General features: G+C 57.2%; 116 protein-coding genes (2 of these 116 only partly in view). 34 read left to right on the top strand and 82 right to left on the bottom strand.

The window, feature by feature from the left end:
* The 13 genes from G392_RS0103690 to G392_RS0103630 all read right to left on the bottom strand — a co-directional run.
* Positions 1–1,272, bottom strand: partial view of a paraquat-inducible protein A gene (locus G392_RS0103690; protein WP_245571915.1) — the 5' portion only. Its footprint begins 81 nt before the window's first position; the window shows 1,272 of its 1,353 coding nt (coding positions 1–1,272); the start codon lies at positions 1,270–1,272; the stop codon falls past the left edge of the window.
* Between the two features lie 295 nt (positions 1,273–1,567).
* The gene (trpS, locus tag G392_RS0103685) at positions 1,568–2,572 is read right to left on the bottom strand and encodes a tryptophan--tRNA ligase (RefSeq protein ID WP_034334374.1); all 1,005 of its coding nucleotides are present in this window, start codon (positions 2,570–2,572) and stop codon (positions 1,568–1,570) included.
* A 127-nt stretch (positions 2,573–2,699) separates the two neighbouring features.
* Positions 2,700–3,122 carry a hypothetical protein gene (locus G392_RS0103680; RefSeq protein WP_027009135.1) on the bottom strand — a complete coding sequence of 141 codons (423 nt, stop codon included), beginning with the start codon at positions 3,120–3,122 and terminating at the stop codon, positions 2,700–2,702.
* A gap of 32 nt (positions 3,123–3,154) precedes the next feature.
* Complete coding sequence (holA, locus tag G392_RS0103675) at positions 3,155–4,165, bottom strand: DNA polymerase III subunit delta (protein ID WP_034334300.1); 1,011 nt, start codon at positions 4,163–4,165, stop codon at positions 3,155–3,157.
* 53 nt (positions 4,166–4,218) lie between these two features.
* The gene (locus tag G392_RS12040; protein ID WP_084165908.1) at positions 4,219–4,773 is read right to left on the bottom strand and encodes an LPS-assembly lipoprotein LptE; all 555 of its coding nucleotides are present in this window, start codon (positions 4,771–4,773) and stop codon (positions 4,219–4,221) included.
* Between the two features lie 58 nt (positions 4,774–4,831).
* Complete coding sequence (deoC, locus tag G392_RS0103665) at positions 4,832–5,542, bottom strand: deoxyribose-phosphate aldolase (protein WP_245571914.1); 711 nt, start codon at positions 5,540–5,542, stop codon at positions 4,832–4,834.
* 13 nt (positions 5,543–5,555) lie between these two features.
* The gene (locus G392_RS0103660; RefSeq protein ID WP_342663291.1) at positions 5,556–6,821 is read right to left on the bottom strand and encodes a NupC/NupG family nucleoside CNT transporter; all 1,266 of its coding nucleotides are present in this window, start codon (positions 6,819–6,821) and stop codon (positions 5,556–5,558) included.
* A gap of 24 nt (positions 6,822–6,845) precedes the next feature.
* Entirely contained in the window at positions 6,846–8,342 is a 1,497-nt protein-coding gene (gene rng, locus G392_RS0103655; protein ID WP_156900786.1) for a ribonuclease G, read from the bottom strand.
* A gap of 149 nt (positions 8,343–8,491) precedes the next feature.
* On the bottom strand, positions 8,492–10,408 hold the full coding sequence (locus tag G392_RS0103650) for an ATP-binding cassette domain-containing protein (protein ID WP_027009130.1): 1,917 nt from the start codon (positions 10,406–10,408) through the stop codon (positions 8,492–8,494).
* Complete coding sequence (locus G392_RS0103645) at positions 10,401–11,648, bottom strand: multifunctional CCA addition/repair protein (RefSeq protein WP_027009129.1); 1,248 nt, start codon at positions 11,646–11,648, stop codon at positions 10,401–10,403. Before G392_RS0103645 ends, G392_RS0103650 begins: the two co-directional genes overlap by 8 nt.
* A gap of 34 nt (positions 11,649–11,682) precedes the next feature.
* Positions 11,683–11,895 (bottom strand): hypothetical protein, encoded by a 213-nt coding sequence (locus G392_RS0103640; protein WP_156900785.1) that lies wholly within the window; start codon positions 11,893–11,895, stop codon positions 11,683–11,685.
* Between the two features lie 136 nt (positions 11,896–12,031).
* Complete coding sequence (locus G392_RS0103635; RefSeq protein ID WP_027009127.1) at positions 12,032–12,256, bottom strand: hypothetical protein; 225 nt, start codon at positions 12,254–12,256, stop codon at positions 12,032–12,034.
* Positions 12,256–13,242, bottom strand: coding sequence for a structural protein (locus tag G392_RS0103630; protein WP_027009126.1), 987 nt, complete (start codon positions 13,240–13,242; stop codon positions 12,256–12,258). The genes G392_RS0103635 and G392_RS0103630 overlap by 1 nt, the downstream gene beginning before the upstream one ends.
* Positions 13,243–13,338: 96 nt before the next feature.
* Between G392_RS0103630 and folE2 the strand changes: the two genes are divergently transcribed.
* From folE2 to G392_RS0103580, 9 genes are all read left to right on the top strand, one after another.
* Entirely contained in the window at positions 13,339–14,109 is a 771-nt protein-coding gene (gene folE2 / locus G392_RS0103625; RefSeq protein WP_027009125.1) for a GTP cyclohydrolase FolE2, read from the top strand.
* A complete protein-coding gene (locus tag G392_RS0103620; protein WP_051255552.1) occupies positions 14,087–15,646 on the top strand; it encodes a phospholipase D family protein in 1,560 nt (519 codons plus the stop codon). Before folE2 ends, G392_RS0103620 begins: the two co-directional genes overlap by 23 nt.
* Positions 15,647–15,677: 31 nt before the next feature.
* Positions 15,678–16,808 (top strand): succinyl-diaminopimelate desuccinylase, encoded by a 1,131-nt coding sequence (gene dapE / locus G392_RS0103615; RefSeq protein ID WP_027009123.1) that lies wholly within the window; start codon positions 15,678–15,680, stop codon positions 16,806–16,808.
* 386 nt (positions 16,809–17,194) lie between these two features.
* Positions 17,195–17,638: an HIT family protein gene (locus tag G392_RS12035; RefSeq protein ID WP_051255563.1), complete on the top strand. Its 444-nt coding sequence runs from the start codon at positions 17,195–17,197 to the stop codon at positions 17,636–17,638.
* Between the two features lie 109 nt (positions 17,639–17,747).
* Positions 17,748–18,929 (top strand): LD-carboxypeptidase, encoded by a 1,182-nt coding sequence (locus tag G392_RS0103600; RefSeq protein ID WP_027009121.1) that lies wholly within the window; start codon positions 17,748–17,750, stop codon positions 18,927–18,929.
* A gap of 96 nt (positions 18,930–19,025) precedes the next feature.
* Positions 19,026–20,276: a sodium/glutamate symporter gene (gene gltS, locus G392_RS0103595; protein ID WP_211224344.1), complete on the top strand. Its 1,251-nt coding sequence runs from the start codon at positions 19,026–19,028 to the stop codon at positions 20,274–20,276.
* A 121-nt stretch (positions 20,277–20,397) separates the two neighbouring features.
* Positions 20,398–21,459 (top strand): lysozyme inhibitor LprI family protein, encoded by a 1,062-nt coding sequence (locus G392_RS0103590; RefSeq protein ID WP_027009119.1) that lies wholly within the window; start codon positions 20,398–20,400, stop codon positions 21,457–21,459.
* Between the two features lie 7 nt (positions 21,460–21,466).
* Positions 21,467–22,375 (top strand): AAA family ATPase, encoded by a 909-nt coding sequence (locus G392_RS0103585; protein WP_027009118.1) that lies wholly within the window; start codon positions 21,467–21,469, stop codon positions 22,373–22,375.
* Complete coding sequence (locus G392_RS0103580; RefSeq protein WP_034334296.1) at positions 22,362–23,312, top strand: DUF58 domain-containing protein; 951 nt, start codon at positions 22,362–22,364, stop codon at positions 23,310–23,312. Before G392_RS0103585 ends, G392_RS0103580 begins: the two co-directional genes overlap by 14 nt.
* Positions 23,313–23,477: 165 nt before the next feature.
* Here G392_RS0103580 and G392_RS12030 read toward each other — a convergent pair whose 3' ends face one another.
* From G392_RS12030 to ilvA, 14 genes are all read right to left on the bottom strand, one after another.
* The gene (locus tag G392_RS12030) at positions 23,478–24,515 is read right to left on the bottom strand and encodes a WG repeat-containing protein (protein ID WP_051255551.1); all 1,038 of its coding nucleotides are present in this window, start codon (positions 24,513–24,515) and stop codon (positions 23,478–23,480) included.
* Positions 24,512–25,078, bottom strand: coding sequence for a tetratricopeptide repeat protein (locus G392_RS12025; protein ID WP_034334294.1), 567 nt, complete (start codon positions 25,076–25,078; stop codon positions 24,512–24,514). The genes G392_RS12030 and G392_RS12025 overlap by 4 nt, the downstream gene beginning before the upstream one ends.
* A gap of 24 nt (positions 25,079–25,102) precedes the next feature.
* A complete protein-coding gene (locus tag G392_RS0103565) occupies positions 25,103–25,585 on the bottom strand; it encodes an aminoacyl-tRNA deacylase (RefSeq protein ID WP_027009116.1) in 483 nt (160 codons plus the stop codon).
* Positions 25,586–25,588: 3 nt separating this feature from the next.
* The gene (gene pth / locus G392_RS0103560) at positions 25,589–26,167 is read right to left on the bottom strand and encodes an aminoacyl-tRNA hydrolase (protein WP_027009115.1); all 579 of its coding nucleotides are present in this window, start codon (positions 26,165–26,167) and stop codon (positions 25,589–25,591) included.
* 301 nt (positions 26,168–26,468) lie between these two features.
* The gene (locus G392_RS12020) at positions 26,469–26,789 is read right to left on the bottom strand and encodes an RnfH family protein (RefSeq protein WP_034334292.1); all 321 of its coding nucleotides are present in this window, start codon (positions 26,787–26,789) and stop codon (positions 26,469–26,471) included.
* Positions 26,773–27,216, bottom strand: coding sequence for a type II toxin-antitoxin system RatA family toxin (locus G392_RS0103550; protein WP_027009114.1), 444 nt, complete (start codon positions 27,214–27,216; stop codon positions 26,773–26,775). Before G392_RS0103550 ends, G392_RS12020 begins: the two co-directional genes overlap by 17 nt.
* A gap of 85 nt (positions 27,217–27,301) precedes the next feature.
* Positions 27,302–27,688, bottom strand: a complete 387-nt coding sequence (locus tag G392_RS12015) for a hypothetical protein (protein WP_027009113.1) — start codon at positions 27,686–27,688, stop codon at positions 27,302–27,304.
* A gap of 14 nt (positions 27,689–27,702) precedes the next feature.
* Positions 27,703–28,965 carry a flavodoxin-dependent (E)-4-hydroxy-3-methylbut-2-enyl-diphosphate synthase gene (gene ispG, locus G392_RS0103540; protein ID WP_027009112.1) on the bottom strand — a complete coding sequence of 421 codons (1,263 nt, stop codon included), beginning with the start codon at positions 28,963–28,965 and terminating at the stop codon, positions 27,703–27,705.
* A 13-nt stretch (positions 28,966–28,978) separates the two neighbouring features.
* Positions 28,979–29,854, bottom strand: coding sequence for a helix-turn-helix domain-containing protein (locus G392_RS0103535; protein WP_051255550.1), 876 nt, complete (start codon positions 29,852–29,854; stop codon positions 28,979–28,981).
* A complete protein-coding gene (gene pilW, locus G392_RS0103530; RefSeq protein ID WP_051255549.1) occupies positions 29,847–30,656 on the bottom strand; it encodes a type IV pilus biogenesis/stability protein PilW in 810 nt (269 codons plus the stop codon). The genes G392_RS0103535 and pilW overlap by 8 nt, the downstream gene beginning before the upstream one ends.
* A gap of 10 nt (positions 30,657–30,666) precedes the next feature.
* Positions 30,667–31,764, bottom strand: a complete 1,098-nt coding sequence (gene rlmN / locus G392_RS0103525) for a dual-specificity RNA methyltransferase RlmN (protein WP_027009109.1) — start codon at positions 31,762–31,764, stop codon at positions 30,667–30,669.
* Between the two features lie 234 nt (positions 31,765–31,998).
* On the bottom strand, positions 31,999–32,799 hold the full coding sequence (locus tag G392_RS0103520) for a transporter substrate-binding domain-containing protein (RefSeq protein ID WP_156900784.1): 801 nt from the start codon (positions 32,797–32,799) through the stop codon (positions 31,999–32,001).
* 77 nt (positions 32,800–32,876) lie between these two features.
* Complete coding sequence (gene ndk / locus G392_RS0103515) at positions 32,877–33,308, bottom strand: nucleoside-diphosphate kinase (RefSeq protein ID WP_027009107.1); 432 nt, start codon at positions 33,306–33,308, stop codon at positions 32,877–32,879.
* A gap of 198 nt (positions 33,309–33,506) precedes the next feature.
* Positions 33,507–35,042 (bottom strand): threonine ammonia-lyase, biosynthetic, encoded by a 1,536-nt coding sequence (ilvA, locus tag G392_RS0103510; RefSeq protein WP_027009106.1) that lies wholly within the window; start codon positions 35,040–35,042, stop codon positions 33,507–33,509.
* A 334-nt stretch (positions 35,043–35,376) separates the two neighbouring features.
* Between ilvA and G392_RS0103500 the strand changes: the two genes are divergently transcribed.
* From G392_RS0103500 to iscX, 5 genes are all read left to right on the top strand, one after another.
* The gene (locus tag G392_RS0103500) at positions 35,377–36,603 is read left to right on the top strand and encodes a D-alanyl-D-alanine carboxypeptidase family protein (RefSeq protein WP_027009104.1); all 1,227 of its coding nucleotides are present in this window, start codon (positions 35,377–35,379) and stop codon (positions 36,601–36,603) included.
* A 15-nt stretch (positions 36,604–36,618) separates the two neighbouring features.
* Positions 36,619–37,467, top strand: a complete 849-nt coding sequence (gene lgt, locus G392_RS0103495) for a prolipoprotein diacylglyceryl transferase (RefSeq protein WP_027009103.1) — start codon at positions 36,619–36,621, stop codon at positions 37,465–37,467.
* A gap of 258 nt (positions 37,468–37,725) precedes the next feature.
* Positions 37,726–38,331, top strand: a complete 606-nt coding sequence (locus G392_RS0103485; protein WP_027009102.1) for a glutathione S-transferase N-terminal domain-containing protein — start codon at positions 37,726–37,728, stop codon at positions 38,329–38,331.
* Positions 38,332–38,340: 9 nt separating this feature from the next.
* A complete protein-coding gene (locus G392_RS0103480; RefSeq protein ID WP_027009101.1) occupies positions 38,341–38,724 on the top strand; it encodes a ClpXP protease specificity-enhancing factor in 384 nt (127 codons plus the stop codon).
* Positions 38,725–38,803: 79 nt separating this feature from the next.
* Positions 38,804–39,001, top strand: a complete 198-nt coding sequence (gene iscX / locus G392_RS0103475; RefSeq protein WP_027009100.1) for a Fe-S cluster assembly protein IscX — start codon at positions 38,804–38,806, stop codon at positions 38,999–39,001.
* Positions 39,002–39,057: 56 nt separating this feature from the next.
* Here the strand turns inward: iscX and G392_RS14300 are convergent, their stop codons facing one another.
* From G392_RS14300 to G392_RS0103450, 4 genes are all read right to left on the bottom strand, one after another.
* Positions 39,058–39,180: a hypothetical protein gene (locus G392_RS14300; RefSeq protein ID WP_281168318.1), complete on the bottom strand. Its 123-nt coding sequence runs from the start codon at positions 39,178–39,180 to the stop codon at positions 39,058–39,060.
* Between the two features lie 244 nt (positions 39,181–39,424).
* Positions 39,425–40,741 carry a DEAD/DEAH box helicase gene (locus G392_RS0103465; protein ID WP_027009099.1) on the bottom strand — a complete coding sequence of 439 codons (1,317 nt, stop codon included), beginning with the start codon at positions 40,739–40,741 and terminating at the stop codon, positions 39,425–39,427.
* A 414-nt stretch (positions 40,742–41,155) separates the two neighbouring features.
* Positions 41,156–42,016 carry a hypothetical protein gene (locus G392_RS0103455; protein WP_027009098.1) on the bottom strand — a complete coding sequence of 287 codons (861 nt, stop codon included), beginning with the start codon at positions 42,014–42,016 and terminating at the stop codon, positions 41,156–41,158.
* Positions 42,017–42,108: 92 nt separating this feature from the next.
* Entirely contained in the window at positions 42,109–43,113 is a 1,005-nt protein-coding gene (locus tag G392_RS0103450) for a peptidoglycan DD-metalloendopeptidase family protein (RefSeq protein WP_245571913.1), read from the bottom strand.
* A gap of 392 nt (positions 43,114–43,505) precedes the next feature.
* On the opposite strand from G392_RS0103450, the gene mltG reads away from it, so the two are divergent.
* The 3 genes from mltG (at position 43,506) to G392_RS0103425 (ending at position 45,517) form a co-directional block, all read left to right on the top strand.
* A complete protein-coding gene (gene mltG / locus G392_RS0103435; protein ID WP_027009095.1) occupies positions 43,506–44,495 on the top strand; it encodes an endolytic transglycosylase MltG in 990 nt (329 codons plus the stop codon).
* A 94-nt stretch (positions 44,496–44,589) separates the two neighbouring features.
* Positions 44,590–44,838 (top strand): BolA family protein, encoded by a 249-nt coding sequence (locus G392_RS0103430; RefSeq protein ID WP_027009094.1) that lies wholly within the window; start codon positions 44,590–44,592, stop codon positions 44,836–44,838.
* Positions 44,839–44,851: 13 nt separating this feature from the next.
* Positions 44,852–45,517, top strand: coding sequence for a TIGR02117 family protein (locus G392_RS0103425; RefSeq protein ID WP_034334289.1), 666 nt, complete (start codon positions 44,852–44,854; stop codon positions 45,515–45,517).
* 288 nt (positions 45,518–45,805) lie between these two features.
* Here G392_RS0103425 and G392_RS12990 read toward each other — a convergent pair whose 3' ends face one another.
* The 8 genes from G392_RS12990 to G392_RS0103370 form a co-directional block, all read right to left on the bottom strand.
* Positions 45,806–48,232: a Tle-like phospholipase domain-containing protein gene (locus G392_RS12990; RefSeq protein WP_051255548.1), complete on the bottom strand. Its 2,427-nt coding sequence runs from the start codon at positions 48,230–48,232 to the stop codon at positions 45,806–45,808.
* 239 nt (positions 48,233–48,471) lie between these two features.
* Entirely contained in the window at positions 48,472–49,290 is an 819-nt protein-coding gene (locus G392_RS0103410) for a transporter substrate-binding domain-containing protein (protein WP_027009092.1), read from the bottom strand.
* Positions 49,291–49,582: 292 nt separating this feature from the next.
* Positions 49,583–50,098: a single-stranded DNA-binding protein gene (locus tag G392_RS0103400; protein WP_027009091.1), complete on the bottom strand. Its 516-nt coding sequence runs from the start codon at positions 50,096–50,098 to the stop codon at positions 49,583–49,585.
* Positions 50,089–51,498: an MFS transporter gene (locus tag G392_RS12005; protein WP_034334288.1), complete on the bottom strand. Its 1,410-nt coding sequence runs from the start codon at positions 51,496–51,498 to the stop codon at positions 50,089–50,091. Before G392_RS12005 ends, G392_RS0103400 begins: the two co-directional genes overlap by 10 nt.
* Before the next feature lie 84 nt (positions 51,499–51,582).
* On the bottom strand, positions 51,583–52,911 hold the full coding sequence (gene argG / locus G392_RS0103390) for an argininosuccinate synthase (protein WP_027009090.1): 1,329 nt from the start codon (positions 52,909–52,911) through the stop codon (positions 51,583–51,585).
* A 68-nt stretch (positions 52,912–52,979) separates the two neighbouring features.
* Positions 52,980–54,434: a TrkH family potassium uptake protein gene (locus G392_RS0103385; RefSeq protein WP_027009089.1), complete on the bottom strand. Its 1,455-nt coding sequence runs from the start codon at positions 54,432–54,434 to the stop codon at positions 52,980–52,982.
* A gap of 511 nt (positions 54,435–54,945) precedes the next feature.
* Entirely contained in the window at positions 54,946–55,398 is a 453-nt protein-coding gene (gene recX, locus G392_RS0103375) for a recombination regulator RecX (protein ID WP_034334357.1), read from the bottom strand.
* Complete coding sequence (locus G392_RS0103370) at positions 55,395–56,108, bottom strand: phosphoglycolate phosphatase (protein ID WP_027009087.1); 714 nt, start codon at positions 56,106–56,108, stop codon at positions 55,395–55,397. The genes recX and G392_RS0103370 overlap by 4 nt, the downstream gene beginning before the upstream one ends.
* Here G392_RS0103370 and G392_RS14035 point away from each other — a divergent pair.
* Genes G392_RS14035 through glpQ form a run of 5 tightly spaced genes read left to right on the top strand, consistent with a single transcriptional unit; the run spans position 56,095 to position 58,234 of the window.
* Positions 56,095–56,277, top strand: a complete 183-nt coding sequence (locus G392_RS14035) for a hypothetical protein (RefSeq protein ID WP_211224343.1) — start codon at positions 56,095–56,097, stop codon at positions 56,275–56,277. The genes G392_RS0103370 and G392_RS14035 overlap by 14 nt on opposite strands.
* Positions 56,259–56,396, top strand: coding sequence for a hypothetical protein (locus G392_RS14030; protein WP_211224342.1), 138 nt, complete (start codon positions 56,259–56,261; stop codon positions 56,394–56,396). Before G392_RS14035 ends, G392_RS14030 begins: the two co-directional genes overlap by 19 nt.
* Positions 56,397–56,426: 30 nt before the next feature.
* Positions 56,427–56,765 (top strand): type II toxin-antitoxin system RelE/ParE family toxin, encoded by a 339-nt coding sequence (locus tag G392_RS0103360; RefSeq protein ID WP_281168317.1) that lies wholly within the window; start codon positions 56,427–56,429, stop codon positions 56,763–56,765.
* Between the two features lie 16 nt (positions 56,766–56,781).
* A complete protein-coding gene (locus G392_RS0103355) occupies positions 56,782–57,090 on the top strand; it encodes a HigA family addiction module antitoxin (RefSeq protein WP_245571912.1) in 309 nt (102 codons plus the stop codon).
* A gap of 34 nt (positions 57,091–57,124) precedes the next feature.
* The gene (glpQ, locus tag G392_RS0103350) at positions 57,125–58,234 is read left to right on the top strand and encodes a glycerophosphodiester phosphodiesterase (RefSeq protein WP_027009084.1); all 1,110 of its coding nucleotides are present in this window, start codon (positions 57,125–57,127) and stop codon (positions 58,232–58,234) included.
* Between the two features lie 246 nt (positions 58,235–58,480).
* On the opposite strand, the gene G392_RS0103345 is transcribed toward glpQ, so the two are convergent.
* From G392_RS0103345 to cysK, 4 genes are all read right to left on the bottom strand, one after another.
* Entirely contained in the window at positions 58,481–59,455 is a 975-nt protein-coding gene (locus G392_RS0103345) for a KpsF/GutQ family sugar-phosphate isomerase (protein ID WP_027009083.1), read from the bottom strand.
* 6 nt (positions 59,456–59,461) lie between these two features.
* Positions 59,462–60,940 carry an anthranilate synthase component I gene (gene trpE, locus G392_RS0103340; RefSeq protein ID WP_027009082.1) on the bottom strand — a complete coding sequence of 493 codons (1,479 nt, stop codon included), beginning with the start codon at positions 60,938–60,940 and terminating at the stop codon, positions 59,462–59,464.
* Positions 60,941–60,987: 47 nt separating this feature from the next.
* Entirely contained in the window at positions 60,988–61,371 is a 384-nt protein-coding gene (gene panD / locus G392_RS0103335; RefSeq protein ID WP_027009081.1) for an aspartate 1-decarboxylase, read from the bottom strand.
* A gap of 81 nt (positions 61,372–61,452) precedes the next feature.
* Positions 61,453–62,385, bottom strand: a complete 933-nt coding sequence (gene cysK, locus G392_RS0103330) for a cysteine synthase A (RefSeq protein ID WP_027009080.1) — start codon at positions 62,383–62,385, stop codon at positions 61,453–61,455.
* Between the two features lie 482 nt (positions 62,386–62,867).
* On the opposite strand from cysK, the gene G392_RS0103325 reads away from it, so the two are divergent.
* The 4 genes from G392_RS0103325 to G392_RS0103305 all read left to right on the top strand — a co-directional run bounded on the left by G392_RS0103325 (position 62,868) and on the right by G392_RS0103305 (position 66,587).
* Positions 62,868–63,293, top strand: a complete 426-nt coding sequence (locus tag G392_RS0103325) for a hypothetical protein (RefSeq protein WP_027009079.1) — start codon at positions 62,868–62,870, stop codon at positions 63,291–63,293.
* A gap of 79 nt (positions 63,294–63,372) precedes the next feature.
* Positions 63,373–63,993 carry a guanylate kinase gene (gmk, locus tag G392_RS0103320; RefSeq protein ID WP_027009078.1) on the top strand — a complete coding sequence of 207 codons (621 nt, stop codon included), beginning with the start codon at positions 63,373–63,375 and terminating at the stop codon, positions 63,991–63,993.
* Positions 63,994–64,070: 77 nt separating this feature from the next.
* The gene (gene rpoZ / locus G392_RS0103315; RefSeq protein ID WP_027009077.1) at positions 64,071–64,277 is read left to right on the top strand and encodes a DNA-directed RNA polymerase subunit omega; all 207 of its coding nucleotides are present in this window, start codon (positions 64,071–64,073) and stop codon (positions 64,275–64,277) included.
* 204 nt (positions 64,278–64,481) lie between these two features.
* On the top strand, positions 64,482–66,587 hold the full coding sequence (locus G392_RS0103305) for a RelA/SpoT family protein (RefSeq protein ID WP_027009076.1): 2,106 nt from the start codon (positions 64,482–64,484) through the stop codon (positions 66,585–66,587).
* Between the two features lie 529 nt (positions 66,588–67,116).
* Here G392_RS0103305 and G392_RS12000 read toward each other — a convergent pair.
* From G392_RS12000 to ilvB, 14 genes are all read right to left on the bottom strand, one after another.
* The gene (locus tag G392_RS12000) at positions 67,117–67,608 is read right to left on the bottom strand and encodes an FxsA family protein (RefSeq protein ID WP_034334285.1); all 492 of its coding nucleotides are present in this window, start codon (positions 67,606–67,608) and stop codon (positions 67,117–67,119) included.
* Positions 67,609–67,703: 95 nt separating this feature from the next.
* Positions 67,704–68,753, bottom strand: a complete 1,050-nt coding sequence (locus G392_RS0103295; RefSeq protein ID WP_051255547.1) for a histone deacetylase family protein — start codon at positions 68,751–68,753, stop codon at positions 67,704–67,706.
* Positions 68,750–69,226, bottom strand: coding sequence for a nicotinamide-nucleotide amidase (gene pncC / locus G392_RS0103290; RefSeq protein ID WP_027009074.1), 477 nt, complete (start codon positions 69,224–69,226; stop codon positions 68,750–68,752). Before pncC ends, G392_RS0103295 begins: the two co-directional genes overlap by 4 nt.
* 4 nt (positions 69,227–69,230) lie before the next feature.
* Entirely contained in the window at positions 69,231–70,388 is a 1,158-nt protein-coding gene (locus G392_RS0103285; protein ID WP_027009073.1) for a THUMP domain-containing class I SAM-dependent RNA methyltransferase, read from the bottom strand.
* Between the two features lie 67 nt (positions 70,389–70,455).
* Positions 70,456–70,680, bottom strand: coding sequence for a hypothetical protein (locus G392_RS14025; RefSeq protein WP_156900781.1), 225 nt, complete (start codon positions 70,678–70,680; stop codon positions 70,456–70,458).
* Positions 70,681–70,839: 159 nt separating this feature from the next.
* Positions 70,840–71,715: a DegV family protein gene (locus G392_RS11995; RefSeq protein WP_051255546.1), complete on the bottom strand. Its 876-nt coding sequence runs from the start codon at positions 71,713–71,715 to the stop codon at positions 70,840–70,842.
* 81 nt (positions 71,716–71,796) lie between these two features.
* A complete protein-coding gene (locus G392_RS0103270) occupies positions 71,797–72,378 on the bottom strand; it encodes a uracil-DNA glycosylase family protein (RefSeq protein ID WP_027009071.1) in 582 nt (193 codons plus the stop codon).
* 120 nt (positions 72,379–72,498) lie between these two features.
* Positions 72,499–73,554, bottom strand: coding sequence for a transaldolase (tal, locus tag G392_RS0103265; RefSeq protein ID WP_027009070.1), 1,056 nt, complete (start codon positions 73,552–73,554; stop codon positions 72,499–72,501).
* A gap of 78 nt (positions 73,555–73,632) precedes the next feature.
* On the bottom strand, positions 73,633–75,450 hold the full coding sequence (locus G392_RS11990; RefSeq protein ID WP_034334284.1) for a PglL family O-oligosaccharyltransferase: 1,818 nt from the start codon (positions 75,448–75,450) through the stop codon (positions 73,633–73,635).
* Positions 75,443–75,790, bottom strand: coding sequence for a DUF2069 domain-containing protein (locus tag G392_RS0103255; RefSeq protein WP_027009069.1), 348 nt, complete (start codon positions 75,788–75,790; stop codon positions 75,443–75,445). Before G392_RS0103255 ends, G392_RS11990 begins: the two co-directional genes overlap by 8 nt.
* 96 nt (positions 75,791–75,886) lie before the next feature.
* A complete protein-coding gene (locus G392_RS0103250) occupies positions 75,887–77,296 on the bottom strand; it encodes a phospholipase D-like domain-containing protein (protein WP_027009068.1) in 1,410 nt (469 codons plus the stop codon).
* A 20-nt stretch (positions 77,297–77,316) separates the two neighbouring features.
* Entirely contained in the window at positions 77,317–77,628 is a 312-nt protein-coding gene (locus G392_RS0103245) for a hypothetical protein (protein WP_027009067.1), read from the bottom strand.
* A 68-nt stretch (positions 77,629–77,696) separates the two neighbouring features.
* Positions 77,697–78,188 carry an acetolactate synthase small subunit gene (gene ilvN, locus G392_RS0103240; RefSeq protein ID WP_084165906.1) on the bottom strand — a complete coding sequence of 164 codons (492 nt, stop codon included), beginning with the start codon at positions 78,186–78,188 and terminating at the stop codon, positions 77,697–77,699.
* Positions 78,188–79,966, bottom strand: a complete 1,779-nt coding sequence (ilvB, locus tag G392_RS0103235; protein WP_027009065.1) for a biosynthetic-type acetolactate synthase large subunit — start codon at positions 79,964–79,966, stop codon at positions 78,188–78,190. The genes ilvN and ilvB overlap by 1 nt, the downstream gene beginning before the upstream one ends.
* Positions 79,967–80,253: 287 nt before the next feature.
* Between ilvB and G392_RS13520 the strand changes: the two genes are divergently transcribed.
* The 4 genes from G392_RS13520 (at position 80,254) to G392_RS0103220 (ending at position 82,803) form a co-directional block, all read left to right on the top strand.
* On the top strand, positions 80,254–80,445 hold the full coding sequence (locus G392_RS13520) for a hypothetical protein (protein ID WP_156900780.1): 192 nt from the start codon (positions 80,254–80,256) through the stop codon (positions 80,443–80,445).
* A 159-nt stretch (positions 80,446–80,604) separates the two neighbouring features.
* Entirely contained in the window at positions 80,605–81,996 is a 1,392-nt protein-coding gene (locus tag G392_RS0103230) for a hypothetical protein (RefSeq protein ID WP_156900779.1), read from the top strand.
* 263 nt (positions 81,997–82,259) lie between these two features.
* On the top strand, positions 82,260–82,544 hold the full coding sequence (locus G392_RS0103225) for a type II toxin-antitoxin system RelB/DinJ family antitoxin (RefSeq protein ID WP_051255545.1): 285 nt from the start codon (positions 82,260–82,262) through the stop codon (positions 82,542–82,544).
* Positions 82,537–82,803, top strand: a complete 267-nt coding sequence (locus G392_RS0103220; protein WP_027009062.1) for a type II toxin-antitoxin system YafQ family toxin — start codon at positions 82,537–82,539, stop codon at positions 82,801–82,803. Before G392_RS0103225 ends, G392_RS0103220 begins: the two co-directional genes overlap by 8 nt.
* A 65-nt stretch (positions 82,804–82,868) precedes the next feature.
* Here the strand turns inward: G392_RS0103220 and G392_RS0103215 are convergent, their stop codons facing one another.
* Both G392_RS0103215 and brnQ read right to left on the bottom strand, forming a co-directional pair.
* Positions 82,869–84,065 (bottom strand): acetate kinase, encoded by a 1,197-nt coding sequence (locus tag G392_RS0103215; protein ID WP_027009061.1) that lies wholly within the window; start codon positions 84,063–84,065, stop codon positions 82,869–82,871.
* 147 nt (positions 84,066–84,212) lie between these two features.
* Positions 84,213–85,562 (bottom strand): branched-chain amino acid transport system II carrier protein, encoded by a 1,350-nt coding sequence (gene brnQ, locus G392_RS0103205; RefSeq protein WP_027009060.1) that lies wholly within the window; start codon positions 85,560–85,562, stop codon positions 84,213–84,215.
* Positions 85,563–85,856: 294 nt separating this feature from the next.
* On the opposite strand from brnQ, the gene der reads away from it, so the two are divergent.
* Positions 85,857–87,323, top strand: a complete 1,467-nt coding sequence (der, locus tag G392_RS0103200; protein WP_027009059.1) for a ribosome biogenesis GTPase Der — start codon at positions 85,857–85,859, stop codon at positions 87,321–87,323.
* Between the two features lie 148 nt (positions 87,324–87,471).
* Here the strand turns inward: der and G392_RS0103195 are convergent, their stop codons facing one another.
* From G392_RS0103195 to G392_RS12985, 3 genes are all read right to left on the bottom strand, one after another.
* On the bottom strand, positions 87,472–89,919 hold the full coding sequence (locus G392_RS0103195; RefSeq protein WP_027009058.1) for a heavy metal translocating P-type ATPase: 2,448 nt from the start codon (positions 89,917–89,919) through the stop codon (positions 87,472–87,474).
* 121 nt (positions 89,920–90,040) lie between these two features.
* Complete coding sequence (pheA, locus tag G392_RS0103190) at positions 90,041–91,114, bottom strand: prephenate dehydratase (protein WP_027009057.1); 1,074 nt, start codon at positions 91,112–91,114, stop codon at positions 90,041–90,043.
* A 39-nt stretch (positions 91,115–91,153) separates the two neighbouring features.
* Positions 91,154–91,690: a hypothetical protein gene (locus G392_RS12985; RefSeq protein WP_156900778.1), complete on the bottom strand. Its 537-nt coding sequence runs from the start codon at positions 91,688–91,690 to the stop codon at positions 91,154–91,156.
* A gap of 75 nt (positions 91,691–91,765) precedes the next feature.
* Between G392_RS12985 and hscB the strand changes: the two genes are divergently transcribed.
* Positions 91,766–92,263 (top strand): Fe-S protein assembly co-chaperone HscB, encoded by a 498-nt coding sequence (hscB, locus tag G392_RS0103180; RefSeq protein ID WP_027009055.1) that lies wholly within the window; start codon positions 91,766–91,768, stop codon positions 92,261–92,263.
* 63 nt (positions 92,264–92,326) lie between these two features.
* On the opposite strand, the gene hscA is transcribed toward hscB, so the two are convergent.
* From hscA to G392_RS0103090, 19 genes are all read right to left on the bottom strand, one after another.
* A complete protein-coding gene (gene hscA, locus G392_RS0103175) occupies positions 92,327–94,183 on the bottom strand; it encodes a Fe-S protein assembly chaperone HscA (RefSeq protein ID WP_027009054.1) in 1,857 nt (618 codons plus the stop codon).
* 134 nt (positions 94,184–94,317) lie between these two features.
* Complete coding sequence (locus G392_RS0103170; RefSeq protein ID WP_027009053.1) at positions 94,318–94,743, bottom strand: F0F1 ATP synthase subunit epsilon; 426 nt, start codon at positions 94,741–94,743, stop codon at positions 94,318–94,320.
* A gap of 10 nt (positions 94,744–94,753) precedes the next feature.
* Positions 94,754–96,151 (bottom strand): F0F1 ATP synthase subunit beta, encoded by a 1,398-nt coding sequence (atpD, locus tag G392_RS0103165; protein WP_027009052.1) that lies wholly within the window; start codon positions 96,149–96,151, stop codon positions 94,754–94,756.
* 35 nt (positions 96,152–96,186) lie between these two features.
* Positions 96,187–97,086, bottom strand: a complete 900-nt coding sequence (gene atpG, locus G392_RS0103160; RefSeq protein WP_027009051.1) for a F0F1 ATP synthase subunit gamma — start codon at positions 97,084–97,086, stop codon at positions 96,187–96,189.
* Between the two features lie 21 nt (positions 97,087–97,107).
* The gene (gene atpA / locus G392_RS0103155; RefSeq protein WP_027009050.1) at positions 97,108–98,655 is read right to left on the bottom strand and encodes a F0F1 ATP synthase subunit alpha; all 1,548 of its coding nucleotides are present in this window, start codon (positions 98,653–98,655) and stop codon (positions 97,108–97,110) included.
* A gap of 10 nt (positions 98,656–98,665) precedes the next feature.
* Entirely contained in the window at positions 98,666–99,214 is a 549-nt protein-coding gene (locus tag G392_RS0103150) for a F0F1 ATP synthase subunit delta (protein ID WP_027009049.1), read from the bottom strand.
* Between the two features lie 4 nt (positions 99,215–99,218).
* Positions 99,219–99,689, bottom strand: coding sequence for a F0F1 ATP synthase subunit B (locus G392_RS0103145; RefSeq protein WP_027009048.1), 471 nt, complete (start codon positions 99,687–99,689; stop codon positions 99,219–99,221).
* A 59-nt stretch (positions 99,690–99,748) separates the two neighbouring features.
* Positions 99,749–99,976, bottom strand: a complete 228-nt coding sequence (gene atpE / locus G392_RS0103140) for a F0F1 ATP synthase subunit C (protein WP_027009047.1) — start codon at positions 99,974–99,976, stop codon at positions 99,749–99,751.
* A gap of 51 nt (positions 99,977–100,027) precedes the next feature.
* Positions 100,028–100,897, bottom strand: coding sequence for a F0F1 ATP synthase subunit A (atpB, locus tag G392_RS0103135; protein ID WP_027009046.1), 870 nt, complete (start codon positions 100,895–100,897; stop codon positions 100,028–100,030).
* A complete protein-coding gene (locus G392_RS0103130; protein WP_169718733.1) occupies positions 100,887–101,273 on the bottom strand; it encodes an ATP synthase subunit I in 387 nt (128 codons plus the stop codon). The genes atpB and G392_RS0103130 overlap by 11 nt, the downstream gene beginning before the upstream one ends.
* A 99-nt stretch (positions 101,274–101,372) precedes the next feature.
* On the bottom strand, positions 101,373–101,861 hold the full coding sequence (locus G392_RS0103125; protein WP_245571911.1) for a DUF4442 domain-containing protein: 489 nt from the start codon (positions 101,859–101,861) through the stop codon (positions 101,373–101,375).
* A 13-nt stretch (positions 101,862–101,874) separates the two neighbouring features.
* Positions 101,875–102,711, bottom strand: coding sequence for a CAF17-like 4Fe-4S cluster assembly/insertion protein YgfZ (gene ygfZ / locus G392_RS0103120; RefSeq protein ID WP_027009043.1), 837 nt, complete (start codon positions 102,709–102,711; stop codon positions 101,875–101,877).
* Between the two features lie 223 nt (positions 102,712–102,934).
* Entirely contained in the window at positions 102,935–103,783 is an 849-nt protein-coding gene (locus G392_RS0103115) for a transporter substrate-binding domain-containing protein (RefSeq protein WP_051255544.1), read from the bottom strand.
* Positions 103,784–103,958: 175 nt separating this feature from the next.
* Complete coding sequence (locus G392_RS0103110) at positions 103,959–105,629, bottom strand: formate--tetrahydrofolate ligase (RefSeq protein ID WP_027009041.1); 1,671 nt, start codon at positions 105,627–105,629, stop codon at positions 103,959–103,961.
* Between the two features lie 38 nt (positions 105,630–105,667).
* On the bottom strand, positions 105,668–105,952 hold the full coding sequence (locus G392_RS13515; protein WP_156900777.1) for a hypothetical protein: 285 nt from the start codon (positions 105,950–105,952) through the stop codon (positions 105,668–105,670).
* Positions 105,927–107,558 carry a bifunctional UDP-sugar hydrolase/5'-nucleotidase UshA gene (gene ushA, locus G392_RS0103105; RefSeq protein ID WP_169718732.1) on the bottom strand — a complete coding sequence of 544 codons (1,632 nt, stop codon included), beginning with the start codon at positions 107,556–107,558 and terminating at the stop codon, positions 105,927–105,929. Before ushA ends, G392_RS13515 begins: the two co-directional genes overlap by 26 nt.
* Positions 107,559–107,679: 121 nt before the next feature.
* The gene (ettA, locus tag G392_RS0103100) at positions 107,680–109,353 is read right to left on the bottom strand and encodes an energy-dependent translational throttle protein EttA (RefSeq protein ID WP_027009039.1); all 1,674 of its coding nucleotides are present in this window, start codon (positions 109,351–109,353) and stop codon (positions 107,680–107,682) included.
* Between the two features lie 51 nt (positions 109,354–109,404).
* On the bottom strand, positions 109,405–110,247 hold the full coding sequence (locus tag G392_RS0103095) for a hypothetical protein (protein ID WP_156900776.1): 843 nt from the start codon (positions 110,245–110,247) through the stop codon (positions 109,405–109,407).
* Between the two features lie 16 nt (positions 110,248–110,263).
* Positions 110,264–110,530: a hypothetical protein gene (locus tag G392_RS0103090; RefSeq protein ID WP_027009037.1), complete on the bottom strand. Its 267-nt coding sequence runs from the start codon at positions 110,528–110,530 to the stop codon at positions 110,264–110,266.
* 115 nt (positions 110,531–110,645) lie between these two features.
* Here G392_RS0103090 and G392_RS0103085 point away from each other — a divergent pair, with 115 nt between their 5' ends.
* Entirely contained in the window at positions 110,646–111,449 is an 804-nt protein-coding gene (locus G392_RS0103085; RefSeq protein ID WP_027009036.1) for an RNA methyltransferase, read from the top strand.
* Between the two features lie 29 nt (positions 111,450–111,478).
* Here the strand turns inward: G392_RS0103085 and G392_RS0103080 are convergent, their stop codons facing one another.
* Positions 111,479–112,705, bottom strand: coding sequence for an aromatic amino acid transporter (locus G392_RS0103080; RefSeq protein WP_027009035.1), 1,227 nt, complete (start codon positions 112,703–112,705; stop codon positions 111,479–111,481).
* A 349-nt stretch (positions 112,706–113,054) separates the two neighbouring features.
* Between G392_RS0103080 and G392_RS0103070 the strand changes: the two genes are divergently transcribed.
* On the top strand, positions 113,055–113,416 hold the start of the coding sequence (locus G392_RS0103070) for an AmpG family muropeptide MFS transporter (RefSeq protein ID WP_051255543.1). The gene runs 1,180 nt beyond the window's last position; the window shows 362 of its 1,542 coding nt (coding positions 1–362); it begins with the start codon at positions 113,055–113,057; its stop codon lies beyond the right edge, outside the window.

Here is a 113,416-nt window from a genome sequence, read left to right as displayed (position 1 = left end):
CCAGTCCCAAATCAGCCGCACGTCAAAGAAATACGCCGACCACATCGTCAGCAGCACCACCAAGCAGAAATAAATCGCAGCAGGGCCCGGCGTTACCCGCGCAATCGGCGAATGGTAGGCACTCATCAAAATAATAATCACAAAAATATCAATCATCGACCAACGCCCAACGGCTTCGGTCAAACGGTATTGCCACGACAAGCGTTCCACCCGCATCAGGGGGCGCACTTTCGCGCTGTACAGCAGCAATGCCATGGAGATGATTTTCAAAGTCGGCACGGCGATGCTCGCGCTGAAAATAATCACCGCAATCATTTTGTCGCCGTCACGCCACATAAACATAATGCCGCTTATAATGGTGCTGACTTCGCGGGAAAGCGGGTTTTCCGAAATCATAATCGGCAAGGTGTTGGCGGGAATATACAAAATCGCCGCCGCCAGCAAGAAACAAAACGACAGTTTCAGGCTGTGCGGGCGGCGGTCAAACACGTCCGAACCGCAAATGGCGCATTCGCGTTCGCTTGCGGGACGGAAATACAGGCAGCGCGTGCAGCAGGTGTGCGCCCTGCCTTCGGGGTGGAGCAAATCGGGGTGTTCGCGGCGGCGGATTTGGTGGTAGACCCAATGCTCCGGCACGGCAACCACCGTCCGCAGCAACACCAGCGCCAACACGGGCAGCAGCCAAAACGCGGCGTGGAAATGCACTTCGCCCACCGAACTCATTTTGATGTACGCCACCAAAATGGAAATAAAAAACACGTCCACCATCATCCAATGGCGCAACCGCGTCAGGGCGCGGGTCATGTACAACACATAGGGAAACGGCTGTTGCGCCAGCATCGAGCCGTACACATACAAACACATCAGCAAAAACAGCACCGGCACGCCGAAGGTAAACACAAACAGCACCGTGCCGAGAAAACCGTCGTTCTGCCCCATCAGCGACAACACCATTTCAGGCAGCGTGAGCGGCGAATACACGCTGCCCAGCGTGACGGTAACAAATAATTGTCCGTACACCAGCGCCATCAGTATCAAGCCCGTCAGCGCCAACGCCAAAGGCAGCAGATAGGGATTGTGCTCCACCCGCACCAGATGATGCCCGCAACGCGGACAATCCGCCTGCTGCCCCTGCCGCAGCTTCGGCAGCGACACGCGCAGCCCGCATTCGGGACAATCCACGGCGTGGGCGGGCAAGGTGGCGGCGGGCAGGTAGCGGCGCAACCATTTTTGTTGTGCGCGGCGTGCTGCCGTGCGGACGAGAAACTTCAAAACAAACCCATGTTGCAATGTTTCAAATCACAGGGCGGCACACAAAGCACAGCCCCATGCCTTGCCCTGATTCGGACGGGCTTATAGTTAAAATGCTTTATTTTCCATACGGTGTTGGCTCGCCTTGTCTGAAAAATAAATCATTTCAACCATACGCCCTGCCCGAAAAAGCCATTTTACCGCCGTGAACGGCGGGGTTTCAAACCAAACGGCATTATTAGCACAGATTTGAGTCGGATTTCAAGTATTTTGTGCCGTTGTTACCACCGTTGCCACACCGTGCGGGATTGACCAATCACGCCAAAGCGCGAATCCCCACCGCTTCGCGCACTTGTTGCAACAATTTCCGCGCTTCCGTCCGTGCCTTGTCCGCGCCCTGCCGCAACACCGCTTCAATTTCCTGCGGGTGTGCCATCAAATGTTCGTAACGCTCGGTAAACGGGTCCAGTTCCGCGCCGATTTTGGCGGCGAGCTGTTTTTTCGCTTCGCCCCACGCCATGCCCCGCGCCAATTCTGCGGCAAAGGCTTGGGTTTCGGCGGGCGTGGCAAAGGCTTGGTAAACGGCGAAAAGCGGGCTTTCGTCAGGGCTTTTCGGCTCGCCCGGTTCTTTCAGGTTGGTAATGATTTTATTGACGGATTTTTGCCGTTGCTTGGGCGTTTGGAACAGGGGAATGGTGTTGCCGTAGCTTTTGGACATTTTGCGCCCGTCCAAGCCTTGCAGCAGTTCCACGTGTTCTTCAATCCGCGCTTCGGGAATGACGAACACTTCGCCGAAACGGTGGTTGAAACGTTGGGCGATGTCTTGCGCCATTTCAATGTGTTGGATTTGGTCGCGCCCCACGGGGACGTGGCGGGCGTTGAACGCGAGAATGTCGGCGCTCATCAAAATCGGGTAGGCGTACAAGCCCATTTCAATTTGGTGGTCGGCGTCTTCGCCTTTGTCGAGATTGTCCTGCACGGCGGCTTTGTAGGCGTGGGCGCGGTTCATCAGTCCTTTGGCGGTGATGCAGGTAAGTATCCAGTTCAGTTCCAAAATTTCGGGTACATCCGATTGGCGGTAGAACACGGTGTGGTCGGGATTCAGTCCGCAGGCGAGCCATGTGGCGGCAACGGCGCGGGTGGATTGGTGGATTTGTTCGGGGTCGTGGCATTTGATGATGCCGTGATAGTCGGCGAGAAAGAAGTAGCTTTCGTGCGCGGCGGTGGCGGCGGCGGCGCGGATGGCGGGACGGATTGCGCCGACATAGTTGCCCAAGTGGGGAATGCCGGTGGTGGTGATGCCGGTGAGGACGCGTTGCATGGTTTTTTCCTTGAAAATAATGTGTTTGCGGCTGCCTGAACGGGTTTCAGGCAGCCTGAAACAGGCGCGTGTCAATGAAAATCGCGGTTTTGCAATCTTTATTGAAAGCAGGAATGACGGGGCGGGTTTAACGGTGGCGGTAACGCCCTTTGCGTTTGCCGCCGCTTTGCTGACGCGCCATTTCCTGATTGGCGGCCTGTTTGTTGGGGCGTTCGCTCAAGCGGCGTTCCGCTTCCTGCACCGAGCATTGCATGGCTTGGCTGGCAATCAGCAGCGCGTCTTTGCGGGCTTGTCCGCCGCTAAAATACATTCGGCGCAGGTCGGCGGGGTGGAGTTTGCCGTTTTTCAGGTCAATATTGAAACGGGCGGCGCTGGCAATCAGTTTTTTCTGTTTCCAGTACATCGCGCCGGTGGCACCGCCGACAATGGCGGCCACCACCGCCACGCCAATCAGAATGGCAAGCCACCACGGGGCGTTGAGCAGGTAGGCAATCAGGGCGATGGTGGCGGCCATCGCCACCCAGATGATGATGGCGCGTTTTCTGTCCATAATCGTGTTCCTTCAAAAGTATGTTGCAAGAATCAAACAGTTAATTCGGTAATCAGTTTTTTGAACGCCGCCCACGCATCGCCCGTTTCCGCGCCTTTGATTTGGCGGTCGATGCGGGCGCATTCCTGCAAGGCGGCAATCAGGCGCGTGGCGGGCAGGCGGCGCAAGGCGGTTTCGGCGGCGCGGTCTTTGCCGTTCCACAGTTTCAGTTCGTTGCGTACCGCCGCCGTGCTTTTGCCCTGCCGCTTTGCCGCGCTCAGGCGAATCAGCATTCTGATGTCTTCCGCCAACGCCCACAGGGGCAGCACGGGTTCGCTTTCGGCGGCGGACAATCCGTCCAACAACCGCAACAGCCGCGCCGTGTCGCCGCCCAGCCACGCGGACGAGAGTTGGAACACGTCAAACCGCGCCACATCGGCAACGGCGCGGGCGGCTTCGGCGGCGGTGAGTGTGTGTCCCGCAGGGTGGAGCAGGGCGAGTTTGTCAATTTCCTGTTTGGCGGCAAGCAGATTGCCTTCCACGCGCTCGGCAATCAGGGCGGCGGCTTCGTGTTCCGCCGTCAGCCCGTGCGCCTGCAAACGCGCTTTTATCCACGCGGGCAGTTGCGCGGGGGTAACGGCTTTCGCTTCGTAAACAACGGCTTGTTTGAGCAGCGCGGCAAACCATTTGGCTTGGCTTTGGGCGCGTTCCAGCTTGGGCAGGACGATGACGGCGGCGGTGTCTTCAGGCAGCCCTGCGGCGAATTGCTGCAAGGCGTCCGCGCCGTTTTTGCCCGGTTTGCCGTTGGGAATGTGGATTTCCAACCATTTTTTTTCGGCAAACAGAGCGTTGCTGTGCTGTTCGGCGCTCACCGTCTGCCAGTCAAACGCCGTGCCTTCGGCAACGATGCGGCGGCGTTCGCTGAAGCCTTGTGCGGCGGCGGCGGCGCGGAGCGCGTCCAGAGCCTCAATCTGCAACAGTTCTTCTTCGCCGTGAATCAGATAAAGCGGTGCGAGCGGGGCGTTCAGGCTGCCTGCAAAACGGGCGGCGGCGGTGTGGGGCATGGTTTGTTCAAGTTCCTTTTCAGTTTGAAACCCTGCTGTTTAAGTTGGTAAAATCAGTTTTTATTCGGGCAGGGCGCAGCCCCGTCCGAATCAGGGCAAGGCATGGGGCTGTGCTTTATGTGTGTAGCCCTGTGAGTTGAAACCGACAAAAACGCGAGTCGGCGCACGATTTGGTCGGCGGCATCTTGATACATTTCCCGCCAAATCTGCGCTTCTTCTTCCTGTTTGCCCAAAACCAGCGCATCGGCATAAGGCAAGGTACGCGTTACCGCCACCCGTATGGCATCGCCGTGCGGCTTGCCGCCGCGCAGGGCTTGCACGGTCATGGTCAAATCCAAACGGTATTCGCTGACTTTGGCGGCGCGGGTGATGGTGTAAATTTCCTTGCGGCGCTCAATTTCGGTAACGCGCAAACGGCGCTCGGCAGACGGATGCCCCAACGCACCGATGCGGCGCAGCGCATCGCGCAAGGCCTCGTCCATTTCACCCGTTTCGCCCGTGTGTTCGAGCTGCCACGCGTGCATCGGCAGCGCGGCCAAGCTGCCTTTGGGCTGGAAGCCGCACGCGCCCAGCAGCAGGCACAAACCTAAAGTACGGAAAGCAATCATCACAAACACCAAAAGAAAAAATCACCATTATAGACGGAATGCGCCGCTTCGGGGCGCGTCAGCCACCGTCCGACAAATCGTCCAGCAGGGCAGATGCGCCGATGCGGAAATGCGCGGGCGTCGTCCAATCCGCACCGAACACCGCCCGGGCTTGGCGGACGTACGCCGCCGCCGTTGCCGCATCGCGCACCCCGCCCGAGAGCTTGATGCCCGCCGTGCCGCCGTGGCGGGCAATCGCCTCCAGCAAAATGGCGGCGGCTTCGGGCGTTGCGCCCTGCGGGATTTTGCCGGTGGACGTTTTCAAAAAGTCCGCGCCCAAGCGCAAAGCCGCATCGGCGGCGGCGCGGATGTCCGCCGCTTCCAACGCGCCCGTTTCCAAAATCACCTTCAGCTTCGCCCCCGCCGCACGGCACAATGCCGCCATTTCTGCGGTACGCGCCTGTGCCTGTGCGTGCCGTCCGAGCGCGAAATCGCGGTAGGGAAACACCCAATCGATTTCATTTGCCCCGTCTTGCAGGGCTTGGCGGGTCTGTGCCGCCACCGCTTCGGGCGCATCTGCCCCGCTTGGAAAATTCACCACGGTGGCAAGGGCAATGTGCGGACAGTCCGCCAATTCGCGTTTCGCCGCCGCCACAAACTGCGGATACACGCACACGGCAGCCACACCGTGTGCGGCGGCGCGGCGGCACAAAGCGCGTACCGTTTGCGCCGTGTCGCTGTCATTTAAGGAAGTCAAATCCAATAACGCAATGATTTCCTGATTTTCCATCACCCCTCCCGCATCAGGCAGACAAACCGATAAACAAACCGGCAACCGCCGCGCTCATCAAATTCGACAAACTGCCCGCCAACAAAGCCAACATGCCCATACGCGCAATGTCGCCGCGCCGTTCGGGCGCCATCACCGACAAACCGCCCACCAAAATCGCAATCGAGCTGAAATTGGCAAAACCGCACAAAGCAAAGGTAACCACCGCTTGGGTTTTCGGCGACAGGGTTTGCGCCCCCGCCTTCACGTATTCGGCAAAATTGGCATAGGCGACAAACTCATTAACCACCAGCTTTTGCCCGATAAACGACACCGCCGTTTGCGCTTCCGCCCAAGGTGCGCCCACCAGCCACGCCACAGGCGCGAGCAGCCAGCCCAAAATCTTCTCCAGCGACAAATCCGCCGCGCCGAACCAGCCCCCTACCCCGCCGATGATGCCGTTGAACAGCGCAATCAGTGCCACAAAGGCAATCAGCATCGCCGCCACGCTCAAGGCGATTTTCAAACCCGTTTCCGCGCCCGATGCCACCGCGTCAATCGCATTGGCGGGGCGGTTGTCATCGGCAAACCCGAGCGTGCGGGCGGGGTCGTAGGCGGGCGTTTCCGTTTCCGGATACAGCAGCTTGGCAAACAGCAAACCGCCCGGTGCCGCCATAAACGATGCCGCAATCAGATAATCCGCCGGCACGCCCAAGCCCACCAAACTGCCCAAAACCGAGCCGGCAATCGATGCCAAACCGCCCGTCATCACCGCAAACAGCTCCGAGCGCGTCATCTGCGGCAGATAAGGCTTGATGACCAAAGGCGCTTCCGTCAGCCCGACAAAAATATTCGCCGCCGCCGACATCGACTCGGGGCGGGACGTGCCGAGCAAACGCTGCAACGCCCCGCCAATCACCCGAATCAGCCGCGTCATCACCCCCACATGATACAACAGCGCAATCAGTGCCGAAAAAAACACAATCATCGGCAACACGCGAAAAGCAAACACAAAACCGCCACTGCCGAACAACTCAAACATCTTGTCGCCCGCCAAACCGCCAAACAAAAACGCAATGCCCTCATTGCCGTAGCCCAGCACCGCCACAATGCCCGCCGACAATTTTTCCAGCACCAGCCGTCCCTGCGGCACATACAGCACGAACGCGCCGATGCCCAATTGCAAGGCAAACGCCGTTCCCACCGTGCGCCAATTCACCGCACGGCGGTGGCGCGACAGCGCGAAGGCAAGGGCGGGCAGCAGCAGCATGCCCAGCAAGCTGTTGAAAACGCTCATCATCTTATCTCATTCCCAAAATAAAAATCATACCAAAACAATATCATACTGCTCTTGCGGATAATGCCCGTCCGTTTCCAGCAGCACAGGTTTGCCGATAAAGTCAATCAAACCCGCCAGCGACTGCGATTCCTCGTCCAAAAACAGCTCGATGACCTGCGGCGAGGCAATCACGCGGAACTGTTTGGCATCAAAACGGCGGTTTTCGCGCACGATTTCGCGCTGGATTTCGTAGCACACCGTTTGCGCGGTTTTCAAATGTCCGCGCCCTTGGCAGGCGGGGCAGGGTTCGCACAAAATCTGCGCCAGATTTTCGCGGGTGCGTTTGCGCGTCAGCTCCACCAAGCCCAAGCTGGTAAAGCCGTTTAAGGTAACGCGGGTGCGGTCGAGGCTCAAGGCTTTGGCAAATTCGCGCAACACCGCTTCGCGGTGCGCGGGCTGCACCATATCAATAAAATCCACGATAATCATGCCGCCCAAATTACGCAAACGCAATTCGCGGGCAATGGCGTGGCAGGCTTCCAGATTGGTTTTGAAAATGGTTTCGTCAAAATTGCGCGCGCCGACAAAACCGCCCGTGTTCACGTCTATGGTGGTCATCGCTTCGGTGGCTTCAATCATCAGATAGCTGCCGAAATTCAGATTCACGCGCGGTTTGAGCGCGTTTTGGATTTCGTGTTCCACGCCGTAGCTTTCAAACAGGGGGCGTTCGCCCTGATACAGATGCAGCTTGTCGGCGGCGCGGCTGACGTAGCGTCCGGCAAATTCGCGCATTTGCGTGTGGTTGAGGGTGGAGTCCACGAAAATATCACGGGTCGTCCCCGCGTGGAACATATCGCGCAACACGCGCAAACTCAAGGGCAAATCGCGGTAAAGCAGGGTTTCGGGCGGGCTGGTGCGGGCGCGGCTGTTGATGTCGTGCCAAAGTTTGCCCAGATAATCGATGTCGGCGGCCAGTTCGGCATCGCCCGCGTTTTCGGCATTGGTGCGGATGATGTAACCGCCGCCGTGCGCGGGCGGCAGCAGCGCGAGCAGGCGTTCGCGCAGGTTGTTGCGTTCTTCTTCGTTATCAATGCGTTGGGAAATGCCGATGTGTTCGTCTTGCGGCAGGTGGACGAGAAAACGTCCCGCCAGCGAAATTTGCGTGGACAGGCGCGCGCCCTTGCTGTTAATCGGGTCTTTGATGACCTGCACCAGCAGCGTTTGCCCTTCAAACAAAACGTGCTCAATGCGCGGCGCGGCTTCGGGGTTTTGCCGTTGCTCCACAATATCCACGATGTGCAAAAAGGCGGCGCGTTCCAAGCCGATGTCTACAAACGCGCTTTGCATGCCCGGCAGCACGCGCCGCACCACGCCCAGATAGATATTGCCGACCAAGCCGTGTCCGCCGTTGCGCTCGATGTGCAGTTCGCAAATTTTGTTTTCCTGCAACACCGCCACGCGGGTTTCCTGCGGGGTGATGTTCACCAATACGGTTTCGGGCGGGCGCGGGGTGTCTTTGGGCAGGGGAATGATGTCGTTCAACACAAAATGGCTTTCCAAAATACGATGCTTCGTGGTTGTTGTTTTTGCGGCAGGGGCGCATTATATAATGATTCCGTGCCGAAAGCGGTTTGGCAGGCATGCCCGCGCAGGCAGGCGGATTCGCGCCTGCGCGGGAATGACGGTATTTTTTACCCCGCCAACACCGCTTCCAAACGCGTCTGCACGTCCAGCCAAGCCGTTTCCAAGGCTTCCAAACGCGCTTTTGCCTGTGCCGCTTCGTTCAAAGCCTGTTGCAGCTTGGTTTTGTTTTCAGGCAAATACGCCGTTTCGTCCGCCAAAAACGCTTCCGCAGCCGTTTTGCGGGCTTCGCATTGCGCCATTTCCGCTTCGATGGCGGCGGTTTCGCGCTCAAGCGGTTTGCGCAAACGGGCGCGTTCCGCCCGCACTTCGGCTTCGCGGCGTTTTTCCGCCTTGCGGCTGCCCGCCGGCGAAGACGGCGCACCCCCCGCAGACCAATCCGCCGCGTGCTCTGCCTGTTGCCGCGCCAAACGCCATTTGCGGTAATCGTTCAAATCGCCGTCAAACACCGACACCCGCCCTTCATGCACCAACAAAAAACGGTCGGTTGCCGCTTCAATAAGGCTGCGGTCGTGCGACACCAGCACCAACGCGCCCTGAAAGCTCTGCAATGCCAACGTCAAAGCATGGCGCATGTCCAAATCCAGATGGTTGGTCGGTTCGTCCAGCAGCAGCAGATTCGGTTTCTGCCACACCAGCAGTGCCAACGCCAAACGCGCTTTCTCCCCGCCCGAAAACGGCGCAACGGGCTGCACCGCCATGTCGCCGCAAAAATCAAACCCGCCGAGAAAATTGCGGACGTCCTGCTCTTTGGCATCGGGGCTGATGCGGCGCACATGCCACACGGGGCTGTGTTCGTCCCGCAGCACGTCCAATTGGTGCTGGGCAAAATAGCCCACCGACAATTTGTCGGCACGGACGATTTCGCCGTTTTGCGGGAGCAACCCGCCCGCCAGCGCCTTGATAAATGTGGACTTGCCCGAGCCGTTCACCCCCAACAGCCCGTAACGCGCTCCGTTTTCCAGTGAAAGGGAAACTTGGTGCAGCACGGTGTCGCCGTTGTAGCCCAAATCGGCACGGTCGAGCTTGAGCAAGGGGTTGGGCAGGTGTTCGGGCGCGGCAAAGGCGAAGGCAAAACGGCTGTCGGCATGGGCGGGCGCGAGCTTTTCCAATTTTTCCAAAGCCTTGACGCGGCTTTGCGCCTGCGCCGCTTTGGTGGCTTTGGCTTTGAAACGGTCGATAAACGATTGCAGATGCTTGATGTGCGCCTGTTGTTTTTGGTAGGCACTTTGCTGCGCCGCCAAACGTTGGGCGCGTTCTTTCAGGTAGAAATCGTAGTTGCCGCCGTAGCCGTGCAGTTTCCGCCCCGACAATTCCACCGTGTAATCGCTGACGGCGTTGAGAAAATCGCGGTCGTGCGAAATGATGATTTGGGTGCAGGGCATGTCCGCCAAATGCTGTTCCAGCCACAACACGGCTTCCAAATCCAGATGGTTGGTCGGTTCGTCCAGCAGCAGCAGGTCGGCACGGCACATCAGGGCTTGGGCAAGGTTCAGGCGCATGCGCCAGCCGCCGGAAAAACGCTTCACCGCCCACGCGTGCTGCGCCTGTGCAAAGCCCAAACCGCCCAATAATTTGGCGGCGCGGGCTTCGGCGGTGTAGGCATCGGCTTCCTGCAGCTTGGCATGCAGTTCGGCGATTTTCACCCCGTCATCGGCACGTTCCGCCGCCGCCAGTTCGCGGCGCAAGGTTTGCAGGGGCGCATCGCCCTGCAACACATAATCCAAAGCCGACACGTCCAAAGCGGGCGTTTCTTGGGCAACGGCGGCAATCTGCCAATCTTTGGGCAGCAGCACGTCGCCGTTGTCGGGGGCAATTTCGCCGCGTATCAGCGCAAACAGGCTGGATTTGCCCGTGCCGTTGCGCCCAATCAGCCCGACCCTGCGGCGCGGGGCAATGTGCATGTCTGCGTGTTCCAGCAGTGGTTTGTCGCCACGCTGCAAGCTCAAGTTTTTAATTTCAATCATGGTGTTCAATATTGTTTTGTCGGAATGTTTGATGTACGGGGCGCATCGCCGCGCATCTTGCCGTTTCCAAAGCCGTTTGAATATGTTGCGGATTGTCGGCGTGCGCCCGCGCCACCGCGCCCGCGTCCACGCTTTGCGCCGCCGCCAGCAGCGCCGTCCAATGCGCGTGCTGCGGATAAGGCGCGTGTTCAAAGCCCAAACGCCCCTGTTGGTCTGCCAAACACACGTTCAACAGCATGGCAAAACGCTCGGGACGGCGCAGCGCGTCCGCCTCGCGCAACACGTTCCACAAGGCTTTGACGCGCCGCACTTCGCCCACGCGGTGAATGCGGATATGCAGCGCACACGCCAAACGCGCCAGTTCCGCGCAGTTTTTCGGCGGGCGCAAACGGTGGTTGATGGCGTCCACCACGTCCGTGCCGCGCCAATCGTGTCCGATGTGTTTGGGCAGAATATCTTTCGGTGTTAATGCCTTGCCGACATCGTGCAGCAGCGCGGCGTAACGCTCCGGCAGGCTCAAACCCAAATCCGCAGCGCGTTGCAACACCAGCAAAGTGTGTTCGCCCGCATCGATTTCGGGGTGGAAATCGGCGCGTTGCGGCACGCCGAACAACGCATCTACTTCAGGCAGCAGCGTTTTCAGTGCGCCGCATTCGCGCAGCACTTCCACCATGCGGCGCGGTTTTGTTTCCATCAAACCTTTCGCCAACTCCTGCCACACCCGTTCCGACACCAGCGCATCGGCTTCACCCGCGTCCACCATCTGCCGCATCAAAGCCATCGTTTCCGGCGCAACGGCAAAACCGAACCGCGCCGCAAACCGCGCCGTGCGCAAAATCCGCACTGGGTCTTCGGCAAACGCGGGGCTGACGTGGCGCAACACGCCGCGCCGCAAATCATCCGCACCGCCGAAAGGGTCAATCAGGCAGCCGTGTCCGTCCCGCGCCATCGCGTTCACGGTCAAATCGCGGCGCAACAAATCCTGCTCCAGCGTTACCGTCTTATCCGCGTGGAACACGAAACCCGTATAACCCCTGCCCGTTTTGCGCTCGGTACGCGCCAAAGCGTATTCTTCCTGCGTATCAGGGTGCAGAAACACGGGAAAATCCCGCCCCACCGCCCGAAAACCGCGTGCGTGCATCTCGTCCGCGTCCGCCCCGACCACCACCCAATCACGGTCTTTCACTTCCCGTCCCAGCAACGCGTCGCGTACCGCGCCGCCGACCAGATAAACCTGCATGTTCCACGCTCCCGTTATTTCGGCAAAGACGGTATTATAACGCCCGCGAGCAACAATTCCTGCACATTGCCCGAAGCGTGTCATCACTTGACCGGGAAAACACAGCACCGTCATTCCCGCGAATGCGGGAATCCAAGTCGAAGCACGACAAATCGTGATAAACATCGCTTGCCACACGGCGGCTGTCGGTTTGCACGCTTTCACCGTTGCGGAACACCCATTCCGCTTCGCCCGCAATCAAATTCATGATGATTTCCTTCAACCTTCCGACAAAAAAGAAGCCCGCACGCATAAACGGGTTCGGAAGGAGTTCCCCGTTTTCGCCTTGTACACGGCGGCGTGCGGACAAAACAAAAGCTGCCCGTTCGGGCAGCCTTGAAAAACTATTCCACAATATCGGCTTCGGTAACACCGTATTCGGCGTAATCACCGCGCCGAACGGCTTCGATGTGTTCGCGGCGATATTGGGCGTAGAGTTCGGCATGACGTGATAGCCGTTGATGGTGTTTTGGCACATCTTTGTGCAATTCAGCATTATTCCATAATGCGTTTTCTGCACCAAAACCTTCTTTACCAATAATCTTTAAAATCGTTTCGCGCATACTCATTAACTTGCCCTTTTGCTACTTAAATAATGCCTGAACATTCTAATGGACAAGCTGTTATTCTGCAAATCAAATGCCAAATTAATGGTTTTGCCGTTTCGCTTCCACCATTCGCGCCCGCGTTCGGTCTGCATCAAATCACTTACCCTTTTGGCATGGTGCAAATCATCAGGTAAACGGTTCAAAATATCCGCCGTCAAATCACCATCAAAACCCAACCGCGCCCAAGTGTAATAACCGTTTTCGGTCTCACCGCGCACCGCGTAGGTTTCGATTCTTTCAATCCCCAACTTCCGCGCCGCAATAATTTGCTGTTTCAATGCTTCGGTGGCAATGCCTTTGCCCTGCTGCTCCGCCAGCAGGTATTGCGATTCGTTCCTTAAAATCAAACTGCCGTCTGCTTGCAACAGTATTGCACGGTGCATCGGCACATCATACACATCAGCATTGGCGACAATGATTTTCAGCGCGGGCGTGCGGTACATCGCAGTTGCTTCAGGGTACTCAACAAAGCTGATTTCACTACCATCTGCCGCCCCGCTCAATTCCGCCAAATCCCACCGCGACAACACCCTGCCGCCCAAGTGATATTCTTGCTTGCGCCCCACAAACGAAAAGCGCGTTTGCTGCTGCAACTGCGCCAAAGTCAAAGGCTTCAAACCGTCTGCCGACACCGCATCAGCCAACGTAATCACCCCGTCATACAACATCTGCCCGATGCCTTCGCCGAACTGCCCGCGCAACTGCGCCGCAGAGCGCGAACGCACCCAATCCGCCCCCGTCATACCGTCAAAAGGCGCGTCCGAATCAAACACAAACACCAAACTGCTGCGGCAATTCGGGTGCAAAGGCGGACGCGCAAACGGCACATCATGCCCGATGGCTTCTTTTTTCTTATTCCACAACAAACCATGCCGGCGCAGACACACCCCGCTTGTTCTGCCGTCCAACACCGACAAATGCCGCCAGCCGCGCACGAGCGGATTCACCCGCGCAAGGCAGCCGGTTATAGCGAGAATCTAATACCCAAAGCCCCGTGCAATGCTATACTTCGCCGCTTTGCACACACCCTTTAAGGATTTCCCATGACCATTCCCGACGTGCAAAGCAGTCGCGACAAACGCAATATGCCGATTAACCGTGTCGGCGTGAAAGACCTGCATTTTCCCGTCCGCATCCAATCCGCAGACGGCATTCAACACACCACCGCCAAACTCAATATGGCGGTTTTCCTGCCCGCCGAACTGAAAGGCACGCACATGTCGCGCTTTGTCGCGCTGATGGAGGAACACGATGCGCCGCTCTGCGCTGCCGGATTGCGCCGTCTGACCGAAACCATGCTTGCCCGCTTGGACGCGCCCGCCGGTACGATTGAAGCCGCGTTTGCCTTTTTCCGCAAAAAAACCGCGCCGGTGTCGGGCATCACTTCGCTGATGGACTACCACGTTACGCTCGCTTGCGACATGGACGGCGACACCGCCCGCCACAGTCTGCGCGTATTGGTGCCCGTTACCAGCCTGTGCCCCTGTTCCAAACAAATTTCCCAATACGGCGCACACAACCAACGCTCGCACGTTACCGTGCAACTGGATTGCGTGGAAGCGGTGGAAATTGAGGAAGTGATTGATTTGGTGGAGCAACAGGCTTCCTGCCAGCTCTATGGTCTGCTCAAACGCCCCGATGAAAAATTCGTTACCGAACGCGCCTACGAAAACCCCAAATTTGTGGAAGACATGGTGCGCGACATCGCCCTGTCGCTGCAAAGCGACCCGCGCATCGGGCGTTTTGCGGTGGAAAGCGAAAATTTCGAGTCGATTCACAACCATTCTGCCTATGCGCGGATTGTGTCGGACTGATGCGCCACAGGGCGCGGCGGTGCTGTTGGCGGTGCTGCTGCTGGGCGGCTGCCGCGCCTTGCCCGATTTGTCCCTGCGCGAGCCTTCTTGGCACATTCCCGTTGCCGCCGCGCCGCAATTGGATTCGATGCTGCATTTGTCCGCGCCCGAACGCGGCGTGCCGCCGCCCAATGCCCATGTGTACGTTCTCGACCACCCGCACGATGCCTTCACCGCCCGCGCCGCGCTGATTGCCAATGCCCGCGTGGCACTCGATGTGCAATATTATATTTGGCGCAACGACGTTTCCGGCGGGCTGTTGTTCCAATACCTGCACCAAGCCGCCGAACGCGGTGTGCGCGTGCGCGTGCTGCTGGACGACAACAACACCGCAGGACACGATGCCGTGCTGGCGGCACTGGACGCGCACCCCAATATCCAAATCCGCCTGTTCAACCCGTTTTTGTACCGCAAATGGCGGTTTCTCGGCTACCTCACCGACTTTCCCCGCCTGAACCGGCGCATGCACAACAAATCGCTCACTGCCGACAACCGCGTCGCCATCGTGGGCGGGCGCAACATCGGCGACGAATATTTTCAAGGCACGGACGAACACGCCTTTGCCGATTTGGACGTGTTGGCGGCGGGCGGGATTGTCGGACAGATTTCCGCCGACTTCGACCGCTACTGGCAAAGCGATTCCGCCTACCCTTTGGCACACATCGTCCGCACCGCGCCCGACCCCGATTTCCCGCCCCAAGCCCCCTCCCCCGCCCAGCAGCGTTATCTGGCACAAAACGCCCGCACGCCGTTGGCACGCGCCCTTGCCCGAGGCAAAATCCGTCTCACCGCCGCCCACACCCGTTTGGTCAGCGACGACCCCGCCAAAGCGCTCGACCGCCGCACCCGCAGCAACATCGTCGCCGCGCTCAACGATGCGCTCGACACCCCCGCCCGCGACCTGTATCTGGTTAGCCCCTATTTCGTCCCCACCGCCAAAGGCGCACAGATTCTGCGCGATTTTGCCGCCAAAGGCGTGGGCGTAACCGTGTTTACCAACTCCCTGCGGGCAACGGACGTTGCCGCCGTGCATTCGGGCTATGCCCGTTACCGCAAACCGCTTTTGCAGGCAGGCGTGCAGTTGTACGAATTCAAACCCGCCGCGCCCAAGCCCGCGCCAAGCACGGGCAAAAAACACAAACCCGTGCGCGACAGGGGTCTGACCGGCAGCTCCGCCACCAGCCTGCACGCCAAAACCTTCATCATCGACAAGCAACGCGTGTTTGTCGGCTCGCTCAACCTCGACCCGCGCTCGGCACGGCTGAACACCGAAATGGGCTTGGTGATACGCCACCCCCGTTTGGCGGGACAAATGCGGCAGCATTTGCAGGAAGACACCCGACACCATGCCTATCGGGTCGGGCTGAACCGCCACGGCAGACTGATTTGGCACGACCCGCAAAGCGGACAAACCCTGCAACAAGAACCCGAAGCGGGCTTTTGGCGGCGCTGGCTGGTACGCGTGTTGTCGGTGCTGCCGATTGAACGGCTGCTGTAACACGCGGTACAATGCACCTTTTGCCCGCATCATGACCACTCTCGACCTTGCCAAACAACTGCTCGCCCGCCCCTCGCTCACCCCCGATGACGCGGGCTGCCAAGACCTGCTCGCCGAGTGTTTGCGCCGTCTCGGTTTCACCGTGGAACAACTGGATTTCGGCGACACCAAAAATTTTTGGGCGCGGCGCGGCACGTCCGCACCCGTGCTGTGTTTTGCGGGGCATACCGACGTCGTCCCCACCGGCGATGAGGCGCAATGGCATTCGCCGCCGTTTGTGCCGACCGAGCGGGACGGGCGTTTGTATGCGCGCGGCGCGGCGGACATGAAAACCGCGATTGCCTGTTTCGTAACCGCGTGCGAGCGTTTTCTCGCGGCGCAGCCCGATTTTTCAGGCAGCCTTGCGCTGCTGATTACTTCGGACGAAGAAGGCGATGCGCGGGACGGCACCACCAAAGTCGTTGATATTTTAAAACAACGCGGCGAAAAAATAGATTTTTGCATCGTTGGCGAACCCACCGCCGAGCGCGAACTGGGCGACACCGTTAAAAACGGGCGGCGCGGTTCGCTCTCCGGCACGCTCACCGTCAAAGGCAGGCAGGGGCACATCGCCTATCCGCATTTGGCACGCAATCCGATTCACGCCGCCGCGCCCGCTCTGGCAGAATTGATTGCCGAACAATGGGATAGCGGCAACGCTTATTTTCCACCCACCGGTTTTCAAATTTCCAATATCCACGGCGGCACGGGCGCGACCAATGTGATTCCGGGCAGCGCGGAAGTCAAATTCAATTTCCGCTTCAGCACCGAAAACAGCGCGGACAACTTAAAACGGCGTGTCCACACCATTTTGGACAAACACGGTTTGGACTATGATTTGACGTGGAATTTGTCGGGCAATCCGTTCCTGACCGAAGCGGGCGTGCTTACCGAAGCCGTGCAAGCCGCCGTGCGCGAAGTGTGCGGCGTGGAAGCAAAACTGTCCACTTCGGGCGGCACTTCGGACGGGCGTTTTATCAAAGCGGTGGCAACGGAATTGGTGGAACTGGGCTTTGTAAACGAAAGCATTCATCAAATCAATGAAAACGTGTTGTTGGCGGACATCGAACGCTTGTCGCAGGTGTACGAACGGGTGATACGGCGTTTGCTGTCTGCTGCTTAGGGCGTGTCATCAATTAAATTTTTATACTGAAAATTCAGTGCAATATAAAAAAATCCGTCATTCCCGTGCAGGTGGGAATGACGGCGCGTTTATCATTACGCTCATTTTCAAATGTTTCAAACAACGGTGTTTGTGTCCAAAATCCTTGCGCCGTGTCGCACAAACGCCACATCTTCCGCCGTCTGCCGTGCCGCCGCGCCGCTGCCTTTGTTACAATCTGCCGCTTCCCCGTTTTTCAGGAACGCCGATGTTTCAACGCACAGGGCTGCACATAAAGCACAACAGCCCCATGCTTTGCCCTGATTCGGACGGGCTTACACCCCGCCCGCATAAAAAGCTGTTTTACCGCCGCAAACGGCGGGGTTTCAAACCGAAAAGGAATGTTGATGAACTGCCCGCTTTGCGCCCCCACTGCCGAACACGTTTTGCTGGAACGCCCGCTTTGGCGCGTGATTGCCGTGCATGACGAAGCCAACGCGCCCGCCTTTTGCCGTGTGATTTGGCGCGAACACACCGCCGAGATGACCGACCTGCCGCCCGCCCGCCGCGCCGAGCTGATGGACGCGGTGTACCGCGTGGAAGCGGCGATGCGGCAGGTGTTGCGCCCCGCCAAAATCAATTTGGCGAGCTTGGGAAATATGGTGCCGCATTTGCATTGGCATGTGATTGCCCGTTTTGAAGACGATGCCTGTTTTCCCGCACCGGTGTGGGCGCAAGCGGTGCGGCCGCACGCTTTCAAGCTGCCCGAAAACTGGGCGGAACAAGTCAAAACCCTGTTAAACCAATCAGAAAAGGAATATTCATGTTTCAACGCACAGGGCGGCACATAAAGCACAGCCCCATGCTTTGCCCTGATTCGGACGGGCTTACGCCCCACCCGAATCATAAAGCCATTTTACCGCCGTAAACGGCGGGGTTTCAAACTGAAAAGGAATTTTGATGAACCCGATTTTCTCTCGCCGCCGTCTGCTGCAAGGCGCGGCGGCGGCAGTGGGAAGCGGCTTGCTGGGCGCGTGCGGCGGCGGCAAAACCGTTACCGTTGCCCCAACCCGCCCCGACACGCCCCACGCCGTCCACACACCCGCGCCGCAGCCCGCGCAACGCCCCGCCGGTGCGGAAAACACCCTGCGCCTGTTTGCCAGCTCGGGCTATGCCGAAGACCCTTCGCGCTTGGAAACGGGGTTGAACCGCTTGTTTCAAGCAGGCTTTGCGGTAAGCAACCACCAAGCCGCCTACCGCCGTTTCCAGCGTTTTGCCGGCAGCGATGCCGAACGCATCGCCGATTTGCAAAACGTCGCCAACGGGCGCGCGCCCACCCCGAAAGTGCTGATGGGCGTGCGCGGCGGCTACGGTGCGGCGCGTTTGCTGCCGCACATCGATTGGGCGAGCTTGGCGGCGCGTATGCGCGAAAAACAAACCCTGTTGTTCGGCTTCAGCGACGTTACCGCCATTCAAACCGCCCTGCTCGCGCACGGCATGCCGTCTTTTGCCGGCCCGATGCTCTACAGCGAATTTGCCAAAGCCGTGCCGTCCGTTTACACGATGGACAGCTTTATCCAAACCACCACCTCCGCGCACATCACCGTATCCGTACCCGCGTTTCAAAGCAGCCCCGTGCGCAATGTGGAGGGCACGCTGTGGGGCGGCAATTTGAGCGTGTTGGCATCGCTGGCGGGCAGCCCCTACCTGCCGGACGTAAAAGGCGGAATTTTGTTTTTGGAAGACGTGTCCGAACAGCCCTACCGCATCGAGCGAATGCTCTACACCCTGCTGCTGGCAGGCGTGTTGAAAAAGCAGCAAGCGGTGGTGCTGGGCGATTTCCGCATGGGCAACATCCGCGACACCTACGATGCGGGCTACAACCTGACGGCAGTGGCGCAAACCGTGTCGCGGGCGGCGGGCATTCCCGTTTACACGGGTTTTCCCTTTGGGCATATTGCCAACAAAACCACCTTCCCGCTCGGCGCACACGCACGCTTGCAAGGCACGGGCGGCGGTTACCAAATCAGCTTCAGCCGTTATCCCACCCTGAACGCCCAAGCACTGAACCTGTCCGCGCTGCTGCCGCCGCCGCCCGATGCCAACTTCATCGTCAGCGACCCCGCCGATGCCGAATTTTAACCGGCAGCGCGGCGGATTTTGACATTTGTCTGCAGAACGGATTATTATCGCGTTCCCGCTTTTGTTTGCTTGGTTTCACACCAAAAAGGAACTTTGATGAACCCCTCAACTTTGGAACCGATTGTATTAAACGGTTACTACACCTTGATTGCCGCCACAGTGGTGCTGCTGCTGGGCAAAATTTTGGTGTCGCGCATCAAATTTCTGCGCGACTTCAACATTCCCGAGCCCGTTGCCGGCGGCTTGCTCGCCGCCCTGCTGGTAACGGTGCTGCACGCGGCATTCGGCATGGAATTTAAAATCGAAAAAGCCCTGCAAGATGCCTTTATGCTGATTTTCTTCGCCTCCATCGGCTTGTCGGCGGATTTTTCGCGGCTCAAACAGGGCGGATTGCCCTTGGTGGTGTTTTTGCTGCTGGTGAGCGGCTTCATTCTGGTGCAAAACGCAGTGGGCGTGGGCATGGCGGCGGCACTGGGACAACACCCCCTCATCGGTCTGATTACCGGCTCGATTACACTGGTGGGCGGACACGGCACGGGCGCAACCTACGGCGACATCCTCACCAAACAATACGGCATTGCCGGCGCAACGGAAATGGCGATTGTATCGGCAACCTTCGGCTTGGTGGCGGGCGGACTGATTGGCGGGCCGGTGGCGCGGCGTCTGGTCAACAAAATGGGACGGCAACCGCTCGGCAGCAACGCCCCCAACCGCACCGATGCGCCCGGACAATACGACGACCACACCTTCGAAAGCGCCAAACAACAACGCCTGATTACCGCCTCGTCCGCCGTAGAAACCATGGCACTGTTTGCTGCCTGTTTGGCGTTTTCCGCCGTCATGAAAGAAGTGTTTGCCGACCACGAAACCATGAAAAAACTGCCCCAATTCGTGTGGGCGTTGGGCTTTGGCGTGGTGCTGCGCAACCTGCTGACCACCGTGTTCAAATTCGACATGTTCGACCGTGCCATCGACGTGTTCGGCAACGCTTCTTTGAGCCTGTTTTTGGCGATGGCGCTGATGAGCATGAAGCTGTGGCAGCTCTCCGGCATGGTGGGCGCGATGTCGGCGATTTTGGCGGTGCAAACGCTGCTGATGATTGCGTTTGCCTACTTCGTCACCTTCCGCGTGATGGGGCGCGACTACGATGCGGCGGTGCTGGCGGCAGGCCATTGCGGCTTCGGCATGGGCGCAACCCCCACCGCCGTTGCCAACATGCAGTCCATCACCAACACCTTCGGCGCATCGCACAAAGCCTTTTTGATTGTGCCTTTGGTCGGCGCATTCTTCATCGACTTCGTCAATTTCGCCATCATCGGCATGTTTATGGAGTTTTTGGGCAAATAGTCTGTTGTGCAGACGCCCAAAAAGCCCTGTATTCGGGACGTGCGCGGGAAAATCCGCACGTCCCGCATGTTTTTTTGTTATGATTCGGACACGTTTTGTTCACCATTTCAGGAAACCCGTGATGTTTCAATTTGCCAAATCCGGCAGGAAAATTGTCAAAGGCGTATCGCTGTTGGGCGCGGTGGCGGTATTGGGCGCATGCCCTGCCGATACCGACCGCGAACCGCCCGTTTCCAAAGAAGTGCGCGAGCTGGCCGATTGCCGCCACCCCGCCGTATTGCCCGACATCCGCGAAAATCTGCGCCAAACCATCCGCCGCGAAGCCCAACGCGCCGCCGAGCAGGACAAACGCCGTTTTATCGATGCCGATAAAATCGCCGCCGCCGCCGACCGCCTGCAGGTACGCATGCAGTCGGTACGCGCCGATGCCAAGCTCTGTACCGCGCAAATCAACGTGATTATCCCGCAGGCCCTGCTCGACACCGCCGAGCGTTATGCGCCGATTTTGGAAAACATGTCGCCCGCCGAAATCATCTTGAACCGCACCGCCAACAACAACCTGCGTTTTGACGGACAAGCGGTGATGGCGCAACTGGACTACCGCGTCAATCCCGACCCACAGCATTTTGCCGTCAATTACAGCGACGGCAATTTGAGCCTGCTGGGCAATGTGATTACCGCCGCGCTGCTCTCCTACGGCGTAAAAGACATGATTGTGGTCAACGGCAAACCGCTCAGCCGCGATGCCGCCCTGCGCAATGCCGAAGTGCCGCGCGCGCAAACGGTGATTCGTCCCGATGAAGTCGAAACCCTGACCCCGCCGCCGCCGCGCCCCGAAGAAAGCCAACGCCAACTCGCCCCCCCCGAAACGCAAGCCCCCGCCGCCGAAACGGCGGAAGCCGCCCCGCCAAGCCGCGTCAGCGAAAGCCGTTTGGAAGCGGCACGAGATGCCCACAAAAGTGCCGACCGCGACATCAAAAACGCTTGGCACAACATCGAGCCGCAAATCCAACAAGGTCTGATTGAAGAACAGCAGCATTGGGAAAACCGCAAAAACCGCGACTGCCGCAGTGCCGCCGAAAAAGGCGCGGACGATGCGGAAAGCCAATACCTGCACATCCAGTGCGACATCCGCAAAACCCGCGAGCGCATCAAATATTTGGATTCATTCAGCATTCAATAAGGCAGCCATGGCAAATCCCGTTTTCGAACCCGCGCTCAAACAGCTCAACGGCGTGATTTTGGGCAAACCCGCGCTGATGCAACAACTGCTCGCCTGCGTGTTGGCGGGCGGACACGTTTTGCTTGAAGATGTGCCGGGCGTGGGCAAAACCACGCTGGCGGGCGCATTGGCGGCGGTATTGGGCATTCCCCTGCGGCGGGTGCAGTTTACCAACGACATGCTCCCCGCCGACCTGCTCGGGGTAAACGTGTTCCAGCCCGCCCAAGCCACCTTCAAATTCCATCCGGGCCCCGTGTTCACCCCCTTCGTGCTGGCAGACGAAATCAACCGCGCCCCGCCCAAAGTGCAATCCGCCCTGCTCGAAGCCATGGAAGAAGGACAGGTGTCGGTGGACGGCAAAACCTACCGTCTGCCCAAGCCCTTTTTGGTGGTCGCCACGCAAAACCCCAGCGAACAGCTCGGCACTTTCCCCCTGCCCGAATCGCAACTCGACCGCTTCATGATGCGCTTGAGCATGGATTATCCGGTCGAACAGGCGGAAATACAGCTTTACCATCAGGGCGACCGCCGCCGTCTGCTGCCGAAAATCCAAGCCTGCGCGTCGCCCGAAACCTTGCGGCAGTGGCAGCAGCAAGCTGCCGCCATCACCGTTTCCGAAACGGTGGCGGCATATGTGTACCGCTTGGTGGCGGCAACGCGCCGTCCCGGTGTGTTTGCTTTGGGCTTGAGTCCGCGTGCGGGCTTGGCGGTGATTAAAGCGGCAAAAGCATGGGCGTTTTTGGCGGGGCGCAATTTCGTGCTGCCCGAAGACGTGCAGGCGGTATGGGTACCGGTGGGCAACCACCGTTTGCAGCCACTGCACCAACGCAGCACCGCCGACACCTTGGCGGAAATACGCGACCATGTCGCGGTTTGAACGGCAGCCGCACACGCTGCACCTGCGCGAAAGCGGCACGCTCGCCGCCCGCCATGTGCGTCTACGCCCGACCAAATTGTGCTTGGGCTTGGCGGTTTTGTGCGGCGCGGTGTGGGTGGGCGCGGTCAATTATCAGGTCAATGTCGCCTATGCCGTGTGCTTTTGGCTGGCGGGCTTTATCGGCGTGGCGGCACTGATGACCAAACGGCAACTGCTCGGACTGCGCTGGCAAATGGATTTTCGCGGCGAAGCCTTTGCGGGCGAAACCGCCGCCATTACCCTGCGCGGCGACAGCACGGCACGGCGCGGGCGCGTGTTTTGGTGGAGCGATGACGGCAACCGCGCCCCCGCATCGTGGCGGCGGGCGGAAACCACCGGCCGCGCCCCCTATCAAGGCATCTGGCATTTGCCCCTGACACGGCGCGGCGCATTCCGCCGCTCATCGCCCCTGCGCCTGTACCTTGCCGCCACCGCCCCGTTCGGACTGTTTTATGCCGAAGCACAAATCGAATGGGAAACCGATGCCCTTGCCTTTCCCGCCCCGATTGCCCACACCCCCGAAAGCGGACACCACCCTGCCCCGCCCGAACCCGACGCCCCCCGCCACAACAGCAGCCATGGCGAAGACATCGCCTTTTTAAAACCGCACCTTGACGGCACCTCCCTGCAACACATTGCGTGGAAAACCTACGCCAAGCGCGGCGAACTGATGGACAAAGCCTTTGAAGCCCCCGCCCCCGCCAACGACAAACAAACCATTTCCTACCGCGACTACCCCGCCGGCACGGGCAAAGACCGCTTGGCGGGCTTGCTCGCCCACCGCGTCCTGCAAGCGGAACACACGGGTCAGCCCTATGTTTTGGAACTGCCCGACACCCGCATCACCCCGCAAAACAATCAGCGCGAACAGTGTCTGAACGCGCTGGCATTGTTGTAAACCTAGGGCGTGTCATCATTTACTTATGCGGCGGTATTTTCAGCCAAAATCTGCATCTGCCGCGTTGTAAATCCTTGCAAGGCGTCCAACCTTACGCGGATTTACGCCTTGCATCTGCAAATTGTTGCTTGAAAAACCGCTTCGCAAAGTAATTGATGACACGCCCTAATCCGTCCGCCTGCCTTGACGGTCAATGCCGAACCAGCGACCGTTTTGCTGTACAAATGCCTTGCCCTCATCAAACGATTCCGCATATTCGTAAACAAAGGGAATCACCACTTGATTGTTGGCATCGATGAAACCCGCCTTCTCACCGCGAAACGCCACCGCCAGCCCTTCCTGAAAATTAAACAAAGAATCATATTCAAAGGGAATGATGATGTTGTTTTCACGGTCAATCATACCGTATTTGCCTTGATATTTGACCATAATCCGATTTTCATCATCGGAATAATACTGCACATCGTCATAGATAAAGGGGATTAAAACATCACCATGCCCGTTGATAAATCCCCAGTAGCCGTTCTTGCGGGCAGCCGCCATGCCCCGATAAAAATAGGGGATTTCATCGTATTTTCCGGGTGGCACGATTGTTTGCCCTTTGGTGTTGATGACGGACGGTTTGCCCTTGATTTCAACGCGGGTCAAGGCAATGTCGCGCTCAAATGAATCGGCGTCGTCATAAATAAAGGGCAGGACGGTTTTGCCCTGTCGGTTGATAAAGCCGTATTTGCCCTTGCGTTTGACATTAGCCAATCCCAAAGCAAATAAGCCCGCATTTTCGTATTGCAGGGGAATCACGGTTTTGCCGTATTGGTCGATGAAGCCGTAGCGGTCATTTTTTGCCACCGCCGCCAAACCCTCGTTGAATGAATGAGCATCATCATACACAAAGGGAATCACGGTTTCGCCTTTTTGGTTGATGAAACCGGATTTGCCGTTTTTGATGGCACATGCCAATCCTATTTTGGCAAATCCGCATATGTCGTCAAACGTGGGCGCAGCGACAACGTTCCCGTTACGGTCGAGCAAGCCCCATTTTCCCTTATCCTTTACCCTTGCCACGCCGTTTTCTTGCAAGCAATCTTTAAATTCATAGGTGTGTTGCGTGGGTGGTTTGATGCAGGGTGCGGCAAACGCCCGAATCGGCAGCAATAATGCGGCGACGCCCAAGCTGCCAAGAAAAAGGTTATTACGGTTCATTTGATTTTTCCCGACTGCTCCATCTGCTGCAATTCGCGCAGCGATGCGGCGGCGGTGGGGTGTCCGCGCATCGCCGCTTGTCCGAACCAGTATTTCGCCTGCAACAGATTGCGTGCCACGCCCGTACCGCTCGCATAGCGCACCGCCAAATTGTTTTGCGCTTCGGCATGACCCTGCTTGGCGGCGCGGGCGTACCATTTTGCGGCTTGGGCGAAATCCTGTTTCGTTCCCAAGCCCCGTGCATACATCAGCCCCGTGTCGAACTGCGCTTCCGCCAAGCCCTGTTCGGCGGCTTTTTTGTACCATTTCAAGGCTTCGCGCTCGTTTTTTTTCACGCCCAAGCCGTCTTGATACAGCACGGCGATGTTGTTTTGGGCAACGGCGTTGCCCTGCTGCGCCAAAGGTTTGAGCAGTTTGAAGGCAGCAAGGTAGTCGCCGCGTTTGCCCGCCTGTGCCGCTTGCTGCAGCACGGCTTCGCCTTTGGCTCGGGTGCCGGGTGCTTGGGCGGCACACGCTGCCGCCAAGGTTGTGCTGATTAAAAAAACCGTCAATCTGTGTTTCATGATGCTGTTTCCTGTCGGAGTGATTCATTCGCTTACCGCATCTGCCGCCGTTGCGGGCAACAGGTGCAGCACGTCGGGCGCAAGCGACACCAAAAAACCGCGTTTGCCGCCATTGATGTAGATTTCGGGCAGGGCGAAAATGCCGGTTTGCGCGTACACGGGCAGCGCGGTTTTCATGCCGAACGGGCTGGTGCCGCCAACCAAATAGCCCGTCCATTTGTGCGCCTGTTGCGGGGTGGCGGGTTCGAGATGTCGCCAGCCGAGTTGGCGTGCCAGATTGCGGGTGGAGATTTGCTTGTCGCCGTGCATCAGCATCACGCAGCCTTGTTTGTGTTCGTTTTGCAGCACGATGGTTTTGATGACGCTGTGTTCCGCCACGCCCAAGCATTGGGCGGAATGGGCGGTGCCGCCGTGTTCGCGGTAGGGATACAGGTGCGCGGCAAACGGCACTTTGTGCGCCCGCAAAAAACGCACGGCGGGGGTAACGGGGTAGTCGGGTTTGGGCATGATTCAGGCACTGTGCAGGGCGCGTACCGCCGCGTCTTTGTCGCCGTCCAGCAGCAGGGGCAGGTGTTGCAGGGATTTGTCGATGGCGTGTTCCAGCAGATTGCGCTCATCGGGCGAGGGTTTGTTCAGCACGTGGGCACTGACCAGATTTTTGTCGCCGGGGTGTCCGATGCCCAAGCGCAAGCGGTAAAAATCGGGGCTTGCCAGCTTTGCCTGAATGTCTTTCAAGCCGTTGTGTCCGCCATTGCCGCCGCCGAGTTTGAAGCGAATCCGTCCGCAGGGCAAGTCCAGTTCGTCATGCACCACCAGTATTTCGGCGGGGGCGATTTTGTAAAACTGTGCCAACGCCGCCACCGCTTTGCCCGACAGGTTCATGAAAGTTTGCGGTTTGAGCAACCAGATGTCGCGTCCGTGCGCCCGCACCCGCGCACAATCGCCGCAGAATTTTTTTTCATCGCGCAAAGGGGCGTGCCATTGCGCCGCCAAGCGGTCAATCAGCCAAAAACCGGCATTGTGGCGGGTGTCGCGGTATTCGCTGCCCGGATTGCCCAAGCCGACAATCAGTTTGATGTTCATCAACATTCCTTTTCGGTTTGAAACCCTGCCGTTTACGGCGGTAAAATAGCTTTTGTGTTCGGGCGGAACGTAAGCCCGTCCGAATCAGGGCAAGGCACAGAACTGGGGCGTGTCATCAATTGACCGGTAAGGCTCTGTACCGTCATTCCCGCGTAGGCGGGAATCCAAATCGAAACACAACAAACCTTGATAAAACATCGCTTGCCAAGCATTACACAGTGGATTCCCGCATTCGCGGGAATGACGGCGTTTTTTTGTATTACAATGATTTTCAATGGGAAAATCCAAATGATGACACCCCTATGCTTTATGTGCCGCCCTGTGCGTTGAAACATGATGTGTTTTTGTTTTTGCGGTTGGCAGCACGGTTGCGCCGTGCCTGTTTGGGGTCTGCAAGCAGGGGGCGGTAGATTTCCACGCGGTCGTGCGCCTGCAATACGGTGTCGCCACTGATGCGCTTGCCGAAAATGCCCAAAGGCGCGGCGGGGTCGGCATCGGGAAAGTCGCGCCACACCGCGCATTCGCGCACGGCTTGTGCGGCGGTCGTGCCTGCCGCCACCCGCAAGCGGTAGAGCTTTTGCACCTGCGCCGTGCCGTAGGCGATTTCGATGTCAATTTCGTCCCGCATGGCGTTTGTCCGCTTCTTTCACAAAGGCTTCCACCAGTTTGGCGCAAATCACGCCGAACACGGGGCTGATGAGGCGGGCGAGCAGCCCCACCGCTTCGTAGCGCAACACAAATTCCACTTGGCAGGCATCGTCGCCCACAGGCAGAAAACGCCAATGCCCTTCCAGCGTTTTAAACGGGCCTTCGAGCAGGTTCATGCGGATTTCGTGCGGCGGGGTGTTGTGGTTGCGGGTGGCGAAAGATTGCGAAAGCCCCATATAATCGATGTGCAAACGCGCTTGCAATTCGCTGTCGCTGCGGCTGATGATTTCGGTTTTGCCGTACCAAGGCAGAAAATCGGGATAGTGTTCCACTTCATCGACCAAGCGGAACATGTCTTCGGCACGGTGCAAAACCAGCATGGATTTGCGGACGGTGGCAACGGGCATGGTGTGTTCTGACAATAAAGAAAACGGCATTATAAAATTGACGGCGTTTGTTTTCCACCGCAAACGGCACGCCCGTGCCAAGGCTTCAAACGAATTGGTGGGCAACGGCACGCGCCAAGCCGATGAATTGGCGGTATTTGTCGGTACGCATGATTTTGTCGGTGTCCAAATCGATTTCAATCAGTGCGCCGCTTTTGTTGCCGTACACAATCACGTTTTCAATTTGAAACATGGTTTGACCGTTTTTCACCATCGGCACGATAAATGCCTGAATCATCTCGCCACTGGCAATGTTTTGCAGCACCAGACTTTTTTTCACGTTCGGCGGCAAATCACCGCTCACATACTGAAAGGGGTTGGTGCGCACATCGGTGATGCCGTTGAAGCTGTAGATGAAAATCTGGTGCAGCATTTTGGGGTTGTTTTTCACATACAATGACAACAGCATGCCGCGCAGGTCGTTATTTTCCATTGGTTTTCACTTTTTCAGGCAGCCTGAATCGGAATCACGCGGCTTTTGGCGCGTTTTTTGCCGCCCTCGCCGTAGTTTTCTTCCACATACTGCTGCACAATCGCCAAAAATTCCGCCGCCATATTGTTGCCTTTCAGCGTTACTTTGCGCTCGCCGTCCACATACACGGGCGCAACCGGCGTTTCGCCCGTACCGGGCAGGCTGATGCCGATGTCGGCGAGCTTGCTTTCGCCCGGCCCGTTCACCACGCAGCCCATCACCGCCACGTTCAGGCTTTCCACGCCGGGATATTGATTGCGCCACACCGCCATCTGTTCGCGCAAATATTGCTGAATGTCCCGCGCCAATTCCTGAAACACGGTGCTGGTGGTGCGTCCGCAGCCCGGACACGCCGTTACCATCGGCGTAAACGAGCGCAAGCCCATTGTTTGCAAAATTTCTTGTGCGACAACCACTTCCTGCGTGCGCGGGCTGCCCGGCTCCGGCGTGAGCGAAATGCGTATCGTGTCGCCGATGCCCTGTTGCAGCAGCACCGACAGCGCGGCGGTGGACGCGACAATGCCCTTGCTGCCCATGCCCGCTTCGGTCAAACCCAAATGAAGCGGATAATCGCAACGGCTGCCCAAATCGCGATAGACTTCAATCAAATCCTGTACCGCGCTGACTTTGCACGACAAAATGATTTTGTTTTCAGGCAGCCCCAAATCCACCGCCTTTTGCGCCGACTGCAATGCCGACACAATCAAGGCTTCCTTCATCACCGCTTCGGGACTTTTCGGCGCGGCGGACGCCAAATTCGCGTCCATCATTTTTTTCGCCAAACTTTGGTCGAGCGAACCCCAGTTCACGCCGATGCGGACGGCTTTGCCGTGTTCGGCGGCGGTGCGAATCATATAGGCGAATTTCTCATCGCCTTTCGCGCCCTTGCCGACATTGCCCGGATTGATGCGGTATTTGGACAAGGCGCGGGCGCAGTCGGGAAACTCCGCCAGCAGACGCTCGCCGTTGAAATGAAAATCGCCCACCAACGGCGTGTTGCAACCCATATCGTTCAAACGGCTGCGGATTTCCGCCACTTTCGCCGCCGCTTCGGGGCTGTTTACGGTGATGCGGACGAGTTCCGAACCGGCATCGGATAATTCCTTGACCTGCCGCGCGGTGGCGGCGGCATCGGCGGTGTCGGTGTTGGTCATCGATTGGACGACAACGGGCGCGTCCGAACCGACCGTGATGTGGTCAATCTGCACTTGGCGGGTGCGGCGGCGGCTGTACTGCATGTTCCGCTCCCGTTCACTGTGCGGCGGAAGCGGCTGCCGCCCCGCCTGTGGTAAACGCCACCGACTTGCCATCGGTACGCTTGGTTTCCAAATCGATTTTCTCGCCGTTAAACTCGGCGGTCGCACCGGTGGCATAGCCCATACGCACCTCAAAAGGCGCACCGTCCTTGAAGCGGTGTTCGCCGTTGGCAGGCACGATTTTGTTGATTAACACCTTGCCTTGCGCGTTGGTTACGGTGAGCATGGTACGGTAGCGCGTGGTAATGACCAATTCGCCCGATGACGATGCCGTGGCGGCGGGCGCGGAAGCGGCAGACGCACCGTCAGACAGCACCGCAGACGCACCGTCCGATGCCGCTTCGTGCATGGGCTTGACCACCACATTCGCCGCATTCAAATTTTCAGCAGACGGCGCAGCAGGCGCAGTGGGAATGGTGGACACGCTTTCCTGTTTTTCATTTTCGCTGTTGGACTTGTGTTGCCACATATACACCGCAGCCGCAACGCACGCGCCCGCCAGCACAAAGAAAATCCACTTGGGAAAGCCTTTTTTAATCGGCGTATTGGCATAATTCAAACCCGACACCGCACCATCGCGGCGGTAGGATTGCGGCGGCGCGACCGACACCAGCCCCCGCGCCAATTCCCCCTCGTCCATGTCGAGAAAACGCCCGTAAGTCAGCAAAAAGCCGCGAATGTAAATCGGCTCGGGCAAACTCTCGTACAAACCGTTTTCCAAAGCCTCAATGTGGCGCACCGGCAGTTTCAAACGCTCGGCAACATCACCCACCGTCAAATTTTTCTGTTCGCGCAACGCACGCAGTGCGCGTCCCAACTCGGCAGTGGCCTCCGCACCGGCAGGCGTAAAGGGAATATGCTGATTATTCATGATTGCCGCCTCCTTTGATAATGGTGTTCAATTCATGGGAATAAGGATAATGTTCGCGCAAAGTCGCTTCGTATTCATAGGCTTTGTGCGTGTCTTCTTCGGCACGGGCAATGCGCCAGCCCAGCAGCAAATCATCGGCACCCAACACGTCCACACGGCTTTGGTATTGCCGGAAAAAACGGTCTGCTTCTTTGATGTTGCCGCGCTCCAGCCACAGGCGGGCACGCTCTTTGAGCACCGCGACAAAATCGGGATTGATGCCCAAGGCACGCTCGAAAAAGCCTTCCGCCTCATCGTATTTGTGCAGCTTGGCATTGCAAATGCCCTTGTTCAGGTTCGCCACTTCGGGTGCAGGATAAGTCGGGTCTGCCAGTGCCTTGTCGAAATATGGCAACGCCGCCACAGGGTTGTTGCGGACGCTGCACAAAAACCAGCCGTAGTTGTTGTTGATTTCCGCACCCGCAGGGCTGAGTTTCAAGGCTTCCTTGAAGCTGGCTTCCGCTTTTTCATACACCTTCAGATATTGGAAAATCTGGGCGCGGGTCAGCCATGCCATATCGTATTTGCGGTCGTTTTTCAGGGCTTCTTCTATTGACGCGGTGGCGGCGCGGTAGTCGCCCGTGTTCATGTATTCGATTGCCAGTTGGGTTTTGATGCGGGCGGCATCGGCGGTGCGCTGCTGGGAAGACAAAGGCTTGAATTTGGTCAAATTCGCGCCCGTGCCTTCGGTTACGCAGCCTGCCAGCGCCAATGCGCCCGCCAACGGCAGCACCGTTTGCAAAAATCGGAAATTCATCAACATTCCTTTTCGGTTATGGTTGTTGCGCCAAATAAATCTGCTGCCATTTTGCCTGACGTTTGGTTTTGTCTTTCACCTGCCCTGCCAACTGCCCGCAAGCCGCATCAATATCATCGCCGCGCGTTTTGCGGACGGTGGTTACCAAACCCGCTTCCGCCAAAATGTCGCGGAACGCGTGGATTTGCTCGCGCTTGGAGCGGGCATAACCGGAATTGGGGAAAGGATTAAACGGTATCAGATTGAATTTGCACGGCGTATCTTTCACCAGCGCCACCAATTCGCGGGCGTGTTGCAGGCGGTCGTTCACGCCGTCCAGCATCACATATTCAAAGGTAACGAAATCGCGCGGGGCTTTTGCCAAATAGCGTTGGCAGGCAGCCATCAGTTCTTTGAGCGGATATTTTTTGTTGAGCGGCACGATTTCATCGCGCACGGCATCGTTGGAGGCGTGCAGCGACACCGCCAAAGCCACCGGCATATCGTCTTTGAGCCTGTCCATTTGCGGAATCATGCCGGAAGTGGACACGGTAACGCGGCGGCGGCTCAAGCCGTAGCCGTGGTCGTCCAGCATAACGGACAGCGCGGTAACCACGTTGTCGTAATTGGCAAGCGGCTCGCCCATGCCCATCATCACCACATTGGAAATCACGCGCTCGTTTTTCGGGGTAACGCCCAACGCTTTGTTTGCCCACCACAATTGACCGATGATTTCGGCGGCGGACAAATTGCGGTTGAAGCCCTGCCGCCCCGTAGAGCAAAACGTGCATTCCAAAGCGCAGCCCACTTGCGAGGAAATGCACAGCGTGCCGCGCTCGCTTTCGGGGATAAACACGGTTTCCACGCCGTTGCCCGTGCCGACATCGAGCAGCCATTTGCGCGTGCCGTCTTTGGAGGCTTGCGCCGCCATCAGCGCGGGTATGCCCACTTCGGCGCGTTGTTGCAGTTTGGCGCGCAGGGATTTTGCCAAGTCGGTCATCGCATCAAAATCGGACGCGCCGCCCTGATGTATCCAGCGCATCACTTGGCGGGCGCGGAACGGTTTTTCGCCCATTTGCGCGAAATGGTCGGTGAGCGCGGGCAGGTCGTAGTCGAGCAGATTGGTTTTATTCATCGGGTTCATTACACAAACGGAATACGGCATCGGGGCATTCCGTCAAAATCGGGGTGGGACTCGGGCGTGTCATCAATTGACCGAACCGTCATTCCCGCGCAGGCGGGAAGCCAAAACAAATTTCAAAAAGCATTGATAAAACATCGCTTCACAAACATCAGGCAGTGGATTCCCGCCTGCGCGGGAATGACGGCGTTTTTGTATTATGCTGATTTATATAATTGATGACACACCCTAATGCCAATATTTTCTGTACAGCATGTCGTAAGTGCCGTCCGCACGGACTTTCGCCAAGCCTTCGTTCAGTATCCGCACCAGTTCGGTATTGCCCTTTTTCACCGCAAACACATAATGGCGTTTGGGCAGGGACGGGTCGGTCAGCACAAACAAATCGGGGTGTTGGTTTTTGTATTGCTTGGCATAGTAGTACATCACCGCGCTGCTGCCGGTGGCGGAAGCGGCTTTTCCCGCCAATACTTCTTTAATTGCTTCCCATGTGGTGGTGGTGCGGATGATGTTGCTTTCGCCCGCCGCACCAAACATCGGAATCAGCGTTTCGGCGATGGAATCGCGTTTGAGCGAGACGTTTTTGCCGCGCAAATCGGCAAAACCGCGCGCGCCTGCCGCCTGTTTGTTCGCCAGCATGGCAAATTCGTATTCAAAATGCGGCAAGGTCATTTCCATGCGCTCGGCACGCTCCTTGGAATAGGTTACCGCACCGGCGACAATGTCTGCTTCGTCTTTGTCCAAAGTGTCGAAAATGCCCTGCCAAGTATGCAGCTTGGCAAAATCCAAGGTGATGTTTTGCCGTTCGGCAATCGCCTGCAGCAGTTCCAACTCAAATCCGCCGATGTCCCGACCGTTGCGAATCACCAAAGGAATGTTCAGCATTTCGGTGGTTACGCGGTACGCCTTTTGCGTTTGGGCGGGGGCGGCGGGCGATGCGGCGGCACTGCTTTTTTCGGCGGTTTTACCGCCGCATGCCGACAAGATGACGGCACACAACAGAGACGAGAGCCATGCTTTCATCATCATTCCTTTTGGTTTTTTGGCGGAAACCGTGCCGTTTGCACGGCAAAACCGCAGTGCAAACGGCAGGAGGCACGCAACAATCAGCGTGTGCGCGGGCAAAGCTCGGTGGCGGCGAAGAAATAGGCGATTTCAATCGCGGCGTTTTCGGCGCTGTCGGAGCCGTGTACGGCGTTTTCGTCAATCGATTCGGAAAAATCGGCGCGGATGGTGCCGGCGGCGGCGTCTTTGGGATTGGTCGCGCCCATGATTTCGCGGTTGGCGGCAACGGCGTTTTCGCCTTCCAGCACCTGAATCATCACCGGCCCGCTCACCATGAAATCCACCAAATCTTTAAAAAACGGGCGTTCTTTGTGGACGGCGTAAAAGCCTTCGGCTTCGGCGCGGGAAAGGTGCTTCATTTTCGCGGCAACGATTTTCAAGCCTTTTTCTTCAAAACGGCTGTAGATTTTGCCGATAACGTTTTTGCCGACCGCGTCGGGTTTGATGATGGAAATGGTACGTTCGATGGCCATTTGCTTTCCTTCAGATGTTACTTGTTTGTCTCAATTCACAGAACCGCACGGGCAAACGCGCAGCCCCATAAAACACACGGGCAGAAAATGCCCGCCGTTTTCCGCAGCAAGGGAAAACGGCGGTATTCTATCAAGTTTTGCACGGTTTAAATAGTGGGCGCGGGCGCGTTGTGTGGTTTGGGCAACAATTGCGCCCGATTAAGGCGCACCGAGAAACAGGCGGTAGGCATCATTGCCGGTTTGCTCCTCGTTTGCATAGCCCAAGCCCTGCAAAAACGCGTCAAAAGCGGCATCGTCCTGCGGCGGCACGTCAATCCCCACCAGCACCCGCCCGTAGTCCGCGCCGTGATTGCGGTAATGGAACAGGGTGATGTTCCAACGCTCCTGCATATGCCCGAGAAAACGCGCCAACGCGCCCGGACGCTCGGGAAACTGAAAACTGATGACCCGTTCGCGGGCGACTTTGTGGGTGCGTCCGCCCACCATGTAGCGCACATGCACTTTTGCCATTTCGTCATGGCTCAAATCGGTGTTGGGCAAGCCCGCCTCTTGCAATTCCTGATGAATGGTCAGATTGTCTTCGCTGCCCGATGTTTGAATGCCGACAAAAATATGCGCGTGCTTGTCATCGCCGTAGCGGTAGTTGAACTCGGTGATGTTGCGCTCGCCCAGCACATTGACGAAATTGCGGAAGCTGCCCGGCTTTTCGGGAATGGACACGGCAAAAATCGCTTCGTTGCCCTCGCCCAGCTCGCTGCGTTCGGAAACGTGGCGCAAGCGGTGGAAATTCATGTTGGCGCCACTGCACACGGCAATCAGGGTGTGGTTTTTGCAGCCGTGTTCGGCAACATATTTTTTCAAACCCGCCAATGCCAATGCGCCCGAAGGTTCGCAAATGCTGCGGGTGTCGTCAAAAATGTCTTTGAGTGCGCCGCACACGGCATCGGTGTCCACCGTGATGATGCCGTCCAGCAATTCTCGGCACAGGCGGAAGGTTTCCTCGCCCACCCGTTTTACCGCCGTGCCGTCCGCAAACAGCCCGACATCGGTCAGGGTTTTGATTTCTTTGCCGTCAATCGACTGCTTCATGGCACAGGAGTCTTCGCTTTGCACGCCGAAGATTTTGATTTCGGGACGCACCTGTTTGACAAACGCCGCCACGCCCGCCGCCAGCCCGCCGCCGCCGACCGGCACAAACACGGCATCGATGGGCTTGGGGTGTTGGCGCACGATTTCCATGCCCACCGTGCCTTGTCCGGCAATCACATCGGGGTCGTCAAACGGGGGAATATAGGTTTGACCGCTTTGGGCGACCAGTTTCATGGCGTGGTCGTAGGCATCGTTGTAGGACACGCCCGCCAGCACCACTTCCGCACCGAGCGCGTGTACGGCGTCGATTTTGATTTGCGGGGTGGTTTCGGGCATGACGATGGTGGCGCGGCAGCCGAGTTTTTTCGCCGACATCGCCACGCCTTGCGCGTGGTTGCCCGCGCTGGCGGCAATCACGCCTTTTGCCAACGCGCTTTCAGGCAGCTTGGCCATTTTGTTGTATGCGCCACGGATTTTGAAGGAAAACACGGGCTGCAGGTCTTCGCGTTTGAGGTGGATGTGGTTGTTCAGACGGCGGGAAAGGTTGGCGGCGCGTTCCAAAGGGGTTTCTTTGGCAACGTCGTAAACGGCGGCGGTAACGATGCGGGTCAGGTAATCGGCGTGGCTTAACAATTGGGCAGACATGGGCAATTGACCAAAAAAGCCGTAACCTTAACGCCTGCGCCCGCCGAATGCAAGCCTTGTCCGCCGCCGCGTTTGTGGCGCGGAACGCAACAAGGCGCGGCGCGGAATTGGGAAACGGCGGCGTGTCGGGTTATAATCTGCTGCTTGTTGCCCGCCGCGTGCGGGCATGGGGTTGTGCCGCGTGCCGAACCCGTATTGTGTTTCAACTCACAGAGCTGCACATAAAGCACAGCCCCATGCGTTACCCCGATTCGGACGGGCTTACGCCCCCGACCGAATAAAAAGCCATTTTACCGCCGTAAACGGCGGGTTTTCAAACCGAAAAGGAATTTTGATGAAAACCCTTTTTCTGCTGTTGGGCATCGGCGCGGCGTTGGCGTGTGTGCCGGTGTCTGCCGCCCAAAAAAACGCTTCCGCGCCCGTTGAAGCTGCCGCTTCTGCCGCTTCCGAAGCGCCAACCGCCGCACCGCTCACCACCAATCTGACCGCGCTGCCCGAAATCGCCGCCGCCGCTTATGTGGTCAAAGATTTGCAGAGCAACCAGATTATCGCCGCCAAAAATCCCGATAAAGCCATTGAGCCTGCTTCGCTCACCAAGCTGATGACCGCCTACCTTACCTTCAAAGCCTTGGAAAACGGCAAACTCAAGCCCGACCAAATGCTGAAAGTATCGGAAAAAGCATGGAAAGCAGAAGGCTCGCGCATGTTTTTGGAGCCGAAAAAGCCCGTCAGCGTCAGCGACCTGATTAAAGGGCTGATTGTGCAGTCGGGCAACGATGCCGCCATCACGCTGGCGGAAACGCTCGGGGGCAGCGAAGAAGCTTTCGTCAAACAAATGAACGAAGAAGCCAAACGTTTGGGCATGATGCAAACCCGTTTTGAAAACAGCACCGGACTGCCCGGCAAAGCACACCTCACCACCGTAAACGACTTGGTGCTGCTGGCATCGGCGATTATCCGCGACTATCCGCAGTATTACCCGATTTACGGCATCAAATCATTTGCCTACAACGGCATCACCCAGCCCAACCGCAATCTGCTGCTCTACCGCGACCCCAGCGTGGACGGCTTGAAAACCGGTCATACCGCCAGCGCGGGCTACAACCTGATTGCCTCCAGCAAACGCAACGGCCGCCGCGTGGTGTCGGTGGTGGTGGGAACGGCGAGCGAGGAAGCCCGCGCCACCGAAAGCAGCAAACTGCTCAACCACGCCCTGCAAAACTTCGACACCCCGCAAATGTATCAGGCAGGACAGAGCGTGGCGCGGGTAAAAGTGTACAAAGGCGCGGACAAAGAATTGCCGGTGGGTTTTTTGGACAATGTGTACATCACCCTGCCGCATGAAAACGCCGAACGCATCAAACCCGTGTTGGAAACCCGCCAACCCGTCCTCGCGCCGATTCGCAAGGGCGGCGAAATGGGCATTTTGAAATTCATGGACGGCGACAAAGTGCTGGCGGAAAAGAAAGTGGTTGCCTTAAACGATGTGTCCGAAGCGGGTTTTTTCGGTCGTTTGTGGGACGGCATCGTGTTGTGGTTTAGAGATATTTTTTCCGATTAAACAGGATTTTGCATTATGTTTGTCCATCCGCAGTTTGACCCTGTCGCCGTTGCGCTCGGCCCGCTTGCCATCCGTTGGTATGCCTTAAGCTATATTTTGGGTTTTGCCCTGTTTATCTGGTTGGGGCGCAGGCGCATCCGCCAAACCCTTGCCCCCGTTACCGTTTCCCAGCTTGACGATTTGCTCACTTGGGGCGTGGTCGGGGTGATTTTGGGCGGGCGTTTGGGTTATGTACTGTTTTACCAGCGCGATGCCTATCTTGCCGACCCTGTGTCCATTCTGAAAATTTGGGAAGGCGGCATGTCGTTTCACGGCGGCTTTTTGGGCGTGTTGCTGGCGGTGCTGCTGTTTGCGAAAAAACGGCACATTCCGTTTGTGAAACTGTTGGATTTTGTCGCGCCGCTTGTGCCGCTCGGTTTGGCATCAGGGCGCATCGGCAATTTTATCAACGGCGAACTGTGGGGGCGCGTTACCGACCCCGCCCGTTTTTGGGCAACGGGTTTTCCGCAGGCGGCGCACGCCGACCAAATGCTCGCCGCCGCCAACGCCCAATACGCGGCTTGGTACGCGCAATTCGGCATGCTGCCGCGCCACCCTTCGCAGCTTTACCAGTTTGCATTGGAAGGCTTGTGCCTGTTTGCACTGCTGTGGTGGTTTTCCAAAAAAACGCGCCCGACCGGACAAATTTCGGCATTGTTTTTGGCAGGATACGGCGTGTTCCGCTTCATCGCCGAATTTGCGCGGCAGCCTGACGAGCATTTGGGCTTGCTCGGCGCGGGCTTGTCGATGGGGCAATGGTTGAGCGTGCCGATGATTGTCGGCGGCGTGCTGCTGTTCGTCATCTGCGGCAAACATTACCGTTAGGGCGTGCCATCATTTAAACTTTCCCATAAAAATACGCCGTCATGCCCGCGCAGACGGGAATAACGGTGCCAAGGTTTTTCAGTCAATTGATAACACGCCCCCGCCCCCCCCCAACCGCGCTTGCCGCCGCAAAGCAGCAAGCGCGTCTTTCTTTTCATCAAAATCAACGCCATACAGCCGAATCCTAGAAAAAACACCCCGATTTTGCTATCATTTCCCCTTGTTTTTCAAACAACTTCACCCGTAGGAACCACAACCATGATGACCCTGTATTCCGGCATCACCTGCCCGTTCAGCCACCGTTGCCGTTTCGTCCTGTTTGAAAAAGGCATGGACTTTGAAATCAAAGACGTGGACGTATTCAACAAGCCCGAAGACCTTGTTCACATGAATCCTTACAACCAAGTGCCGGTGCTGGTGGAGCGCGATTTGATTTTGTTTGAATCCAACATCATCAACGAATACATTGACGAGCGTTTCCCGCACCCGCAACTGATGCCGGGCGACCCCGTGATGCGCGGGCGCGGGCGTTTGGTGCTGCACCGTTTGGAAAAAGAATTGTTCGTGCATGTGCAAACACTGGAAGACCCCGCCGCCACCGTCAAAGAGCAAAGCAAAGCCCGCGAAGCCGTTGCCAACGGTCTGACCATGATTGCGCCCGCTTTCGCCAAAAACAAATACGTGTTGGGCGACGATTTTTCCATGATTGACGTGGCGCTTGCGCCCCTGCTGTGGCGTTTGGACCACTACGACATCAAATTGGGCAAAAACGCCGCGCCGATTTTGAAATCCGCCGAGCGTATTTTCCAACGCCAAGCCTTTATCGATGCGCTCACGCCCGCCGAAAAAGCCATGCGCCGTTAAGGAGTTACCATGTCGGAACAACAAAAATCGCCGTCCACCAAGCCTTATCTGCTGCGTGCGCTGTGGCAGTGGTGCGAAGACAACGGCTACACGCCCTACATCGCGGTGTGGGTGAACGAGCATACGCGCGTGCCGATGCAGTTTGTGCAGGATAATCAGATTGTGTTGAGCATCAGCGCGGCGGCCACCAAAGATTTGCAGATGGACAACGAGTGGATTAGTTTCCATGCGCGTTTTCACGGCGAATCGCAGGAAGTGTGGGTGCCGGTGGGGCATGTGCAGGGGATTTTCGCCAAAGAAACCGGCGAGGGCATGGGTTTTGAGGTGGAAGCGTGGCAACCGCCCGAAACCGAAGCCGCGCCGAAAAAGAAAGTGCTGCGACTGGTGAAATGATGATGCCGTTACGGCTGTTTGCCAAGCGCAAATTTTGTTAAAATCGCCCTTTTCACGCCAACAAACAAGGATTTTGATGATGAAGTGGACCGATTCGCGCCAAATCGCCGAAGCGTTGTACGACACGCACGGCGATGCCATCGACCCGAAAACCGTGCGCTTTACCCAATTGCGCGATTTGATTCTCGCCCTGCCCGACTTTGACGATGACCCCGCCCGTTGCGGTGAAAAAATCTTGGAAGCGGTGCAGCAGGCTTGGATTGACGAAGCGGAGTAAGACACGCTCCAAGCAACACGCGCCCCGAATATTTCGATTCGGGGCGCGTTTTTTCCTTATTTTTCGCAGACTTTGGAGGCTTCGTTGTAGCTGCCGCCCGCGTCCAAACAGGCATCTTTGGCATCGCAGCCCGCCAGTGCGAGCGCGGCAAGGGCAATCAGGAAAGTGTTTTTGAACATTTTGTTTTTCCTTTCTTGAGATTTTTGAAATACATATCATTTCTTCCCCCGCAAGCGGGGAATTAGGGCGCACCATCGATTGACCGACAAAATACTGTACCGTCATTCCCGCGCAGACGGAAATCCAAAACAACAAGCATCAGGCAGTGGATTCCCACCTGCGCGGGAATGACGGCGTATTTTTATATTTCACTGATTTTCAGTGAAAATTTAATTGATGACACGCCCTAGGGTGGGGGAATGCTTAACGTCCGCCGCGCCGCTCGCTGCGGAAACCGTCTTTTTTCGCGCCGCTTTCTTTGCGCCAGCCGCCGCCTTCGCGCCGTGCCGGTTTTTTCGCGCTCCAGCGTTCGCCGCTTTTCGCGCCCCAACTGCCTTTGCCCCGCCCTTTGCCACTGCGTGTGGTTTTGCTGCGTTTGCGGGTGGGTTCCATGCCCTCGATGGTCATTTCAGGCAGCTTGCGCTCGATGTAACGCTCGATTTTATGCACCGCCATGTATTCGTTCACTTCGGCAAAGGAAATCGCCAAACCGGTGCGCCCCGCCCGTCCCGTGCGGCCGATACGGTGGACGTAATCTTCCGCCTGTTTGGGCAGGTCGTAATTGATGACGTGGGTGATGGTCGGCACGTCAATGCCGCGCGCCGCCACATCGGTCGCCACCAGAATTTTGCAACGCCCGCGCCGCAGGTCGGTGAGCGTGCGGTTGCGCCAACCTTGCGGCATGTCGCCGTGCAAACAGTTGGCGGCAAAGCCTTTTTCGTACAACTCATCGGCAATGATTTCGGTCATGGCTTTGGTGGCGGTGAAAATCACGCATTGGTTGATGTTGGCATCGCGCAAAATGTGGTCAAGCAGGCGGTTTTTGTGGTTTTTGTCATCGCAATAAAGCAGTTGCTCTTCAATTTTGCCCTGTTCGTCCACGCGCTCGATGTCAATCACTTCGGGATTTTTGGTGAGTTTGCGGGCGAGTTTGCCGACTGCGCCGTCCCAAGTGGCGGAAAACAATAAGGTTTGACGGCTGGCGGGGGTGGCGGCGACAATGGTTTCAATATCATCGATAAAGCCCATGTCCAACATGCGGTCGGCTTCGTCCAGCACCAGCATTTCCAAACGGTCAAAATCCATGCGGCCGGAACGCATGTGGTCCATCAGGCGGCCGGGCGTGGCGACAATAATGTCAATCGGACGGTTTAAGGATTTGATTTGGTGTCCGAAAGACGCGCCGCCCACCAGTGTAACGCTGCGCAGCCAGCGCAGGTTTTTGGCGTAAATCTGTGCGTTTTTTTCCACTTGCGCCGCCAGTTCGCGGGTGGGGGTCAGCACCAAAACGCGCGGGCCTTTGCCCGGTTTGTCGCTGCGGCGCATCAGTTTTTGCAGGGCGGGCAGCAGGAAGGCGGCGGTTTTGCCGGAGCCGGTTTGTGCGGAAGCCATGATGTCGGCACCGCGCAGGGCGGCGGGAACGGCTTGCGCCTGCACGGGGGTGGGGGTGTCGTAACCGGCGGCGACCAGTGCGCCGAGAATGGCAGGGTCGAGATGGAGTTCGCTGAATTTAATTGACATTTTCGTCCTAAAGAAAACAACAACTTTCTGCCTGAATCGTCTTTATCAGGCAGCCCTAGAAGCTTGGGGTGTCAATGTGGGGACAAGCGTTGTCGCCGACAGGAAAACTGCCGGAAGGTTACATCGGCGGCAACCTGCAACGGGACGTGTTTGTAAAACACAAAACGGAATATCGCGGGCGATAAAGGTCGGAGTCGATGGCTTCAAAGTAGGCACTCATTCTAAACATTTTGCGGCATCGGGTCAAGCACCGCACGACTCGGGCGCATCACCATTTAAATTTTTCCAATGAAAATCAGCGCACGTCCGATGACCTGCGGGCAAGATTTATCAAGATTGGTTTGCCTTGGTTTTGGCTGCCCGCCGGCGCGGGAATGACGGTGCAGTGGTTTCTCGGTCAATTGATGACACGCCTTAATACACCAGCACGTCCGCGCCCGCCGCCCGCGCCAGTGCTTGCAGCGTGCCGGTGTCCATGTAGCGGTGCGCCAAGCGCGAAAGGTCGGCAACCACAGGCAGGTGGCAGAGTTTTTTGGCTTTCACCAGCGCATCGGTGTCCAAGCGCAACGGTTCGCCGTGCCAGCCGAACGTCCCCGCTTCGCCCAACAATACATGACGGTTGCCGCGCATCACCACGTGTTCGGCAGCCACCAGCCAATCGCGCACGGTGTGGTGGCTGTGTTTGTACACGACAACGGGGGTGTTCAAGCTGCCCAATTCGTGCAACAGGCTGCGGTTTTCCGCCAGTTCGCCGCCCAAGCACAACACGTCTGCCCAAGCGTTCAGGGCGATGTCGATGTGGCGGCTGTCGCGGATGCGTACCCACACGACTTTGCCGGCTTGGCGGCAACGTTCGATTTGACGGCGCAGCGCGTGCGGCGCGGGGCAGTCGGGTTCGGCATCGTAGGGGCGTGCGGACGGGGCGAACGGGTCGAGGCAGACGGCGGGCGCATCGTCGGCGCAAGCATCGGCGTCGGCACACACGCGCACCGTGCCGCCGCCGCCGAAACGGACACCGCGCACGGTCAAAACCGTGTCGGCGGGCTGTGCTTCGCGGCTGACCAAACGCCAATCGTGAACGATGCGGATGGCTTTTTGCACTTTGGGCAAACGCTCCATTTGCGCGGTGTCGAACACGCGCTCATCGCCCACCGCGCCGACAATGGTACATTCTTCGCCCCGCGAAATGTGTTCGCGCAAACCTTTGTCGCGGATAAGCGCCACCACGCGGGCGATGTCGGCGTCTTCCGCGTCCGGACACATGACGATAATCATGGCAACAGTCTTCCCGAAAAAAAAATCAAAAACGGTCAATGCGCCCTCCGTGCGAACGCGGAACGCGCATTGACCGTGCGTTTGCGGTGTGTTTAGAATTTGACGAAGCGGCTCGGATTGACGGGGTTGCCGTTTTCGCGCACTTCAAAATGCAGCTTGACGCCACTGCTGGAGTCGCTGCTGCCCATGCGGGCGATTTGCTGGCCGCGCCGCACAAACTGCCCTTCGCGCACCAACAAGGCTTCGTTATGCCCGTAGGCGGTCAAATACACGGCGTTGTGTTGCAGGATAATCAGATTGCCGTAGCCGCGCAGGTTAGAGCCGCTGTACACCACCTGACCGTCTGCCGCCGCCACCACCGGCTGACCGCGCATGCCACTGATGTCCACGCCCTTGTTGTCGCCGCCGAACGAACGCACAATCGTGCCGGCAGTCGGTGCCGTCCACACGATTTGCGCGGACGGAATGTTCGGCACAGACGATTTTTTCGTCATCGGCAGGGGCGAATAAACGGGATTCACCGCAGGCGCGGGCTTGGACGGCACGGCAGCAGCCTTGCTGCCCGGCGCTTTCACGCGCAGGGTTTGACCGATGCTGATGGTGTTGTCGTACAGATTGTTCCAAGCGCGCAGATTGTCCTGCGTGATGTTGTAGCGTTTGGCGATGTTGTACACGGTGTCGCCCGCGCTGACGCGGTGGGTGGACGCATTGGGATTGACAGGCGCGTAGTTGCCGATGTAACGGCCGTTGACATTGCCCACCGTCTGCCCGACGCTGTTGACGCCGCTCAAGCCCGGAACGTGCGGCAGGGGCGCGGCGGTGGGGCTGTACACGGCGGCTGCCGGTGCGGTGGCCGCCGGCACATAGGGCGCGGCACCGTAGGGGTTCGCCCCCGTAACGGCGGGCGCGTAGTTTGTTGCGGGCGCGTATTCGGCAGCCGCATAGGGCGCATACGCCGCGCCGCCGACCGCCGTACCGCCTGCCACCACCGGTGCGGGCGCTTGGTGCTGTGCGGCACACGCGCTCAACAACAGAGCGGCAGTCAGCGTCATGACGCGGGAAAGTTGGTTGGAAATCATATTGTGTTCTGCCTTCATCAAAATTCCTTTTCGGTTTGAAACCCCGCCTTTGGCGGCGGTAAAATCAGCTTTTGTTCGGGTGGGGCGCCGGCCCGTCCGAATCGGGGCGGAGCATGGAACCGTGCTTGATGTGCTGCCCTGTGGGTTGAAACAAAAACAATCAGGCGCCATCATAATCAAACTTCGGGCTTTTCTCAAGTTTGCTATGCCTTTGCCGCACCGCATGCCGCCGGTCGGGGCATTTGTCCGCACACGGCATATCCTTTATACTGCGTGTTTTCGCGTGCCGCGCCATTGGTGCGCCCGTGCCGATTATACCGTCTGATGCGCCGCATACGCCAACAAAATTCCCCGTTGCCGCGCCAAACGGTGCAAACGCGCCACATTCCGCACGCCACGAAAGGAACCCGATGAAAAAAATCACCCTATGGACGGCACTGTGCGCCGTCTGCGCCCTAGCCTTTTGCACCGCCATGCTGTTCGTTCCGAAAAACAACGCCGGCGGTTTGAGCGTGAAAATCGGCAAAGGACAAGGCATCTCCGCCGTATCGGCCCAACTGGCGCAAAACGACATCGTATTTGCCCGCAGCCTGTTTGCCGCCGCCGCCCGCTTCAACGGACTGCACCAACGCCTGCACGCGGGCAACTACAAAATCCCCGAACGCATCTCCGCATGGGAGCTGGCAAAACTGCTGCAACAACGCCCGCAAACCACCAAAGTACGCATCATCGAAGGCATGCGCTTTGCCCAAATGCGCCAAATCATCAACGCCAACCCCGATTTGGAACACCAAACCCGCGATTGGAGCGATGAAAAACTGCTCAAAACCATCGACCCGAACGCCCCGTCCGCCCACCCCGAAGGGCTGTTTTTCCCCGACAGCTACGAAGCCGACCAAGGCAGCAGCGACCTGCACATCTACCGCAGCGCCTACCGCACCATGCAAACCCGCTTGGCACAAGCATGGCAAACCCGCCAAAAAGACCTGCCCTACAAAACCCCCTACGAACTGCTGATTATGGCAAGCATCGTGGAAAAAGAAACCGGACACCCCGACGACCGCAACCACGTTGCCGCCGTCTTCCGCAACCGCCTGAAAATCGGCATGCGCCTGCAAACCGACCCCACCGTCATCTACGGCATGGGCGAAGCCTATCGGGGCAACATCCGCCGCGCCGATTTGGAACGCGATACGCCGTACAATACCTACACCCGTTCCGGACTCACCCCCACCCCCATCGCCCTGCCCGGCAAAGACGCCCTGCACGCCGCCGCCCACCCCAGCGATGCCAAATACCTGTATTTTGTCGCCAAAATGGACAAAACCGGCAAAAGCCAATTCAGCCACTCGCTTGAAGAACACAACGCCGCCGTGCGAAAATACATCTTAAAAAAATAAAACCGCGCGGGCATGACGGCATTTTTTGCCCTACTTGATTTTCAGCAAAAAACCAAATCATCACACATTTTCACCCCCACAAGGAAAACACACCATGCTCACCCCCAAACACGTCCGCAACCTGATTGCCGGCATCATCGACTGCCAACACATCGAAGTGGAAGGAGACGGACACCACTTTTTCGCCGTCATCGTCTCCCCCGCCTTTGCCGGCAAAAACCGCCTTGCCCGCCACCGCCTGATTAAAGACGGCTTGAGCGCACAACTGGGCAGCAACGAACTGCACGCCCTTTCCATCACCACCGCCGCCACCCCCGAAGAATGGCAGCAAAAACACGCCTGAAGCCCGGCAAACCATGCTGAAAAAACTGCTGATGTGCCTGCTTGGCAGCATCGCCGCCTACCTTGCGGCGGCGCTGCTGCTGGGCAACTTCACCGTTCACGCCAGCCGTTCCTCCGACATGGGCGACATCAACATCTTCCTGCTCAGCAACGGCGTGCATACCGACATCGTCCTGCCCGTCAAACACGATGCCCACGACTGGCGCGACATCTTCCCCCCGTCCGACCTTGCCGACCCGCTCGCCGCCGAATTGGCGGAATACATCGGCATCGGCTGGGGCAGCAAACGCTTCTATCTGGAAACGCGCACATGGGCGGATTTGCGCCCCGCAGTGGCATGGGAAGCCGTAAGCGGCACGGGCGAAAGCGCCGTCCGCGTCAGCTACTACCCTGCCCCCTTGCGCGAAAACCGCCACACCGTTGCCGTACGCATCACCCCCGCCGAATACGCACGCCTGCACAAACACATCACCGCATCGCTCGTACGCCGCGACAACGGCGAAGCCCTCGCCATCACCCACGCCCGCTACGGCAGCAACGACGCTTTTTATCAAGCAAACGGACGCTACCACCTGTTCAACACCTGCAACACTTGGACCAACCGCACTTTGAAAAAAAGCGGGCTGACCGCCGTCATCTGGACACCGTTTGCGAGCGACATATTGGACGCCTACCGCTAGGGCGTGTCATCATTTGACCGATAAAACGCCGTACCGTCATTCCCGCGCAGGCGGGAATCCAACAATAAACTCAAGCAAATCTTGATAAAACATTGCTTGCCAAGCATGGCACAGTGGATTCCCGCATTCGCGGGAATGACGGTATATTTTGTATTTCACTGATTTTAATTAGGAAAATACAATTGATGACACGACCTAGGTCGTATTATCATTTAAATATACAAACACCGTCATTCCCGCACCGGCAGGAACAACGGCGTTTGAACTCAAAACTGCCGGCCGTACGCCCTATGCCAGCAGCCCCGCCTGTACCGATGCCAGCGTTTGCGAATCGTCAAAACGCACAATCGCGTGCAATTCATCGGAATGCGCGGTTTTGTACGACAAAGTTTGCGTTTCCTGCTGCCACACCAGCGCCGAATGCTTGTCAAACAAAGGGCTTTTGCTGTCGAACAAAATATCGGAAAACTTGAAATCCCGCGCATGGTCGGCAAACAGCGCACGCATGCCGCTCAAATCCAAACGGTCGCCTGCGGAAAAATCGCTAATCAGGTCGGGGCTTTTGTCGCGGTTGAGCGCATCGGCAAAAAAACGGAAGGTATCGTTGCCCGCACCGCCGACCATCACGTCCAAACCCGTTGATGCCGACAACACATCATCGCCCGCGCCGCCGTACAGCACCGCCGCCTTGTCCTGCAAACCCGACAAACGGTCATCGCCCGCCGTACCCGTGTTCACAATTTTGCTGTGTTCGAGCCAATGCGCCCATTCCGCATTGCTCATGCCCAACACCACAGGCGCCGTGCCGGAAGGCGTGTACACCAATTGGTTGTCTTGAATGTTTGCGCTTAATTCCACACCGAAAGCCTGAAGCAGCGTGCCGTCTTCCGTTTCTTTGCCCGCCACGGCAAATTGCAGCTTTTCCTCTGCTTTTACCGCATAATATTCTTTCAAATCGATTTTCTGATTGGCATCGCGAAAATTGCTGCCCAACTTGATTTCCAATACATCGGAAAAGCCGTCATTGTCGTCATCGCTGTGTCCGTTGTGTTGGTCGGGGCGCAAACCGATGCGTTTTTCCTGCACATAATCCAAGCCGTCGCCGTCAAGGTCTTCACGGGCATAGTGGGCATCGGTGCGGTAGCCCGTGCTGAAATATTTTTGCAGCTTGGCATCGCGCTCGTAAAAGCTGCTTAAATCGTGTTTGCCGTATTCTTCATCTTTTTTGAAATTAAAGAAGATTGAGTTGTCATATGAGCCTAAACCATCAAAGTGAATGGTATCTCCTGCTTTTTTGCCTACAAGTCCTCCGAACAAGAAACCTAGTAATGCACCAAACGGACCACCTATTGCTGCGCCAGCCTGTGCACCTGCCACCGCTCCGCTAATTGTACTGCCGCCCTTGATAATATCGCTTGCCAAACCATGAAATCCCGCGCTTACCCACTCGCCCGTAATTACATAGGAATTGGTTTTATAGCTGTTTTTCGGGCTTTCACTCAAATCGCTGTGGTCGGGCTGTAGTGTGCTGGCAAATTTTTCTGCTTCAGCGCGTGCCTGATGCAAAACTTCGGGCGAATCTTCATCGGTTTTCAACACGGCAGTATTAAATAAAGCACTGTGTTTGAACGCCTGTTTGTGGGCTTCGCTTTGCGCCATGGCATTGACGGCAAAAAATTGTGCCAGATAACCGCCCAAAGAATGCCCTGTGGAATACACATTGGCAGGTTTATACGCCATAACTTCATCGGCGATGTTTTGCAAATGGCGGGCTTGGTCAGGCACAGTACCGTTCATCAGTTGCAAATCGTTAATCCAGTCTTTGGGGCTGAATTTTTCCGTGCCGCGAAATGCCACGACCATGTTTTCGTAACTGCCGTCCGCCTGTTTGCCGTTGCCGAAAACAGTATAGCTCAAGCCGTTGCCCGGACTGCCTTGTTTTACAACCGTCCAGTGGGTCAGCAATTCGTTTAAATCGGCTTGCCCGATGTAGTCTTTTGAACCTTTGTTGATTTTGTCGATGGTTTCCCGATTGCCCGAAAAGGCTTTGTTCAGGGTGTTTTCGTCTTTATACGCCAATGTTGAAAACATACGCAAATCGCGGTCGGAAACGTTCCACGCATCGGGATTGCTGTCGTAGCGGTCGATGATGCCGTCGCCATCGCTGTCGAGTTGGTAGGCTTGGCGGATGTTGGTTTGGATTTTTTCCGCGCCGTGTTTTGCCGTGTATTTTGCCAAGATTTCGGCTTCGGAAACATCGGCGGTGGTGAGTTTTTTGCCTTGATGCGTCAAGCCGTCCTGCCATTTGTCCACAGGCTTGATGTGCTGCTGGTGTTGGTGTCCGTACACCACGCGGACGTGGTTGGCAACGGGTTCGGGCGCGGCAGTGTCGCCGCCGCCGTTGGCAGAAGCGGGGGCATCGCCGCGCTTGTCGTTATCGTTGTCGTTTTTGCTGCCACTGCCTTTCACGGCAATGCCGAAGCCGCCCAATGCCAGTGCGCTGCCCGCCACCCAAAACGGGGTTGCCGACATGGCGGCGCTTTTGGCAGACACGGGCGCGGGCGGCGGGGTGTGGCTTGCGGTGTGTCCGTAGGCGGGCATATAGGACGCGTTGCCCGATGCGGGCGGGGGCAGCATTTCGTCTGCCGATGCGGGCGCGGTGTCGGGCGTTGCCGCTTCGGCTTCGGTGGGTGCGTATTCCAAAGGCAGCAGCACGGTGCCGTTGTCGGCAAGTTCAGTTATTTTTGCGGGGGGGGGGGGGGAATCTGGCGGGAAGCCATTTTATTTTCCTTTATAAACAGTTTGTTGAAGAAAACGGAATCATTTGCTTAAATGGTTTTTATTATAATGATTGTGCGGGTGTTTGGCAAATGCGGTTGCGCCCTGCCCGCGCATCCGGTAAGCCGTTTTGCGCGGGTGCGTGGCAACCGGTGCGGTTTGCGGAAACACACCCGTCAGGGCGCACGGTTTTCCGCATGGCGTGTTTGCCGCCAACGGTGCAGAATGTCGTCCAGTTGCCCGCTTTCGCGCACCTGTGCCAAGCCTTGATTGATTTTTTCCAACAGTTCGTCATTGCCTTTGGCAACGGCAAACGCCAGCCGGTCGGTTTCTTCATGCTCCGAAGGCAATGTTTTGGTGTGGAAGCGGTAGGCTTGAAATGTGGGGCTGTGAATGTAGTATTCCAGCACGGTGGCATCGCCCACCACCACGTCGGCTTTTTCTTTGACCAGATTGGTCAGGCTCAAATACACGGTATCCGCAGGCACGATGTTGCGCTCCGCCACGCCGTATTCCTGTTGCAGGTCTTCGATGGTGTCTTCGTTGCGGGCGGCGGAAACGGTGTGTTGTTTCCAGTTTTTGAGTGTGTCGGCATTGAGGGCAACCGCCATATAGGGCGAGTTGTAGTAGTGGTTGCTCAAGCCTGCTGCCTGTTTGCTCTCTTCGGTAATGGCAACGGCACTGGCGATGATGTCTGCTTTGTCTTTGAGCTGGTCGAACATGCCGTCCCACTGGTGGTGGTAATAGCGCAGCTTGAAGCCCTGACGTTCCGCTACGGCATTGAGCAGGTCGATGTCCAAGCCGATGATGTTGCCCTGACGGTCGTAAAACTCAAACGGGGGATAGGTAGCATCGGTGGCGACGGTGTAAACGGGCAATGCCGCTTCGGAAGCGGCGGAAGAAGCATCGGGCGCGGCTTCGGCAACGGGCTGTGGCGGGGCGCACGCCGCCAAATACAGTGCGCCGGCAAGCAGTGGCAAAATCATTTTGTTCATCACAATTCCTTTTCGGTCGGGGCGGTGTCAAACCAAAAAGGAACTTGCCGGACAAGCCGGAAAGTTCCAAATGGTGGTGTTCAAGCGGCACGCCGTTGGGGTGTGTCATCAATTGACCGAAAAAACACGGCACCGTCATGCCCGCGCCGGCGGAAACCCAAGTCGAAGCGCGACAAACCTTGATAAAGCACGGCTTGCTTGGCATCGGACGGTGGATTCCCGCATTCGCGGGCATGACGGCATTTTGGTACAACACTGATTTTCATTAGAAAATTTAAATGATGGCACGCCGTTAAAACGGAATGTCGTCATCAATGTCTTCCACCGGCGCGGGCGGGTCGGCAACGGGGCGTTGCTGCTGGGGCGGCGGCGGCGCTTGGTAAGACGCGGCGGCGGGTGCGGCGTGGTGGTTGTTTTGCGGCGGCGGCGCGGCGGTGTAGGAGTCGTAAGACGGCGCGGCAGACGGGGCGTTGTCGTTCTTGCTGCCGAGCATTTGCATTTGGTTGCCGACAATGTCGTAGGCGGTGCGTTCCACACCGTCTTTGCCCGTGTATTTGCGCGACTGGATACGCCCTTCAATATACACTTGGCTGCCTTTTTTCAGGTATTGCCCTGCGATTTCGGCGGTTTTGTTGAACAGGGTGATGTTGTGCCATTCGGTTTTGCTGACCTTTTGACCGCTTTGTTTGTCGTTCCAACTTTCATCGGTGGCAAGGGAAAAATTGCACACGGCATCGCCACTGGGCATGTAGCGCATTTCGGGGTCGCGTCCCAAACGCCCGATGAGCATGACTTTGTTCAGGGACATGGCTGTTCTCCTATCAGAATGGGGGTAAGTTCGGCTTCGTCAAAGCCGTGTTGCAGGGCTTTGACGAATAAGGTTTGTCCGTCTTCGCTGAAGCTGACGGTTTGCACGCCCGCCACCGCCGCCACCGCACGGGCAAGCGCGGGCAGGTCGGCACGGTGCGCTTCGGGTACGGCAAACACCAGATTTTTCACCGGCAGGGGCGCGGGCGCGGTGGCGGCAAGCAGCAGCCACACGGCAACAATGGCACAGCAAAAGGCAAACGCGCCGTGGTAGCCGTAGAGCGCGTACATTTTGCTGCCCATCATGCTGCCGGCAAACACGCCCACCGATTGCAGGGTGTTGTACACGCCCATTGCCGTGCCTTTAAGCTCGGACGGGGCGATTTTGGACACCAGCGAGGGCATGCTCGCTTCCAAAATATTGAAGCCGATAAAATAAACGGTCAGGCACAGCGTGATGCCCCAAATCGAGCCCGTGCTGCCGCCCATCGCCGCCTGCGCCGCCAGCACCAGCACGATGCCCGACACGAATACGGGTTTGAGTTTGTTGCGGGTTTCGCCGATGATGATGGCGGGAATCATCAACACCAGCCCCACCAAAGTGGCGGGCAGATACAGTTTCCAATGTTCGGCACGCTCCCAGCCCAATTCGCGCAGGGCAAGGGGCAAAACGGTGAAAATCGCCATCAGCCCCGATTGCAGGGCGAAAATGCCGAAATTCAGCCGCAGCAATTGGGTGTTTTTCAGCACTTCGCCGATGCGCCCCGCTTGGGTTTGCGTGTCTTGGTGCAGGCGCGAACAGGCGGGGTTGGGGGTAACGGCGGCAACCACGACGATGCTGGTGAGGGTGAGTGCGCCCATCAGCGCGAACAGCCCCGACACGCCGCCCAACAGGTCGCTCAACACGGGCGACAGCACCATGCCCGCCGAAAAGCTCAAGCCGATGGTCAGCCCAATCATGGACATGGCGCGGGTGCGGACTTCTTCGCGGGTCAAATCGGCAAGCAGCGCGGTTACCGCCGCGCTCACCGCGCCCGCGCCCTGTATGGCACGGGCGATAATCAGCATTTGCGGCGTTTCTGCCGCCGCCGCCAAAAAGCAGCCCGCCGCAAACACTGCCAAGCCCGCATAAATCACGGGTTTGCGCCCGAAGCGGTCGGAGAGCATGCCCAAAGGCAGTTGCAGCAGTGCCTGTGTCAGCCCGTACACGCCCATCGCCGCACCGACCATGTAGGCGCGTTGTTCGGGCGGGGCGTCATCGGGAATCAGGCTGTGCGCGTGCAGTGCCAGCACGGGCAGCACCAAAAACATGCCGAGCATGCGCAGCGCGTACACGGCGGCCAGCGAATGGCTGGCACGCCATTCGGTCGGGGACATTCGGATTGCGGGTTTTCGGGGCATGGCATCGGCTCGGGAAACGGGCGGAAGGCGGATTATACGCGAATCATTGCGGTTCGTGTCCGCCCCTGCCCTTGCGCTGTGCGTTTATTCGGCTTGCGGCAGCAGGGCGTTGTCGCCTTTGCCGATTAAGCCCGTGTCGGCATACACGCCCAGCTTGGCGCGGGTGTCGCTGATGTCCAGATTACGCATGGTCAGTTGGCCGATGCGGTCAAGCGGGGTAAAGGCGGCGTTTTCCACCTTTTCCATGCTCAAACGCTCGGGCGCGTAGGTGAGGTTGGGCGACTCGGTGTTCAGCAGCGAGTAGTCGTTGCCGCGCCGCAGCTCCAGCGTAACTTCGCCGCTCACAGCTTTCGCCACCCAGCGTTGCGCGGTTTCGCGCAGCATCAGCGCTTGCGGGTCAAACCAACGGCCTTGATACAGCAAACGTCCCAAACGCAGGCCGTTGATGCGGTATTGTTCAATGGTGTCTTCGTTGTGAATGCCGGTTACCAAACGCTCGTAGGCGATGTGCAATAACGCCATGCCGGGTGCTTCGTAAATGCCGCGCGATTTGGCTTCGATGATGCGGTTTTCAATTTGGTCGCTCATGCCCAAGCCGTGCCGTCCGCCGATGCGGTTGGCTTCCAGCATCAGCTCTACGGGGTTGTCAAACTCGGTGCCGTTCAGGGCAACGGGTACGCCTTCTTCAAAACGCACGCGCACGGTTTCGGGCAGCACGCGCACGTTTTCGTCCCAAAACGCCACGCCCATAATCGGTTTGACGATTTTCACGCTGCTGTCGAGAAATTCCAAATCTTTGGCTTCGTGGGTCGCGCCCAGCAGGTTGGAATCGGTGGAATAGGCTTTTTCAACGGACATTTTGTAGTCAAAGCCGTTGGCAATCAAAAATTCGCTCATTTCCTGACGGCCGCCCAATTCGTCAATAAATTGTTGGTCCAGCCAAGGTTTGTAGATTTTCAGGGCGGGATTGGTCATCAGGCCGTAGCGGTAGAAACGCTCGATGTCGTTGCCTTTGTAGGTGCTGCCGTCCCCCCAGATATGCACGTCGTCCTGCTGCATGGCGGCGACCAGCATCGTCCCCGTTACCGCACGACCCAAAGGGGTGGTGTTGAAATACGGCACGCCGCCGGTGGCAACGTGGAACGCGCCGCACTGAATGGCGGCAATGCCTTCGCGCACAAGCTGGCGGCGGCAGTCCACCAAACGGGCTTCTTCCGCGCCGTATTGTTTGGCTTTGGCGGGAATCGCGGCGTAGTCGTCTTCATCGGGCTGGCCGAGATTGGCGGTGTAGGCGTAGGGCTGTGCGCCCTTGAGTTTCATCCACAGCAGCGCGGCGGAGGTGTCCAAGCCGCCGGAAAAGGCGATGCCGACTTTTTGTCCGGCGGGCAGGGTTTGCAAAATGGTGTGGGTCATGGCGTTCTCCCGTGCGAAAAAGCGCGATTATAACGCCGCACCCGCACCAACACACGGCTACGGCAGGGTCATTTTTTCCAATAGCCCGGCGTAAACAGCACGAAAACGGTAAAAATTTCCAAACGCCCCAACAACATCACCGCCGTACACAGCCATTTTTGCACGTCCGACAAAGACGCATAGTTTTGCGAAGGCCCCACCGACCCCAAACCCGGCCCCGCATTGGTGATGCACGCCACCACCGCCGTCAGCGCGGTAATCAAATCCAAGCCCGAAATCATCAGCGCAAAGGTAAACACCACCACCGTGGCAAAATACACGAAAATAAACGCCATCACCGCCATCGCCACCCGCTCGCTAACGCTGCTGCCGTTTACCTTGACCGTGCGTACCGCGTTCGGGTGCAGCAGCATGGTGCTTTCGCGCAGGGAAAATTTTGCCAACACCAGCCCCCGCGCCAGCTTGATGCCGCCGCCCATCGACCCCGTTCCCGCCAAAATGTTCGACAAAAAAAACATCCACAACGAAGCAATCAAGGGCCATTGGGCGAAATCCGCATTGGCAAAACCGCTTGCCATGCCGATGGAAACGTAGTTGAACGCAACAAAGCGGAACGCATCGCCCAAAGGATAAAAGCCTTTGTAATACAGGTACAAACTCACCAAAACAATGCTGCCCGTCAGCAAAAACAGCATGATGCGGACTTCTTCGTCCCGCCAATACGGGCGCAGCGAGCGGCGGCGCAGCGCGGCGAAGTGGTTGGCGAAATTCACCCCGCCTGCCAAAGTTGCCAGCATCACCACCGCCTCCACCGCTTGCGAATCGAAATGCCCGATGCTGCCGTCCCGCGTGGAAAATCCGCCCAAAGAAAACACCGACATGGCATGGCACACCGCATCAAACCACGTCATGCCCGCCCAGCGCAGCGACAAACACGTCAAAACGGTAAACCCCAAATACATCAGCCACAGGCGTTTGGCGGTTTGCGAAATGCGCGGGGCGGTTTTGTTGTCTTTTTCGATGCCCGGAATTTCGGCTTGGAACAATTGTCTGCCGCCCACGCCCAGCATCGGCAACACCGCCACCGCCAGCACGATAATCCCCATGCCGCCGAGCCAGTTGAGCATGTGCCGCCAAAAATTCAGCGCGGGCGCGAGCGTGTCCAAACCGCTCAAAATGGTCGCGCCGGTGGTGGTCAGCCCGCTCATGGCTTCAAAAAAGGCATCGGTAAACGAGATTTTGGGAAAATACAGGTAAAACGGCATCGCCGCCGCCGCCGCAAAGCCCAGCCACAGCAGCACCACCAGCGTGAAGCCGTCCCGAGGCTTGAGTTCGCGCTGATGACGGCGCGTCAAAAAGCGCACCACCAGCGACAGCACCGTCAGCACCAAGGCAGTCAGGGCAAAAGCGGGCAGCGTGTTGTCGCCGTACAGGTAGGACACCGACACGGGAATCAGCGTCAGCAGGGCAAACAGCAGATTGAATTTGGATAAAACATAAAAAATCGGCAGCAGTTTGTGCATGGGCATCAAAGCGGACAACCGTGTGTCCGCCGCATGGTGGTGTGAACGCCCATTGTGCCACATCGCGGCGGCGCGGGAAACGGTCGCCCCGTCCGTGCCGTGATTTGCAGGCAAAAGCGCATCACCCCGATTGCCGCACCAACGGACATGACGGGCATCGGAAATTGTGCCGTCAAACCGGTTTGAACATCTGCGCGGGGTGATTGGGGTGCATCATCAATTTACTCCCCCGTCATTCCCGCGCAGGCGGGAATCCACATCGAAGCACGACAAACCTTGATAACATATTGCTTGCAGGTCATCGGACGCGGGAATGACGGTGCAGAGGTTTCTCGGTCAATTGATGACGCACCCTGAAGGACAATTCATTTCTGCGCAGCTTGGGTTGAAGCGTGGCGCAAACCCAACAATACATTGTTTTATTGTGAAATTGTTGGATTTTCACTTCGTTCCAACCCAACCTGCCACTGATTTTCAGTAGAAAAGTTTGAATGATGACACGCCCCGGTATTCAGTCAGATTCCGTGTCCGTCCACGCTTGGCGCAGGGCGCGTTGCACCGTATCCGCCGCAAAACCGCGATACGCCAAAAACCGCATCTGCTTGGCGCGTTCCGCCGCGTCTGCGGGCGCGGTTTTGAATTTTTTACGCAACACCGCCACCGCGTTCGCCAATTCCGCTTCCGCATCGGGCAGGAACGCCGCCGCCGTTTCCCGCGCCACGCCCCGCGCCGCCAAATCCTGTTGCAAACGCAAACGCCCGTGTTTGCGCGATTTGCCGTTCACCCACATTTCGGCAAAACGGCGGTCGGACTGCCAACCTTGCGCGGCCAGTTCGTCCAATAATGTGTCCAATTCGGCGGCATCGGCGGCGTGCGGCGCGAGTTTGCGGCGCAACTCTTCGCGTCCCGCTTCGCGCCGCGCCAAAATCGCCAAGGCGCGGGCTTTCAAACTCGGCGTGTTCACGCCGTTTCTTTCGTTTCGCACGCCCGATTGCGGCGGACAATCCAGTCGTAGAGTTCGGGCAGTCGGTCGATAATGTGGTCGGGACGGGTTTCAGGCAGCCGCGCCAGTTCGCCGACATCGCCGTAGCCGTAACTCACCAACACGCTGGGACAGGCGGCGGCTTTGGCGGCGAGCAGGTCGTTGGCGGAATCGCCCACCATCAGCATTTCGGCGGGGGCAACGCCCAAAATGTCGGCAACGTGGCGCAGGGGCGCGGCGGACGGTTTGCGTTCCGGCAGGGTGTCGCCACCGACCACAATGCTGAAATGCCGTGCCAAACCCAGTCCGCGCAACACTTGCACGGCGGGAATTTCGCTTTTGTTGGTAATCACGGCGAGCGGCAAGCCCAGCGTTTTGAGCAAGTCCAACGCGGTTTCGGCTTCGGGATAGGGGCGGGTGGCATCGGTGAGTTTGGCGGCGTAGTGGCGGGCGAACACGGCGAGCGCGGGGGTGAAGGTGTCGGGGTTGGCGCGTTGGTCGCGGGAATCGGTCAAAACGCGGTGTACCAGCACGGGAATGCCGTCGCCGACATAGCTTTGCACCCGTTCCTGCGGCAGTGCGGGCAGGCCGAGTTCGCCGCGCATGGCGTTGGCGGCGGCCGCCAAATCGGGAACGGAATCCACCAAAGTGCCGTCCAAATCAAAGGCAACGGCGCGAATGGGCGTGGTCATCACAAGGGCTTTCTCAAAAAACGGTCAAGCGCGGGATTATAGCAAATCGGGGGCTTGTTCCGCGCTGGAATTCGCGCCGAAAAAAGCGGCGGGAACATCGGCGGGCTTTACCGGACTGTTCGGCTATTTGGGCGGCACGGTGGCGGCGGCGTGCTGGCGGTGGTGCTGATGCTGATTACCATGCTGGAAGAAGGCAAACACAAAGCCAAACTCGGCGACCATTGGCAAATAAAACCATGCTGCCTGAAACCGCCAACCCTTTGGGGCATTGGCGGTTCTTTCAGTTAGGATGTGGTTCTTTGCCAATAATAACGGTTGATGTTAATAGCGGATTGCGTTACGATTGCTTGTCCGTATCCGCACACCACCACGATGAGCATCAACCACTTTGCCTGTGCCGACACCCAAGCCCTGTTTTACGGGCGGCGCGTGGCACGTTTTGCCAATATTGAACGCGTCGCCTTACGCAAACTGCAACAGCTTCATTCTGCCGCCAATCTGAACTTTTTGCGTACACCGCCCGGCAACCGTTTGGAAGCTCTGAAAGGCGACCGGCAAGGACAACACAGCATCCGCATCAACGACCAATGGCGCATCTGTTTCGTTTGGCACAACGGCACGGCAAGCCAAGTGGAAATCGTTGATTACCACGACTAACTCAAGGAGCAACATCATGATGAATAAACGCGAAGTCCCTTTAGTCCACCCCGGCGAAATTCTGTTGGAAGACTGGCTCAAACCTTTAGGCATCAGCCAATACGCGCTGGCAAAAGCCATAGACGTGCCACCGCGCCGCATCAATGAAATCGTACACGGCAAACGTGGCATTTCGCCCGACACCGCGCTGCGTTTGGCGGCGTTTTTCGGTACGGACGTGCAAAGCTGGCTGAACCTGCAAAGCCATTACGATGCGGAAACGGCACGGGAAAGCATTGCCGATACTTTGGCGAATATCCGCCCGTTTGCTTTTCAGGCAGCCTGAAAACCCTTTTCCAAACAAATCAAAGGAAGCAAATATGAAAACCAAAACCCTTGCCGTACCGCTATTGGCATTGTGCCTTGCCGCGTGTGGCGGCCGTCCCGAAGGCGCGCCTGTCAAACAACACACAGCCGCGCCCATGCCCGACAAACTCATCATCGCCCATCGCGGCGCAAGCGGCTACCTGCCCGAACACACCTTGGCGGCGAAAGCCTTGGCGGTGGGACAGCAGGCGGATTATCTGGAACAGGATTTGGCGATGACCAAAGACGACCGCTTGGTGGTGATTCACGACCACTTTTTGGACGGCCTGACCGATGTGGCGGCGAAATTTCCCGGCCGCGCCCGTGCGGACGGACGCTATTACGTGATGGATTTCACGCTGGACGAAATCCGCACGCTGGAAATGACCGAAAACTTCAAAACCGAAGACGGCAAACAAATCCAAGTTTACCCGCAGCGTTTTCCGATGTGGCAATCGCATTTTGCCATTCACACCTTTGAAGAAGAATTGGAATTTATTCAAGGCTTGGAAAAATCCACAGGGCGCAAAATCGGCATCTATCCCGAAATCAAAGCCCCTTGGCTGCACCATCAGGCAGGCAAAGACATCGCGGCGGCAACGCTAAAAGTTTTGAAACAATACGGTTATCAAAACAAAAACGACCAAGTTTACCTGCAAACCTTTGACTTCAACGAACTCAAACGCATCAAAACCGAGCTGATGCCGCAAATGGGCATGGACGTGAAACTGGTGCAACTGATTGCCTACACCGATTGGAAAGAAACCGAAGCCAAAAACGCCGCCGGCGAATGGGAAAACTACAGCTACGACTGGATGTTCCAACCCGGCGCGATGGCGGAAGTCGCCAAATACGCGGACGGCGTGGGGCCGGGCTGGTATATGCTGATTGACAAAGAACAATCGCAAAAAGGCAAAATTGTTTACACGCCTTTGGTGGCGGAGTTGGGCAAACACAAAATGGACGTACACCCCTACACCGTCCGCCGCGATGCCCTGCCCGAATTCTTTGAAAACGTGGACGAAATGTACGATGCCCTGCTCAACGGCGCGGGCGCAACGGGCGTGTTTACCGATTTCCCCGACACGGGCGTGGCGTTTGTGAAGCAACGTCAGGGCAAATAATCAATCAAACCATCGGGCTGCGCTGTTTTCGGGCAGCCCGTTTTTGTGTCCAAACCGAGCGTGTCATCAATTGACCGATAAAGCTCTGTACCGTCATTCCCGCGTAGGCGGGAATCCAACAACACATTCCGGCAAACCTTGAAAAACATTGTTTGCAGGTCATCGTGCAGTGGATTCCCACATTCGCGGGAATGACGGTATTTCTGTATTAAACTGTTTTTAAATACAAATCTAAATGATGACGCGCTAAACCACCCGCGCTTTCAACAAATCGTGCATATTCAACGCGCCGACCACTTTCCCCGCCGCATCGCACACGGGCAGGGAATTGATGCGTTTTTCGCGCATCAGTTTCACCGCTTCCACCGCCAAACCATCGGGCGCGATGGCGGTCGGGCGTGCGCTCATCACATCGTTTACCGTCAAAGCGGCGAAGCGGTCGCAACGTTCAAACAGGCGGCGCAAATCGCCGTCCGTCAAAACCCCTTTCAGACAGCCCGCGCCGTCCGTTACCGCCACCATGCCCAAGCCTTTGCCGCTCATCACCACCACCGCGTTTTTCAAAGGCGTGTGTTCGCGCACGGCGGGCAAATCGTCGCCCGTGTGCATGATGTCCGCCACCGTCAGCAGCAAACGCCGTCCCAAGCTGCCTGCGGGGTGGCTCAAGGCGAAATCCTGCGGCGTAAACGAACGCGCTTTCAACAACACGACGGCGAGCGCATCGCCCAATGCCAGCACCGCCGTGGTGCTGGACGTGGGCGCGAGTCCGAGCGGGCAGGCTTCCTGCGATACGGCGGCGGTGATGTGGATATCGGCGTAACGCGCCATTGTGGATTGCGGTTTGGCGGTGATGCAGATAAACACCACGTTTTTGCGTTTCAGCGCGGGAACGATGGACAAAATTTCATCGCTTTCGCCCGAATTGGACAATGCCAGCACCACGTCGCCGTCCGCCACCATGCCCAAATCGCCGTGCGCGGCTTCGGCGGGGTGGACGAAAAACGCGGGCGTGCCGGTGGAGGCGAAGGTGGCGGCGGTTTTGCGGGCGATGTGTCCCGATTTGCCCATGCCGGTGACAATCACGCGCCCCGTGCACGCCAGCAGCGCACCGGCGGCGCGGACAAAGTTTCCATCTAAAGACGCGGCGACTTCGCGCACGGCTTCGGCTTCGGTGTGCATGGCGGTTTTTGCCCAGTCAAGGTATTGCTTGTGCAGATTCATCGCGCTTTAGTTGTCCAAACCGTCTTTCACCATCTGCGCAGCCCGCAGCACCGCCCGCGCCTTGTTTTGCGTTTCCTGCCACTCGGCTTCTTCTTCCGAATCGGCAACAATCCCGCCGCCGCTTTGCACATACAGCGTTTGGTTTTTAATCACGCCCGTGCGAATCGCAATTGCCAAATCCATGTCGTTGTTAAAGCCCCACACGCCCACCGCGCCGCCGTAAATATTGCGTTTTTCCGGCTCAAGTTCTTCAATGATTTCCAAAGCGCGGACTTTCGGCGCACCCGACAGCGTACCGGCGGGAAACGTCGCCGCCAAAATGTCCATATTGTCCGCATCATCGCGCAAACGCCCTTCCACATTGGACACGATGTGCATCACATGCGAATATTTTTCAATCACCATTTTGTCGGTTACGCGCACCGAAGCGGTTTGGCTGATGCACCCAACATCGTTGCGCCCCAAATCAATCAGCATCACGTGTTCGGCGGTTTCTTTCGGGTCGGCAAGCAGTTCGGCGGCGTGTTGCGCGTCCTGTTCGGGCGTGGCACCGCGCGGGCGCGTTCCCGCAATCGGACGGACGATAACTTTGTCGCGCTCGCGCCGCACCAAAATTTCGGGAGACGAACCGACCACGTAAAAATCGTCAAAATGGTAGTAAAACAGATAGGGAGACGGGTTGAGCGTGCGCAAGGCGCGGTAGAGCGCAAGCGGCGGCTCGGCAAACGGCAGGCTGATGCGCTGGCTGGGAACGACCTGCATACAGTCGCCGTCCAGAATATAATCGCGCACGCGGCGCACATAATCTTTGTAACGCGCTTCGCCGGTGAGGTGTTCGGGCTGCACCGCGCCGCCGCCGCCCAAAGAAAGCGGAATGGCCACGCTTTGGCGCAGTTGTTCGCGCAAATCTTCCAAACGGGCGCGGGCGGTTTCGTAGCCGTCTGCGCGGGCGGGGTCGGCATAGACAATCAGGTAAATTTTGCCGCTCAAATTGTCCACCACCGCCAATTCCTGCGACAGCATCAGCAGAATGTCGGGCGTTTCAAGCGGGTCGTTTTTCAGGCTGCCTGAAAGACGGTGCGCCAAATGTTCAAAATAATAAATGCTTTCGTAGCCGAAATAGCCCACCAAACCGCCGGTAAAACGCGGCAGTTGCGGAATGTCGGGCGTTTTGAAACGGGTGTGGTAGGCGGAAATAAACGGCAGGGGATTGCCTTCGTGGGTTTCAACGGGTTGATGCTGTTCGTACACTTCGGTGCGCGTGCCGGACACTTTCAAATAAGTGTGGCAGGGCAGCCCGATAAAGGAATAGCGTCCGAAACGCTCGCCGCCCACCACCGATTCGAGCAGATAGCTGAACGGGCGGTTGGCGAGCTTGAGATACAGGGAAAGCGGGGTGTCCAAATCGGCAAGTAGCTCTTGTACAAGCGGAATGCGGTTGTAGCCCCGTGCGGCTTGGTCTAAATAGGTTTGTTTGGAAATCATGGTATGACTACTGTATTTTTGGATTTTCAGGCAGCCTGAAAACAATTTCATAGCACCGTATTCGCCGGTTCGTAATGCAAAACTTCGCGGATTTTGTTCTGCCCGTCCACGAGAACCACTTTCGGCTGGTGTGCGGCGATTTCCGGCTCCGACAGCATCACATACGACATGATAATCACCACGTCGCCTGCCTGCACCAGCCGCGCCGCCGCACCGTTCAGGCAGATGATGCCGCTTCCGCGCTCGCCCGCGATGGTGTAGGTTTCCAAACGTGCGCCGTTGTTGTTATTGACGATTTGCACTTTTTCGTTGACCAAAATCCCCGCCGCGTCCAGCAAGTCCAAATCAACGGTGATGCTGCCGACATAGTTCAAATCGGCTTGGGTAACGGTGGCGCGGTGGATTTTGCCGCCTAAAAGGGTACGGAACATGGTGTTTGCCTGCGTAAAACCCACCATTGTAGCAAAAAACCGCACGACACGGGGTCGGGCGGTTTGATGGGGCGGGTGGGCTTATGCCAAATCGGCAAACAGGGGGGTGGACAAATAACGCTCGCCGTAAGACGGCAGCAGCACCACAATCAGCTTGCCCGCGTTTTCCGGTTTGGCGGCGAGCTGGAGCGCACTCCACACCGCCGCGCCCGATGAAATGCCGCCCAAAATGCCTTCTTTTTGTGCCAATGCGCGGGCGGTTTCAAAAGCGGCATCGTTGGAGACGCGAATCACGCCGTCATAAATCCCGGTGTTCAGGTTTTTCGGCACAAAGCCCGCGCCGATGCCTTGAATGGGGTGCGGGCCTTTCGCGCCGCCGCTCAACACGGGCGAAGCGTCCGGCTCAACGGCAAACACCTGTACGCCGTCTTTTTTGGCTTTCAGCACTTCGCCCACGCCGGTTACCGTGCCGCCCGTGCCGACGCCGCCGACAAAAATGTCTACCGCGCCATCGGTATCGCGCCAGATTTCTTCGGCGGTGGTGCGGCGGTGTACTTCGGGATTGGCGGCGTTTTCAAACTGTTGCGGCATAAAATAGCGGTCGGGGTCGGCATCGGCGAGTTCCTGCGCTTTGGCAATCGCGCCGCCCATGCCTTCGGCGGCGGGGGTCAGCACCAGTTCCGCACCGAAGGCGCGAAGCAGCATGCGGCGTTCTTGGCTCATGCTTTCGGGCATGGTGATGACCAGTTTGTAACCTTTGGCGGCGCACACCATCGCCAAGCCGATGCCGGTGTTGCCGCTTGTCGGCTCAACGATGACGGTGTCGGGCTTGATTTTGCCGGCTTGCTCGGCGGCTTCAATCATGGCGGCGGCGATGCGGTCTTTGACGCTGTTGCCGGGATTGAAAAACTCCAACTTCGCCACCACGCGGGCGGGCAGGCCTTCGCTTAAGCGGTTCAGTTGCACGAGCGGGGTGTTGCCAATCAGTTGGGTGATGTCGCGGGCGATGTTCATGTTGCGGTTTCCTGTTTGCGGTGGATAAACGGCGGTATCTTACCCGATTATGCCGCCAAACGGAAAGAATTTGCCGTGCTTTGGCAAAGGCGCGGCGGTTATATCGCGTGCCGTCAAACGCACCGTTCCGCACGCCAAGCACTTCCGCCCGCGCCCAAAAGCCGTTATAGTCCGCTTCCGCCCCGTCATGCCCCTTATACCGGCGTGGCAACCCGCAGGAAGGCGCATCAGGTACAGCCCGATGTCTTGCCCCAGCGCGTATCATCAATCAAATTTTTCTGCTATAAATCAGCATAATATAAAAACGCCGTCATTCCCGCGCAGGCGGGAATCCACTGCCCGATGTTTGTGAAGCGATGTTTTATCAATACTTTTTGAAATTTATTTAGGATTCCCGCCTGCGCGGAAATAACGGTGCCGTGTTTTTTCGATTAATTGATGACACGCCCCGATGCAAACGGGGCAAACAGAAAAGGAACACAATGAAACCCGCCCAAAAAATCACCCTTGCCGTTTTGCTGCTGCTGTTTGCGGCGGTCAAAATCCTGTTGCTGCTGTGGTGGCAAGGCAAACAAAGCACCGTGCATGCCCTGCCCTGCAATCCTGCTGCCGAAGGTTGCCGCTTTGACGGCACGGCACACCTGCGCCTGACGGGTGCAGACCCGCACCGCCCGTTTGCGGCAACGGTGTCGGGGCTGCCGCCGCACACGCAATCGGTGTCGCTGTCGTTTGCCATGCGCGGCATGGACATGGGCTTCAACCGCTTTGATTTGCACCGCGACCCGAACGGCATCTGGCGCAACGACACACTGCGGCTGCCCGTGTGCAGCCTGTCGCGGCACGACTGGATTGCCGAATGGACGGTAGACGGCAAACGCTATCAAGCGGATTTTCAAACACAACAATAGTCCGCAGAGCGGTTGAAAAGCCGCGCCCCGCAGCGTACAATCGCAGCGTTTTCCCATCTGATTTTGCGAAAGCACGCTCATGACACACCCCAAAAAAGGCAATGTTTTCATCATCTCCGCCGCCTCCGGCACCGGCAAAACCACACTGGTGTCGCGCCTGTGCGCCAACCCCGACAACCGCATCCGCGTATCCGTATCGCACACCACCCGCGACCCGCGCGCGGGCGAATCCGATGGCACACACTACCATTTCGTTTCCAAACAACAATTTATGGAATTGGTGGGACAAGGCGCGTTTTTGGAACACGCCGAAGTGTTCGGACATTACTACGGCACGGGCATGGCGGGCGTGGAAGACTTGTGCAATCAGGGCTTTGACGTGATTTTGGAAATCGACATACAGGGCGCGGAACAAGTCCGCCGCCTGCTGCCCGATGCGGTGAGCATCTTCCTGCTGCCGCCCTCACTGGCGGTGCTGGGCGAGCGCCTGCGCGGGCGCGACAGCGACAGCCCCGAAGTCATCGCCCGCCGCCTGCTGCAGGCAGAGCAGGAAATCCAACAAGCCTTCATTTTCGATTTCGTAGTAGAAAATCACGACTTGGACACCGCCGAAGCCGATTTGCTGCACATTTTCAAAGCGCACCGCTTCAGCCAAAAACAACAGCGCACAACCATTGAAAAAATTCTGCAAAATCATTAAAATCGGGGTTAAGAACCTTTAACGCACGTCCGCAAAGCGGAAATTTCAGAAAAATCAATAATATTGGAAAGCACATTATGGCACGTATTACTGTTGAAGACTGCATCGGCAAAATCTCCAACCATTTTGACCTCACCCTTGCTGCCGCCCGCCGCGCCCGCCAGTTGGAAAACGGCTCCATGCCTTTGGTGGACGATGTGCGACACGATAAAGCCACCGTTACCGCTTTGCGCGAAATTGCTGCCGGACAAATCGGCACGGAAATCTTATCGCGCAACCGATAATCCGAAACGGCATTTGACCAACGGCACCGCTTTGAGGCGATGCCGTTTTTTGTGTCCGGGGTGCATCATCATTGTTGAAAATCCTTGCAAAGTGTTCAACCTTGCGCGGATTTTTGCTTGAACAACCGCGATGCCGGGCAATTGATGACGCGCCCGATGCTGCCGGAAGTTTTTTGTTTGAACCTGTATTTTTAGGAGTTTGTCATGAAGATTCGTCCGACACCCGCCCCCGCCCCCACCGCGCCCTACGATGCGGAATACACCGCGCCCGCACGCGCCATCTTGTTCGGCATTGCCGGACACTATCTGGACACGGAAGCTTTGGCACTGCTCGAACGCGCCTGTGCCTTCGCCTTCCGCGCCCACGACGGGCAAACGCGCAAAAGCGGCGAGCCTTACATCACCCACCCCATTGCCGTCAGTGCGGAGCTGGCAAAATGGGGCATGGACATCGAAACCCTGTGTGCGGGTTTGATGCACGACGTGCTGGAAGATACAGACGTTGATTACATGCAGATGGCCAACCGTTTCGGCACGGTGATTACCGATTTGGTGGACGGTGTGTCCAAGCTCGACAAGTTCGAGTATTCCGACAAAGCCCAACACCAAGCGGAAAGTTTCCGCAAGCTGGCGATGGCGATGACCAAAGACGTGCGCGTGATTATGGTCAAGCTGGCAGACCGTTTGCACAATATGCGGACGCTCGGCGGGGTGGGCAAGGTGGAAAAACGCCGCAGCACGTCGCGGGAAACGCTGGAAATCCACGCGCCCATCGCCCACCGTTTGGGGCTGAACAGCGTGTATCGGGAAATGCAGGATTTGGCGTTTGCCAATCTGTATCCGGAGCGTTTCCGTGCTTTGGAAAAGGCGATGGTAACGTTCCGTCAGCAATACGGTCATGTGATTGATACGGTGGTGGAAAAGTTTGCGGCGGGTTTGGCGGAACACGGTATTGCGGCGGAATTGGACGGGCGCGAGAAGCATGTGTACAGCATTTATGAGAAGATGAAGCGGCGAAAACTGCATTTTAAGGAGGTGTTTGATATTTACAGTATTCGGGTGTTGGTGGACAGTAATTTGGATTGTTATACGGCGTTGGGGGTGATGCACATGCTCTACCGTCCGGACTTGCGCCGTTTCAAAGACCACATCGCCATTCCGAAAAGCAACAGCTATCAGAGCCTGCACACCACTTTGAAAGGCCCGAGCGGTTTGCCCATCGAGGTGCAAATCCGCACCCGCCAAATGCATTCGATTGCGGAAAGCGGGATTGCGGCGGTGCTGGACAGCGAAGACACTTGGGCGCACACCAAACGTTGGTTGTCGGACATTTTGGAATTGCAGGAGCGCAGCGAGGGCGATGCGGCGGAGTTTTTGCAAAACGTGAAAAGCGATTTGGCGGGCAACGAGGTGTATGTGTACACGCCGCAGGGGGAAATCATCACGCTGCCGCGCGGGGCAACGGCTTTGGATTTTGCATATGCGATTCACACCGATGTGGGCAACAGTTGTGCGGTGGTGAAAATCAATAAAAAGGTTTGTCCGTTGCGAACGTGTTTGCACAACGGCGACCAAGTGGAAATCGTGCGTTCGCAGCAGGTGCAGCCGAAAGCGCAGTGGCTGGATTGGGTGGTTACGGGGCGCGCCGCAGCCGCCATCAAGCAGTATTTGAAACGCCGCAGCCGCAGCAATACGGTGCGGTTGGGGCAAACGCTGCTGCAACAGGCGTGGGCGGCGATGGTGGGGCAGCAGCCCGTGCCGGAGCTTGATGAGGAATCGCTGTTGCGCATCGGCAGTGGCGAATTGCCGGTGCAAGAAGCGGTGCGCCGCTTGGCACGCCAACACGGCGTGCAGGCAAACGATTGGGCGGACGCCGTGCCGTATCGGGTGGACGCGGCAGCCGCAGGGGTGTTGCTCGGCACGTGCTGCCATCCGGTGGCGGGCGACGCGGTCGGCGCGGTACGCAGCGCGGGGCATGGCTTTACCGTGCATCGCGAGCATTGCCCGCAGTTGTTGCAGGCCGCGCCCGAACAGCGTGTGGAAGCCGTGTGGCAAGGACGTTCCGAACACGGCTACGATGTGGCTTTGACGGTAAGCTGCTTGGACGCGCACGGCCTGTTGGCGGCGCTGACTTCGGCGGTGTCGGCAAACGGCGGCAACATCAACGCGCTGGACACGGTGGCGGAAGCGGACGACACGGGCATGATGGTGTTCCGTTTCCACGTGCGGGTGGCGGATTTGGCGGGCTTGCACAAGCTGACGGACGCGCTGGCGAAAGTAAAACAGGTGCGTTCGGTGAAACGCGGCTAGGGCGCGTCATAAATTAAAATTTTCTACTATAAATCAGTAGAATATAAAAAAACGCCGTCATTCCCGCGAATGCGGGAATCCACTGACTGATGTTTGTGAAGCAAGCGTAGCTTGGGTTGAAACGAAGTGAAAACCCAACATTTTTCCGGAAATTTATGGATTTTGTTGGGTTTGTGCTTCGCGCCAACCCAAGCTACACCTGCGCGGGAATGACGGCGCAGTGGTTTTTCAGTCGATTGACGACACGCTCTCGGTCGTTGCTTCATATAGTTGATTAAAATCGCAACGATACGGCGTTGCCAACGCCCTTATATCCGTACACGGCGGGCGTTGTCGCCTTGTCTCGTTTTTATTTTTATCAACCATAAAATCCAATCCGTTGTTTTCACATTGGCAATAAAGCAACAAAAACACCCGTCCCATCGCTTGCGGTGGGGCGGGTGTCGGCTTATCGGAACGGCACTCGGGCGCGTCGTGTTGGTTTCAACGCACGGGGTTTCAAACCGAAAAGAAATTTTGATGACACCACCTAACGGTGTGTGTCGCGGTCGCCGCCGCGCCGTACGGTGGTGAAGTCGCCTTCGATGACGTCGTCATCGTGGTCGGGACGGCGGTTGCGCGGGTCGCTGTGGAAGGTGCCGCCGAATGTGCCGTAGAAATCCTGTTGTTGCGTGCCGTTGTGCGGTGCTGCCGTGCCGTCACCGCCGCGCAGGGGCAACAGCAGCAGCAATGCCAGAATGTCGGACAAGAATCCGGGCAGCATCAGCAAAAATCCGGCAAAGGGAATGCGTACGGGCCACAAAAGCTGGTAGGGCGAAATGCGTCCGTTGCCGCGCATCATGGCGGCGGCAAGCAGGGTTTTGGCTGCGCCGCCGCGCCCGCGCACCAAGCGCCTGCCCAACAAAAAGCTGATAATCATCAATACGATGACGATTGCACCGCCAAGCAGTCTGGCGGCAAGAAAAACGGACAGGATTTCCAAAACAACAAAAATCAAAGCAAAAACGCCCATAAAGCGCATAATCGGTTTTCCTTTCTTTGCGGGTGGTTGGCGGTGTGGGGCATACATGGCGGCGCGGCGGCGGATAACAAGGGCGTACGGCGTGTAAAAGCGGGTTAAAACCAGCCGCCGGCGCGTATCAGTGCGCCGATGTGGGCTTTGGCGGCGCGGGAGAGCGCTTCGGGATTGTAGCCGCCTTCGAGTACGGAAACAATACGTCCCTGCGCGTGGCGGTCGGCAATCAACACGATTTTGCGGGTGAGCCAGCCAAAATCGGCATCGTTCAGGCACAAATGTCCGATGTCGTCTTCGCTGTGGGCATCGAAGCCCGCCGAAAGAAAGATGATTTGCGGTCGGAACGATGCCAGCTTGGGCAGCCATTGCGCCCGCACCAAGTGGCGGAACACGGCGCTGCCGTCGCCCGCTTTGAGCGGAAAATTGAATACGTTGGGGTTGCTGCCGCGATAGTCCGTGCCGGTAAAGGGGTAGAGCGGAGACTCGAATGACGAAATCAGCATCACACGCGGGTCGTTGGCAAAGATGTTTTCCGTGCCGTCGCCGTGATGCACGTCAAAGTCAATCACGGCAATGCGTTGGAGGCGGTATTCGGCAATGGCGTGCATCACGCCCACGGCGGTGTTGTTGATGAAGCAAAAACCTGATGCGTGGTCGGCAGCAGCGTGGTGTCCGGGCGGACGCACGGCGCAAAAGGCGTTTTTGGCGTGTTTGCGCATGACCATGTCCACCGCATGCACCACCGCGCCGGCGGCGTGGCGGGCGGCGGCAAGGGTGTCGCGCCCCAAGTAGGTGTCTTCATCGATTTTTACCGTACCGCCCTGTTGCGGCACGCGGTTTTCCAAATCCGCCAAGTAGCGCAAGCTGTGTACCCGCGCCAGTTGCACGTCCGACACTTCGGGCGCATCGATTTTTTGCAAACGCGCCCACAAATGCGATTGGTGCAAAAGCTGCTCGATGGCGGCGATGCGCTCGGGCTGTTCGGGGTGCGGCACGGTGGTGAAGGCAACACGGCAGTGGGGCGACGAAATCCACGCGGTGCGCCCTTTGTAGCCGATGCTGCGGAAAAAACGGCGTTTGAAAAAACGCAGATAGGTTCGCAGCATCTTGCCCACAGGCACGGGGCGGCGGAGAAAGTCCGAAGCAATCATTCCGATGTTTTCAGAAAATGTTCCAACATTGCCAGCGCGTATTGCACGGCTTGGCTGCGGACTTGTTTGCGGTCGCCGTCAAAACGGTAATGCTTCGCCCAAATGCGCTGCTTGGTGGCAAAGCCGAACCACACCGTGCCGACCGGTTTGTCCTTGCTGCCGCCATCGGGCCCGGCAATGCCGGTGATGGCAACGGCGTAATCGTTGCGGGTGGCGACCAATGCGCCCAATGCCATTTCGCGCACGGTTTCCTCACTCACCGCGCCGTAATGCCGCAGCGTGGATTCCAACACGTTGAGTTGTTGGGTTTTGGCTTGGTTGGAATAGGTGATGAAGCCGCGCTGGAAGTAGGCGGAGCTGCCCGGCACGGAGGTCAGCTCGGCCGCGAGCAGCCCGCCGGTGCAGGATTCGGCGGTGGTGATGGTGCGCTTGCGGGCGGTGAGTTCGCGGGCGATGTATTCTAATCGGGTCATAGGGTTAGGGGTTTTCAGGCAGCGTGCGGCGGTTGGAACCCGCCACCATGTCCAACACATACAGGCGGCAGTCCAAACGCCCGTTCAATACGGGGATTTTGCGTTTCGGCGACAGGCGCATCAGTTTCGGCAGGGCGCGGTCGCTGCTGAGCAGGGCGGCCGTCCAGCCCGCATAATGCCGTTTCAGCCATGTGCCGAGTTGCGGATACAGCGCGTGCAAGGCCTGCACTTCCGCCAAACGCACGCCGTAGGGCGGATTGGACAACATCAGCCCCTTGGCGGCGGGCGGGCGCGTGTCGCACACGTCTTGGCAAGTCAAATCAATCGCATCGGACACTCCGGCGGTTTCGGCGTTGGCGCGGGCGGCGGCGAGCATGGCGCGGTCGTTGTCGGAAGCGGCAATCGGCGCGGCGGCGGAGCGCACGGCGGCGCGGGCTTCGTTTTGCAGTTGCGCCCACAACGCCGCATCAAAGTTTTTCAAGCGTTCAAAGGCAAAGCCGCGCAATAAGCCGGGCGCACGGTTTTGCGCCAGCCACGCCGCTTCAATGGCAATCGTGCCGCTTCCGCAAAACGGGTCTTGGAACGCTTGCGTGCCGTCATAGCCCGCCAGCATCAGCAAACCGGCCGCCAGATTTTCGCGCAGGGGCGCATCGCCCTGTTCGCGGCGGTAACCGCGTTTGAACAGGGCTTCGCCGCTTGTGTCCACAAAGATTTCCGCTTCGCGCTCGCCCGCAAAGATTTGAATTTGCACATCGGGCGCGTCTTTGTCCACGTCGGGGCGGCTGCCGGTGTCGGCGCGGAAACGGTCGCACACCGCGTCTTTCACTTTCAGCGCGGCGAAGTTCAGGCTTTTGAGCGGGGCGCGTCTGCCCTCGATGCGGATTTTGAAACTTTGTTGTACGTCAAACCATTGCGCCCAACAGCAATCGCGGGCGAGCGTGTACAAATCGTGTTCGTGGCGGTAGCGTCCGTGCGCCACGCGCAGCAGGACGCGGGCGGCTGTGCGGCTGTGCAGATTGGCGCGGTAAACCTGTGCCAAGCCGCCGGTGGCGGACACGCCGCCGTCGGCGGCGCGGACGCAAGTGCAGCCTTGTGCGGCGAGTTCTTGCGCCAACACGGCTTCCAAACCGCGCGGGCAAGTGGCGAATAAAGCATGCTTCAATTAAAATTCCTTTTCGGCGGGCAACCCCGCCAAGCCGTTGCCCGATGTCCGGCAAACGGGTGTTTGCTCAAAATGTGTTTCTGCGGCAGATGCCAAGGCGTGCCATCAATTGCTTCGGAAGCGGTTTTTCAAGCAGATGCAAGGCAAAAATTCGCACAAGGTTGAACACCTTGCAAGGATTTTCAACGCGGCAGGTGCGGATTTGGGCTGAAAATACCGCCGCATAAGTAAATGATGACACGCCCCAGCCCGTGCGGGCGCGCGCTTCCGGCACAAAATAAGATGATAACACGCCCTAGGGTGTGTCATCATTTAAACTTTTATGCTGAAAATCAGCGCAATATAAAAAAATCCGTCATTCCCGCGCAGGCGGGAGTCCACTGCCCAACTTGGATTCCCGCCTGCGCGGGAATGACGGTGCGGCGTTTTTTCGGCTAATTGATAACACACCCTAACGGCTTTGGTGTGCCGCCGGCGAAGCGCGTATCAAGCCCACCCCGAACGCGTGCGGGCCGATGTGCGCCGCCACCACCGGACTGATGGGATAAGAAGGCAAATGGTGCAAATTGTTGCGCGATGCCAAAATGTCTTCCAAATCGCGGTGCAAATCCAAATCGCCCGAATACAGGGTAAACACCGAATAATTGCCGCGTTGCAGATACGTGCCGACACGGTCGGACAACACCCGCATGGCGCGGACGGTGGTCATAATGCGCTCCGCCACCACCGCCTCGCCCGCACGGTTTACCTGAATCAAAGGCTTCAGCCGCAACAAATTGGCGATAAAGCCCGCCGTTTTCGACAAACGTCCGTTATGCAGCAGATAGCTCAAATCGCCCACCCCGAAAACCACACGGCAATCGCTGCGCAGCTCGTCCAAACGCGCCAGCGTCTGCTCCATCGTCCGCCCCTGCCGGAAACAGTAATCCGCTTCCAGTGCCATCATGCCTTCGATAAACGTACCGCTACGGCTGTCAAACACGCGAATCACCATTTTGCCCTCAAACAAGGGCACGATTTCGCGCACTCGCGCACAGGTTTTGCTCAAGGCTTCCGACATGCCGACAAACAACACTTCCCGATAGCCTTCGTCCATGATTTTCAGGAAAAATTTGGTAATCTCCAAACGGCTGGGCGGCGATGTTTTCGCCATTTGGCGGGGGTGTTCGAGCATCCAATTTTGAAAATCGCCGTTTTTCAGGGTTTGACCGTCCACATAGCGGCGGCCGCCCATTTCAATGTTCAAACGCAAAATGCGGATATTGTGTTGGTAGGGATGGTAATCCAAACACGAGGTGGACATGGCAACCACCAGTTTTTTGTCCATGGTGATGTTCTCTAAACCACAATCATGCCGATATTGTAAAGAATTTTAACCTGAATTGATATAGAGTGCGTACTTTTCGCTTCATGCGGGCGGCACAAACACCCCCGCTTGCGCGAATACTTGCCGGTACGCCGCCGCTTTGTCCGCCAACGGCAAAGGATAGGCGCGGGACGATGAGGGCAAACGGTACAGCCGCAACGCCCGTCCCGCGCACGCGCCGTTTGCCGGTATGCCGATGGCGGGTTTTGCGCCAAGCTGCGGCAGCAGGGTATCGGCGGCTTTGTCGCCGGTAAAGGCGATGGTGCGGCATTCGGGCAAACGCGCCAGCAAAGCCGCCACATTCAAAGGCTCGACCACTTCCAAAAATTTGTCTGCCGCATTGCCTTGCAAACGCCGCACCGTGTGCGCGGCATCGGCAACGGCGATGCCTGTTTGCATTAAAAAATCACGAATGGCGGTTTCGCGGAAGTTTTTGTTTTCGATAAAATAATCTTTGTCGCCAAAAAACACCAGCCCGAAAATCCGCCACATGTCGTTTTGGCGGTTCGGGTAGTAAAAATCCATCGTCCAACGGCGGTGCGGCGGCGGAAAGCTGCCGAGCATCAGCAGTTTGGCACCGGACGGGGCAAAAGGCGGCAGGGGGTGGGTTTCGGTATCGGACACGTCATGTTCCCGTAACAGCATCTCAAACACCGTCATGTCCGCACAGGCTGTTCCGACTTGGCTTCCCGCCTGCGCGGGCATGACGGCGCAGTGTTTTTTCAGTCAATTGATGGCACGCCCTTAAGCCAATTCCGCCAACAATTTGGCAAACGCTTCTTCAAACTGCTTCAGCCCGTCCGTCTGCAAACGCGCCGCCAATGCGTCCAAATCCGCGCCCGTGTCGCGGACTTGCGCCAACACCTCCGCCGCTTCGTCCGTGTTTTCCGTTAAAGCCGCACGCGCCGTGCCGTGTTCGGTAAAGGCGGCCAGCGTGGCATCGGGAACGGTGTTTACCGTGTGTTCGCCAATCAATTCATCGACATACAGCGTGGCGGGATAGGCGGGATTTTTCACGCCCGTTGATGCCCACAACAGGCGCGGCGGGTTCGCGCCCCGCGCCCGCAACTCCGACCATTCCGGCGCAGCCGTGTGGTGCTGCCAATCGCGGTAGGCGGTTTTCGCCAGCGCGATGGCGGTTTTGCCGCGCAGGGCTTCGGGCAACTGCGCGTCCAGCGCGGCATCAATGCGCGAAATAAAAAAGCTGGCGACCATTTGCACGCCGTCCGCAGGCAGCCCTGCCGCCAAACGTGCGGCGATGCCTTCGCGGTAGGCGGTGCAGGCGCGGCGGATTTGTTCGTGTGCAAACAGCAGGGTAACGTTGATGCTGATGCCCGCTTGCGCCAATTCGCGCACGGCGGCGATACCCGCTTCGGTGGCGGGGATTTTCATCATGGCGTTGGGGCGGTCAATCGCGGTGTGTAGGCGTTGCGCGTCCGCCACCGTGCCGCCCGCATCGTGCGCCAGTTCGGGCGACACTTCCAAGCTCACCCAACCGCCCTGCCCGCCGCTTGCCTCAAATTCGGGACGCAACAAATCGCAAGCAGCCCGAACGTCCGCCACGGCAAGGGTTTCGTAAATTTCAACGGCGGTTTTGCCCTGTGCTTTGAGCGCGGCGATGTCGGCGGCGTAGAGCGGGTCGGTGGCGAAGGCTTTTTGGAAAATGGCGGGGTTGGAAGTAACGCCGCTTACGCCTTGCGCCAGCCAGTCGGCAAGCGTGCCTTGTTGCAGCAGCGAACGGGACAGGTTGTCCAACCAGATGTGTTGTCCGAGTTTTTTTACTTCGGCTAAAATGCTCATGGTGTTGCCTTGAAATGTGTGGTTAAAGGGTGGAATGCTAGCGTGTTTTGGCGGGTTTGAACAGGGTGGCGGACGGCTTTACGGTTTGCCCTGCGGCTTGGGCGGCATCGCTTCGGCGCACACGGGCGTTTGCCGCACCGCCGCATAATAAGCGCGGCATTCGGCAGAAAACTGCGCCCGCAAACCGGCATAATGCGGCGGCGTCATCAGCGCCGCGCCGTAAACGGGATATTTGGTCGGATAATAGCGGTACATCTGCCGCAACCAGTCGGCGGCGGCTTCGCGTTCGCCCGCGCGGTAGGCGAGCAACGCCCATTTGTGCGCGTTGGCGTAGGGGCGGTAGTGCGCCGACAACCGCGCTTCCTGCGCCCACGCGGGCAGATGGTCGGCGGCGGTGTCCACATGGTTGAGCAAATTCATGTGCGCGTAATAACGCCACATCGGTTCGGTACGCGCCAGATACAGCAGTTTGACGATTTTTTCGCTTTTGGCAACGGCATCGCGGCTGCCTGAAGCGGCGTGGCGCAAATCGTTATAAGCAACACCCAGCCGCACGATGCCGAATATCACAATGATGGCCGCCGCCACCGCCGCCCAAAACCAGCCCGCCGCCAAAGCCCGCGTTTCCCGTTGCGGCGCGGGCATCATGCCGACAAACACCGTAAACGCAGTCAGAAAATAAACATACCAAAGCGGATATTCCAACAGGCTGTGCACCAGCGACACGCTCATCGCCGCCAACAAAAACAGCGAAGCGGCGTTTTTGCGGACAAACGCCGTGCGCACGCACCACGCCAGCCCGCCGAACACCAAGCCCGTGCCGACCGCGCCCATTTCCGCCAACAGGTTCAACACACCGTTGTGGCTGTGGGTGAACAACACGTTTTGGTCGTATTGGCGGAAACCTTTGGCATACACGGCGGGGTCGGCGAGAAAACCTTGCAGCGCGTAGCTGCCCCAGCCGTGTCCGAACCACGGTGCGGTTTGGAAAATCTGCCATGCTTTACGGCTTTCGTAGTCGCGTCCCGACTGTCCGAAGCTGTGGTTGCCCAAACGTTCCGCCGCGCTTTCCACGCTGCCTGAACCGAACAACTGCAAAAGCGGTTCAAGCGCGAATTGCAGCACCGCCAACACCGCCAACGCCAGCGCGACAATCCGCACCGCCCGTTTCGCAGCCGCGCCCGCCCACAGCCGCCACAATAATGCCAACACCGCCAAGGCGATAAAATACGCCAATACAGACCGCGAACCGGTCAGCGCCATCGCCCCGCCCAGCCAGCACCACACCGCCAACGCGCCCCACCACGCCATGCGCCGCGCCGTCCACAAATACGCCGCCGCCAACGCGCCCCACATCAGGTAATGCCCGAAATGGTTGCGCTGCCCGAGCTGTCCTTCCACGATGCCGGCGCGGTACATCAGCCAAGGTTTGAAATGCGCGGCGTGTCCGGTGTATTGCAGCCAGCCCACCGCCGCTTGCAGGCAGCATGCCGCCACCAACACCCACGCCAACACCGCCGCCGCCCGTTCCTGTCCCGCATCGCGCACCCACGCACGGCACGTCCACACGCCGAATGCCAAGACGACAAACGTCCACGCGACCATATCGCTCAAGCCGACATAGTCCAACTTCATCAGCCGCGCCTGCGCCGCCCAAAACACCGCCAACAGCAGCAGCCACCACGTTGCGGCGGGCGGCGCAGATTTCAGTTTTCCCGCCGCCGCCGTTGCCGTGAACCACACCAGCACGCCCAGCAGCGACATGGCTTCCAAAAAAAACGCCGACTGCGGGCCGGTGCGAATCAGGCTTAAAAACGGTAGCGCCATCGTCAGGGCAAGCCCGACCCACAAGGGCAGCAGCGACAGTTTGAACACGGATTGGGGCGAATCAGACATGGTGTTTGGATTTGAATTGGTAAAGATAACGCAGGCACAGCACGAAAAACGCCGTTGCCGCCGCCGTTTGCAGCGCGGCGAAATACAGGCTGCCTGCAGGCGCATCAAACAGGCGCATCACGCCTTCGGCAAAATAAGGCAGCACCAGCATGGAGCAGTATTGGTAGGTGTAAACGCGGCCGCGCCAAATGCCGCGCAGGGGCAGACACAGGGGCAGCAGCTTCAGCAGCAGCAGCCAGCGTCCGGTGTGGAGCGGCACGGCGATGCCGTCCCACAGCAGGGTCAGCGCAATCAGGGCGCACCAGCAGGCGGCGGCGGGGCGGTGGGAAAGGGGTTTCATAAACGGTAGCGCACCAGCGAAAACAAACGGCACATTATACGCGAAAAAATATTCGGGCAAGCCCGTGAAGCTGCCCGATTGGTGTCATGCGTACCATTATTTTTTGCCGCGAAAACCGCGAATCTGCCGCCACGCCGACCACACTGTCGATGCCCCGCCCAACACCAGCAGCAAAATCACCGGCACCACCAACAGCTTGGGGAAAAACCACAACAACAGCCCCGCCGCCAACAGCATCGCGCCCAAGCCCAAATACGCATACGCTTCTTTTTCATCAACAATTTTTTCGCCGTAGAAATTGCCCTCAAACGCGTGCGACAAGCGCAAAAACTGCCGCGCCACCGCCTGCGCCTGTTGGCGGCTGCGGATTTTCAACTGCGAAAAACCCAGCTTGCGCCGCTCGGCGGCGACGGCGCGTTCTTCATCGTTCAACACGATTTCGGTGGCATTGTCCAAATCGCGCAAAAACTGCACTTCCAACTGCTCCGCCAACTCCGTGTCTTCCAGCACCACGTCCAATTCGCGGTTGAAATGCCAACTGGCGAAATTCAGATTGGTCGAGCCGATACGCGCCCAACGCCCGTCCGCCACCGCGCTTTTGGCGTGAATCATCGTGCCGTTCCACTCAAACACGCGCACGCCCGCATGCAGCAGCTCGCGGTAACGGGTGCGCGACACGCGGGCAATCCACGCAATATCCGATGTTTGCGGCACGAGAATCCGCACGTCCACCCCGTCTGCGGCGGCGTTGATTAAGGCTTGGGTGTACAGGCGCGTGGGCATGAAATAGGCATCGGTAAGCCACAAACGGCGTTCTGCCAGCGCGATGGCGTTCAAATCCACGCGCATCATATTGTTGTTGTTCGGCGTGGTCGCCACGATGCCCGCACGCACGCTGCCTGAAACCGCCGCCGTGTCCGCCGTAATGTGTTCGGGCAAGGCGCGTCCCTGCGATTGCAGCGTGTCGGCAAACGCGCTTATCAAATCCGCCACCGCCGCACCGCGCAACAGCAAGCCCGTGTCGCGCCAAGCGGCGGCGTTTTTGGCGGGATTGCCCTCCCACGCGGCGGAAATGCACAAACCGCTTACAAATGCCGTATGTCCATCAATAATAATGGATTTGCGGTGATTGCGCGAAATCAGCCCGATGCCCCGCGCAAAACCGAGCGGATTGTACGGCACGGCAAGCCCGCCCGCTTCGCGCAGGGGACGGAAAACGTTTTTCAGCGATGCGCCGATGCTGCCCACCCAGTCGTACACCAGCGCGACATACACGCCCGCGCGGGCTTTTTCCACCAGCAAATCAAGGATTTTTCTGCCAAACGCGTCATCGGCGAAAATATACATTTCAATCAGGATAAAGCGTTCCGCCTTTGCCAGCACGTCCAACCATTCGGGGAAGTTTTCGCAACTGTCGTGCAGCAGGCGCACTTGGTTGCCCGCGCGGATTTCGCCGCCGCCGGAACGGATTTGCAGTTGTTCAATCAGTTGCTTGGTTTTGCTCATAAGTATCTGTTTGGTAAAAATTAAAGTGTGGCACAAACGATAATGCCGCCCAGCCCCGCGCTCGCCGACAAATGGAAAATCTGCCACGCATCGCCACTGTGCAGGTAATACGACAGCACGGGAAAATCGGCGGCAATGCGCGGCGGCAGGGTTTCAAGCGTGTATTCGTCTATGCCGAACAACACATTATGCGGAAAAAAGCCACTAAAGGCAAAATCCGCCACACAGGAAAATTCACGGTCGGGAAAGCCTTCAAAACCGAGAATCAAACGGTCTTCATCGGGCAGATGGCGCACGGACAACAGGCGGGCGTTTTGGTGGGTACGGTTCATAATCAGCTCATGATATTAAAGAGAAAACTGCCTGAAATCTATTCTCAGGCAGCCGCGTCAAACAGCACTCAAATCCGCAAAATGCGCTCGCCGCGCCCGATGCCCGCCGCACCGGTACGCACCGTTTCCAAAATCAAACCTTTGGGCAGAATTTCCAAAAAGCTGTCCAGTTTTTCGGAAGTCCCCGTGATTTCAACGGTGTAGGATTTATCGCTCACGTCCACCACCTGCCCGCGATAAATATCGGCAAGGCGCAGGATTTCATCGCGGTCTTTGCCCAACGCCCGCACTTTCACCAGCATCAGCTCGCGCTCCACGAAACGGCTTTCGTTCAAATCCACCACTTTCACCACTTCAATCAACTTGTTAAGCTGTTTGGTGATTTGCTCCAAAGCGGCATCGTCGCCGCGCGTTACAATGGTCATGCGCGACAAAGTCGGGTCTTCGGTCGCGGCAACCGCCAAAGAATCAATATTGTAGTCGCGGGCGGAAAACAGCCCCACCACGCGGCTCATCGCGCCGGAACGGTTTTCCATCAAAACGGATAAAATATGTCGCATTATGGCACGCTCCTTGTGTCGTAATCGCGGTCGTTCACATCGTTTACATCGGAATCGGCTTTGCGCTCGCGCATATGCGGCGGCAGCACCATTTCGTCCAAACCTTTGCCGTTGCCCACCATCGGGAACACGTTTTGTTTGCGGTCGGTGATAAAGTCCATGAAAACAAAGCGGTCTTTCAGCGACAAGGCTTCGCGCAACGCGCCCTCCACATCGGCGGGACGTTCAATCCGCATACCGACATGACCGTAGGCTTCAGCCAGCTTGACGAAATCGGGCAGCGAATCAAAATAGGTTTCCGACTCGCGGTTGCTGTAATACAGCTCCTGCCATTGGCGCACCATGCCCAAATAGCCGTTATTCAAACAAATGATTTTCAAAGGAAGTTTGTATTGCAAACAGGTTGCCATTTCCTGAATGTTCATCTGAATCGAGCCTTCGCCGGTGATGCAGCACACGTCTTTGGACGGGTCGGCAAGATACGCACCCATCGCATACGGCAAGCCCACGCCCATCGTGCCGAGTCCGCCCGAATTGAGCCATTGGCGCGGGCGCAAAAACGGATAATACTGCGCGGCAAACATTTGGTGCTGACCCACATCTGAAGTGATAATCGCCTGATTTTCCGTGATTTCAGCCAGCGTTTTCACCACCTGCTGCGGCAAAATCACGTCTTGGCGCGGTTCAAACCACAGGCATTGGCGGCTGCGCCAGCTTTCAATTTTCTGCCACCATTTTTCCAGCGCGGCGGCGTTCAGCAGCAATTCCTGTTTTTTCCACAGGTTCAGCATTTCCGCCAACACGTTTTTCACATCGCCGACAATCGGCACGTTCACTTTCACGCGCTTGGCGATGCTGGACGGGTCAATGTCAATGTGAATGATTTTTTTCGGACTTTCGGCAAATTTGGACGGCACGGACACCACGCGGTCGTCAAAACGCGCTCCTACCGCCACAATCACATCGGCGTTTTGCATCGCCAAATTCGCTTCGTAAGTGCCGTGCATGCCCGGCATGCCGAGCCATTGGCGGTCATCGGACGGATAGCCGCCCAAACCCATCAGCGTGCCGGTGCAGGGTACGCCTAAAGTTTTTACAAAATCAATCAGTTCGGGCGATGCGTTGCCCAGCACCACGCCGCCGCCGAAATACACCAAAGGACGTTTCGCCGCCGCCAGCATTTGCACGGCTTTTTTCATCTGCCCCATGTGCCCGTGAGTAACCGGTTGATAGGAACGGATAAAAATATCTTCTTGCGGATAGCTGAATTTGGCGGTGGCTTGGGTAACGTCTTTGGCGATGTCCACCACCACCGGGCCCGGCCGTCCGCTTCGGGCGATTTGGAAGGCTTTTTTGATGGTAACCGCCAAATCGGCAATGTCGGTAACCAAGAAATTGTGCTTGACGCAAGGTCGGGAAATGCCAACCATATCAATTTCTTGGAATGCGTCCGTGCCAATCATGGGCGAGCCGACCTGCCCCGAAATCACCACAATGGGAACGGAATCGGTGTAGGCGGTGGCGATGCCGGTGATGGCGTTGGTTGCGCCCGGCCCCGATGTAACCAGCGCCACGCCCACTTTGCCGCTCACCCGCGCATAGGCATCGGCGGCGTGGACGGCTGCCTGTTCGTGGCGCGTCAAAATGTGTTCAAATTTATGCAGTTGGTAAATGGCATCGTAGATTTCCAGAACCGCTCCGCCCGGATATCCGAAAACGTATTCCACGTTTTCGGCCTTAAGACTGTGCACGATGATTTGTGCGCCTGAAATTTGCATGACAACCTCTTGTGTTGGCGCGAAAGCACTGACGCGGAAGATTTGCGCGGCGGGTGTATCGGTAATACGGCACGTGCGGACGGCGGTTTCGGGTACGCGAAGCACACGGGCGGGGCAGCAGCAAATCCGGCGCGGCAAGGCTTTGACGCTGGGTTTGTAAATGTTTGCCGGTTTGGCTCAACACGCAGCACCACACGCGGCACCGCGAAAAGAAGCGGGCAAAGATAACCCAATCCGTGTAAACGCGCAAGGGTTTTTTTGACATTTCTTTACACAAACAAACGGGTTTGGCACAACATACCCAAGCCGCTACGTATCATCAATTAACCGAACAAATACCGCGCCGTCATTCCCGCGCCGGCGGGAATCCAAAACAAATTTCAAAAAGCATTGATAAAACATCGCCTGCCACAAACATCAGACAGTGGATTCCCGCCTGCGCGGGAATGACGGCATTTTTGTATTATGCTGATTTATAGTAGCAAAGTTTAATTGATGACACACCCTAAACCCAATCAAAACGCATAACCCGCTTTCAGCCGTTCCATGCCGTTAGAACGCCCCGAAGCATCAAGATTTTTAGCAGAAAACTGCTAAAATGCAATTTTTAGCAGTTACATCTGTTACAAATGAACGCCATGCCCGAACTTGTCGAACTCAAAAGCAACCATCTGCATTTTCGCGGACGCGCCTTGCCCATTACCACCCCCAAACGCGCCGCCCTGTTTTTCAACCTGCTTTTTCGCGCCCACCGCAGCCAAACCGTTTTGCACAGTGCCGAGCTGGTGCGGCAGATACGTTTGCAGCAAGCTGATTTCGTGTTGCACCGCACCCAAATCAAACGCTTTTTCGACTGCTGGGCAAAGTGTCGGGACGAATTGGGCATTCCCACCGACATCGCCCACCTGCCCCACCAAAAACACACAGGCCCGTGGTGGCTGTCGGCGCACCGCCCCTGCCTGTTCGCGCCCGACGACGGCAACGCCACGCCCGCAGTGGCGGAACGCTTTTTCAGCGACGGCGCGGGCTTGTCCTTAAGCGCATACCTGTCGCGCCTGTGCGGATTTTTGAATATTTGGGTGAGGGCAGACATGCACTTCAAAATGGGCATGGTGCAAGAAGCCGAACAAGGCTTGGCAGATTTGTGCAACAACGCACAATGGCGTTTGAGCAGGACATTGTCGGTGGTAACGGCGTTGCGCCACATGTGGATTTTGCGTAACAGCAACCGTTCCGAACAGGCAAAACAGGTATTGGTGCGCGTGTTGAACGAAAGCCGTATCAGCCCCGAAAGCCGCATCGGACGCTTGCTGCAACTGCATTCGGTGTGGCTGGACTACGAAACCGCCGAATTGGCACGCATTCCCCTGCTGCGCAGCAATATGCCCCCGCCCGTTTGCGGCGGCGACGGCGACATGACGATGCTGATGGAATGGCACAATCTGTATGCGCTGCTGTTGAAATGGGAGGTGTACGCATGCTCCGTGCCGCAACGGGCAGAATTGCACGGGCGCATTTTGCGCCACCATTATGAATCGTTTTTTTATGCATTGTGCATCAATGATTTGTACCGTTTGCACAATTTTATGTTTAATCTTGCCGATTATTTGAACAAGGCGAAAAATGTCGGGATAGACGTTCCCGCCCAAGCGATTTTGTCGTGCTATCTGCTGATTTTTGCTTTGGAAGAATGCGGCGGGCACAAGGAGCATGCTTCTTGGGGCAGAATCACGTTTGCCGAATTTTGTTTGAGCCATGCCGATGCGGTCGGCAATTTGCCGGCGCAGTGGTCTGACGACATGAATCCGATGAACCGCGCATTTTACCGCCATTTGTCGGAAAAGGTGGAACAATACGGCACGGCGCGGGAACAGGCGATGTTTTATCTGGTGTATATGCGTTTTTTGCGCCGGCGCGGTGAAGCGGAAGGTGCGTTGTATGCGGGTGTGCATCGGCAGTTGTACGCGCTGTTGGCAGAGCAAAATCATGTGCGCGATTATTTGTTGCGGGAGGGGTATGCTTTGCCGTAGGGCGTGTCATTATTTAAATTTTTCTACTGAAAATCAGTGCAATATAAAAAAATCCGTCATTCCCGCACAGGTGGGAATCCACTGCCCGATGCTTATAAAGCAATGTCTTATCAAGGTTTTTCGTGATTCGACTTGGATTCCCGCCTGCACGGGAATGACGGTGCGGCGTTTTTTCGGCTAATTGATGACACGCCCGAGCCTGCCTTGCAGTGTCATGGCATTATCATTACAATGTAATGGTTCAAAATATGCCGAGGGATGTGATGATGGGTTACAGCAATTTTAATATGCGCCTTGACGACAAGCTGCGTGCCGATGCTTATCCCGTGTTGGAACAATACGGTTTGACGCCCAGTCAGGCGGTGCGGATGTTTTTCAACCAAATTGCCCGCACGGGCAAAGTGCCTTTATCGTTTGATTGGGCGGCTCCCAATGCTGCGACCTTGGCAGCCATTGCGGAATTGGAAAGCGGCGGCGGCAGCACTTACGCGGATGCGGACGAAGCATTACGGGCAATGCGTGCGATGGCGGATGAGGAACATGGGTAAGCCCGTTACCGTCAGCAATCAGTTCAAACGGGATTTGCGGAAACAATATTTGCTGTTGGTTTCGACAGAATGGGCAGAGGTGCTGAATACTTTGGCAAATGACGGGATATTACCCGAGAAATACCGCAATCACCCGCTTAAAGGCAATTATGCGGGCTATTGGGAATGTCATATCCGACCCGATTTGTTGTTAATCTACAAGTCGGGCGATGACGGTTTGTTTTTGGCGCGTTTGGGAACGCATGCGGATTTGTTTTGATTTTTTAATGTGTTGTCAAATACCACCGTTATTCCTACTCAAGCAGGAATAACGGTGGTGTGTTTTTACAGCCCCGACAAACGCGCCGTATCCTGCGCAATCATCAGCTCTTCGTTGGTGGGAATCACCACCGCCACCGCGCCGCCCGTGTCTTCGGTAATCACGCCCGCATTGCCGAAACGCGCCGCCAAGTTTTTCTCTTCGTTGAGTTTCAAGCCCAAGAATTCGCAGTAGCCGACCACTTTGGCACGCACCAGCGCGGAGTTTTCGCCGATGCCGCCGGTGAACACCAGCGCGTCCAAACCGCCCGCCGCCACCGCCATGGACGCAACGTATTTCGCCAAGCGGTAGGCAAAAATTTCCAATGCCAACAATGCGCCTTCGTGTCCTTTGGCGGCTTCTTCCTCGATGGTGCGGCAGTCGTTGGACAATTCGGAAATGCCGAGCAAACCGCTTTGTTTGTTGAGCAAATCGGTGATTTCCTGAATGCCCAAGCCGGTGTTGTCCGCCAAGAAAGAGAACACGCTGGGGTCAAGGTCGCCGGAGCGCGTACCCATCACCAAGCCTTCAAGCGGGGTCAAGCCCATGCTGGTGTCTTGCGATTCGCCGTTTTTGATGGCGGCCACAGACGCGCCGTTGCCCAAATGCGCGATAACCATGCGCAGGCTGTTTTTGTCTTTGCCGAGAAAACGCGCGGCTTCATCGGCAACGAAACGGTAACTCGTGCCGTGAAAACCATAGCGGCGCAGGCTGAAATCGCGGTAAAAACGGCGCGGAATGGCGTAGGTGTAGGCGTGGGCGGGCATGGTTTGGTGGAACGCCGTGTCAAACACCGCCACATTCGGCAGCCCTTTGAAAATGTCTTGCGCGGCGCGGATACCCAGCAGGTTGGCGGGGTTGTGCAGGGGCGCGAGCGGAATGCATTTTTCAACGGCAGCAAGCACTTGCTCGTCAATCAGCACGGATTCGCTGTAGGCTTCGCCGCCGCTCACCACGCGGTGTCCGACCGCACCGATGCGGCTGTCCAAGCCGTGTTTTTGCAATTCCGCCAGCAATGCGCCCACCGCGCCGGTGTGGTTAGGCTGTGCCGCCAGCGATACTTGTTCTTTTTCACCGTTGATTTTAAAGGTGATAAACGCATCGGACAGGTTGAGTTTTTCCGCCAGACAGCTCAACAGCACTTCGCCGCTCGCGCTGTCCAACACCGCGCCTTTGAGCGAGGAGCTGCCGCAGTTCAAAACCAGAATCAGTTTGTCGGACATATTTTGTTCCTTTGTTTGAAATGGAAAAAATGCTTTCAGGCAGCGTGTGCGTTCACGGCGGGCTGCCTGAAAGCCGTTACCGCGCCGTCATGCCCGCATTCTCGGGAATGACGGTGCGGCGGTTTTCAGCGAAATAAATAAAACGCCCTAAACTTTTTTGCCTTTGGCAAGCACCACGCCGACTACCAGCCCCGCCAGCGCGGGCAGCACCCAGCCCAAGCCGGAGGCGTAAAGCGGCAGCGCGGTTTTCAATGCGCCGTCAATCCGCATCACCAAGCCGTCTTCCGCGCCGCCCAGCATGCCGTGCAAAGTGCGCCAGCCGTCCAGCAGCGCAATCACGGCGGTCGCGCCGATGGTGCAGGCGTAAACGATGCGGTGTCCGCCGAACACATTGTGCAAAAACGCCAAAGCGATAATCGCTACCGTAAGCGGATACAGCAGCATCAGCACGGGAATGGAAAACTTGATAATCGCGCTCAAGCCGAAGTTGGCAATCACCAGCGACACCAGCGTAAACACCGTTACCAATGCCTGATAAGACATTTTCGGCAGCAGGCGGTTGAAATACTCGGCGCAGGCGGTAATCAAGCCCACCGATGTGGACAAACACGCCAAAAACACAATCACTGCCAGCAGCACTTTGCCCGTGCCGCCGAAGTAGTGTTCCGCGCTCTTGGACAACACCGCCGCGCCGCTTTCCTGCATGCCGATGGCCGCCACGCCGGTCGCGCCCATATAGGCGATAAACACGTACACCACCGCCAAACACGCCGCCGCCACCATGCCCGCACGCGCGGTCAGGCTCAACACCTGTTTTTTGTCGGACACGCCCATCGCGTACACCGCCTCAATCACGATGATGGCAAACACCAGCGAAGCGAGCGCGTCCATCGTTTCGTAGCCGTCCAAAATGCCTTTGGTCAGTGCGCCCTGCGCGTAGGCTTCGGCAGGAGCGGGCGGCGCGCCCGCCGGTGCGAATGCGGCATAGCCCACCAGCACGGTAATCGCCACCAGCAGCACGGGCGTTAAAATTTTGCCGATGCGGTCCACCAGCTTGCCGGGCGACAGCGACAGCCAGTACGACAGCGCGAAAAACACGATGGAAAACGCCACCAAAGCACCGCTTTTGCCGCTATCGGACACCTCGCCCAAAAACGGCACCACGCCGATTTCAAACGACACCGTTGCCGTGCGCGGAATGGCAAACAAAGGCCCGATGGACAAATACAAGGCCACCGCAAACGCCACGCCGTACCAAGGCGCCACCCGCGAAGCCAAATCCTGCACGTCCCGCGAACCGGAGTAACCCACCGCAATCACGCCGAGCAGGGGCAAACCCGCGCCCGTGAGCAGAAAACCCGTCATCGCGGTAAAAACATTGCTGCCCGCCTGTTGCCCCATCGCGGCGGGAAAAATCAGGTTGCCCGCCCCGAAAAACAGGGCGAACAGCATCAGCCCCGTTGCCACGAAAGCCGATTTGTGCGCATTGCCGTTCATGCCGTATTCCTTTCTGTTGGAAACCCCGCTTCCGAAGCGGGAAAAATGGTTCAGCCCAAACGTTCCGTTTCATGCAATCCGAAACGGAACGCCGTCCGAATATAGCAGAGTTTTTTAAGGAGACCAAGCGTTTTGTAAACAAAGTGTAAAAAAACGGCAAGACACTTGCCCGCACCTGCGCTGCCGTCATTATCGTTTATAATCGGGCGCATTTTTCACCCGATGTGCGCGGACACGCACCGCGCACCTGCTTGCTGCCGTTTTTCGGGCAGCCTGAAACAGAAAGTTCATAATATGAAACCCACCATCGCTCTGGTCGGCCGCCCCAATGTCGGCAAATCCACCTTATTCAACCGCTTAACACGCAGCAAAGACGCACTCGTCCACGACCTGCCCGGACTCACCCGCGACCGCCATTACGGACACGGCCGCGTAGGCAGCAAACCCTATCTGGTGGTGGACACCGGCGGTTTTGAACCCGTTGTCGATAGCGGCATTTTGCACGAAATGGCGCGGCAAACCCTGCAAGCGATTGACGAAGCCGATGCCGTCATCTTTTTGACGGACGCGCGTACCGGTCTGACCCCGCAGGACAAAATCATCGCCGACCGCCTGCGCCAAAGCCCGCGCCCCGTGTTTTTGGCGGTGAACAAAGGCGAAGGCGGCAACCGCGCCGTACTCGCGGCGGAGTTTTACGAACTGGCGTTGGGCGAACCGTATGTGGTTTCGGGCGCACACGGAGACGGCATTTACGCGCTGATGGAAGAAGTGTTGGCGCACTTTCCCGATGCGGAAGAAGAAGTTGCCGCGCCCAAACACCCCGTGTTCGCCGTGATTGGCCGTCCGAACGTGGGCAAATCCACGCTGGTAAACGCCGTGTTGGGCGAAGAACGCGTGATTGCCTTTGATATGGCGGGAACGACCCGCGACAGCATTCACATTGATTTTGAACGGGACGGCAAACCGTTTACCATCATCGACACGGCGGGCGTGCGGCGGCGCGGCAAGGTGTCGGAAGCGGTGGAAAAGTTTTCCGTTATCAAAGCGATGCAGGCCATTGAAGCGGCGAATGTGGCGGTGTTGGTGCTGGACGCGCAGCAGGACATCGCCGACCAAGATGCCACCATCGCCGGTTTCGCGCTGGAAGCGGGACGGGCGTTGGTGGTGGCGGTGAACAAGTGGGACGGTATCAGCGAAGAGCGGCGCAACGACATCAAGCGCGACATTGCCCGCAAACTGTATTTCCTTGATTTTGCAAAGTTCCACTATGTTTCCGCGCTGAAAGAAAAAGGTATTGACGGGCTGTTTGCCAGCATTCGGTCGGCGTATGCGGCGGCGATGGCAAAGCTGTCCACGCCGAAAATCACCCGCGTTCTGCAAACCGCGATTGAACGCCAACAGCCGCCGCGTGCCGGTTTGGTACGCCCGAAAATGCGTTACGCGCATCAGGGCGGCATGAATCCGCCGGTGATTGTGATTCACGGCAATTCGCTGCAACACATTCCCGACAGTTATACCCGTTATTTGACGCAAACGTTCCGCAAAGCCTTTGATTTGCAAGGCACGCCTTTGCGGATTCAATACAATGTTTCGGAAAATCCCTACGGGGAAACGGCGGAAAAAACCAAAAACCAAGCGCTTCGGCGCGTGTCTTTGAGCAACCGCATTGCCAAGCGCGAAGGGCGAAAAGACGAAAAAGCGCGTAATAGCGGCGGCAAAAGCAAAAAACGCCAAGTGAGCATTAAGAAAAAGCAAGGGTAACGCCGCACCGTCATTCCCGCGCAGGCGGGAATCCAAGCCGAAGCACGGCAAACCTTGACAAAACATCGCTATGCTTATCTGCCGTCTGGAAAGAAAAATATAAAAAACACCCTTATCATCAGAATGATACGGGTGTTTTTTGTTGCCCTTATCTGCGTAAGCGCAGGGCGTTCCACACCACCAGCAGCGAGCTGAAGCTCATGCCCAGCGCCGCCAGCCAAGGCGTTACCCAACCGCACGCCGCCAAGGGCACGACACAGAAGTTGTAGGCAGTCGCCCACCACAGGTTTTGGCGGATAACGGTTTGGGTGCGCCGCGCTTGGGCGAGCAGTTGCGGCAGCAGCGACAGGTCGTCTTGCAGCAGCAGTACGTCTGCGCCGTCCCGTGCCACGTCGGCGCTGCCGGCAACGGCGGCAGACACGTCTGCTCCTGCCAACACGGGGGCGTCGTTGATGCCGTCGCCGAGCATCAAGACGCGGCAGCCTTGCTGTTGCAGGTGGCGGACGTAGTGCAGTTTGTCTTCGGGTGCAGCATCAGCACGGTAGCGGACGATGCCGGTGTGCCGCGCCGCCGCCGCCACTACCGCTTCGCGGTCGCCGCTCAGCAGGTGGGTGCGTAAGCCTTGTTCGTGCAGTTGTGCCAATACGGCGGCGGCGTCTTCGCGGATTTGGTCTTCCAGCACCAGTGCGGCATGAAAGCCCTGTTCGTTGCCAAGAAACACCAGCGTGCCGTGTTGTGCGGCGAGGGTGCGCCATTCATCGGGCAATGCGCCCGCCCATTGGGCGACAAAATCCGCCCGCCCCAATGCCCACACGCTTTCGCGCCCGTTTACCGATACGGTGGCGGATACGCCACAGCCGATGTGGTTGCGGCGTTCGCGGCAGTGCAGTTCGGCAGAACCCGGCTCGAGCGGCATGGCGGTGATGGCGCGGGCGATGGGGTGTTCGGAATGGCGTTCGAGCAGTTTGGCGATGTGCAGGGCGGCGGGGTCGGCAGTGGCGCAACGCAGGATTTCCGTTACGCGGAAGGCGGCGCGGGTGAGCGTGCCGGTTTTGTCGAACACGACATCGGTAACGGCGGGCAGGGTTTCCAAAACGTGTCCGCGTGTCATCAAGATGCCGTGTTTTGCCAAGCGCCCCGCCGATGCCGCCAAGGCGGCGGGCGTTGCCAGCGACAGGGCGCACGGGCAGGTAATCACCAGCAGCGATACGGTAATCCACAAGGCGGTTGCCGCGTCCGCATACCACCACCAGCCCAGAAAGGTCGGTACCGCCATCACAATCAGTGCGCCGGTAAAGCCCGAAGCGTAGCGTTCCGCCGTTTCCGCCAAGCGCGGTTTCTGGGCAAGGGCGCGGTCGAGCAGCTTGACGATGTGCGCCAAACGGGTGTCGGTGCCGGTTTGGCGCACGCGCACAATCAGGGGGGCGGCGGTGTTGAGCGTGCCGGCGGTTACGCGGTCGCCCGTGCGTTTGGCAACGGGCAGGTTTTCGCCGGTGAGCATGGCTTCGTCCGTTTCGCTTGCGCCTGCCAGCACTTCGCCGTCCGCAGGTATGGTTTCGCCCGCCCGCACCACAATCACGTCGCCCGCTTTCAGGGTGGCAACGGCGGCTTCGCGGCTGCGTTCGTCTGCGGGATAGTCGGGCAAGATGTGGCAAAACGCGGGAATCAGGCGCACCAGCCGCTCTGCCGCATCGCCCGCTTTGTGCCGCGCATTTTGTTCCATAAACCGCCCCGCCAGCAGGAAAAACACAAACATGGCGATGCTTTCAAAATACACGCCCTGCCCCGCGCCGGTAAACAGTGCGTACAGCCCCGCCACAAAGGTCAGCGAAATGGCAATCGCCACCGGCGTGTCCATGCCCGAACGGCGGTTTTTCAAATCGCGCCACGCGCCCTGATAAAACGGTGCGGCGGCGTAGAAAATCGCGGGCAACACCATCACCAACGCGCCCCAATGCAGCGTTTGCAGCAGCGAAGGCTCGATTTGGGCGTCAAAATAGGTCGGCAGGGCAAACATCATCGTTTGCATCGATGCCAAGCCCGCCACCGCAATGCGTACCAGCATTTTGCGGCGTTGGCTGCGGGTGTGCTGTTCCAATTTGCGGGCATCGTAGGGTTCGGCGCTGTAGCCCGTTTGCCGCACCGCCAGCAGGATTTGCGACAAGGGCAGTACATCGTCCCGCCACACGGTGCGGGCGCGTCCGGTGCTGTAGTTCAGCTCCACGCTGACCATGCCGTTCAAACGCAAAAGTTTTTGTTCAATCAGCCACGCGCAGGCAGCGCAGGTCATGCCGCCGAACATCAGCACCGCTTCGCGGCATTGGTCGGGGCGCGTTTCCACAAAGCCCTGCTGCATTTCGGGCAGGTCGTAGAGACGGAGCTGCTCGAGCAATTCGGGCGGCGGCAACGCGGCTTGGGCGGGATTGGCGGTGCGGTGGCGGTAGTAATTGTCCAACCCCGCATCGATGATGCTCTGCGCCACCGCCTGACACCCCAAACAACACACGGGCTGCGCCCGTTCTTGGTAGGCAACGGTCAAATCAAGGCTTGGCGGCACGGGCAAACCGCAATGGAAACAGCTTTGGGAATCGGTCATAAGGGCAATCACAAAACAAAAACAATACGCCCGCACGGGCGCGGACGCATTGTACGCCCAAACGGGCATGACCGGCACGGCGTGCGGCTATCGCGCCGGTATCCACAATTGATGGAACAACTCAAATCACCGCCGCCGGATACGAGCCCGCCACTTTCACAAACGCCGCCCGCTCGCGCAAACCGTCCAAAGCCTGCCGCACCGCCGCATCGTCGCCATGCCCTTCAATATCCACAAAAAACAGATATTCCCACAAACCGTTGCGGCTGGGACGGCTTTCAAACTTGCTCATGGAAATGCCCGCGCGGGTAAACGGCTCCACCAAACGGTTCAACATGCCCGCACGATTGGGCGCACTCACCACCAGCGAAGTCTTGTCGCGGCCGCTCGGCGCGGTGTGCTGATGCCCCAACACCAGAAAACGGGTGGTGTTGTCCGGCTCGTCCTCGATGTTTTCCGCCAGCTTGTGCAAAGCGTAAATTTCCGCCGCCGTCTGCCCCGCCACCGCCGCCGCATCGGGCTGCTCTGCCGCCAACCGCGCCGCTTCCGCATTGCTGGACACCGCCACCCGCCGCACGCTGTCGGACAGGTTTTTGCCCAGCCAATAATGGCATTGCGCCAAAGCCTGCGCGTGCGCGTACACCACCGTGATTCCGTTTAAATCATTGTTTTGACGCAATAAATGATGATGAATCCGCAACACCACTTCGCCGCAAATCTTGAGCGGCGTGGACACCAGCAAATCCAGCGTGCGCCCCACCGAACCTTCGGTGGAATTTTCCACCGGCGCGACCGCATAATCCGCCTGCCGCGCTTCCACCAAACGCAAACTTTCGTCCACCGTGGCGCAGGCGACCGTATGCGCCGCGTGTCCGAAATGCTTTACCGCCGCCTGTTGGGTAAACGTCCCCTGCGGGCCCAAATAGGCAATTGTAAGCGGACGCTCCACCGCCAAACATTCGCTCATCACTTCGCGGAACAGCCGCGCCACCGCTTCATCGGGCAAAGGCCCCGCGTTCAAATCCTGAATGCGCCGCAACACTTGCGCTTCGCGTTCGGGACGGTACACCGCGCCCGTGCCTTTCAGTTCGCCGATGGCGCGGGCGTGGGCGGCGCGGCGGTTGAGCAGTTGCAGGATTTCGCCGTCAATCGCGTCAATGGCTTGGCGGTGCGGCAGCAGTTTTTCGTCAGACATGGCGGTACTCGCTTAAAATCATTCTCCAAGCGGGCGATTTTAACGCATTTTGCCGTTGCGGTACGTTTGCAGGCTGCCTGAAAGCGGACGTTCGCGCCACGCAAACGAAACCAACAAAAAATCATTCGGATTACCGGCGTTTTCGCCTGAAAAACACAGCTCAATTTTACTTGCGGGCAAATACAAGCAAATCCAACCGTTTACGCTGCGGTATTTTTCAAAATCGGCATCATTTTGATTCAGTTCACAGATAAGATTTTGCAAAGTCAGACGTTTCGGCACACGCAAAATCCATGCGTCCAAATCCAAAGCCGTTCCGCCGTCCAAACCATCTGTTTGATTTTGCAAACGGTCGCTGTAAATCATATTCAGGCAGCCATCGGCAAAATAAAACTCCAAATCGCCATATCGCCAAATATCGTTTTTCCGATAAGCAAACGCACTTTCGCCGTGCCAATCAGGGTCGGGGAAATTTGCCAAAATCCATTCCTGTGTTTGACCCAATGCCAAGCAATCAAACTTGCCCGTCAAGAAAAATTCGCGCATATCTATTTGAAGTGGCTTGAGTAATTTCATCAGTTTTATCCTTTGGTTGTCAGCGTGTACAAGCGGCTTTATGATACCGTTTTTTCGGATTTTTGGAAAAACACCATGCCCTGCCCTTTTGCCCTGTTCGGTTTGCCCGAACAATTTTCTGTGGACACCGCCGCTTTGGACACGCGCTACCGCGAATTGGCGGCGCAGTTCCACCCCGACCGCGCCGCCGCCGCGTCCGTTTTTGAACAAAAACAGGCGGTAATGATGAGCGCGGCGGTAAACGAGGCCTACCGCGTGTTGCGCCACCCGCTTGAACGCGCCGCGTATTTGTTGAAAAAACAAAATATTGATGCCGATGCACCCGAACACACGCAGTTTGCGCCCGAATTTTTGATGAAGCAGATGGCGTGGCGCGAACAGCTTGCCGAAGCGGAAACTGCTGCCGAATTATCGGCGTTGCGCGATGAAACCGCCGCCGATTTTGCCGCGCTGCTGGACGAACTTCAGGCAGCTTTCGCCGCCGCGCAATACGATGTGGCGGCGCAACTGTTGCGGCAGGGGCGTTTTATTGACAAGATGATGCGGGAAATCAAAACAAAGTTGCCTGAATAAGGCAGGCACATCCATAAAAAATCCGCATAAAGCCATTGCCTTATGCGGAACAATACATTCGGTTTACAAATCGCCAATCGCCCTGCCCTGCAAAGCGCGTTGGATATTGCGGTCCATGCGGCGGGCGGCAAACGTGTCGGTGGCGTCCGCCAAAGCCTGAATTTTGCCGCGCAACACATCGGCGGCATCGGCGTGCATGCCTTGTTCCAACTCGGCAAGCCGCGCATCAACGGCAGCCCGTTCCGACCCGTCCAACAAATCGCCGTCCAAATCCAAGGCGCCGCGCACCGCCGCCAACAGCCCTTCCGCTTCCACCCGCGCTTCGGCTTGGGCGCGGGCGGCGGCATCGTCTTTGGCATTGGACAAACTGTCCTTTAACATCTGCGTAATCGCCGCATCGTCCAAACCGTAAGACGGCTTCACTTCAATTTGCGCCTGCACGCCGGTGGTCTGCTCCCGCGCCGACACCGACAGCAAGCCGTCCGCATCTACTTGAAAAGTTACGCGAATCCGCGCCGCGCCCGCCACCATCGGCGGAATGCCGCGCAGGGTAAATTTCGCCAAGCTGCGGCAATCCGCCACCAATTCGCGCTCGCCCTGCACCACATGAATGGTCATCGCCGTTTGTCCGTCTTTGAAGGTGGTGAACTCTTGGGCGCGGGCGGTCGGTAAGGTACTGTTGCGCGGAATGATTTTTTCAGCCAGCCCGCCATAGGTTTCCAAGCCCAGCGAAAGCGGGGTAACATCCAACAACAGCCATTCGCCCTCGCGCTTGTTGCCCGCCAGCACGTCTGCCTGCATCGCCGCGCCCAACGCGACTACTTGGTCGGGATTGAGATTGGTGAGCGGCGTTTGTCCGAAAAACGCGGCAACTGCTTGACGCACATGCAACATTCGCGTTGCGCCGCCCACCAAAATCACGCCTTTGACATCGGCTTTGGCGATGTCGGCATCTTGCAAAGCCTGTTTCACCGGCGCAATGGTTTTGGCGACAAGGTGTTGTGTCAGCGCGTGAAATTCGCTGCGGCTGACGGTCGCGTCCACGCACGTACCGTCATGCAGTTCGGCGGTAATCCGCGCTTCCGTGTCTTCGCTCAAACGTTCTTTGGCTTGGCGCACCAAACCCATCAGCAGTTGCACATCGCCTTCATCGGTCAGCGAAAGATTTTGTGTTTCAAGCAGATGACAAAACAAGCGGTGGTCAAAATCATCGCCGCCGAGCGCGGAATCGCCGCCCGTTGCCTTGACTTCAAACAAGCCTTTGGACAAGGACAACACCGACACGTCAAACGTTCCGCCGCCCAAATCGTACACCACAAACGTGCCTTCGGACGCATTGTCCAATCCGTAGGCGATGGCGGCGGCGGTGGGTTCGTTGAGCAGGCGCAACACGTTGATGCCCGCCAAACGCGCCGCATCTTTGGTGGCTTGGCGTTGGGCATCGTCAAAATAAGCAGGCACGGTAATCACCGCGCCGACCAGTTCGCCGCCGAGCGCGGCTTCTGCACGTTGGCGCAAGGTGTGCAAAATGTCCGCCGACACGTCAATCGGGGTTTTCACGCCATGGCGGGTGTGAATGCCGATGATGTGCTCGGACGGGCTGAAGCGGTACGGCAGATGGGCGGTGTCGATGTCGTCCAAAGTGCGCCCAATCAATCGCTTGGCGGAACTGACGGTGTGGGCGGGGTCGCGTTTTTGCATCGCCAATGCCGCCGCGCCGACCGTTTTTTCGCCGTTGTCGGCATAGCGCACCACCGAAGGCAGCGATGCCGCGCCGTCCGCATCGGGCAGACACACCGCCGCGCCGCTTTTGACGGTGGCCACCAAGCTGTTGGTCGTTCCCAAATCAATGCCGACCGCCAAGCGGTGTTGGTGCGGCGCGGCGGACATGCCCGGCTCGGCAATTTGCAAAAGTGCCATAATCTTCCTAAATCACAATCAAAACGCGGCGTATTGTAGCATTGTTGAGCAGTTTTGTCGGAATTGGCAACGCAGGCTGCCTGAAAACAAAAGCCGCCCCGTTTTGCACAGGGCGGCTGTGAGAACTGCTCGGATTATCTTGCTGCGCGGTTGCGCAAATAATCCAAAGTTTTCAATTCGGCGATGGCCGCAGCCAAAGCAGCTTGGGCGCGCGCGCGGGATTCATCGTCTTGCGCTTGGGAAACCGATGCTTCCGCCGCTTTTTTGGCTTCTTCGGCACGCTGTTGGTCCATTTCGGCACTGCGTACCGCCACATCTGCCAACACGGTAATCTTTTTCGGCGAAACTTCCAACACGCCGCCCGCTACCGCCACCAAAACCTCTTCATCGGAATCGGCAGGGATAACGCGCAACGCGCCCGGGCGCACCAAACTCATAATCGGCTCGTGGTGGGGATAAATCCCCAACTCGCCGTTTACGGTCGGCACGACCACAAATTTCGCTTCGCCTGTAAAGATGTGCCGTTCGTTGCTGACCACCTCAACCTGCATGATGCTCATGCCCGCCTCCTTAGCTCAAGGTTTTCGCTTTTTCAACGGCTTCTTCAATACCGCCGACCATGTAGAACGCCTGTTCGGGCAGATGGTCGTACTCGCCGCTCAAAATCGCTTTAAAACCGGCGATGGTGTCGCGCAAGGAAACGTATTTGCCGGGCGAACCGGTAAACACTTCCGCCACGTGGAAAGGCTGCGACAGGAAACGTTGGATTTTACGCGCCCGCATCACGGTCAATTTGTCTTCGTCAGACAACTCGTCCATGCCCAAAATGGCGATGATGTCGCGCAACTCTTTGTATTTTTGCAGGGTGGATTGCACGCCGCGCGCCACATCGTAATGCTCCTGACCCAAAACCATCGGGTCAAGCTGGCGCGAAGTGGAATCCAAGGGGTCCACCGCAGGATAAATACCCAAAGAAGCGATGTCGCGGCTCAATACCACTGTTGCGTCCAAGTGGGCGAACGTGGTGGCGGGAGACGGGTCGGTCAAGTCGTCCGCAGGTACGTAGACTGCCTGAATGGAGGTAATGGAGCCGGTTTGCGTGGAGGTAATGCGCTCTTGCAAACGCCCCATTTCTTCAGCCAGCGTGGGCTGGTAACCCACCGCAGACGGCATACGACCCAACAGCGCGGACACTTCCGTACCCGCCAGCGTGTAGCGGTAGATATTGTCCACAAAGAACAATACATCGCGACCTTTGCCGTTTTCGTCTTTTTCATCACGGAAGTATTCCGCCATAGACAAACCGGTCAATGCCACGCGCAAACGGTTGCCGGGCGGCTCGTTCATCTGACCGTACACCATGGCGACTTTGTCCAATACATTGGAATCTTTCATCTCATGGTAGAAGTCGTTGCCTTCGCGGGTACGCTCGCCCACGCCGGCAAATACGGACAAACCACTGTGCGCTTTGGCGATGTTGTTAATCAACTCCATCATGTTCACGGTTTTGCCCACGCCCGCGCCGCCGAACAAGCCCACTTTACCGCCTTTGGCAAACGGACACAGCAGGTCAATCACCTTGATGCCGGTTTCCAACAATTCGGTTGCGCTGGACAATTCGTCAAATTTCGGCGCGGCTTGGTGAATGGCACGGGTTTCCGCCGCATCAATCGGGCCGGCTTCGTCCACCGGTTTGCCCAAAACGTCCATAATCCGACCCAGCGTGGCTTTGCCCACCGGAACGGTAATCGGCGCACCGGTGTTTTCCACCGCCATGCCGCGTTTCAAACCGTCGCTGCTGCCCATCGCAATGGTACGCACCACGCCGTCACCCAGTTGCTGTTGGACTTCCAAAGTCAAATCAACATCAACCAGCTTCAAAGCATCGTAAACGCGCGGGATTGCATTACGCGGAAATTCCACGTCCACAACGGCACCGATAATTTGTACAATCTTACCTTGGCTCATTATCGTATCCTAATTCTGTTTGACGGAACGGGGCATCAAACCGCCGCCGCACCCGCCACAATTTCTGACAATTCTGTGGTAATTGCGGCCTGACGTGATTTGTTGTACACCAAACGCAATTCTTTGATGGCATTGCCCGCATTGTCGGTCGCTGCCTTCATCGCCACCATACGCGCTGCCTGCTCGGAAGCCATATTGTCGCACAAGGCTTGAAACACCACGGATTCCAAATAACGGCGCACCAAATAATCCAACACGCTCAACGGGTCGGGTTCGTAATGGTAATCCCAGTTATATTCTGTGGCTTCCGCGCCATTTTGGGCTTCGGTTTCCGCGCTGCCTTCCAACTCCGCCTGACCAATCGGCAGCAGCACTTCCAAACGCGCTTCCTGCTTCATCGTGTTGATAAAACCGGAATACACCAAATGCACAACGTCCAGATGCGCATCGGTATAGCGGGCAAAAAATTCGTTCAGCGCACCGAGCAACATCGTCATTTTCGGCGTGTCGCCCAAATTGACCACGCTGGCCACCACGTCCAAACCGACCCGTTGGCAGGCTGCCAAGCCTTTGCTGCCCAAACAAACCACTTCCACTTCCACGCCCTGTTCGCGGTATGCCTGAACTTGGGCGAAGAATTTTTTCAGCAAATTGGCATTCAAGCCGCCGCACAAGCCTTTGTCTGTGGTAATCAGAACAAAGCCTGCGCGTTTGACCTGCTCACGGCGTTCCAGAATCTGCAAGCCGTGATACTCGTTGGTTTTTGCCAAGTGGTTCATTACCGAGCGGACTTTGTCCGCATAGGGTCTTGCCAAACGCATCCGTTCCTGAGTCTTGCGCATTTTGGAAGTGGACACCATCTGCATCGCTTTAGTGATCTTTTGGGTATTTTGAACACTGCGGATTTTGGTCAGAATCTCTTTTCCTACTGCCATTTCAGACTCCTTATTTGCTGCTTACGATGCGTAATCGGAAGAAGTTTTAAAGGTCTTCATGGCATCGGCAAGCACTTTTTCGTTGTCATCGGACAATGCGCCGGAAGCGTTTACCGCGTCCAGCAATTCGGGGTGCTGGCTGCGCACGAAAGACAGGAAGTCGGCTTCAAACGCCAAAGCTTTGGACACGGGCACATCGGCATAAGAGCCGTTGTTGATGGCCCACAAAGTCAATGCCATTTCCGCCGTGTTCAGGGTGTTGAACTGCTTTTGTTTCATCAGTTCGGTAACCACTTCACCGTGTTGCAATTGCTTGCGGGTGGCTTCGTCCAAATCGGAAGCAAATTGTGAAAACGCTGCCAATTCACGGTATTGTGCCAATGCCAAGCGAATACCGCCGCCCAATTTCTTGATGACTTTGGTTTGCGCCGCACCACCCACACGCGATACCGAAATACCGGCGTTGATAGCGGGACGGATACCGGAGTTGAACAAATCGGTTTCCAAGAAAATTTGACCGTCCGTAATGGAAATCACGTTGGTTGGTACAAATGCGGAAACGTCGCCGGCTTGGGTTTCAATAATCGGCAGCGCGGTCAGCGAACCGGTTTTGCCTTTAACTTTGCCTTCGGTCAGTTTTTCCACTTCATCGGCATTAATCCGCGCAGCGCGTTCCAGCAAGCGGGAGTGCAGATAGAACACATCGCCCGGATAGGCTTCACGACCCGGCGGACGGCGCAGCAACAGGGAAATTTGACGGTAGGCAACCGCTTGTTTGGACAAGTCATCGTACACAATCAGCGCATCTTCGCCACGGTCACGGAAGTATTCGCCCATCGTGCAGCCCGCATAGGGCGCGATAAATTGCAGCGCGGCGGCTTCGGAAGCGGTTGCGGCAACCACAATAGTGTGTTCCATCGCGCCGTGCTCTTCCAGCTTGCGTACCACGTTGGCGATGGAAGACGCTTTTTGACCGATGGCAACGTAAATACAGATAACGCCCGTGCCTTTTTGATTGACAATCGCGTCCAATGCCACGGCGGTTTTACCGGTTTGGCGGTCGCCGATAATCAGCTCGCGCTGACCGCGACCAATCGGCACCATGGAATCAATGGCTTTGATGCCGGTTTGCATCGGTTGGTCAACCGATTGGCGGGCAATCACGCCGGGAGCGATTTTTTCAATCGGTGCGGTTTCGGCGGTGTTAATCGGACCTTTGCCGTCAATCGGCTGACCCAAAGCATTGACCACACGACCGACCAATTCGCGACCAATCGGCACTTCCAAAATGCGGCCGGTGCATTTGACTTCATCGCCTTCTTTGATGTGCTCGTATTCGCCCAGCACCACCGCACCGACCGAATCGCGCTCCAAGTTCATCGCCAAGCCGAATGTGTTGCCGGGAAATTCCAACATCTCGCCCTGCATCACATCGGACAAACCGTATACGCGCACGATACCGTCTGTAACGGAAATTACCGTACCGCCGGTACGCACTTCGGGCTTGGTATTCAGTTTTTCAATTTTGGCTTTCAGCAAGTCACTGATTTCAGCAGGATTAAGCTGCATGAAAACTCTCCTAGTTTGTCATTGCCGCATACAGACCGTTCAGCTTGGCCTGTACCGACAGATCCAACACCTGATCGCCCACTTCCACTTTCACGCCGCCGATAAGCTCGGGGTCGGTTTGGAAAGTCGCTTGCAGACGGGTGTTGAAATATTGTTCCAAATCACTGACAATCTTAGCCTTTTGATCTTCACTGACCACATCGTAGGCGGTATAGACCACCGCCTGTTTGACATGGTTGTGCATCAAAACCAGATTTTGATATTGCAAATAGATTTCAGGCAGAACGGCCAGCCGCTTTTCCTGCGCCAACACTTGCACGAAATTGGCAAACTCGGCACTCTTGACCGCATCGGGGCAATCAAGCAATGCCGTCAGTTCATCGGCTTTTTGTGCGGCTTCGGTATCCACCCTGCCGAGCAGGGCGCTTACCTGAGGTTGCCGCACCAGCCATGCCAACTGTGCAAGACCGCCCAGCCAAGCCTGTGTTTGCTGCTTTTCTTCAGCCAGCTCAAACAGCGCTTTGGCATAGGGACGCGCAACGGTTGCGAACTCAATCATAAGCTTACAGCTCCTGTTTCAAGGCACTGAGCATTTTGGCGTGCTGTTTTTGGTCCACTTCGCGGCGCAAAATGGATTCCGCACCTTTTACGGCCAAAGCAGCCACTTGTTCCCGCAATGCTTCGCGGGCGCGGTTTACCTCTTGTTCAACATCGGCTTTGGCTTGCGCCGCAATGCGGGCAGCTTCACTTGCGGCTTGGCTTTTTGCCTCTTCCACAATTTGGGCTGCGCGCTTTTCCGCATTGTTTACCATTTCGGTAACTTGTGTACGCCCTTCGGCCAAGAGTTCTGCAACTTTTTTCTCTGCCTGTTCAAAATCACTTTTTCCGCGTTCGGCAGCCGCCAAACCTTCGGCAATTTTGCTGGCACGCTCGTCAAGTTTCTCGGCAATGGGCGGCCAAACGTATTTGGCAACAAACCACACCAAAACGCCGAAAACGATGACTTGCGCAATTAAGGTTGCATTTAAATTCACTTTACTTAACCTTCGTATCAGGGGTTAATCAAATCCGCATTGTCGATTCAAGACGGATATCAGCCACCGAACGGATTAACGAATGCGAACAACAGGGCAATGGCGACACCAATCAGGAATGCCGCATCAATCAAACCGGCAATCAGGAACAGTTTGGTTTGCAACGGACCAATCAGCTCGGGCTGACGGGCGGAAGATTCCAGATATTTGGAACCGACCATGGCGATGCCGATGGAAGCACCCAAAGCACCCAAAGCAACAATCAAACCACATGCAATCGCAATCATGTTATAACTCCTTGAAAAGTCAAAAGAAAGGTTAGGTTAAAAGAAAAACGGTTAGTGATGGTCGTGCGCCTGACCGATGTATACAAACGCCAGCGCCATGAAAATAAACGCCTGCAGGGTAATAATCAGGATATGGAAAATTGCCCATGCCGCACCTGCCAAAATATGGAACACGAACATAATCGGGTCAAGCAGGTCGGGTGCGTACCAAGTGGTTGCCCATGCGCCGCCGAGCAAGGCAATCAGCAGGAAGACCAATTCGCCCGCATACATATTGCCGAACAGCCGCATACCGTGCGAAACGGTTTTGGACAAAAACTCCAAGATATTGAGCAGGAAGTTAATCGGAGCGAGCCAAGGACCGAAAGGCGCGGTAAACATTTCGTGCATCCAGCCGCCGAAGCCTTTGATTTTCACGCTGTACACGATGCAGGTAATCAATACGCCGATGGCCAGCGCCAAAGAGATGTTCAAATCGGCGGTGGGCACGACACGCATCAGGGCGTGGTGTTCGCCGGTCATGCCCTGCCAAATGCGCGGAATCAAGTCCACAGGCAGCAAGTCCATGGCATTCATCAGGAAAATGGACACAAACAGTGCCAAGCCCAACGGGGCAACGACTTTGCGGGATTGTTCGTTGCTGATGATGCTTTTGCACATATCGTCCACAAATTCAATCAGCAATTCAAAAGCGGCTTGCGCGCGTCCCGGAACGCCTGCGGTTGCGGTGGTGGCGGCACGCCACAGCACGAAACAGCCGATGGCACTCAACAGAATGGAGAAAAACAATCCGTCAAGGTTTATATAAGAAAAATCAGCAATATTCTGCAAACCTTGACCTTGTGTTACGTCTATGACGCTGGTAAGGCTTTGCAAATGGTGTTTGATGTAATCTGCTGCACTGACTGTTTCACCCGCCATAACGATAAACCTTTAGAAAAATTAAAAAAACCAAATGACTGGCTGCCAACAATCCGATTAAGAATGCGAAAAAGTTGCGCCAAACCTGCAATTCGGGATAAAACGCGAAGCACAGTACCAGCAGGATTGCGGACAGGACGGTTTTGATGCCCGAAGAGCCGATAAATGCGGCACCCGCAGTGGTGGGGCGTGATGCCGACCATTTCATCAGCGATGCCGCCGCCGTTGTGGGAACGATGTAGCACAAGCCGCCCAATATCAATGACACCGCGCACGCCGCACCGCAGACAAAATAGGCGGCAAGCGACAAAACGGCAACCGAAACGGTTTGTACGGCAACGATTTTAAACACGAAAGACGGCACTCTGCGTTTCAAAAACTTGGCGCAAATATAATCAAGCGGCGGCGTTTCGTCAAGGTAATTTGTTAATCTTTGTGAAACAAAAGCAAATTTTGTTTAGCGTTTGTTTTGTTTTCAATTGCTTGGCGCGGGCGGGCGCAATTCTTTTTTCAGGCGCAGGTAAATGGTGCGTTTGACCAAAGCCACCGTTTCGCCCGCATCGTCAAACAGGCGCACGGTAAAATCGGGCAGGCATTTTTCGCCCGATGCGGTTTGTTCGCGGATTTGGGCAACGGTTTCGGCATCGATTCGGCAATCCAAATACACCGCGCCGAAGCCCGGTTTGACAAACTCGATTTCGGCTGCCTTGTCCCACACATAATGCGTTTGCCCGAAAATGCAGTTGAGCATCATGGCGTAAATCGGGTCGGTGAGCGCAAACAGGCTGCCGCCGAATTGCGAACCGTGCGAATTTTTGGTGAGCCACCAATCGCGCAAACGGGCGCGGCAATGGGTGTAATCTTCGGAAAGATAAGTGATTTGTATGCCGCTAAACAAAAGCGGCGTCCACAAATTGATGCGGCGGCGCGTGGCTTCGGCGGTTTTGAGCGGTTTTTTCGGCATCGGCAACACGGCATCACTCGCTTTCTTCGGTGGGGAAAAAACGCCGTTTCACCGCAAGCGGGCTGCCTGAAACGTTGAAAACGTCCTGCGCGGCGTGTTTGACCACCGCCAGCGCGAGCGTGTCCTGCGCGTTGATGACGATGCCCGCTTCCGCACCCGCCGCATCGTTCAAACGGTCGCCCGCCGCCAAAGGCGCGGCACTTTCCAGCACCGCCAAACCGCGTTTCACCTGCCCGCGATACTGCGCCCGCGCAATGATTTCCTGACCCGGATAACAGCCCTTGCGAAAATGTACGCCGCCGATAAGATGTTGATTCAACATCTGTGCCACGCTGCTTTCGGCAGTGGCGGCGGCAATCCACGGATAGCCGCACAGGATTTCGTGCCGGTTCCATACGGCTTCGGCGGCGGCATCGTGCGGCGGCAGTTCGGCAAGCGGCGCAACGGTCAGCGTGCCGCCGTGCGGCAGCGCGATGCGTCCCTGCGGCGCGGGCAACACCAGCGCGGGTGTGTCGGCAAACACAGGCGGCGCGTCATCGGGCAGGCTGCCTGCCACGCCCCAATCCGCCAACAGCTCAAATTGCACGTCCGAGCGCAATACAAACATTTTCAAACGTTTAAGCACGTTTTCTGCCACGTCCGCCGCCATTACCAACAGAATTTCACCGCCGTTGCGGTAGGCGAGCAGATTGGCAATCACGCGCCCTTTGGCTGTGTTGTAAGTGGCGTAACACGCGTGTTGGTCGGGCAGATTGTTGATGTCGTTGGACAATTGCCGGTGCAGAAAATCGCGGCAGTCTTTGCCCGATGCGCGGACAACCGCGAAAAAAGGAAGCAGGGTGTGTGTCATGGTTTTATGCTCAAACTTTAACTTTGCCACGCCTCAAGGCGCGTCATTATTTAACATTTACACTGAAAATCAAAAAATAAACAATACCGTCATTCCTGCAAATGCAAAAATCCACTACCCGATGTTTGGAAAACGATGTTTAAGGTTTGTTTCCATTTGTTTTGGATTCCCGCCCGCGCGGGAATGACGGTGCGGGGTTTACTCGGTCAATTGATGACGCGCCCTAACGCTGTCCGTCTGCCCGGTCGCCAAACCATCTTTTCAACAGCTTGGCATAAGTGCCGTCCGCACGCACTTTGTCCAAACCTTCGTTGAGTTTGTCCAACAGCTCGGTATTGCCCTTTTTCACCACAAACGCCACTTCTTTTTTGGGTTCGCCCACATTGATTTGCTTCATTTTTACGGCAGGATTGTGCAAGCTGTAATACGCCAGCACCAAATCCTGACCGAATACGCCGTCCGTTTTGTTGCCGTAAACGGATTTCAATGCCAGATAAAACGTATCGGTCGGCACCACCAAGCCCGCCGATCCGGTCAGTTTGCCGACAATTTCGGGGGCGCTTTTGCTGTAGCTGCTGACGGCGATTTTTTTCCCTTTCAGGTCGGCAGCGCTGCGGACGGTTTGATTTTTCTCGTTGTCCACCACGTACACCACGTTTTCCACCGCAAGAAACGGTTTGCTGAAGCCGGCAACTTCTTTGCGCTCGGGCGAGATGGTAAACGAAGAAGACCAAATGTGGAAACTGTCGTTGTTCAAGGTGCGTTCCCATTCTTTGCGCGAGGTGTGGACGATGTGGGCATTGAATTGCGCGGCACGGGCAACCGCTTGCATGAGTTCGACTTCAAAGCCGATGGGCACGCCGTTTTCATCACGGTATTGGAACGGGGGATAATTGGCTTCGGTGGCAATTTTGTAGGTGGGCCAGTCGGGGTTGGCGGCGGGCGCGGCGGTGCTGTTGGCGGCGGCGGCTTGGGACGGCGGCGGTTTTTTGGCGGTTTGGTTTTCTTCGACGTCGTCGGAGCAGGCGCTCAAAGCCAAGGCAAGGACGCACAGGACAAATGTTTTTTTCACGGTATGACTCCTGAAAGGGGCAGACGCGCACACGGGGTGCGGCGCAGCCGATGTGTAACAAACTGCTTATTTTCAAAAAATTAAATCACTTTAAAAATTCTATGTAAAAAAATGATTTTGTCAAGACGTAGGGGCGGCCGTGCGGGCAGGACGGCATTTTTATCCCGCACCGAATCTAAAACAATCCGCTAATCACGCCGTTTTCGTCCACATCAATGCGCTCGGCGGCGGGCGACTTCGGCAATCCGGGCATGCGCATCATGTTGCCGCACAACACCACCGCAAAGCCCGCGCCCGCCGCCGCCTGCACGCCGCGCACGTTCAGCACGAAACCTTCGGGACGACCCAATAATTTGGCGTTGTCGCTCAAGGAATATTGCGTTTTCGCCATGCACACGGGCATGTTGTCCAAACCCGCCGCCGCCAAAGCCGCCATATCCGCTTCCGCCTCCGCGCTAAATGCCACGTCTGCCGCGCCGTAGATTTTTTGCGCCAGCGTGCGGATACGGTCGCGCAGGCTGCCTGAAAGTTCGTAGGCAAAGGCAAAACGGTTTTCCTGTTCTGCTATCGCCGCCAATACTTTACGCGCCAAATCTTCGCCGCCCGCGCCGCCTTTTTCCCATACTTCCGTCAGCGACACCGCCGCGCCGTGCGCTTCGCAGGCCGCCCGCACCGCCGCCAGTTCCGCATCGCTGTCGGCGGCAAAACGGTTCACCGCCACCACAACGGGCAAGCCGAACACGTTTTTCAGATTGTCTATGTGTTTCAACAAATTGGGCAATCCCGCTTGCAGTGCGGGCAGGTTTTCTTGATTCAATTCGGTTTTTTCCGCGCCGCCGTTGTATTTCAAAGCGCGGACGGTGGCAACGACCACCGCCGCATCGGGGCGCAAACCGCTCAAACGGCATTTGATGTCGCAAAACTTTTCCGCGCCCAAATCCGCGCCGAAGCCCGCTTCGGTAACGGCAAAATCCGCCAAATGCAGCGCGGCGCGGGTGGCAATCACGGAGTTGCAGCCGTGCGCGATATTGGCGAAAGGCCCGCCGTGGACGAATGCGGGCGTGCCTTCCAAAGTTTGCACCAGATTGGGTTGGAACGCGTCTTTGAGCAAAGCCGCCATCGCGCCGTGCGCGTGCAAATCGCGCGCGAAAACGGGTGTGCCGTCAAAGGCGTAGGCAACCAGCATCGCCCCCAAACGTTGTTTCAAGTCCGCCAAATCGTTGGCAAGGCAAAACACCGCCATCACTTCGGAAGCCACGGTGATGTCAAAACCGTCTTCGCGCGGCACGCCGTCCGCCGTTTTGCCCAGTCCGCCGATAATGTGGCGCAGTTGGCGGTCGTTCATGTCCAGCGCGCGCCGCCACAAAACGCGTTTGGGATTGATGTTTAAGGCGTTGCCGTGATGGATGTGGTTGTCAATCAGGGCGGCGAGCAGATTGTTCGCCGCGCCGATGGCGTGGAAATCGCCGGTAAAGTGCAGGTTGATGTCTTCCATCGGTACGACTTGGGCGTAACCGCCGCCCGCCGCGCCGCCTTTGATGCCGAACACGGGCCCCAAAGACGGCTCGCGCATGGCAACGGCGGCGTGTTTGCCGATGCGCCGCAGCGCGTCCGCCAAGCCGATGGTTACGGTGGTTTTGCCTTCGCCGGCGGGGGTGGGGTTGATGGCGGTTACCAAAATCAGTTTGCCGTGTTTTTCAGGCAGCGCGAAAATGTCGGCGGGGGCGATTTTGGCTTTGTATTTGCCGTAGTGTTCTAATTTGTCGGCGGCGATGCCGAGCGTGGCGGCGATGTCGTTGATGTGGCGCAGGGTGGCGGCACGGGCGATTTGGGCATCGGATAACATGGTTTTTCCTTTTTCAAACGCTTTGACAAACAGTCTTTCTATGGGTCAAGGCGTGTCATCAATGGCTTGGCGAAGCGGATTTCCAGCCAAAATCCGCAAATGCAAGGCGAAAATCCGCGCAAGGTCGGACACCTTGCCCGGCATAATACAAACATGCCGTCATTCCCGCGAATGCGGAAATCCACTGCCTGATGCTTGGCAAGCGATGTTTCATCAACGCTTTTTTCAATTTGTTTTGGATTCCCGTCTGCGCGGGAATGATGGTACGGGGTTTTATCGGCTAATTGATGGCACGCTTTAGGGCGCATATTTCGCAGCATCAAGATGCTGTTCTTCCATAATGTATTCCTTCAGCACCTGCGCGTCCACAAAGCCCGAATCCACATAAGAAGGGTGCTGGCGCAAATTCGGATAACCGTCGCCGCCGTTGGCACAAAACGCCGTCAATGCCACCGTGTAATATTGCTCTGCCTGAAGCGGCCGGCCGTTGATGCGGATGTTGCGGACACGCTGGTTATCGTGGTCGATATCCATGCTCAAATTGCCCGAAAACTGGGCATACGCGCCCGACCCCGCCTGCTTCAGCGCCACCGTGTGCAGGTAGTCCGACAACTCGCGCCCGCTCAAGCGCACCCGCCCCATCGTGTTGCCGAAAGGGTGGACTTTCAAAACCTGTTTGTAGGTAATGTCGCCTTCGGGCAGCGAATCGCGAATCGCACCACTGTTTACCAGCGCGATGTCGGCTTTCAAACGCTTGCGGTAGGCTTCGGTAATCAAACGCCCCAAATTGGTCTGTCGGTGGCGCACGGCATCGCGCCCGCCCTCAAACGCGCCCGTGCCGGTGCCGATGTTGATGTCGAGCAAACGGCTGCCCTCGTCCTGATACGGCTGCAACGCCGCCGCCACTTCGGCATCGGGCGCGATGGTTTCGCCGTAGGGACGGTATTCGGTTTGACCGTCTGCGGTTTGGATTTTTTGTTTCAGGTTGATGGGAATCAAACGGTAGCCGACCAGCTTGGTTCTGCCGTTGCGGAACTCGAAATCGGCACGCCCCAAATATTTGCCCCACTCGCCCGCCTGTACAATCCACGCGCCGTTTTGGTAATCGGGACGGCAATCGTCGCCCGGTTTGAAATCGTGGTTGAACGAGCCGTCTTCGTGTACGCAAACCGTGGTGTGCGAATGCCCGCCGATAATCAGGTCGAATTGCTGCCCCGCTTCGTTTTTCAGGCTGCGGGCAAGGCTCACATCGCCCGGTGCGTTGTCGCCGTGTTTGCCGTTGTGGTAATAGCCCATGTGCGTCAGCGCGATGCGTACGTCGGGACGGTGGGTTTGCGCCAGTTCTTTGAGTGTGCGCCGTGCGGCGGCGGCAGGCTTTTCAAAATCCATCGCCGCAGCATGGGCGCTGAGTTTGGGCGTGTCTTCGGTGGTGAGTCCGACCACCGCGATTTTCAAACCGCCTTTGTTCAGCACGGTGTAGGGCTTGACCAGATATTCGCCGTTTTTTTGGCGCACATTGGCAGCCAAAAACGGGAATTTTGCCTGTTGTTCCTGTTGGCGCAATACATCAACGGGCTTGTCAAATTCGTGATTGCCCAACACGGCGGCTTCGTAGCCGAGCAGGTTCATGCCTTCGATGTCGGGCTTGGCGTTTTGAATGTCGGATTCGGGTACGCCCGTGTTGTGGTCGCCCGCACTCAACAGCAGCACCTGCCCGCCCTGTTCCGCCACTTCTTTTTTGATGCGGTCGATAAGGGTTTTTTGTGCCGCCATGCCGTATTCGCCCTGCTCGTTGTGCCAGAAGCGTCCGTGAATGTCGTTGGTGTGCAATACGGTAAAGCGGTAGGTTTGGTTGAGCGTGTAGGCATACGCGCCCTGTGCCAGCAGCAGCACAACGGCGGCGGCGCAACAACGGCGTTTCATCATCATTATTATGGTTTCCAAATATCAAGATACTGCTGATGCAAAAGCCGTTTGCGGACGGGACTGCCCCGCAAACGGCACCTGTTTTAAGCACTGCAAGGCGTTTGCCAAGCAAATTCCATGCCAATCAGCGCGTTACCGGCTTGTAACGGATACGCTTCGGCTTCGCGCCCTCTTCGCCCAAACGGCGTTTTTTGTCGGCCTCGTATTCCTGATAATTGCCGTCAAAAAACACCCATTTGGAATCGCCCTCGCACGCCAGAATATGCGTGGCGATGCGGTCGAGAAACCAACGGTCGTGCGAAATCACCATCACGCTGCCGGCAAATTCCAGCAGCGCGTCTTCCAAGGCCCGCAAGGTTTCCACGTCCAAATCGTTGGACGGCTCGTCCAACAGCAACACATTGCCGCCCGCAATCAAAGTTTTTGCCAAATGCAAACGCCCGCGCTCGCCGCCCGACAGCTTGCCGACAATCTTGCTTTGGTCGCTGCCTTTAAAGTTGAAACGCCCCAAATATGCGCGTGCAGGCAGCTCAAACTGCCCCACCTGCAAAATATCGCGCCCTTCGGCGATTTCGTCAAACACGGTTTTGTCGTTGCCCAAACCTTCGCGGCTTTGGTCAATCAGGCTCATTTTGACCGTTTGCCCGATTTTTACTTCGCCCGAATCGGGTTGTTCCTTACCCGCAATCATTTTAAACAGCGTGGATTTACCCGCACCATTCGGACCGATAATGCCGACAATCGCGCCCGCAGGCACTTTAAAGCTCAAATCGTCAATCAGCAGCTTATCGCCAAACGATTTGGAAACATTCACAAATTCAATTACTTCATTGCCCAAACGCTCGGCAACGGGAATAAAGATTTCCTGTGTTTCATTGCGTTTTTGGTATTCGTAATTGGACATTTCCTCAAAACGCGCCAAACGCGCTTTGGATTTGGCTTGGCGGCCTTTGGCGTTTTGGCGCACCCATTCAAGCTCTTGTTTCATTGCCTTAATTCGGGCGGCTTCGGATTTGGCTTCATTCGCCAGACGCTGTTCTTTCTGTTCCAGCCAAGACGAATAATTGCCTTTCCACGGAATGCCGTGTCCACGGTCCAGCTCCAAAATCCATTCGGCGGCATTGTCCAAGAAATAGCGGTCGTGCGTTACCGCCACCACCGTTCCGGGAAAACGCACCAAAAATTGTTCCAACCATTCAACGGATTCCGCGTCCAAATGGTTGGTCGGCTCGTCCAACAGCAGCATATCGGGCTTGGACAGCAGCAGTTTGCACAGGGCGACACGGCGTTTTTCGCCGCCCGACAACACGCCGATTTTCGCGTCCCATTCAGGCAGCCGCAGCGCATCGGCGGCGATTTCCAATTCGTGTTCCGCGCCGCCGCCGCTTGACGAACCGGCAGCGATAATCGCTTCCAAACGCCCTTGCTCTTCCGCCAGCGCGTCAAAATCGGCATCGGGTTCGGCGTAGGCGGCGTACACTTCTTCCAAGCGTTTTTGTGCGGCGGCGACTTCGCCCAAACCACTTTCCACTTCTTCGCGCACGGTTTTTTCGGGGTCAAGCTCGGGTTCTTGCGGCAGGTAGCCGATTTTGATGCCGCCCATCGGCACGGCTTCGCCGTCAAATTCCTTGTCCACGCCCGCCATAATCCGCAGCACGGTGGACTTGCCCGCGCCGTTCAAGCCGAGCAGCCCGATTTTCGCGCCGGGGAAAAACGACAGGGAAATGTCTTTGATAATGGTTTTTTGCGGGGGAACGGTTTTGCTCACGCGCAGCATGGAGTAAACGTATTGGGACATGGGGTTTCCTATGTGGCAGAAAAGTTGCAACGGAGTGAAAGTTTACCTATTTTAACCGTTTTTCTGCTTTTTCAACAAGGGTTCTATTTCTCCTTGCAATGGTTGTTCTAAGGATGAAAGTTCCTGCAATTGCTGTTCTAAACATTCACGCCAAGACTGGGCGGGCTTGGTGTGCGCCGCATGATAGAGCAATACAGTATGGTAAACGGCATGGGCACCCCCTTTCATCGAATAGACACCGACTTGCCGTGTTGCTTCGTTTGACCGTACACACAAGTGGTAAATTGGCGGCAACCAATAATCCGTACTACCGAGCTTCTTCATAAGCGTGATGCGTTCAATATCACACCATGCTTTTTGCCACTCACGGTTACGGGGGAACAGTGCAGCAAAAGGACAACGCACCGTGATGCCTTTGCCGTCCAGTATCAGCACGGGACGGCGGTAAAACAAGGTCGGCAGCCAATGCCAAAACAGATACAAACCCAAACTGCCAGACAGCAGACCGCCAAAAACGAATAATAACCAACCAAAGTGCGGGGCATTGCCATTCATCACTTCCTGCCACAATGTCATGATGGCGACATACGCAAGCAACAGAGAAAACAGGGCATAAAACAAAAAAACCAATCCAAGTTGCCAACTGTAGAATAAAGAAGTGGTTGGCGTAATATGTGGCGGCTGATGCAGGCGCAACGCGGCAATACTCTGTTGCAGCATGGGAAACAAATCATGGCTGCCCCCTTTAAGCAAACGGCTTTGCAATAATTTGGGCGCACCGTAACGGTTGTGAAAAGCAAAACAATGGGAAGACGGCGATGTAACCATGACAATATCTTGCCACGATAATTGCCATTGGCGTTGCGAACCTTGCCACACGGCAGGTTGGTTCACACGGATACCGTGTTTGTCAATCGCCACCACTGTCCGCCGGTAAAACCATTGCCGCCACACCCGCACACAGCCAATAAACTCCGCCCGCCAATGCCGCAAGCGTTATCAGCAGCTTCAACAATGCCAAAATTTGCGCTTCAGGCTGCGGCGCCTGCCAAACGGCGTGCCAAAATTTGGGCAGCAACGCCCAAGCAATCACCACCAAATGCAAACCCAGCAGCACAAACGCGCTGCCGCGCCGCAGACTGTAACGGACGGTGCAGGACGGAAAATCTTTGTGCATCTGTCGGACTTTCGGAAAGAAACTGTTTGGCATTGTAACAACGGCAAAAATTTTTGTCTGCGCCCGTTTGGCTTAACTGCGTTACAATGCGGGCTTTTTTGCCGATGGGGGTTTCATGTCTGCCGTTCCCGCTTATTTTGACCGTATCCGCATTGTGTTGTCGCGCACCAGCCACCCCGCCAACATCGGCGCGGCGGCGCGGGCGATGAAAACCATGGGCTTGCGCCGTTTGGTGCTGGTGTCGCCGAATCTGATGGCAACGCCGCAAACGCCCGAACCGCCCGTGTTCCGCCCCGAGCGTGCGGGTGAATTTGTGTTGCCCGAAGAGAGTTTTGCTTTGGCATCGGGCGCGGCAGACGTGTTGGAACGGGCGCAGGTTGTGGCAGATGTGGCGGAAGCCGTTGCCGATACGGTGCTGGCGTGTGCGCTGACCAGCCGCCGCCGCGAATTGTCCGCGCCTTTGCACACGCCGCGCCGATTAACGCCCGAGCTGCTCGCCGCCGCGCAAGCGGGGCAGGAAGTCGCGCTGGTGTTCGGCAACGAAACGTTTGGTTTGAGCATTGACGAAGTGCGCTGCTGCAACCGTTTGCTGACGATTAACGGCAATCCCGATTATTTTTCGCTGAATCTGGCACAAGCGGTGCAGGTGGTGTGTTACGAATTGTTCAGCCAAACCGATGCCGATTTGCGCCGTTTGCAGCCCGATGCCGCGCCCGCCACGGCGGAACAGGTGGCGGGCATGGTGGCGCATTTGGAAGAAACCCTGCACGAAATGGATTTTTTCCGCCGCCGCAATGCCGAACGCATGATGCGCCGTTTGCACGTTTTGTTCCAACGCGCACAGCCCGAATCAGAAGACATCGATTTGCTGCGCGGCATTTTCCGCACGGTGCAGCAGCGCACCGGAACGGACAAATAACAAAAGCCCCGCAGCAGGCGGGGCGGAAGTCAGCCTTTGAACACGGGCAAAATATCGGCGCGGCTCAAAAGCTGGGCAACGATGTTGATGACGCCGAAGGCAAACACCCACACCATCAGCCATGCGCCGCCGTACACGCGGTAGCCCTTGCCCAAGCCGAATTTTTTGCGCGAAGCACGCAGCAGCAAGGCGGGGACGAGCGCCGTCCACACCGTTGCCGCCAAACCCACATAGCCGATGTATTTGACAAAGCCTGTGGGAAACAGCAAACAGGCGACAAACGGCGGCAAAAAGGTGATGGCGGCGGTTTTCGCCCGTCCGGCACGGCTGCCGTCAAAGCCGAACAAATCGGCAATATAATCAAACAAGCCCAGCGTTACCCCCAAAAAAGACGAAGCAATCGCCATATACGAGAAAAAACTCAATATCCACGCCATATTGCCGGTGGCGGCGAATTTGGACAATTCCGCAATCAAAACCTGCACATCGCCGTCGGCGGCAATCACGGGCGCAAACGCGTTGCGCGGCAGATTGCCCTGCACCGCCGCCTGCCACAGCACATACACCGCCAAGGCAAGCAGCGTGCCGATTTGCAAAGCACGGGCAACTTTGCGGGCGTTGCCGCCAAAATACTGAAACAGGCTCGACACATTGCCGTGAAACCCGAACGATGCCAAACACACGGGCAGCGCCGCCCCCAAATAAATCCAATAAGACGTGCCTTCCGGCGCGGCGCGGTCAAACAACACCGACACCTGCGCCGAAGCCAGCAAACCGCCGTTTGCCCACAAAAATGCCACCACCATGCCGCCAATTAGCACCGAAGTCAAACGGTCAATCCAGCGCGTGGACAGCCACACGCACGAAGCAAACAGCACGAAAAACACCACCTGCCCCACCGGCAAAGGCGCATCGCCCAAAGCCCGTGCCGTCAGCCCGCCGCCCACGAAAATATACGCATAAGTGAGCAGATACAGCACAAACGCCACCGACAAACCGTTCACCACATTCCAGCCCCGCCCGAGCAAATCCTTCACCATCGTGTCAAAATTCGCCCCTTGCGGATAATGCGTGTTCACTTCCAAAATCATCAGCCCCGATGAGAGCATCGAAAACCACGTATACAGCAACACCAGCAGCGAGCCGGCAAACCACACCCCCGCCGTGGCGGTGGGGTTGGCAAGCATGCCCGCCCCGATGACCGTACCGGCGATAATCATCGCCCCACCCAATAAAGAAGCCTGTTTGTGCATCAAAATCCACCTGTTTTCGGCAAAAATACAAGCATTATAACGTAATTTTACACAAAAATACATTTGGCAAAATTTGCTTGCACAGCCTGCCGCACACACGGGCAAATATGCCACACTTTTACCTGCCGCCGCGCCGCCGCGCTGCGATTCGGCGCGGCAATCCCGTTATAATCGCGCCATTGTTTCCCCCATCGCAACACACCACAAAAGGCAGCGCGATGTTTCACCCACAGGGCGGCACATAAAGCACAACCCCACGCCTTGCCCTGATTCGGACGGACTGACGCCCCGCCCGAACAAAAGCTGATTTTACCGCCGTAAACGGCGGGGTTTCCAAACTGAAAGGAATTTTATGAATACCCCTGTTGCCGCACCTGCGGGCGGTTGGCGCATTTACTTCGAGCGGCGGGCGCTGACCCTGCTGGCATTGGGCTTTTCGGCGGGCTTGCCGATTGCCATGATTTTTAGCGGACTAAGCTTTTGGCTGGTGGAAGCGGGCATCGAGCGCAAAACCATCACCATGTTCAGTTGGGCGGCGCTGGGCTACGCCTTCAAATTCGTGTGGTCGCCTTTGGTGGACGCACTGCCCCTGCCCGTGCTGACACGCACGCTCGGCACGCGCCGCGCTTGGCTGCTGACCGCACAACTGCTGGTGGCGGCAGCCATGGTATTGATGGCATTCACCGACCCGTCCCTGCCCGGACAAATCACCGT

It is taken from the genome of Conchiformibius kuhniae DSM 17694 (assembly GCF_000428785.1).
Taxonomy (GTDB): domain Bacteria; phylum Pseudomonadota; class Gammaproteobacteria; order Burkholderiales; family Neisseriaceae; genus Conchiformibius; species Conchiformibius kuhniae.
Note: the sequence above shows the minus strand (reverse complement) of the source record. Positions and strands in the feature narration are given on the sequence as shown.

What these genes read in the sequence shown, in the direction of transcription:
- trpS (WP_034334374.1), bottom strand. Translation starts at nt 2,572, where the DNA reads ATGCAACGCGTCCTCACCGGCATCACCACCACCGGCATTCCCCACTTG.
- G392_RS0103680 (WP_027009135.1), bottom strand. Translation starts at nt 3,122, where the DNA reads ATGGACAGAAAACGCGCCATCATCATCTGGGTGGCGATGGCCGCCACC.
- holA (WP_034334300.1), bottom strand. Translation starts at nt 4,165, where the DNA reads ATGCCCCACACCGCCGCCGCCCGTTTTGCAGGCAGCCTGAACGCCCCG.
- G392_RS12040 (WP_084165908.1), bottom strand. Translation starts at nt 4,773, where the DNA reads ATGATTGCTTTCCGTACTTTAGGTTTGTGCCTGCTGCTGGGCGCGTGC.
- deoC (WP_245571914.1), bottom strand. Translation starts at nt 5,542, where the DNA reads ATGGAAAATCAGGAAATCATTGCGTTATTGGATTTGACTTCCTTAAAT.
- G392_RS0103660 (WP_342663291.1), bottom strand. Translation starts at nt 6,821, where the DNA reads ATGATGAGCGTTTTCAACAGCTTGCTGGGCATGCTGCTGCTGCCCGCC.
- G392_RS0103650 (WP_027009130.1), bottom strand. Translation starts at nt 10,408, where the DNA reads ATGATTGAAATTAAAAACTTGAGCTTGCAGCGTGGCGACAAACCACTG.
- G392_RS0103645 (WP_027009129.1), bottom strand. Translation starts at nt 11,648, where the DNA reads ATGCAGGTTTATCTGGTCGGCGGCGCGGTACGCGACGCGTTGCTGGGA.
- G392_RS0103640 (WP_156900785.1), bottom strand. Translation starts at nt 11,895, where the DNA reads ATGAATTTGATTGCGGGCGAAGCGGAATGGGTGTTCCGCAACGGTGAA.
- G392_RS0103635 (WP_027009127.1), bottom strand. Translation starts at nt 12,256, where the DNA reads ATGAGTATGCGCGAAACGATTTTAAAGATTATTGGTAAAGAAGGTTTT.
- folE2 (WP_027009125.1), top strand. Translation starts at nt 13,339, where the DNA reads ATGACCATTCCCGACGTGCAAAGCAGTCGCGACAAACGCAATATGCCG.
- G392_RS0103620 (WP_051255552.1), top strand. Translation starts at nt 14,087, where the DNA reads ATGCGCGGATTGTGTCGGACTGATGCGCCACAGGGCGCGGCGGTGCTG.
- dapE (WP_027009123.1), top strand. Translation starts at nt 15,678, where the DNA reads ATGACCACTCTCGACCTTGCCAAACAACTGCTCGCCCGCCCCTCGCTC.
- G392_RS12035 (WP_051255563.1), top strand. Translation starts at nt 17,195, where the DNA reads ATGAACTGCCCGCTTTGCGCCCCCACTGCCGAACACGTTTTGCTGGAA.
- G392_RS0103600 (WP_027009121.1), top strand. Translation starts at nt 17,748, where the DNA reads ATGAACCCGATTTTCTCTCGCCGCCGTCTGCTGCAAGGCGCGGCGGCG.
- gltS (WP_211224344.1), top strand. Translation starts at nt 19,026, where the DNA reads ATGAACCCCTCAACTTTGGAACCGATTGTATTAAACGGTTACTACACC.
- G392_RS0103590 (WP_027009119.1), top strand. Translation starts at nt 20,398, where the DNA reads ATGTTTCAATTTGCCAAATCCGGCAGGAAAATTGTCAAAGGCGTATCG.
- G392_RS0103585 (WP_027009118.1), top strand. Translation starts at nt 21,467, where the DNA reads ATGGCAAATCCCGTTTTCGAACCCGCGCTCAAACAGCTCAACGGCGTG.
- G392_RS0103580 (WP_034334296.1), top strand. Translation starts at nt 22,362, where the DNA reads ATGTCGCGGTTTGAACGGCAGCCGCACACGCTGCACCTGCGCGAAAGC.
- G392_RS12030 (WP_051255551.1), bottom strand. Translation starts at nt 24,515, where the DNA reads ATGAACCGTAATAACCTTTTTCTTGGCAGCTTGGGCGTCGCCGCATTA.
- G392_RS12025 (WP_034334294.1), bottom strand. Translation starts at nt 25,078, where the DNA reads ATGAAACACAGATTGACGGTTTTTTTAATCAGCACAACCTTGGCGGCA.
- G392_RS0103565 (WP_027009116.1), bottom strand. Translation starts at nt 25,585, where the DNA reads ATGCCCAAACCCGACTACCCCGTTACCCCCGCCGTGCGTTTTTTGCGG.
- pth (WP_027009115.1), bottom strand. Translation starts at nt 26,167, where the DNA reads ATGTTGATGAACATCAAACTGATTGTCGGCTTGGGCAATCCGGGCAGC.
- G392_RS12020 (WP_034334292.1), bottom strand. Translation starts at nt 26,789, where the DNA reads ATGCGGGACGAAATTGACATCGAAATCGCCTACGGCACGGCGCAGGTG.
- G392_RS0103550 (WP_027009114.1), bottom strand. Translation starts at nt 27,216, where the DNA reads ATGCCCGTTGCCACCGTCCGCAAATCCATGCTGGTTTTGCACCGTGCC.
- G392_RS12015 (WP_027009113.1), bottom strand. Translation starts at nt 27,688, where the DNA reads ATGGAAAATAACGACCTGCGCGGCATGCTGTTGTCATTGTATGTGAAA.
- ispG (WP_027009112.1), bottom strand. Translation starts at nt 28,965, where the DNA reads ATGCAGTACAGCCGCCGCCGCACCCGCCAAGTGCAGATTGACCACATC.
- G392_RS0103535 (WP_051255550.1), bottom strand. Translation starts at nt 29,854, where the DNA reads ATGAATAATCAGCATATTCCCTTTACGCCTGCCGGTGCGGAGGCCACT.
- pilW (WP_051255549.1), bottom strand. Translation starts at nt 30,656, where the DNA reads ATGTTGATGAATTTCCGATTTTTGCAAACGGTGCTGCCGTTGGCGGGC.
- rlmN (WP_027009109.1), bottom strand. Translation starts at nt 31,764, where the DNA reads ATGAATAAAACCAATCTGCTCGACTACGACCTGCCCGCGCTCACCGAC.
- G392_RS0103520 (WP_156900784.1), bottom strand. Translation starts at nt 32,799, where the DNA reads ATGATGATGAAAGCATGGCTCTCGTCTCTGTTGTGTGCCGTCATCTTG.
- ndk (WP_027009107.1), bottom strand. Translation starts at nt 33,308, where the DNA reads ATGGCCATCGAACGTACCATTTCCATCATCAAACCCGACGCGGTCGGC.
- ilvA (WP_027009106.1), bottom strand. Translation starts at nt 35,042, where the DNA reads ATGTCTGCCCAATTGTTAAGCCACGCCGATTACCTGACCCGCATCGTT.
- G392_RS0103500 (WP_027009104.1), top strand. Translation starts at nt 35,377, where the DNA reads ATGAAAACCCTTTTTCTGCTGTTGGGCATCGGCGCGGCGTTGGCGTGT.
- lgt (WP_027009103.1), top strand. Translation starts at nt 36,619, where the DNA reads ATGTTTGTCCATCCGCAGTTTGACCCTGTCGCCGTTGCGCTCGGCCCG.
- G392_RS0103485 (WP_027009102.1), top strand. Translation starts at nt 37,726, where the DNA reads ATGATGACCCTGTATTCCGGCATCACCTGCCCGTTCAGCCACCGTTGC.
- G392_RS0103480 (WP_027009101.1), top strand. Translation starts at nt 38,341, where the DNA reads ATGTCGGAACAACAAAAATCGCCGTCCACCAAGCCTTATCTGCTGCGT.
- iscX (WP_027009100.1), top strand. Translation starts at nt 38,804, where the DNA reads ATGAAGTGGACCGATTCGCGCCAAATCGCCGAAGCGTTGTACGACACG.
- G392_RS14300 (WP_281168318.1), bottom strand. Translation starts at nt 39,180, where the DNA reads ATGTTCAAAAACACTTTCCTGATTGCCCTTGCCGCGCTCGCACTGGCG.
- G392_RS0103465 (WP_027009099.1), bottom strand. Translation starts at nt 40,741, where the DNA reads ATGTCAATTAAATTCAGCGAACTCCATCTCGACCCTGCCATTCTCGGC.
- G392_RS0103455 (WP_027009098.1), bottom strand. Translation starts at nt 42,016, where the DNA reads ATGATTATCGTCATGTGTCCGGACGCGGAAGACGCCGACATCGCCCGC.
- G392_RS0103450 (WP_245571913.1), bottom strand. Translation starts at nt 43,113, where the DNA reads ATGAAGGCAGAACACAATATGATTTCCAACCAACTTTCCCGCGTCATG.
- mltG (WP_027009095.1), top strand. Translation starts at nt 43,506, where the DNA reads ATGAAAAAAATCACCCTATGGACGGCACTGTGCGCCGTCTGCGCCCTA.
- G392_RS0103430 (WP_027009094.1), top strand. Translation starts at nt 44,590, where the DNA reads ATGCTCACCCCCAAACACGTCCGCAACCTGATTGCCGGCATCATCGAC.
- G392_RS0103425 (WP_034334289.1), top strand. Translation starts at nt 44,852, where the DNA reads ATGCTGAAAAAACTGCTGATGTGCCTGCTTGGCAGCATCGCCGCCTAC.
- G392_RS0103410 (WP_027009092.1), bottom strand. Translation starts at nt 49,290, where the DNA reads ATGAACAAAATGATTTTGCCACTGCTTGCCGGCGCACTGTATTTGGCG.
- G392_RS0103400 (WP_027009091.1), bottom strand. Translation starts at nt 50,098, where the DNA reads ATGTCCCTGAACAAAGTCATGCTCATCGGGCGTTTGGGACGCGACCCC.
- G392_RS12005 (WP_034334288.1), bottom strand. Translation starts at nt 51,498, where the DNA reads ATGCCCCGAAAACCCGCAATCCGAATGTCCCCGACCGAATGGCGTGCC.
- argG (WP_027009090.1), bottom strand. Translation starts at nt 52,911, where the DNA reads ATGACCCACACCATTTTGCAAACCCTGCCCGCCGGACAAAAAGTCGGC.
- G392_RS0103385 (WP_027009089.1), bottom strand. Translation starts at nt 54,434, where the DNA reads ATGCACAAACTGCTGCCGATTTTTTATGTTTTATCCAAATTCAATCTG.
- G392_RS14035 (WP_211224343.1), top strand. Translation starts at nt 56,095, where the DNA reads ATGGGCGTGGTCATCACAAGGGCTTTCTCAAAAAACGGTCAAGCGCGG.
- G392_RS0103370 (WP_027009087.1), bottom strand. Translation starts at nt 56,108, where the DNA reads ATGACCACGCCCATTCGCGCCGTTGCCTTTGATTTGGACGGCACTTTG.
- G392_RS0103360 (WP_281168317.1), top strand. Translation starts at nt 56,427, where the DNA reads ATGTTAATAGCGGATTGCGTTACGATTGCTTGTCCGTATCCGCACACC.
- G392_RS0103355 (WP_245571912.1), top strand. Translation starts at nt 56,782, where the DNA reads ATGATGAATAAACGCGAAGTCCCTTTAGTCCACCCCGGCGAAATTCTG.
- glpQ (WP_027009084.1), top strand. Translation starts at nt 57,125, where the DNA reads ATGAAAACCAAAACCCTTGCCGTACCGCTATTGGCATTGTGCCTTGCC.
- G392_RS0103345 (WP_027009083.1), bottom strand. Translation starts at nt 59,455, where the DNA reads ATGAATCTGCACAAGCAATACCTTGACTGGGCAAAAACCGCCATGCAC.
- trpE (WP_027009082.1), bottom strand. Translation starts at nt 60,940, where the DNA reads ATGATTTCCAAACAAACCTATTTAGACCAAGCCGCACGGGGCTACAAC.
- panD (WP_027009081.1), bottom strand. Translation starts at nt 61,371, where the DNA reads ATGTTCCGTACCCTTTTAGGCGGCAAAATCCACCGCGCCACCGTTACC.
- cysK (WP_027009080.1), bottom strand. Translation starts at nt 62,385, where the DNA reads ATGAACATCGCCCGCGACATCACCCAACTGATTGGCAACACCCCGCTC.
- G392_RS0103325 (WP_027009079.1), top strand. Translation starts at nt 62,868, where the DNA reads ATGAAACCCGCCCAAAAAATCACCCTTGCCGTTTTGCTGCTGCTGTTT.
- gmk (WP_027009078.1), top strand. Translation starts at nt 63,373, where the DNA reads ATGACACACCCCAAAAAAGGCAATGTTTTCATCATCTCCGCCGCCTCC.
- rpoZ (WP_027009077.1), top strand. Translation starts at nt 64,071, where the DNA reads ATGGCACGTATTACTGTTGAAGACTGCATCGGCAAAATCTCCAACCAT.
- G392_RS0103305 (WP_027009076.1), top strand. Translation starts at nt 64,482, where the DNA reads ATGAAGATTCGTCCGACACCCGCCCCCGCCCCCACCGCGCCCTACGAT.
- G392_RS12000 (WP_034334285.1), bottom strand. Translation starts at nt 67,608, where the DNA reads ATGCGCTTTATGGGCGTTTTTGCTTTGATTTTTGTTGTTTTGGAAATC.
- G392_RS0103295 (WP_051255547.1), bottom strand. Translation starts at nt 68,753, where the DNA reads ATGATTGCTTCGGACTTTCTCCGCCGCCCCGTGCCTGTGGGCAAGATG.
- pncC (WP_027009074.1), bottom strand. Translation starts at nt 69,226, where the DNA reads ATGACCCGATTAGAATACATCGCCCGCGAACTCACCGCCCGCAAGCGC.
- G392_RS11995 (WP_051255546.1), bottom strand. Translation starts at nt 71,715, where the DNA reads ATGGACAAAAAACTGGTGGTTGCCATGTCCACCTCGTGTTTGGATTAC.
- tal (WP_027009070.1), bottom strand. Translation starts at nt 73,554, where the DNA reads ATGAGCATTTTAGCCGAAGTAAAAAAACTCGGACAACACATCTGGTTG.
- G392_RS11990 (WP_034334284.1), bottom strand. Translation starts at nt 75,450, where the DNA reads ATGTCTGATTCGCCCCAATCCGTGTTCAAACTGTCGCTGCTGCCCTTG.
- G392_RS0103255 (WP_027009069.1), bottom strand. Translation starts at nt 75,790, where the DNA reads ATGAAACCCCTTTCCCACCGCCCCGCCGCCGCCTGCTGGTGCGCCCTG.
- G392_RS0103250 (WP_027009068.1), bottom strand. Translation starts at nt 77,296, where the DNA reads ATGAGCAAAACCAAGCAACTGATTGAACAACTGCAAATCCGTTCCGGC.
- G392_RS0103245 (WP_027009067.1), bottom strand. Translation starts at nt 77,628, where the DNA reads ATGAACCGTACCCACCAAAACGCCCGCCTGTTGTCCGTGCGCCATCTG.
- ilvN (WP_084165906.1), bottom strand. Translation starts at nt 78,188, where the DNA reads ATGCGACATATTTTATCCGTTTTGATGGAAAACCGTTCCGGCGCGATG.
- ilvB (WP_027009065.1), bottom strand. Translation starts at nt 79,966, where the DNA reads ATGCAAATTTCAGGCGCACAAATCATCGTGCACAGTCTTAAGGCCGAA.
- G392_RS0103230 (WP_156900779.1), top strand. Translation starts at nt 80,605, where the DNA reads ATGCCCGAACTTGTCGAACTCAAAAGCAACCATCTGCATTTTCGCGGA.
- G392_RS0103225 (WP_051255545.1), top strand. Translation starts at nt 82,260, where the DNA reads ATGATGGGTTACAGCAATTTTAATATGCGCCTTGACGACAAGCTGCGT.
- G392_RS0103220 (WP_027009062.1), top strand. Translation starts at nt 82,537, where the DNA reads ATGGGTAAGCCCGTTACCGTCAGCAATCAGTTCAAACGGGATTTGCGG.
- G392_RS0103215 (WP_027009061.1), bottom strand. Translation starts at nt 84,065, where the DNA reads ATGTCCGACAAACTGATTCTGGTTTTGAACTGCGGCAGCTCCTCGCTC.
- brnQ (WP_027009060.1), bottom strand. Translation starts at nt 85,562, where the DNA reads ATGAACGGCAATGCGCACAAATCGGCTTTCGTGGCAACGGGGCTGATG.
- der (WP_027009059.1), top strand. Translation starts at nt 85,857, where the DNA reads ATGAAACCCACCATCGCTCTGGTCGGCCGCCCCAATGTCGGCAAATCC.
- G392_RS0103195 (WP_027009058.1), bottom strand. Translation starts at nt 89,919, where the DNA reads ATGACCGATTCCCAAAGCTGTTTCCATTGCGGTTTGCCCGTGCCGCCA.
- pheA (WP_027009057.1), bottom strand. Translation starts at nt 91,114, where the DNA reads ATGTCTGACGAAAAACTGCTGCCGCACCGCCAAGCCATTGACGCGATT.
- G392_RS12985 (WP_156900778.1), bottom strand. Translation starts at nt 91,690, where the DNA reads ATGAAATTACTCAAGCCACTTCAAATAGATATGCGCGAATTTTTCTTG.
- hscB (WP_027009055.1), top strand. Translation starts at nt 91,766, where the DNA reads ATGCCCTGCCCTTTTGCCCTGTTCGGTTTGCCCGAACAATTTTCTGTG.
- hscA (WP_027009054.1), bottom strand. Translation starts at nt 94,183, where the DNA reads ATGGCACTTTTGCAAATTGCCGAGCCGGGCATGTCCGCCGCGCCGCAC.
- G392_RS0103170 (WP_027009053.1), bottom strand. Translation starts at nt 94,743, where the DNA reads ATGAGCATCATGCAGGTTGAGGTGGTCAGCAACGAACGGCACATCTTT.
- atpD (WP_027009052.1), bottom strand. Translation starts at nt 96,151, where the DNA reads ATGAGCCAAGGTAAGATTGTACAAATTATCGGTGCCGTTGTGGACGTG.
- atpG (WP_027009051.1), bottom strand. Translation starts at nt 97,086, where the DNA reads ATGGCAGTAGGAAAAGAGATTCTGACCAAAATCCGCAGTGTTCAAAAT.
- atpA (WP_027009050.1), bottom strand. Translation starts at nt 98,655, where the DNA reads ATGCAGCTTAATCCTGCTGAAATCAGTGACTTGCTGAAAGCCAAAATT.
- G392_RS0103150 (WP_027009049.1), bottom strand. Translation starts at nt 99,214, where the DNA reads ATGATTGAGTTCGCAACCGTTGCGCGTCCCTATGCCAAAGCGCTGTTT.
- atpE (WP_027009047.1), bottom strand. Translation starts at nt 99,976, where the DNA reads ATGATTGCGATTGCATGTGGTTTGATTGTTGCTTTGGGTGCTTTGGGT.
- atpB (WP_027009046.1), bottom strand. Translation starts at nt 100,897, where the DNA reads ATGGCGGGTGAAACAGTCAGTGCAGCAGATTACATCAAACACCATTTG.
- G392_RS0103125 (WP_245571911.1), bottom strand. Translation starts at nt 101,861, where the DNA reads ATGCCGAAAAAACCGCTCAAAACCGCCGAAGCCACGCGCCGCCGCATC.
- ygfZ (WP_027009043.1), bottom strand. Translation starts at nt 102,711, where the DNA reads ATGACACACACCCTGCTTCCTTTTTTCGCGGTTGTCCGCGCATCGGGC.
- G392_RS0103110 (WP_027009041.1), bottom strand. Translation starts at nt 105,629, where the DNA reads ATGTTATCCGATGCCCAAATCGCCCGTGCCGCCACCCTGCGCCACATC.
- ushA (WP_169718732.1), bottom strand. Translation starts at nt 107,558, where the DNA reads ATGATGATGAAACGCCGTTGTTGCGCCGCCGCCGTTGTGCTGCTGCTG.
- ettA (WP_027009039.1), bottom strand. Translation starts at nt 109,353, where the DNA reads ATGTCCCAATACGTTTACTCCATGCTGCGCGTGAGCAAAACCGTTCCC.
- G392_RS0103090 (WP_027009037.1), bottom strand. Translation starts at nt 110,530, where the DNA reads ATGCACAAAGATTTTCCGTCCTGCACCGTCCGTTACAGTCTGCGGCGC.
- G392_RS0103085 (WP_027009036.1), top strand. Translation starts at nt 110,646, where the DNA reads ATGTCTGCCGTTCCCGCTTATTTTGACCGTATCCGCATTGTGTTGTCG.